This is a genomic window from Peribacillus sp. NPDC076916 (assembly GCF_050269675.1).
Classification (GTDB): Bacteria; Bacillota; Bacilli; order Bacillales; family DSM-1321; genus Peribacillus; species Peribacillus aracenensis.
This window is the reverse complement of record NZ_JBNNIU010000002.1, coordinates 859,500-953,816: the sequence shown is the minus strand read 5'-3', so window position 1 is coordinate 953,816 and position 94,317 is coordinate 859,500. Positions and strand designations below refer to the sequence as shown.

Here is a 94,317-nt window from a genome sequence, read left to right as displayed (position 1 = left end):
CCAATTATTATTAGTAAACCTGAACACTCTGTACATTCTAAATACTAATAAATTAATTCAAACAAAGACATTGACTAATCGTAAGAAAGGCATGAACCCAGTAGATTACCGGGTTCATGCCCTCAAGGTTGCCTAATTAAATAAAGTGTCTAACTTTTTGGGTTCACTTCAATTAAAGTCTCTTTTTGTAAACAACAAGGGCCAGGGTTAGTCTCATCCTGATCTATTAGATTGAAGAAACTGGCTAGCAAAGATCCCACGACGCTTGCTTTGATGAGGCTTGGCAGACAGTCGGCGGAAAGGGAGGGATTTCTTAAAAGGACTTTGAACGTTTTTAATAAAAAAAACTGCAGACACACTCAATTATTTCGAGTTTGCCTGCAGTCAGAGACATCATTGAGTCTCTTTGTTCTTTATATTAAGGTTGATTTCCTTCTATTATATACGTTTAGCACCAATATACTTTGGCTTCCAATAACTATTATTGGTCTTAGCGTATGAAACTCCTTTAGATGATGATGAGTGTATGAATTCATTGTTTCCTATGTATATAGCCACATGTGTAGGTTTTTTCGCTTTATTTGGTGCAAAAAACAGTAAGTCACCTTTTTGCAGACTTTTAACTTTCTTTCCTTTTATATATATGTCAGCAGCGGTTCTTGGTAAATTCTTACCAGCCTTTTGGTATGAATACTTCACTAAACCGGAGCAATCAAATCCTGAAGAAGAAATGCCACCCATTTTATATTTGGTACCTAATTCACTTTTAGCCACTTTAATCGCTTTTGTATGATATGAAGCAGCTTCCACCGGGTCCCCAGCAAAAGATGCGGTTACAAGCATGATAGCCAATGACAATCCAACGACAATTTTCTTAAACAAATCATTTTACCCCCTGATGCAATTTGCTAAACTTAATATACTAGAAAAGGTATATCACTCGCATCACAGGATCTTTACAAAAATGTTACATTTAGTAGATTCAGGAAGAATGACCATATAAAACATAAAAAAAGTCGAATCAAGTGTCCCTTCAATTTAAAGTTACTCTACCTAATAGAAAAAACAGTGGTAAGGAAACCACTGTCAAAATTCTTTTGAGAAAAATGGAAGAAATAACTTTACCCCACGTTTGTTAAAAGGTAAACATTTCAAATCTGCAATTAAATGACTTATGTATCCTAATAAACAAGTAGTGAAAATTCCGTCTATCCCCATAAAGGCTTCGAATTGATGGGCAATGATGCCAAAGAAAGCGATACCTGCAATCGAATGTGTATAACTTCTATGTGGTGTAAACGAAGCTATGATAATATAAACTCCTAACAGCCACAGCCAGCTTTCCTGCAAAGATAAACCGCCGCCTAAAACCGCTAATCCGGTCAAGGTCAACATATGCCGTTGTCTGATGAAAGATGAAATGATGATGATTCCGATTCCTGCCCCTACACCGATCCATTTTTCCGTTTCAGAGCCTTCAAAAAGACTATAAATGATCATTAGTATCCCAATCGTTTGTGCTATCGTTCGAATAAACTTATGGGAAAAAGTAATCCTATTACTTAACTTCCCATCAATATCCATATCGGGCATAAGGCCTGAAACTCCCCCAATGCCAACCAAGAATAAAGTGGTGGTTGGATCTGTTTGAAGCGTGTTTGCTGTCAAGAATCCAACTGTTGCCCCTAATGCCATGTGTGCTGTACCGTTCACTGTCTCTCTCCTGTCCCACTAAGAAGTAATCTCTGTTCCCAAGAAACGAATGTTTGTTCGAAGCTCTGTATTCTAACTATACAATATTTTTGGGGGAATTTCTTTATTTTTTATAAAAAAGCCGTAGTAACCAATAATTTGAGCTTGAAAATCCCTCATTCTAAATTAAAATCACTTTTTCCAGAAAGTCTTTAATAGTTTTTTAAGTAATTTTCATCACATAAAACCGCAAAATATTTTTCTATAAATTGTAGTTTTTCATGAAATTTTATCCATCATATGAATATACTAATCTATAAGGGGAGTGATTCAGATAGCCTTTTTAAATGCCTTTAATAATTTTAAAAATGGGAAAAAGTCCAAGAAAATAAAAAACATGGATTTTCGGGAACAACACGTAAAGAAATCGTCTGAGCTCATCGGGAATAATGAAATTGTCCAGAATATAATTAACAATCACCTTTCCAAAAAAAATAACCACTTGTAGGGTGGTTTTTTTAATTATTATGGGAGATCGTTTCATTCTTTTCCAGCTTCTCACTCGTATCGTAAATATAGTGAAACTGTAAATAGTAATCGTATATGACATTTTGCAGGATCTTAAGCAGTGATTTATCGAATGTATCGAATTCAGTTTGGTAACTATTTAAAACAGTGACAAATTTCCCTTCCATGTTTTCGAAATAATGGATAAGAAAGTTCTTGTAATATTCACTATCACTATTGCTTTTATTCGAAATGCATGGATCGCCGGTTTGAATGGATTTATCAAGCATCGCTTTGATGGATTTAGGCAGCTTTGCTTTTTTGAACTGGTTCAGTGTATAGATATCGTAGGTAAATGAAAGTCCTAATTGATTGGAATAAAACTCTATGGCACAGTCCAATGTATAGATTAAGGGAGTTTTAAAGTCCTTGCTGTTTGCAATTTCCTCTGATATCTCCAATTGATATTCCTCGGATGTTAAATACGCAGCAAATTTCATTTTTGAACTGCTCATGCTGAATACTTCATAAACGGCTGCATCTTGTTTTTCAATTTCAATTTCAATATTAAAAAATTTAAAGTGTTTTAAACGGTAAAAAGCAATCGGTGCTAATAGGAAAAGCAATATCCAAACAAGGTAAAGAAATAACGTGTTAAAGATGATTTGATAAAATTCAGACGTTACGATCGGTTCGATGATTAACGATATCAATGTATGTTCAAAGCCCTGAGAGATTGGGGGATTTGTGGCAGGACCAACGGCTTCCTCTGGCTTTTTCAAAGTTTGGATCCCTAATTGAGCCATTGCAACTAGCGTATAAACAAAAATTAAAATTGTCCCGATCACATAAAATTTTGGCATGAATCCTATAATCCTGTCGAAAACAGAAATCCGCTTATCTTTCTGCTCCTCTATAGCCAATGTGGTTTCTCCTTTTAAGATTATTAATATCAGGAAAAGTCTACAGGGACTTAGAAATTCCTGGAGACTATCTATTTAATTTATATGATTGTAATTGTGTGAAAATACATAAAATTCGTATAATTATTGACATATTCCAAAATACTTTCGACGTTTTCATTAAAATTAAAAATATTTCGTCGTTAAAAATGCCCAACCTCTTCATTGAAAATGAAAGGATGAGCAAAAGTTAAGGTGATTTATTTAGGACGGCCCCTTTATCGCAAATTCTTCGACCTTCCTTAAAAACAGCTCCATGGCTTTTGAGGCTTCAAGGTCTAACTTTTTCACGATTGAAAAAGGCCTTATAATGGGCTCATTTTTCAAATGAAAGGTTTTCAATTCATTGGACCTCAGTTCTTTTTGTACAGTCAATCGAGATAACAGGGCAATGCCAAGCCCAGCCATCACCGCTTCTTTCACTCCTTGGATACTGGTGAAAATAAACGTTTTCTTTATGTTTAACTCCAGGCTACTCAGAAGTTTATCTGAATATGTACGGGTTCCCGATCCTTGCTCCCTGAGCACCCATGTTTGGTTTTGAAGCAATGTGCCCTCGATGAGATCCATTTGTGAAAGTGGATGAACCGGGGGGACGACGACAATCATCTCGTCATTCATGAATGGTCTGACATCAATATCCTTATAATTCGTTTCACCTTCAATCAAGCCTATATCAAGCTTATTCGAACGTATACCTTGTATGACTTCATTTGAATTCGAGATGATGATTTGTATGTCCACCATCGGATATTGAGCCGCAAATTCCGCTAAAACTTTTGGCAGGTAGTATTCCCCTATCGTGAAGCTTGCACCTATTTTCATCGTTCCGCTAACCACGTTATTAAATTCATTTATTTCTCTTATTGCTGTCTCATAATGATCAAGCATTTGCTTAGCATGTCTATACAAAATTTTTCCCGGCTCTGTTATTTGTACTTGTTTGGGAGAACGATAAATTAATTTCGTCCCTAACTCATTTTCCAGATTTCTTATGTGAAGACTGACTCCCGGCTGCGACAAGTTCAGAATGTCCCCTGCTCTTGAAAAGTTTTTCTGTTCGATTACGGTGACGAATACTTTTAACGGATCCATGGCAACCTCCCTTATTTATTTATGTGTTTCATTTTATCATAAGTAAAAGTAATCTTTGAAATAGCAAAAATATATTTCACTTATTTTTAATTTAGCTTTAAAGTTAAGGCATCAACAAAGATGGAGTGATCACACTGGAACAAACAAACGTAGAAACTAAAAAACTTGGATTTACAAAAGGAATAGCATTGACTTTGCTAATCGCCATTGCTGCAAAATACTTAGCGGAGCTTCCATTCCTTCATATAATGGGACAGTTAGTCATTGCGATACTGATTGGTGTTGTATGGAAAGCGATCATTGGAGTCCCAGCTTACACCGTTTCAGGGACAAATTATTCAAGTAAAGTCCTTTTGAGAATGGGCATTATCCTATTGGGAATGCGCCTGAATCTAAAGGATATATTTAATGCCGGTCCGAAAACATTTGCAGTGGGTGCCATTTGTCTTGGATTTGCTATATTGGTAGTTTATGGATTGACCCGTCTTTTTAAAGTTGAGAAAAAGCTAGGCATATTGACAGCTTGCGGAACGGGAATTTGTGGCGCTGCTGCCATCTTGGCAATTTCCTCCCAAATAAAAGCAAAAGAAAAAGATACAGCAATAGCCGTAGCGACGGTTGCTGTTTTAGGTACAACCTTCACTTTCGGTTATACAATCCTATATCCATTATTGGAGTTATCCGATCAAGGATATGGTATATTCTCGGGTGCGACACTCCATGAAATCGCTCACGTGATCGCTGCAGCGGCGCCAGGGGGAAATGAGGCAGTCGACTTGGCAGTCGTGGTCAAATTGACAAGGGTGGCTCTGCTCATTCCCGTTGCCATTTTAATCGGATTCATCATGAATTGGAAAGATCGATCAAGAGAAAACGGAAAGAGATTTTCCTGGAAGTCCATACAAATACCTTGGTTTATTTTTGGATTTTTGTTAATGAGTGCCCTTTATTCTACAGGTGCAGTTCCTGAAACCATAGCCGATAAACTTGTTATGCTTTCCTATATCCTCATGGCTATGGCCATGGCAGGACTAGGATTGAATATTGACCTCGTCACCTTTAGGAAATATGGCGGTAAACCTTTTATAGCTGGACTGATCGGCTCTATATTATTGACTTGTCTCGGGTATGTATTAGTTCACGTATTCCATTTAAATTAAGTTTTAGATTAAAACAAGCATCCCTTAATCGGCATGCTTGTTTTTTTCTATTGGATGCGGAATATTGGCACCGTAAAAAATTTCATCCATCTCCGTTCGAAGCCTTTCTATAATTTCTTGCCTTTCTTCTGTATTCAGTTTTTCCTCTGTATAGCCGAATAGGTAATTATTAATATCGAATCTTTTCAGCTTACATTTTGTATGGAATATATTTTCCTGGTATACATTCACATCAATCATGTCATATAAACCCTTCACTTCATCAGGAATATAGTTTTGAATGGAATTAATATCTTGATCAATGAACAATTTCCGCCCATCTTTATCTCTCGTAAAGCCTCTTACTCGATAATCGATCGTGATAATGTCGGTATCGAAGGAATGAATGAGATAATTAAGGGCTTTAAGAGGTGATATTTCCCCACAAGTAGAGACATCGATATCGGCCCTGAATGTGCTAATGCCTTCATTTGGATGGAATTCAGGATATGTATGTACGGTAATATGGCTTTTATCCAGTTGCATGACCACATTATCAGGTAAAGGCCCTGGTGATTCTTCATAAGTTCCTGTAGGTACTTCTACGACAGGACCTTCTGAAACAAGAATCGTTACACTTGCTCCTTGAGGTACATAATCCTGTTTGGCCGTATTTAAAACATGTGCCCCTATTAAATCAGAAACATTGTGCAAGATCTTCGAAAGCCGCTCTGCATTATATTGTTCATCGATATAATCCAGGTAGGCCTCTCTCTCTTCCCTCGTTTTTGTATAACATATATCATACATATTAAAGCTTAAAGATTTCGTAAGATTATTAAAGCCATGAAGTTCAATACGTTGCTCTGGTGTAAGTTTCATGATTGATTCCCCTTATATTTTTTTACGACTACCCTTATAGTTACCCTTTTTCTGAAATAAAAAACTAAGTCTGCCAGTCTGAGCTTCTGACTTCCAATCGGTAATTGTCATTTCTGGCCAAGGAAGAGCCATTGCATTAACATGCAATGGCTCTTTTGATTTAGGCAGTATGAGTTTTTTTCTTTTTTATCGGTGAAAGAATTCGTTCCAGCCATCCTAGTATCAGATCTGAGAGAATGGCCATCAATGCCGTCGGAATTGCTCCTGCAAGTATGATTGCCGTTCCATTTGAAGCATTTGTTCCCCTGACAATGATATCCCCCAGTCCGCCCGCGCCTACGAATGTACCGACCGCGGTTACTCCAATTGCAACGACAAGCGCTGTACGTAAGCCAGCCATGATGACAGACAGAGATAATGGCAGTTCGACCATTCTTAGTAACTGGATCTTCGTCATTCCCATTGCCTTGCCAGATTCTAAATAAGCATGATCGATACTTGTAATTCCGACATAAGTGTTCCTCAAGATTGGCAGTAAGGAATATAAAAACAATGATAAGATAACCGTATTTGTTCCTAACCCCATTACTAGCATCAGGAGAGCGAGCATAGCCAATGCTGGTGTGGTTTGTATGACATTCGTTATTGAAAATACCCAATTGCTCAATTTCTTATGTTTCGCGATGAAAATGCCTATCGGGATGGCTACTATTGCTGCAAATAAAACTCCATAGGCGGACATTAAAAAGTGGCGATAAAATTCAGTAAGTACATACATCCAATTTTGGGAATAATAAGTTCCCAGCTGTTGCAAGGTTTCCATTAGTGTGCACCTCCCATTTATTCAAAGTATTTATGTGCTTTAAGGAATTCCGATGCTACGACCGATGGTTCCTTCAAGTTCCCATCCACTTCATAGTTCAGTTCCTGCATGGTTTCAGTAGTGATTTCACCAATTAACTTGTTAAGCTCCTCTTCAATTTCAGGATATCGTTCCAATAATTCTTCGGTAACGACCGGTGAACAGTCATATGGAGGGAAATATTGTTTATCATCTTCCAAAAGCTTCAAATCATTAACCTTAATCCGTCCATCTGAGGAGTATGCAAGGACAATATCCATCTGACCATTTTTGACTGCATCGTATACCAAGCCAATCTGCATCGGATAAGTTTCCCCAAATTCCAATCCATATGTATCGACGAACCCTTTATAACCATCGCCTTTTCTTTTCAGCCAGGCACTGTCTACACCTAACCTTAAATTATCTGCATCCTTTTCCAAATCCGATATTTTCTGATACCCCTTTTCCTCTGCCAATTCATTTGAAATCGTAAAGGCATAAGTGTTATCGAATCCGTAAGAATCAAAAAATTTGAACCCATATTGTTCTTTGAATTCCCTTTGAACGATTTCCATCGCCTTTACTGGATCCTTTTCAATTTCCTGCCCCAGCACACTCGTTAAATCAGTCCCTGTATATCGAGTTGCGGCTATGTCTATATCACCGGTCTCCATCGCCTTTTGCTGAACGAAATTGGACCCTAGATTTTTAATGATTTTCGTATCAACTTCCGTATTCCTTTCAAGGAGTTGAGCGATCATGTTCGCCAAGATCTCGGATTCGGTCATGCTTTGGGCACCGATTTTTACAGTAGTTTCAGAAGATGACCCTAAACCAGGCAAGGAGCACCCGGTGATCACTAATGAACAAACTAAAAGGGTCATGAAAATTGTACGTCTCATTTTTTTATACATGGTAATCCTCCTCAAGCAACTTCCTTCATACCTTTCAAACCTTTTGGTACGACTTTTCGTTCAATGATCGAGAATACATAATCCACCAGGATAGCCATGATGATTACCGGAACTGCACCTGCGATGATATATTCTGTTTGGTATAAATTCAAACCGATAAAAATGTAATCTCCAAGTCCCCCGCCTCCAATAAAGGAAGCTAAGGTGGCCCATCCAATTAAATAGACGGAAGCCGTACGGATGCCAGCCATAATGACGGAAAGCGCAAGCGGGAATTCAACCAGACGAATTCTCTCCCAGCTTGTCATCCCGATTCCGCGTCCGGATTCCAGAAGATTTTCATTTACGCCTTTAATGCCTGTGTATGTATTTCTGAGAATGGGTAAAACGGAATAGAAAAATAACGCAATGATTGCGGGTGTTTTCCCAACTCCGAGGAAAGGAATGAAAAAGGCTAGTACCGCTAAGCTCGGCAATGTCTGCATAATGTTTGCCATTCCGATTATTATCGAAGAGGTCCTTTTCATTCGCGTCAACATGATCCCTAGTGGTACGGCAACTATTATTCCAAGGAAAACAGCGATCAAGGATATATATAAGTGCTCCCACGCTTTATAAACCAATTCTTGCCAGTTCGTTTGTAAAAAATCGAGCAAAGTTTCCATCTCATTCACCTCCTAAATCATTTCTGCCATTTCTTCCATTTGATTTTCTTCTTCTCCCCAGATGCTGTCATATACGATGTCCACCAATGTAGCCCTAGTGACGATTCCGACCAAATGTTTATTGTGGTCAACTACCGGCACGTATTTGAATCCTCGTTTTAAAATCTTCTGAACGGAATCGCGGATTAAAGTATCCTGTTTCACTGAATAGACTTCAGTATTGATTACTTCACTGATATATTTAGCCTTTTTACGATATTCACTGATCGTTTCAACATCCACGAACCCTTTCAACACATTTTGCTCATCGACCACAAGTAAAGAATCTACCCGTTTCTTGCGCATGATCGTAATTGCATCTGTAAGCGATTTTTCCTCTGTAATGGATATTGGGTGTCGACTCATGATCTGTTCAACCAACTCAACATTCGGTCTTGTTTGAAGCAGGCGATCTTTGCCGATGAATTCTTCTACAAACTCATTGGCTGGGTTTCTGAGAATTTCATCCGGTGTTCCCACTTGGACGATTTCACCAGCTCTTAAGATGACAATCCTGTCGGCTAGTTTAATGGCCTCATCCATATCATGGGTAACAAAAACAATTGTTTTATCAAGTGTGCGCTGTAGATTTTTAAATTCCTCCTGAAGGGCATCGCGGGTGATTGGATCTAGGGCGCCAAAAGGTTCATCCATTAAAATGAGTGGAGGATTTGAAGCTAGTGCTCTGAGAACGCCTATCCTTTGTTGCTGCCCGCCGCTCAATTCGTAAGGATACCTTTCCAAGTATTCAGGACCCATATCAACAAGCTGAAGCAATTCCAGTGCGCGTTCCTTTTTCTTCAGTTCATTCCACTTGAGAAGCTTTGGAACGAGGGTGATATTTTCAAGAATCGTCATGTGAGGGAAAAGTCCGATTTGCTGGATAACGTACCCTATCTGTCTTCTTAGCTCGACTGGATCTTTATCCAGTATATTTTCACCATTAATAAGTATCTTGCCTTCCGACGGTTCGATAAGACGGTTAATCATTTTCATTGTCGTTGTCTTACCGCAACCACTCGGACCAATAAAACAAATGAACTCCCCTTTTTTAATATCCAATGATATATTTTTTACAGCTTTCTTTCCTCCCTTATAGATTTTCGATACATTTTCGATTTTTAACATAACAAGCACCTCCATCAGTTGCATAAAATTACAAATTTTACAAATATGTTAATTTTCATTTGCACAGTCTCTTGTACCCATTTAACAAAATGTATAAACCTTTTATTTTAAAAAAACTAGTTCATTGGAATTATATTGAACTAATGCCAAAAACTACCTCATTTAAAATGAGGTAGTTAAAAGATATATAAAATTAAAGATGAATTAAAATCCAATATTTTTAGAAATAAGGGTTTTTACGGTTTCATCTGTCCCTGTAAAGAAAGTTGTCAAAGGAATATCCCGGTGACGCTGGGCAATTTTATCGTCTCCTATATTTCCGTAGCCATCATGTAATTGCATGCACTTATCAGATATTCGCTTAGACATCTCCGTTATCCAATATTTAGCCATCGATACTTCAGCTATCATATTCGCCCCAGTCATATGTTTACAGATCAAACCATCAACAAATGTTCTTCCCAGATGAATATCTGTCGCTATTTCAGCAATGGTAAACTGTGCATTTTTATATTTACTTATTTTCTTATCAAATGCTTTTCGTCCTCTTATAAAATTCATCGTTAAGTGAAGCATTTCTTTTGCCGCCATTAAAGACCCGATCGCACACATTAGTCTTTCCTGCTGCAGTTTTTGCATGATATAAGAGAGACCCTTCCCTTCCTCCCCAAGGAGGTTGCCAACAGGAACTGAAGCATCATCGAAAAATAGTTCGGCTGTGTCTAAGCATCCCTGTCCTGTTTTACCAAGCTTCCTACCCCGTGAAAAACCTGGTGTATCTTTATCAATGATCAGCAAGCTGATCCCGCCCTGGGAATGAACAGCATTAAGATCAGTTTTGCATGCCACAATCATGAAGTCGGCCTTAAAGCCATTTGTGACAAACGTTTTGGCTCCATTGACAATATAATACCCATCTTTCCTAATCGCAGTGGTTTGGATATCCCCTAATTCCGAATCCATTCCCGGATCTGTCAATGCAAAAGCTGAAATCAATTCACCTGTAATGAATTTCGGTAAATATCTTTGTTTCTGATCTATTGTTCCAAATGAAGAAATATAAGGGGCTACAACATCAGAATGAATGGATATTCCTCCTAACGCTGATCCAACCATTTCCAATTCCTCTGCCAGCACAACTGAATATCCAAAATCTGCTCCTATTCCACCAAAGTCCACATCAAGCCACGGACATAAAAATCCATTGTCTCCAATCTTTTTCCAAAAGGAGCAAGGTATTCCCCCCTCCTTTTCCCATTGATCATAAAAGGGGACAGCCTCCTTGGCGAGAAATTCACGAATTGATTGTTTAAATAATAAGTGTTCTTCCGTTAGGAAGGAACGAGAATCATCCTTATTTATCTCCATCTTGCTAACCATGGGTTAACCTCCATTCTCTAACGATTTTGTACTTATAATCCATTAACATGATCAAGTTAAATATATCGTTGTAAACGGTTACATTAGCATATATCAAACTGTTAAAATGACCCACAATATTCTTGTTCAACAAAAGTATTGAATTCCCTTTTAAAAATCTAGTTTTCCCCATTTTAAATCTTTTTGTTTATTACTTAACTGCTTTGGATATGGTTTTATCATATATTCTGTCGAGGTCGTTTTTGGAATATATTTGTACTAATTTAGCAAAAATTCTTTTTTATTACCGATTAAAATGGGTACTTTAACGGGCTGTTAAACAAATAAACCAGCTATAGGATGTTAAAACCTTTGTTTCTCCTCTGCTTATTAACCAATACCCCTGCCCCCCCCTGCAGTGTCATAGCTTCGCTTGTTATACGATATCTAATTCCAGCCAACCTCCAACATGTTTCTACAAGTAGGGGGCGGAAAGTTTTCTTTACGAAAGCATGTCCCACGTACCTGTACGTCCTGCTCATTTTATATTGAAGCTACAGCACTTAACTATGTAAAAACAGGTGCGAAAGTATATAACCTAAACTTTACATAAAAAAAATACTCTGGAGTATATCTCATCCCAGAGTATTCTTTAACGCTATACTACTTTTTCATTAAACCGCATCTTTACCTTATCAAGTGTTTAAAAGCAGTAAACTTTTGGAGCAGTAATTTGTAATTCTTCCCCTGTATGTGGGTTTGAAGTACGATTTGTTCGGCCATAGATCTCAAATGCACCAAATCTAATCAAATTAGTGCTCATAAAAGGCTCTTGAAAGCTTTCCATGCACCAATTACTGTGATCCGACCGCTATATATATTCTCTATTCCTTCACAAATTTTAATCTTGGACTTTTCCATTAATGACAACACACTTCCCATTTGTAGGTTGCTTTATCATCTTTCCATCCTTGATGTATACAGTGTAAGTATTATTGACTTTAGCATCTAATCTTGCTAGGTCTCCCGTTATTGCTATGATATTTTTGACCGCTTCCCTCTTCAGGTTATCCATGACTTTCTTTTTCCATTGTTCCCGTTTGTTTTTTTGCTTATTTTCATCAACCATCAGGATCCCATCCTTTTTGTTTGATTTAGGTCTTCTCCGATAATAGTGTATTATATTTTTATCATCTTGTTACCTTTATGCTTTTCCTTATTGGGTTCTTTTTTTACTTTATAACGTAACAAGTAAGTAAATAGGATTTAATTAAAATGCTCACGCTAGTGATAACAAGAAAAGAACACACATAAAAACAGGATGCAACTGAAAGTTGCACCCTGTCTGAAAAAGGGATTTGCTTCATTTCGAATCAGCATAAATTCTCTGCGATAAACACCTCATCTACAATAGAGTAAATACAGGTATCTGACTAGAGTTTACCATCCAAAGCAACCATCCCCTATATCTTAAAAGTTTTATCAACTTTCAAAGCATAATTGATAATTATCGAATGAGTTTTCTGCTTTTACGTGCAAGCGAACCATCTCCTTGCTCGAAACGATTTTTAATGAAGCTTCCAGTAGTTAAGTTAAACGTCTTTAACTGACACCTCATCTACTGTATGATATGAATCACACGTAAATCACTAGCCCCTTATTCTTTATTTATAATGACCATCAGCGGGCAAAATATTATTGGTTGTTTATGGATATCAATAAAATACTCATCGTAGTTTAAGTACAATAAAAGGAGCGGAATTAAGCTAAACGACTCAGATAAAATCTAAACTAAGTTCGACGTTCTCCTTTGAAAGGGCGGTAATGCGCAAAAAAAGGCTGGCAGTCGTTAGTTTTCACCGACTTTCTGCACAACCTCTTGCATTCATACTGCATAATTAATAAAGAAACGATAAAGCATTATGAAGACTTCATTTGGATTATCGTGCATTCAACTCTGAACGATATTCATCTATAATCTCTTGTATCTCCGGATCGGCTCGGACATTTGTGACGTCGTAGAGGAATCCATCGGATTCAACCAACGTCATTTTCCCGTCTACTACTTCAAAAGTCAAATCCAGGCGTCCCAAATAATGTTCTTGTTCTCCGCCGGCTTGAGTAATGGGCACCATCACCTCTCCATTGAATTCGTATTCGGGCGTTTCGATGACCTTGTGTGTATCTGCGCCGATTACCGCTGAAACTCCTGGAACCTGAGCCAACTTGTGGTCTTCAGTGTTTCCGGCATGCGAAAGGACAATATTAATGTCTGACTTTTCACTCACTTCAGGAAGCAACTCATTCAACGCTTCTACCGGTTCGATGAAATCGAGGTCAGCAACATCATTCCAACCGCGAATTTCCGGCTTCATCGAAGTAAGGCCGATCATGCCGACTTTAACGCCATTGAAAGAAAAACTCTTCCAAGGCTTGACATTCTGAATGTACTTTCCTGTTTCCCTGTCAATGACATTACCAGTAAGGATGGGGAAATTCACGTTGCGGTGATAATTCTTTAACTGTTCATAACGGCTTTCCTGTGTGCCCTCTCCGGCAGGGTAAACGCGGAAGTCGTTGTTTCCGAGAACCATTGCATCATAGTCCAAAGCTTTCAAAAGCGACGTCTCCAACTCTCCTAAACCCGCCTGAAACTCGCCGCGCAAAAAGACATCTCCGCCATCGACCAGAAGCAGATTCTCCTCTTCATTGCGAACATTTTCAATGATGGTGGCATACTTCGCAATTGAATTGTGATGAATACTTCCATCAACCAGCGTGACGATGTCATCCAAATGACCATGAAAGTCATTCGTCTGGAGAATGGTGAGTTCAAACTTTTCTCCCTCCTTGAGCTTTTCTTCCGCAACTGCTGTTACGGGCTTTCCGACAAAAGCAGCAGCCACCGCCAGCGAAAAGCAGCCCGTCAATAACTTCATTCCCATTTTATTCATCCTATTTCCTCCAAGCAATTACTCTATTAAATTGTGGACACAAGTTATTTAGTTTCCAGTCTTTTCGGTTTTATCAAGTGCGACTAGTTTCGTTTTTTCTTCAGAGTTAGTTTTTACTTCTTTGTCATTACTGATCAAATCATTTGTTGCTTTTTTAAATTCATTTAAAGTTTTCCCGAAAGCACTTCCGATTTCCGGTAATTTAGAAGGACCAAAAATGATTAACGCAATGACTAGAATGAGAATTAGGCCGGGAATGCCGATACTAGATAACAATCTTCTCACCTCCTAAACTATGATGGTTTGTTCATACTCAAAAAATGAGATGATTACTTATAAAATTGGCATACCATGACGCTCTAAAGCAGCTGCTTCCAATATAGACATACCTTGTTCATCTGCAAATGCAGTAAGTTTATCCGAAACAACAGGAGCAAGACTTGCTGGTGGCAGAGCTTGGTTCATAGCTCGTCTACGGGTAGAATTTCTGCGTGCAAATGGTCCCCAAATCGCAAAGGTGATACCGGGTGTTTGCATATTTACAAAGAAAGTATTTCCATCCGGAGAAAATGTAGGGCCTGCAAATTCAGAACCGTTCATCCTATTTTCAGCGAAAGTATAAATATTTCCTTCAGGAGTCAATCCGACAATACGATCATTACCGCCTCCATCTTCGGCGATCCATAGATCTCCCCAAGGAGTGATTGTAATGTTATCTGGAGCTTCTAAATCATTTTTATCCGTAGACTCATAGAATAGTTCTAAAGTGTTTGTCGCTGGTGTGTAGCGATAAACACGGCCAAGGCGTGCTGAACCTGCACTTGTATCATCGAACCATAAGGTACCTTCAGAAAAATAAGCCCCTTCTAAGCGGCTAAACTGAATACAGCCTTTTTCCTTAGCGTCTTGCTGTGCGATTTCAGGATTTAATTTTTTCCAGACGATCCCGAATTTTTGTCTAGCACTAAATTGACTTGCAGCTGCAGCCGGTAATTCATCAATCGCTGCTGCCTCGAGTGTACCGCCCTTTTGCAGAGAACCTAGTTTTTGACTACGGTCATGTGGTGTAAAACGGTACAAGAAGCTTGGACTTGCGTCTTCCGTTAAATACCAAATCCCTGTTGAAGGGTCAACATGCCCAGCTTCATGAGAGAAATAACCCATATCACGGATCGGTGTTCTTGACATTTCATTTTCAGGATCAAGCGGATTTACTTCAAATACAAAGCCATGTCCCATATCACGGGTTTCTTCCATTGTTAACCAGGTACCCCAGGTCGTAGCTCCACCCGCACAGTTACGGATTGTACCTGAACTTGATACATACTGATCAATGACTTTATTATTTTGTCCAACGATTAATGTGGTTGTGCCGCCCGCAGCACCAGAACTCCAAGGTTTTTTTCCATTTACAGGGTAATCAGAATTTGTCCCATTTTCATGGTTTCTTACAAGTATGGTTGTACCCTTCTCTCCTTTATATGCAGCCATTCCATCATGAGCAGCAGGGACAAGGTCACCATTAGGCATGACATCACCAGTTCGTGAAAGCATTGTGTAATGAAATCCCCTTGGCAGATCAAGAATTCCATTTGGATCCTTTACTAGCGGGCCATATCCACCAAAACCGCTTGTTGGATTGCTAGATTCCACTGCAAACCCTTTTGTAGTTCCCGCAAGAGAAAATAATCCAGTTGAACCAAGTGTTAATGCTAAAGTGCTCATTCCGCCAACTTTTAAGAAATTACGTCTGTTTAAACCGCTATTGCTAGATATCATGAACATTACCTCCAAATTTTTTTTGAGGGATGCTATATTCCTTAAAGCAAACTCTCCCCTCAAAATTAACAAACCTTTTTAAATGTTCTGTTAATTGTTTGTGATTTTATATCTTTGCATGAAAAACAAGCTAAAAGTCACGGTTAATACACAAAAAATGGAGGTTATTACCACATTTACAACATGCATAAGGAGGAAATTGATGGTATGGATTCATAGTCGGGAAAATAATGAGGATTTTGTCATAAAAAGATCGATGCAGATTATTAAAGCTTTATAAAAGTTTGTAAATAATCCAAGATGAAAAACTTGTTAACCCGTTTTTTCTAGTAAATAATTGAATAGAGGAATCGGTTAAAGTCTGATTAACATTAGAACATAAATCAACAGTTTCATAAGGAATGGGTAGGAGAGACAACTTGTCTTTTTATTTTTCACTTTAAGAGGATAGATCCACCCATGATAACAATGAAAAATCTTATTGAACATTTGGAGGACTTGGTCCACATAACTTGAGGCATAGTATGGGTTTGTGGGGTTTAATGCTAGCAGCCTTATTGATTGATAAAGTTCACATAGGACTTTCGGTATCATAACCTACTGGTAGAGCAATTTAAAAAATAAAAGCCAGTCTCAAAAAAGGACTGGCAACTTTCTCTGATTACATTCTTTTTGCTCCTAAATATCTTTTTTTCCAATAGCTATTATCCATGGAGGTAATGCTAATGCCATTTGATGATGAGCTGTGTATGAATTGATTACCCCCTATATAAATACCAGCATGTGAGGCGCCAGTTTTATAAGTCTCGTAAAAGACCAAATCTCCAGCTTGTAGTTTGGAAACCTTTGTCCCCTTTTTATAAATTTCAGATACCGTTCTTGGTAAAGTGACATCTGCGCTTTTTTCGAAAACGTATTTTAGAAATCCGCTGCAATCAAAACCTTTAGGAGTAGTTCCCCCCCATACATACCGTACATTCAAATGTTTTTTTGCTTCTTTCACTATCGCAGAAGATTTATTGCTTCCTTTATTCACATTAGCTACGGTGGATGTCTGCTTTTTTACACCCAATGCTTTATATGTATTCGGACCTACAATACCATCAGCTTTTAAACCTTTATTTTTTTGGAACTTTACAACTGCACTTTTAGTAACCGTGCCAAAATATGTAGTTGTATTCTTACTCTTAAAATATTCTTTTTTCTTTAATATCTCTTGTAATTGTTTTACTTCGGTATGGGTCATACCACTTTTTAACGTCCGATCGCCCAATGCAGCATTACTAACCAACGGATTTGATAGTAACAATCCTGACACTACAAAAGATGCTATAATTTTTTTCATTTTCTCCCCCGATAAAATCCTTTTTTATTGATTTTACCAGCTTTAAGTGACAAACATATTTACCTAATTTTACATTATGATTACAATTTTATGCATAAAGTGCGAAAAAAATACAAAATATCTAAAATACCCCTAGCATTCTTTTTCTTTCTTATTTTGAATTTGATTATTAATCATACTTTCAAAAGGCCGCCAAATGACAGCCTTATTATGTCGCAAACACACTCGTTAGTTGCTTAAGACCTATTGAAAGTTGAAACAAACTATGTAATAAACAAGCACTATCCTTATGGTCTGTACCCGTAGCCAAACCCGAATAAAAAAGTAATAAATAAAAAAATGGCAGCTGATGGAATGAAGCTAACAACAACCAATCCTTTAGCTGTTTTGCTTTGTACACTTCTATACCATTTGTAATAAATAAAAAGGAGAATTACTGCCAAAGGCCAGAAATAATATCCAGCCATCGTGTCAACCCAGCCTGAATTTTTATCCCAATATATATCTGGTACAGGGAGGATATTCTCATATTGTCTATCAATTTTGTTTTTAGTTTTTATAAAGATATAAGAAATTACAGAATAATAAGCTACTATTGTAGCTTTTATCCACCAAAATAAAAACCTATTGGCCATTACTATAAAAAGATAATTGCCAGCATGATGAACAAACTTGTGTATTCCAAAACAAAATCACCTCTAAATCATCTTAACCAATTAATATATCAATTACCATAAAATGTTTTATGTTAACCGCTACGAAGAGATTATGTTTGTTGATAAAGATTACATTTTTAAACTAATTTAGGTAACGACAAAAAGAGGGTACCCCCAAGGCAGTGCCCCCACTATTATGTGGGACTCTGCCCCATTGGGCTAGCCTCTCATTGTTAAGCAGTTTTACTTAGTTTCAGATTCATTTTTGCCCATGCCTTCAGCTAATTGTTCAAATGATTTAACCTTACCATGTGGATTCTGCGATTGTTTACGATCTTTCCATTGGCGTTCTTCTTGTCGCTTAGATTGAGTCATCTAAATTGCCCCTTTACATAAAGTTCAGTATACCGTTAGAAGCATGAAAAGCCTCCACCAATTGACTCGTGCAGTCATCACTTATCATGAGGCCGAGTCTGGCAAATATTAATTAATGCATGCCTTTCCACTCACCTTGATTTTTAGATGCTTTTTCTTTCTTTGCTTTATCTTTATGTGCTTGATTAGCGTTTGCACTGCCAAATTCTTGAGAGAATTCTGAATCAGTTTTGCTTGAATTGATTCCTTGTTTATTCTTTTGGTCTGCATCATTTTTCTTTGTTCGTTTTGCCATGGATACCCCTCCTTCTTACCTTTAGTATGAGATCAAAAAGAAGAAATATACCCCGCATTAAAGCTGATAGTAACATGAACCTTTCATGTAATTCGGGTAAAAAACAAGGTGAATAATAAGTTCCGATTCGGTTATTTTATAAGTTACATACCTAATTCCGTTTTTAAAAGGTGTTTGAAATTAACTTAGCACCAGAATTTCTTGAATTGGATTTACCATTAATGACAATACACTTCACATTTAAATGTTGCTTATCATCCTTCCATCCTTGATGTTGAAAGTAAGTATTATTGACTTTAGCATCAAATCTTGCATGGTCTCCTACCATGGTATTTTTGACAGCTTTCCTCTTCTAATTATCTTTAACTTTCTTTTTCCATTATTCCCGTTTGAGTTTTTTGCTTTTTTCATTAGCCATCAAGATCCTTATGATTTTTCCTTTTAAACCGTTTTGAATTATGTTTTGTACTATTACAAAACAGGTTACGGCAAAATCAGTGAATGATTCAGGTACAAGCCTTTTAGCAAGAAATAATAAACGATTACCAAGCAAGGGTTTTCCTCAAAAATATATTTTATGATATGATAGGTAAATTGTTTATCTTCCCTGTGACACATATACATTCATCTAAGAAAAGAGGTATTTATGCACGACACAGAATTATCCAAGCGACATTGGTTACTCATTTTAACACTTACTTTATTAACATTTGTTCTCGGGACAAGCGAATTTGTTATCATCGGGATCTTAACCGATATTTCCTCGAGTCTAAATATTACAAATGCAAAAGCAGGTACACTCGTTTCTGCGTTTGCCATTACGTTTGCCATTGCGACACCACTCGTGATGTCGGCAACAAGCCATTTTCCAAAACGTAAATGGATGTTGTTTTTGATAGGTTCGTTCATTATCCTGAATGCTTTGTGCGTAATATCGACGAGCTTCATAATGCTGCTTGCTCTTCGGATGATGACTGCGATCGTAACAGGAGTTTTAATTTCACTTGCCATGATTGTTGCAAGTGAAACCATGCCAATCGCGAAACGTGGACTAGCTATATCATTCGTTTTCGGTGGTTTTACTCTTGCAAATGTAATTGGAGTACCAATAGGCACTGTCATCGCTGATTGGTACGACTGGAATGCTACCTTTCTTTTAACGACTTTTCTCGGTGGAATTGCGTTTTTGGCATCTTTCTTGATTTTGCCTACTATGCACAGTACATTTCGCAGTTCAATGCGTGAGCAATTTTCTTTGTTAACACACCCACGTATCTTAATGGCTTTTTTCATTCCTTCTCTTGGATTTGGTGCAACTTATGCCGTTTATACGTTTCTTGTTCCAATCCTGAAAGGAATGGAAGCACCGAGCAGTTCAATTAGTCTAATCTTGTTTGGCTACGGATTTATTTCCATTTTCAGCAACATTCTTGCTGGTAAAATTGCCAGCCACAATGCTATCGGACGTCTCCGGTTTGTTTTTCTCGTTCAAGCGATTGTTCTGGTCAGTTTATATTGGACCACAAATAACTTAATCTTGGGATTGGTTAATATTAGCTTAATGTCATTAATGGCCATCCTTTTAACAACATCTACCCAGCTTTATTTGATAGATCTAGCTGGCATTTATCAACCAAAAGCTACAGGACTAGCTGCTTCACTGATGCCAGTAGCAAGCAATGTCGGTATCGCATTTGGTTCTGCATTAGGCGGAGTTGTTTATCATCAGGGAAATTTGATGAATGTTACATTGGTAGGTGGGTTGGTTGCTATCTTTGCAAGTCTTCTAACTTTCCTAAGTCATCGCTTAGACCAAAAACAAAAAAAACTAGCATAAGAGAGAAGTTATCTGCGCCTTGGTATGCATCCTCTGGTACGTGCAATGGCATAATAAACGAGAAATGTTATTGTGGTTTTGAAACAAAGTGGCATCAAATTAAAATTAATACAAAAAATCTTGCTAGAGCATGTTTTGAAAAAGGATTGATTCAAAACATGCTCTTAACCGTATTCGAATGAATGATATTTTTTATAAAAAAGTTTGATCATTTTCCATTCTTCTTATAGGACCAACCAGCTAATAAGATGTCAATATCTTTCTCTAAAATCTTATTTCCCATATGATCTACTATTTTTGGCCATGCCCAATAGCCCTCCAAAACCTTTTCGGAAGGGTTTTTCTATGTGTCAGTTAATCGGGCAAAAGTTCCAGGAACATTTTTTCCTCTTTAAAAGTACGTAAATCCAATGAAGCAAATGATTAATGAGGAAAGTTTTTCCTTCTAATTTTCCTGATCCTTTCATTCTATTAGAATTAATTACCTAATCGAAACCCGCTTAATATTAAATCATCCCTTTTATACTCAAGTTGTTAAAATTTGAGGTATTCCCATCCGAAACATCCTTCAAGGTCGGAATATACGTTTCTATTTTACCTTCCATAAGCGAGAATAACTCTATTCTTTCCGGTAGCTGGCCTTTTCCTCAGGTGTATCAACTAAATACTTCTTTATGCTGAATGAGCTGTTTGACCATTCTGCCACTTCAAAAGTTAAGGAAAGTTCGGTTCCAACTCCTTAAGTCCCAACTAGCCTCAAACATGTTTCGGGCGGACAATTTACTTTAACGGATTAAGTCCTACGCCTCCGTATGTCCTACCCTGTCTACTGATAAAATAGATTCTATTAAAAAAGGTCAATAAGTAATTTTACTGGTTGACCTTAGAATACGAAAGCACCAGCTGGTCCATAGCTACCTACAGTTTTTGATATTACTACTTAATATACTGGGTCCCAATTTTTCAGTATTTGAATTAGAAAGGCGCACCTGCACTTCTACATTTTCCATTTCCGATGTAATTTCATCAAATCTTCCAGCCCAAGTTGGACTATCTTTTTCTGCAGTAGGATAAAGCCTGAAACGCCAACTAATTTCCTCTGGTATAAAAGCAAAACCTTCATAGCTATCGTAATTCCCATATGAAGATGGTTCTGGAAGGTGTACTCCAAGAATACTTACATTAGTTCGTGCAAAACTTGGTGGGCGCAACTGCACTTTATAAATTAATGCTGTTCCTTTTGAATTTGTAAGCTTTTTATCAATTGGTTCCAATACCATACTACAAGGCATAGTTGTTGCATTTATTTGAATAGGGGAAATGACAAAAGTTAAGATTATAAATATGCCCAAAACAATTTGTTTCAAACTAACACCTCTTACAATCATTTTGGTTTATTTTACCCTTATTATGATCTAAATATAAATAGTCCTCATTCAAGTAACCTGCCTCTCTAATTGCATAAGAAGAGGAGCTGCTGAGCAGCTTCTGGTAATAAAGTAAAGCAACTTTTTTTATTCACTAACATATGTATCCATTTAAAACTAACCTCAAAGAACTAAAGGTGAGGTGATATGATTCAACCAAGCAAAACATAATCCCCTACTTTAATATGGTTCTTTTCAAACCATCCAAGATTCACTTCAATTGCATAATGATATGCTATTTCTGGATCATAGGTAGGGCATATATACTCTTTGCAAGGCTCCATATCAAGTATTTTTAGAATTTCCCCAGCTGAGTCAAGAAAAGCAATAGATAAAGGAATTAATGTGTTTTTCATCCAAAACCCACCATATACTTCTTCTGAAAACACAAATAACATCCCTTCATTTTCGGGTAATTTCCCAACAAACATTAAGCCCATTTCTCTTTTTCTTTGAGTATCTGCAACTTGAACGGTTAATCTAGTTTCCTTGTTTCCACTAAGTATTTTTATTATTTTTCTTTTTATTATATTTTTCATATTCACTCACCTTCGAATATTTTAATAAGCAGGAAAGAAATTTAAGGTCTTTAAAAAAAGTTCATGAGAATGAAAATTTTTTATTCAAAAAAACGTCTATTCCCTAAAAAGGAAGAATGTTGGAGATAAAACGAATAGAAGATGAAAAAAATAATTAACCATGCACCGTTTCACTTCTAATACTTATTCTATGATTTTAAGTTTAATACGCTGTTTTCAATCATCACAGCAACTATATAAGCACAGCCGTAGTTTTAGAAACCTTTCATGAACTTTATTAATGCTTTCGAAATGGAATTTTTAGTTGTTAACGCTCGGCACATGAAAGGAGTCCCTGATCTAAAAATAGAAGTCTTGGATGCTGGGTGGATTACTATTAAAATTAAAAAGGTACTTGATCAAATATCAAATTAGGCTCCGTAGAGAGTAAAAAGAGCAATGTGCATCACCACTAGGTAAGAAACTTTAGTAATTTCGGCAAGGAACCAGTCGGGGTGGTATGCACGCTTAAAATATATCTTTATAACAATAATATGACAGAGTTAAATATGGGGAGTTTCTTTTGTTTGAATGTCGATTTATGTATGTTGTTAAATGTTCTAGTGTCATGTTTTATGTCTTCTTCTTTAAAGGTTATTTTCTTATTTGACTTATCTCTTCAGGGATGGTCTCACCAAGAGCGCAAATAAGGAACCTTTTAAAAACCCTCCCCATTTAGCACCTTTCATAAGGCCCATCCTAGGGCCTGTACAACTGTACTACGTAACGTCATACGGTATCAGCAAGGCTACTAAATAGGGGGATTTGGAGAATTGGATTGGAATAGTATATTATATGCTCATTATTCCAATTAGTGTCGAATAGTAATAAATATCAGCATCAGCCCCTTTTAACCTACCACGCACAACCTCAAACCCAACCCATGTTGGGTTATGGACCCTATTCAACGCCGAAAGGCCTAAGGACGGCCTACCGGGAATCTTGATTCCAGTAGGGTAATTATGACTCCATTAGGCTGTGGTACTAGATTTAGAAAGAGTACTAATCTAATGATAGACAAAAAAGGGTCCGCATTTCTTTACTTAATGAATGCGAACCCTAGTTTTTTAAGGAGACCCTCTTAATGAGAATCCTTCTTTAAAGCATTTTATCGATACTTCTCATAAAGTCTTTCATAACGATGGATAATTTCCCTTTCGCTTCCTTCATCGAGCTTCCTTTAACACCGAAATAAAATTTAATTTTAGGCTCTGTTCCCGAAGGTCGTAAACATACCCATGTGCCATCTTCAAGAAAGTATTTTAATACGTTCGATTTTGGGAGCTTGATTGCCTCTTCCCTATTTGACGCAAACATGTATTTTTTCCTGCTTAGATAATCCTCTCGAACCACTACTTGAAGATCAGAGATTTGATCTGGTGGATTTTCACGGAATTCATTTAGAATCGCTTCAATTTGCCTGGCACCTTCAATTCCTTTTAAAGTCAACGATTGCAAACCTTCCAAGTAATATCCATATTTATCGAAAACATCCATTAAACCTTCGTACATCGTTTTGCCTTGCTTTTTGTAATAGGCACAGACTTCCACTGCCAAAACTGTAGCCTGTATGGCATCCTTATCTCGAGCAAAATCTTTGATTAGATATCCATAGCTTTCTTCATAGCCAAACAGGAAAGAATGTTGTCCACTTGTGTGGTATTCATTGATTTTTTCAGCAATGAATTTAAATCCAGTTAAAACATCTACTGTTTTCAAACCATTTTGCTCTGAAATCGCCCTTCCTATTTCTGAAGTCACAATGGTCTTTAATACGACTCCATTTCCAGCAAGAGTCCCTTTCTTTTGTTTTTGTGAAATTAAATAATCCAAAAAGAGAGCGCCGGTTTGATTGCCTGTTAATACGATATAATCTCCAGCATTATTTTTCACGCTAATTCCGAGCCTATCCGCATCCGGATCGATGGCAATCAATAAATCAGCGTCGACGCGGTTTCCAAGCGCAATGGCCAATTCAAAAGCAGCATGTTCCTCTGGATTAGGGACTTTAACGGTAGGAAAGTTAGCATCGGGCATTTCCTGTTCTTTAACAATATGGACATTTCGATATCCTAGATCATGCAAAGCACGTTTTACTGCTTGATTTGCTGTACCATGAAGCGGTGTAAACACGAGCTTTACATCGATCTCATCTGCTAACTTTGGATTTTCCGGAATAGTGAGCAATTGCTCATTATAAGCAGTATCCAGCTCCTCCCCGATGATTTGAATGAGTCCTCTGCCCTCTAGGATTTCTTCTTCCTCAACTACAATGGAAAGCTCACTTTCAATCGCGTTCACATAATTAATGACTTGATCCGCCGCTTCAGGAGGTAGCTGTGCCCCGTCTGATCCGTACACTTTATACCCATTATATTCAGGGGGATTATGGCTTGCTGTAATGACGATACCGGCAAATGCACCCAGCTTACGTACGGAAAAAGAGAGCTGGGGGGTAGGCCGTAATTCATCAAATAAATAAGCTTTAATTCCCATTGTTGCCAAAGTCCTGGCTGCTTCCAATGCAAATTCGGGAGACTTATGTCTTGAATCGTAAGCAATTACGACTCCTCTCGATTTTGCCTCGTTTCCAAACGATTGAATATACTCAGCAAGTCCTGCAGTCGCCTTTCGCACTGTATAAATGTTCATCCTATTAGTACCTGGACCCATTTCCCCTCGCATACCACCCGTCCCAAATTCCAAATTTTTATAAAAGGCGTCTTCAAGTACTTTTTCATCATCCTTCATTTCTTCAAGCAATAAACGCATTTCATGATTTAAATGGGGGTAACTTGTCCAAATAGTATACGAATGCTTCCAGCTCATTAAAATACAGCTCCTTCCAACTTTGCTTTGTTTGGCCTTTCTTTACTCCTTGATCTTAGTACACATTATAGGAAACGAATTTAGTAAGAAATCTAAAAAGCCATCGTTCCCATAGCATCCATTCCGATATTATTTTTTTATCTTCCTTTAGTACCACTTTTGAAACGAGTTGTAGAATCTGCAAATCTCCTCCCTCCAAAGCTGTTGGTTACGATTTATTCATATTCCCAACCAATACTTTGGAAAGAGGTCATTTATGCTTCTTTACTTCTTTTTAAGAAGAGCGAAAATACGGCTGGTTTAGCAAAAATTCAGTTGCGAAATCTGGAATAATTACAAATTTCTTTTGATATCAGAATCCATATCTTTTGGTGGTAATCTCTATACTTTTGTATCTGTTCGAAATTGTAATGAAATCTGTACAAGTGGATTGAATATTAATACTATTGCCCATATTAAAATCACTTGCATTTCCCTACAAGCTTCGTAAATCCTCAATATAGCCCATGGCACGCCCTTTATCTAACAACTATCGGGTATCCAGCTTGTTTTCTTGTAACCTTTTTTAAGTTTTCCTTCCTTGATTCATTTTTTCTTTTTCTTTTCCTTTTTCTTCTCCTTTTCCTTTTCCTTTTCCTTTTCCTTTTTCTTTTCCGATTTCCTTTCCTTTTCCGTTTCCTTTTCCTTTTCCTTTTCCTTTTTCTTTTCCTTTTCCTTTTTCCTTTCCTTTTCCGTTTCCTTTTCCGTTTCCTTTTCCGTTTTCCTTTCCGTATCCTTTTCCGTTTTCCTTTCCGTTTCCTTTTCCGTTTTCCTTTCCGTATCCTTTTCCGTTTTCCTTTCCGTTTCCTTTTCCGTTTCCTTTTCCGTTTCCGTTGTATTAACGAGTGAATATAATCTTTGTTGCTCCATAATTTGTTTATTGATATCAAATTTTTCTTCAATGACTTTCCGTGCTCTTTCCGTATAATCGTTCCAAACCTCTGGATGTTCTAAAAAGAATTGTATGCCTTTCGCTAACTCAATATCATTTTTTTCTGGAGCCAGGTATCCTGTTTTCTGGTGTTCAATTAATTCAGGGATACCCGCATGTTGAGTAGAAACGACAGGTAACCCGCTAGCCATTGCTTCTTTTAAGGCATTAGGAATGCCTTCAATATCACCATTTTTAGCAGTCTGACTTGCAAGGCAAAAGATATGAGCTTTTTTCAATTCGTTCGAAACTTGTTTTGAATTCATAGCTCCTCTAATAACCACAGCATCTTTAAGGTTAAATTCTGTAATGACCGATTTAATTTTATTCTCATCTTCACCTGCTCCGATAATATGCAGTCTAGCATTTGGATATTGTGAATGAATCCGTTTAAATGCTTTTATAAGAGTGATAAATCCTTTTTTGTCTACAAGTCTACCTACAGACAAAACTCTTATTTCGCCTTCTTTAGGTAGTTTGGGGGTAGCATAGGCGAAAAGATCCAATTCGATACCACCATATAACACATGAATTTTATCGTCCGGAATTCCTAAACTTCTTAATCCTTGTGCAAGATATTGGCAAACAGGAAAAAAGTGTGCACCATGTTTAATTAATGATGAATATCGCTGGGCATTTTTCTTGAAAATTTCTGGTCTGTCAGAACCATCGCGCCCTCTAATGCTAACGATTAATGGGATATTATATTTTTCACAAACAGGCAAAATTTCTTGTCCATGTTTTCCGTGATGAGCATGAATGGCTATGATTTCTTGTTCTTTGAAGAATTTTTCTAGATCTTTAATCTTGTTTAAATTATAGTAGTTTTTAAAGGGGAATTCTGTATGGTTGGTATCTTCGAATGGGCCGATTACGATTGAGCGATAGTTACTTATTTTTACGATTTGATTATATATAAAACGTTGGTGTGTTTTAATGTTTTCACTTACAAAATAAGCAATGGTTTTCATCATGCCTCAGTCCCTTTAACATGAAATTCATATTTCTCTTCTCGCGTTCTGCTAAAACCGATAGTTCTTGATAATTATCTATTTTTTTTATCTTTCCTTGTTCTCCAATTTGTTTCACTTGCTTGTGATATTCATGAGTGAAAATGGAATCAGCTTTATAACTGTCTTTGTATGGCAGGTCTTCAGAACAAACTATAAAATTAATTTTAAACAGAGGATTTAATTTGAATAGAGGATTTTTTGTAGAATTACATGTAAAGGACTTCATGAGAAAATCTATATGCTTCTTAAGAACTTCCAATGGTGTTTTCATATTTTCAGGGTTCAAATTACTTTCTCCTTTTATTAACTTCCAAATTTTCAATTAATCTTTTTGCATGCATATAATTTACCCTTCTCTTTTTTATTAGATTTTGGATTTTTACACAAAATATTTTTATTTATATTGAACTGTATTGCCATGCATACTTTAAATCTACTTAAACCGAATCTGTCTCCATTTATCGTTTTCACATTGACATTTTTTAATTTTCAGCATTTCATTAATGGCATTCATTAATTGGCCTTTCATACCAACTCAAGGATTAAAAAAACAAATGGTGTCAATGAAGCTATATTTGAAGGCGGATCGTTTGATGGTTTTCACAATTTTGAAACTTGACCTATTCCGAATTATTTCTTCTCAAGGCCCTACACTATTACCTTATCTTTGTTATTCTTTTAAGTTGAGGTGTTTGAAATTTTTTATACCTTTTTGACTGAAACAGAAATTCCATCATTATTTTTTATCCACTAAAATCGCACTTATTAAAATTCACTGCTTCTTTTTTTCTTATTTATTATAATTTTTGTACCAATTCACAAAATGAGTTAAACCTTCTTCTATTGTTGTTGAAGGATAGAACCCCACATCAGCATGCAAATCGGCAATATCAGCATATGTTTCCTTAACATCTCCCGGTTGCATCGGTAAGAATTCTATTTTTGCCTTTTTTCCAATTAGTTTCTCTAATGTGATAATGAAATCCATTAATTTTATCGGCTTATTGTTACCAATATTATAAACTTTGTATGGGGCATAGCTTGAACTTGGGTCAGGGCAAGCTCGATCCCATCCAATATTATAAACCGGTGGCTTATCAAGTAGCCGGATTATTCCTTCAACAATATCATCAATATAAGTAAAGTCTCTTCTCATATCTCCATTATTAAAAACCTTAATTGTTTTCTCTTCAATAATATTTTTAGTAAAAGAATAATAAGCCATATCTGGCCTCCCCCATGGGCCATACACCGTAAAGAAACGGAGTCCTGTGGTTGGAATATTATATAAATGACTATAAGTATGAGCCATTAATTCATTCGACTTTTTAGTGGCAGCATATAAACTTACTGGATGATCCACTGGGTCTTTGGTTGAGAAGGGGATTTTTGTATTTGCACCATATACAGAACTGGATGATGCATAAATTAAGTGCTTCACATTATTATGTCGACAGACCTCTAAGATATTTACAAATCCAACCAGGTTGGACTTAACATAAGAATCCGGGTTTTCTATGCTATAACGTACTCCCGCTTGAGCTGCTAAGTTGATGACTATATCAATGGTCCTGTCTTTAAATAATTGATTTAATTTTTCTTTATTGGACAAATCCAAATTGTGAAATTCAAAATCAGGGTTTTCTTTTAATATCTTGAGTCGATTGTTTTTTAAAATAACATCATAATAATCATTAATATTGTCTACTCCTATAACTTTGAAACCTAGGCTTAATAAACGTTTTGATAAATGGAAACCAATGAATCCTGCAGCCCCTGTTACTAAAATGTTCATAACAATAATTCCAATCCTTTCTATTACAATAGGATTTTGACACCTTTTCGGATCACTGTGTAAGCATTAATTATATATTTATACTTTCGACCTCGACCCTTTACAGCAACAGAACAAAGTTCATTATGACGGATATTAAGAGGAAGCAAACTCAACATCAACATCTTCATTATGAAGATACCTACGTTTTATTCGTAATTCACGAATGACATGATATCCTTTTTCTCTATATATGACCAATGAGTTTTCCACTCTTATAACCGCTATGAACAAACATTTACGAATGAAAAACCGTTGAAAGGATAATCAACATGGATTTATTAAAATGCTCCTTTTTTGTGATAACTAAAACCTCAACAAAATAGGCGTAATACCCTTTTTCCTTAGGTTCCAGTTACATTACCACGACTATATAAGCGTATTATCATTTTCAGTTAATGGGATTGGTGTTTTTGTCCATTCAGCATACGTATCAGGATCTATCGCCTTCACCTGTTCAAAAAAAGCATCTAAAAAATTTCTTTCTCGAAGGTCTTTAAATAACTCGAGAGGCCTTTTTTGTTCACGTGAAAACGAGTACACATGGTCGACTAATTTAAAACCATTCTTGGTTATGATAATATGCCGTAATGGAGCATCAATTTGTTTGAAACCTGATCTTTCCATTGTTTTTAATATATAGAGTAATCGTCTTGTTATGTCCTCAGAAAGTACAGATTGTTTTTTTAGAAACGTATTTAAATCTGGTCCTAATAGATATTCCATTAAAATATAATTGGGTCCTGTTTCAAAGACTTTCGGAATAAAAGGCAAGTCTTGGCTTGATAAAAGAACCATTTTTTCCTGATCTGCATGTTCAGTTTTCCCGTAAAGTTTAACGCATGCGTTTTCAGACACTCGATAAACAGCACCTTGATGCCCTTTTCCAATAAGTGTTTGTGTAATAGCGCTATCCACTTTCACTCCATTACCTGACCCGCCTGAGAGGACGGGAATGTTTCTAAAGTCCAAATTATTTTGATTGAAATAATCCTTCCACTCATTGAAGGTGTCCGGTTCAAGCTGTTTCACTTGGGCTAAGAACGATTCCTTTAAGAGGATAATATTTAAATCTCTTAATAATTTTAAAGGCACAGGGTGCATCCTTTTAAAGGAATTTACATGGTCAATTACCTTAAGTTCCTCATTACCAACGACAAAAATATGACGTAGGGGGGCATCTATCATGGTGAATTTTGCTTGTTTTAATTCTTTTAATATATAGAGAAGTTTCTTTACTATAGAATCAGGGATATACGTACAATTTCTCAGATATTCTTTTAAGGTTGGCGCATTAAAATATTCCATGACTATATAGTTTGGACCTGTTTCATATACCATTGGCATAAAGGGGAGGTGCTTTCCAGCTTTAAGAGCTTCTTCCTCCATTTCCGCTTGTACGGGGTCTGAATAGATTTTTACACATTTATCTTCTGAAAGTTTAAATACTGCACCTTGAGCTCCCATTCCAATCAGCGTATAGGTAGTCGGATTGTGAATTTCCAATGATTTTTCACCTTTGGTTACAGTAATGGTTTTATAATCCTCCATGTTCTCCTCCTAACTGCTCATCTTTGGCCATATGTTGAAAATTTTGAATTTTATTAAGGACTTTTTTGATCTTTTCGGCTTTTTGAGCCTTTTTTGCATTTTTACGAGATGCTATTTTTTCATCATTCCCTTGAGCCTTCATTTGAATCTTCGCTTTTTTGTCCTTTTTATTAGATGCTACAAGTTCATCTTTGACTTTATCTTTAGTCTGCCGTTTTAGCTTTTGAAACTGTTGTAGCTGCTGTAGCTGTGGAAGTTCTTGAAGCTCTGGAAACTTCTGTAGCTGTTGCATATAAATAAGGGCTTTTTTAGCTAAATCGACTTTTTTTCTAGGCGCGATTGTGTTGCCATCATTACCTTGCAATTGAGGCTGTGGAGTCCCCTTAAGGGTTTTTTTATCAATTCGGCGAGGTGTTACTGCATATTGTTTCCTTACTTTATAAGGGGCTACAAGTTCATCATAAAATTCAGCTTGTTGTCGAAGCTGATTGGCGAGGTTAAAGTTTTGTTCGACTTTTTGACGAGCCGCCATTGTATATGTTTCCCACATCTCTCTGTTAGTTAGCATGAATTCAAGAGCATCTGCCAGTTCATCCACATTGTTTTCTTGTACTAAAACCCCCTCTTTGTTATTGGTTATTAATTCAGGGATGCCGGCATGATTGGTCGAAATCACTGGTACTCCAATCGCCATAGCTTCTTTTAATGTATTAGGTATTCCTTCTACATCGCCATCGGCAGATTCTAAGCTCGCGGCGCAAAATATATCTGCATTGGTCAATTGTTCTCGTACTTGATCTTTAGGGAGATGATTCAATAAACGAAAAGAGTCTCCTAAATTTAGTTGATTTGCCAATGACATGAGATATTCTTCAAGCTCCCCCCTTCCGATAATCGTCAGGGTTGCATTTGGAAATTCACCTCTGATTTTTTGAAATGCTTGCATTAAGATGTGATGTCCTTTTTTTTCCACCAACCTACCGATGGATAAAATGTTTTGAGAGTCACCTTTATGTGGAGTCCGGTATTTGAATTCGTTAAGGTCTACGCCCCCATAGAGCACTCTGATTTTTTCTGAAGGACAACCCCAAGCAATTAGTCTATCTGCTAAATACTGACAAACTGGAAAAAAACGCTCACCTCGATCAAATAGCTTTTTCATGTTATCTAGATAGCCAATAGGCTGATTAGCCAGGGTTGCATCCCTGCCTCTTATACTTGTTACCAACGGAAGGTTTGTTTCCTCTTTAAAAGGAAGTAATAACATCCCTAATTGACCATGGTGAGCATGTAAGAGGGAGATATTATTACTTTTCACATATTCTTTCGGTGAGAAAATTTCATTGAGATAATGAACTTTCTCATTCAAAAGGGAAAGATCTATCATATACTTAGGTTGTCGTACCATGTGGATATAATCATAATCAGGAACTTCTCGAATCTGTGAGATATATTGGGTCGGGTCGACTCTTAAATTCAAATGCATAACTGTGTGCAAATAAATGATCTCCTTTCATGCATAGTAAGCAAATTTCCTGGACCTTTTCAAGTATATTATGCAGGACTCTTTAGGTACGCATGGACTAATAACATAAAGTAAAGCTAAATGGCGGAGAGCCTAATACAAAGGATGGATTGACGTAAGGGCCATGACACAAGATTATTTGTGCAAACAATGGTTCGATGAGGATATTTCATCCATTTAAAGAAAGATAAAAAAGCACCCAAGGACTATCAAAGGTGCTGCATTGCCAATATGACCCGAATATATGTCTTTAAAGAATCATGTTCGGATTAATGAAGTGTTTGAAAAAGTTTTCTCTTTATGTCATATCAATAACAATTGCTGGTCTTCCTATTGGATAATATTCAATTTTCTTGCACGCTCTGATTCGATCTTCTTCAAGACAATTTCTGCCATCAAAAACAATCAGTTGTCTCATTCTATTCATCAATGTCTCCACGTCTAATTGTTTAAACTCATTCCATTCGGTAACAATAAATACAGCATCCGCACCCACTGTCGCTTCGCGGACTGAGCTGGCAAATCTAATTGTATCCCCTAATATCTTCTTCGCATTGTCTATTGCCACCGGATCATAAGCTACCACTTCTGCTCCAAGTTTGGTTAAAGAACGTGCAATTTTGATGGATGGAGCTTCCCTCATATCGTCTGTCTCTGGCTTGAAAGCAAGACCAAGCATTGCAACTTTTTTCCCTTTTAAATCCCCAAAGCGATTTATCGCTTTCGTTACAAGAAGTTCTTGCTGAAAATCATTAATCGCTACTGTTTCTTTTAATAGGGAAAAATGTACTCCATTTAACTTTGCAGTATGAAGCAACGCTTTAACATCCTTTGGAAAACAAGATCCGCCATAACCAATACCTGGCTGTAAAAAAGCTTCTCCAATCCTTTTATCTTTTCCCATTCCCTTTGCTACATCTTTAACATCTGCACCTACTACTCCGCATAAATTGGCAACTTCATTGATAAAGCTAATCTTAGTAGCCAAAAAGGCATTAGAAGCATACTTAATCATTTCTGCACTTCTAATACTGGTTAGTATAAATGGTACATTTAACGGACGATACATTTCTTGGACTTTCTTAGCCGCCTCATCATTTTCAGAACCGATGATGATTCTATCTGCCTTCATCGTATCCATAACGGCCGATCCTTGTCTTAAAAATTCAGGATTTGAAACCATATTAAAGGTGACCCTTTCGTTACAGTGTTCCTCCATAATTTTTTTAATATAATCATTCGTACCAACTGGCACAGTACTCTTTATAACGACTACTGAACTCTGCATTAGGTTTGCGGCAATATCCTTCGCGGCTTGCACAATATACGATAAATCTGCTCCCCCATCCTCCATTTGCGGTGTACCTACGGCAATGATGATGATCTCGGCACCATTTAGCGCCTCTCGATGATTTGTTGTAAACAGCAGTCTGCCCGCTGCGGCATTTTGAGTAAGCAAACTCTCAATGCCCGGTTCATATATTGGAGAAATCCCTTGACGTAAACTTTTAATTTTCTGTTCATCTGTATCGATACAAATGACACTATGCCCTATTTCGGACAAACAAACACCTGTGGAAAGCCCGACATAACCTGTACCCAAAACGGCTATTTTCATATTATTCAAGCTCTCTCTTTATAATCTGAAGGTTTTCTTTCTTATTTACATCCCTTATATGAGAAAGTACCTCATCTCTTATATCATCCCTGCGTAAAGCAAAGTCGATTGTTGCTTTAATGAATCCAACTTTATCACCAATATCATATCGGTTTCCCTCAAAGTTATATGCTAATACGGCCTGCTGCCTATTTAGCTCATTTATGGCATCAGTAAGTTGTAATTCATTACCATGTCCAAACGGAAGCTTTGATAGCGTTTCAAAAATCTCAGGTCTAAAAACATAACGCCCCATTATCGCATATGTGGAAGGAGCCTCTTCCCTTTTCGGTTTTTCCACCATAGAATCGATATGAAAAAGGTTAGGCTCAACCATTGTCCCTTTTGGCTTAATAATTCCATATTTACTGACATCCTTTTCCGGTACACTCTGAACAGCTACGACGGAACTGTTGCAATACTCAAAAACACTGATGATTTGTTTCAGACAGGGTGTATTAGACATAACGATGTCATCTCCTAACAAAACAGCAAAAGGTTCATTTCCAATGAAGCTTTCAGCACAGAGAATTGCGTGCCCTAATCCCATCGGTTCCTTTTGGCGGACAAAATAGATATTTGCCATACTTGATATTTTCTGAACTTCCTCTAAAATATCCAGCTGATTTTTTCTTAAAAGTGCATCTTCCAACTCATAGGATTTATCAAAATGATCCTCTATTGACCTTTTGCCTCTACCGATTATGATAATAATTTCCTCTATACCCGAAGCTACTGCTTCTTCAACAATATATTGAATCGTTGGTTTATCAACAATCGGCAGCATTTCCTTAGCCTGAGCTTTTGTTGCAGGCAAAAATCGGGTTCCAAGGCCTGCGGCCGGAATTATGGCCTTTCGGATTTTCATAAGCTGCCTCCTTTGTCATTCATTAATCCTTTATATGCATCAGGACAACTTCCGGTCTAGTTAGTAGCCCAATTAGTCCATTTTTATTTAACGGGGACCAGTAGGCTATACATGCAAGCATCCCATACTGGCTGTAGCCGGGCGTCACAACCAGTCGGTTGGTGCCAAATTTAAAACTACATTTACACTTTTTATGCAATGGAGTTACCATGGTTTTGGTTTAATTGTCGATAAACAGATTGGATAAACCATTGTGCGGGCTTGCGGCATTGACGATTTTCCTTTTTTCTTTCTTTGAAAGACTCCAGCCGTCAGAAACGAGGCCAACAATTTCTTTGATTAATATAATGGGTATCGCAAGTCTCGTTTTAAGTGACTAATTAATATGGGTTTTATACCTTTTAGTTCCACTTTTCATCAATGATGGACTGTATTCACGTTTTTTTAAGGGGGGAATTTTTACAATTTAATTCTTAATCTAATATTTGATAAAACAATAAAAAGGGGTTGTCTATTCCCCCCCTACATTCTTAATTAAATTGTGTTCAGGCTTGATAACTAAGAGTACGAAATATGTTGGAATGGATATAGTTTAGACAAATTTATTAACTATCTCCTAGTCAATGAAGGGACAAAAATTGATCCACCGTAATCAAAGAAGTCACTAGTTGTTGTGTCCTACAAATTAAAGCTTCTTTCGCCTCAGAATTGTTGCTGGAAGCGAAGTCTAGTTCTTCAAGAGTAATAGAAGCCAAAATGAGCGGTACAGTCTTAGGAGCAATGGGGAAATGGTTGGTGCAATATTAGAGATTTTTGGAAAAAAATGACCTCTCTTTTTATTTAGGAATCCATACATGAGTACTTTGTTGTTCTTCTTGACAGAGATCTTAAATAGATAAACCAGTATTCAACACACCTTTGAATGACTGAGCGTTTGTCATGTATGGCCGTTAAACTTACCCACCTTGTTAAAAAAAAACACTTTATAAAAGAAAAAATCGTTATCCGTTTGTAAAAATACAATTTCACTATAATTGTAATTCACCCCTAAAACTGTCGTTTTATTCGTTACAGTATATGAGACTTGGCTACGGGTTTGGGACATCTTCTACTGACCACACCATAGATTCCAGACGTTAAAGCAAAAAACAAAATGTCCGTGACGATGAAGGCAAAACGGAAAAAATTCGCGACATGAATATCGCGAATTGCTTCCTGGAGGTCTATGACTTTATGAAAAACGTATAGAGCCCTAACTTATACCCATATAAGAAAGCGACATCCCATTTTATCCAGCCCTGGCCTATCAGCAGCTAAATTAGACCGTAGAGTTCGTTGGCGCGGAACATGTCGGCAACCATTACCTTTCGGGAAAAAAATAAGCTATTGGTTTTACAAAGCCGCTAAGGATATTGCCATGCTACAACCGATCCTGCATCATTCTCATCCATTTTCACTCTACGCTACATAGATATTACCGAAGAGCAATGCACTAAATACATTTAGCGTTTTTAAAAAAAATAAAAATGCAGGATTCAAAACGTTCGTACTTTTCCTAACGTTAACAATTGCTGTTTGGGAGAAACGCCTCCTTTCCGAACGTGTACATTACGAATGGGAGTAACAAGGCATACTGCGCATTTCGCAAATTTTATAGTCTAAGAGAATTCCATCCTAATAAGTCGAACTCCATTACGTGAAAGAATCGACTTTATTCCTTTAGCTTTTCCGCCAGTACAACATAATTGGTTTTGTTATGCATTCATCATGAAATTCGTATACCATACTTGCACAGGTTCGAGCCTTTTCGGAAGACAGTTCCCCATATTGTCCTACTATCGGATAGTTTTCCTATATCGCATTGAAATCAATATTTTTCTGCCATTCTTCATATGATTCAGGATCGATTTTCTTTGCTTGTTCCAGGAATGTATCCAATAACCCCAATTTCTTTAGATCACGAAACATCTTCGGATTATATGGATCATTCATTGTGAGGCCATCTGAATGATCGATTGCTTTCAGCACATTTCCCTTTGTTACAACAAAATGTCCGATTGAGGTCTTGATTCTACTAAATCCAACTCTCTTTAGTTCCTTTCGAATCATTATGATTTGTTCTGTAAACGATTCGGGAATATCCTGCTTTCCTTTCAAATAATCTTTTAGATTGGGACCTTTTAAATACTCCATAATTACATAGTTTGGTCCGACTTCATATAACCTCGGAACAACATGAGTTTCCATTGCTGCTTCAAGTGCTTTCCCCTCTTTAGTTGCTGCATTCGGATTGACATAAATTTTCACGCAAAGATCTTCATCAAGTTGAAAAACTGCACCTTGACTTCCTTTCCCAATTAGTTTCAATTTGGTTGGATTATGAATAATAAGTCCCTTTTTACCGTTATTTTCTATTCTCTCAACCTTTATTGATTTAAAATCATCCATTTAATCTTTCACCTCTTATCTTTTATAACCATAATCTATGATATGAAATACTCGATTAGTTGCTTTAGGTTAATAACACTTTTTCACATAATAAGGTCATACCCTCCTTTACTGGGTTTTTATGGACAAGAAGGAGCCTATTAGCAATAGGGGCCTAATTCGATTGCATTATGAACGATTTCCGGACAATTCTCCAGTATCTTCTGCTCATATACGTATAATTAAAAAGAATTTCACAAAAAAACACTGAAATATATGTACTTGTCCGTTTCAAATTATTTCATTTTGAATTTAATAAAGAAGAAGAATGACCAGAAAGAAAATGATCAATGATCAGAAAGGGGACTTGAGATGGGATACATTGAAGATTTACGGGCTCTTGTTGGTACCAAAGCTTTGATACTTACTGGGGTTACCGTTTTGGTTATCGATCAAAACAGCCGTTTTCTGATGGTACAATCTGATGAAATATGGAAATTGCCGGGCGGTTTTATCGAATTAGGAGAATCTGCGGAAGAGGCATGCAGACGTGAAATCTTGGAGGAAACGGGAATTAACATCGGTAACCTTCAATTAATTGGTGTCTTTTCAGGGAAGGACTATTTTACGAAGCTGCCTAATGGTGATCAATACTATCCAGTCAACATTGCTTACGTGACCGAAGACATACTCAGCGGAGATTTAAAACCTGATGATATGGAAATACAAAAGGTTCAATTTTTTAAATGGTCCGCCTTTCCGAAAGAATTAACTGAACGAGATCGACAAATATTTCAAAGTTTTATCGAAAACTTGATTTCAAAGGGAAGGAAGGGATCGAAGTAATGAAGACCATCGCTTTTTACATTAGAGAACCTATTAAAATAAATCAAGGATTCATGTACAATCAGATCATTATGTTGGATCAATATCGGCCTATTGTAATAGGACCTTACCCAAATAGCGACAATGTTCAATATCAGTTTGAACATTATTTTAATTTAAACGAAATCCAAGACCTTGGATCCTTCCTTAAGGAGCAAAATGTCGTGGCGATTCACGCTCACCAAGGGAAACATTCCACTGATATTTTACCAACAGCTATAGAGTATGATATTCCTTTGATTGTACATTTCCGGGGACGTGATTCATCCACTCAAACCTATAAGAGATTTTGCAAAAATGTCCTCCGATATCAAAATTTAGTAAAACAGGGAGCCGGCTGCTTTGCCGTTTGCCATTTTCTTGCAGATGAACTAAAAAAATTAGGATTTAAAGAAGATAAAATACATGTATTATATGGCGGTCTAGATTTAGATTTATACCCATATGTCCAACGTTCCCTACCTGAAGAAGGTGAAATCCGAATCTTGTCTGTGGCCAGGCTTGTCGAGAAAAAAGGATTTTTTACGCTTTTGAAGGCTTTTCAACGGATTCATCAAGAATACCCAAGAACGACACTGCACATCATTGGGACAGGCAAAGATGAAGAGAAGCTAAGAGTTTTCATTGATGAAAACCATTTAAACGAACACGTTTTTCTTAGGGGACCAATGGATTCCAATCAAATTTCTAAGGAATTAAGAGATTCCCATCTCTTTTGCCTTGCCAGTGAAACAGGCGAAGATGGCGATGTAGAAGGAATCCCAAATGCATTAAAAGAAGCCATGGCAAGCGGTTTACCAGTCATCTCCACCTTTCATGGAGGGATCCCGGAATTGATTGAGCATAAAAAAACAGGATACCTTGTTCCTGAGAAAGATGATATAAAACTGGCTCAAGGTATAAAATATTTCCTGAATCATCCAAGAGTATGGAAGAGGTATACCAGAAGTGCAAGACAGGTTATTGATGAAAACTTTGATTTAAAAAAACAAATCATCGAACAACAAAGGCTATACAGCTTAATGGAAAAAAATAACGGAGTTAATTGACATAGTCAAAGTAAATGATTAGGTGCTCAGTAAAAATCAGCGATGTTCCTTCCCTCCTTTTATCCCCCTCGGACTAGTAATTCATAAAAAGTACTCCTGAATCACATGCCAAAAAATACAAATTAGGTTCAGAATGCCAATACGCAAGATCGGACCATAAGCATTTTCGTTGTAGTCGGGAAGGCGGCTATTTTGTCCATTTTATTGATCATGGAACATGTTAGGGAGGATGTCATTGTTCTGATAAAACGCTTACACAGAAACTGAAATATGATATCCCTTACAAATAAAGAAACCGATGGGGCTTCACTATGCTAAATGAAGAGGGTTTTACAATTTCAGAAAAAATTGTGCCCCTTCCATACGAATTAACTGCAAACCATCCCTGTAAAGGGCGGGTTCCCGAAGGAGTAAAGTGAAGCGCTGTACAAATTTCTTTTAGAACAAAAGGTCATATACCGAATCTTATAACCAATTTGATCGAACAATGCAAGAGCTGTAATAAAAAAGACCAGGTAAAAGCTAGACAAATTTTTTTAAAGGAGACAAAGTGATATGACAAAATATCCTGTTCGATATGTACAAACATTAAGGGGCGGAACCGCACATGTCATTCTTTTCAGTGATGGTAAAGAATATGTTGTGAAGTGGTTCGATATTAAGAAAGAAAGAGAAAAAGAAGTGGTCAATGAATACCTGATCGGCAAATTGGCAGAGCTCCTTTCACTTCCCGTTATCCCATTCGATCTAGTATATATACCGGAAGAATTTATCAAGAAAACTCCTGAATTACAATCCACTATATACGATTATAGATCTGGATACCAATATGGCTGTGTTTATATTAAAAACAGTACAGTTTTCGAAAATGTTAGACAGAATCTTCCCACTAAGTCGGATGTTAAAAACCGAGAAATGCTAGCCGGTATTACGGTATTCGACCAATGGGTAAATAACTCTGATCGAGGAACGATGAATGTCATATTGGAAAATCTAAGTAATGGTGGCTATTATGTCCATATGATTGATCATGGCAGAGTTTTTCCCGGACGTTACAATTGGTCAGCTAAAACGCTAAGTGAAACACCGGTATATAACTACCATTGGCCTTTTTATAAATGGGCCTTCTCCCTTCTCGATGATCACACAGAACTTACATCGTTTATAGAAAAGATAGTGAAATTGCCGAACAAATCGATTTATCAAGTGATTGAATCCATTCCAAAAGAGTGGAATGTGAGTAAGAAGGATAGAGATGCTCTCTACAAGTTTCTTTTAGACCAGAAAATTAAATTGCCAGATATCGTTGATCGTATCATCCAGCATCATAGCAACCCAAAATAACATTGGTTTTCCCCTAAAAAAGTAACTCCTTATTAATTTTAATGGGGTTACTTTTTTTATCTATAAATCTTTCCATTTCATATAGAATCGAAATTCATTTCTTTCAACTCTTCCAAAAATAATGGTAATAGACCCAACTTTTTTAAACCTTTGAATATCAACTCTTGCCTGTTTCGAATTCTTATATAGGAGCTATAATGATCAATTTCTTTGAATACCTCATCATTAGTTATAATGTAGCGAAAATCGATTGCCAATCTGGTAAACTTTAAAGCTTCATTTCTTTAAGCAAAGAATTTGCCTTATCAATTTTTCGGATAAGATACCTCCAGACCTAAATATTGGAATAAAGTTGCCCCTCAAGATACTCCATAATAATATAGTTTTACCCCAGTGAAATAGTGGAAGACTCTTGTGCTATTTTCAATACATCCACCGTTTTAACGAGATATTCTTGTTTTGCACAAATTTTTACACATTTGTCTGGAGAAATTTTAAAAACAGCCCCTTGCGCCCCCCTTATCAATCAGCGGAGACGAAGTTGGATTTTTTTATTACATCCACTTTTTTAATCCCTTCAGTAACACATAGATTTAAATTCCTTCACTTCCTTCACATTTCCTCATCCATTACTTTTTTTCTTTTTCTCTAATTTTCTTGAAGAGCTCATTACGAAAGGAAGCATCTTTTTGAAAAGTCCTTCTATAATGGAAGAAGAATGATAAAACTTGCTCAAAAGTATGTGTAAGTAAGCGTCATTTCATTTTTTTTGAACAGAAGGAAATAAATTCACGTAAGGATTTTTGTAAAAATGCACACATGAATATCTATACTAAGAGACTTGTGCATATTGTGAGCTTACTATATTTTATATAAAAGATTAGAGCATGATATGGTCAAGCGCCAGTTCACCAGTAATTTTAACCGGTCCACCTCATAATCGGAGCACTGTTAGCAAGAATTAAGAAACAGTTATATAACAAGGCTCGTGGTATAATTAACATAGTAAAACGCTTACAGTAGCAATTCAAACTAATTGTTCGGAAAATTCTTTCTATTAGGAGTCGATGAAAGTTGACAGTGGAAAATAAAATAAGTAAAGAACAAACTATCTTTAATCATATTGGTAATAAAATCAAAACAGAAGATCGAGAAATTAATGTTATTGCTAGATTAGATGAACCACTAATTGTAATATTAGGGAATGTTTTGAGTGACGAAGAATGTGACGGACTTATTGAATTGTCAAAAGACAGAATGAATCGTTCCAAAATCGGATCTAAGCACGAAGTAAATGAGATAAGAACGAGCAGTAGTATGTTTTTTCAAGAAAATGAATATGATATCATTACCAAAATTGAAAAAAGGATTTCAACCATCATGAATATACCCATTGAACATGGAGATGGTATTCAAGTTCTTAAATATACTCCTGGGCAAGAGTATAAAGCTCATTTTGATTTTTTTACATCCTCAAGTATAGCAGCAAAAAATAATAGAATTAGCACAATCATCATGTACTTAAATAATGTGGAGCATGGAGGGGAAACTTTTTTTCCTAAACTGAATTTTTCAGTATCCCCGCAAAAGGGAATGGCTGTGTATTTCGAATATTTCTATAACGACCAAAATCTAAACGAACTGACTCTACACGGTGGAGCACCCGTTATCACTGGGGAAAAATGGGTTGCAACACAATGGATGAGGAGACAAAAGTAGTCTGCAGATTGATACTGTGTAAACGTCAGTCTTTATAAGCCTTAATTTTAGGTGCCTTTGTTCATTAGGCACCTAATTCATTAGGATAATGTTCATTAAAAAACGATGAAATCACAAAAAGAATGATCAATAATACACTGGTTGGTCTCTTTGAACTCAAAATTTCTGAGCACACTATTCATTTACCCTTAGTACTTTTTCTAAAATTATCGTAATCGGTCTTAATGTAATGAAATACCTTCGCGTTGCCATTATGGTCAGGATGGGTTATTTTTAATAACCCTTTATATTCTGCCAATACTTCTTTATTGCTCGCCGTTTTTGAAAGCCCTAATTTTTCACTATAATCATTTGACTGAGTAGTGGACTCAATATTGTAATTGTTTCTGAAATTTTCTTTTAATTTTATCAATTCATTACGTAATTCAATATTTTCTTTTAATAAATCCTTTGTTTCATTTTGTAATTCACTTTTCTCATTCTTTAGAATGGCAACTTCCTTTTTGAACATATCCCTCTGCTGAATCAATATTCTTTTTGCAGTCTCATGAAGCTCTTCAATACCTTCTATATGCTTTTCTTGAGCTTGTATTTTTAATTTTAATCGGTGTATGATTTCGTCCTTATTTTGATCTATGATATCATTTATAGCCAGCTTTGCAGCTGAGTCATCGTTTATGTATCCATTGTTCCTCTTTCCGCTTCCAGAGTATTTAATCTTACCTTCGCGAAGCCAGCGACTTACAGTTTGTACACTATTACTTTCTGTTACTCCTGCATCTTTTAACATTTCAAATGCTTGATCTGTGCCATCCATTATGTATCCAGTATTTCTATTCTTGTTTCCTCCCTCATATTTAATCCTTCCTTCACGAAGCCAGCGTCTAACAGTTTGTATGCTGCTACTTTCTGTTACTCCTGCATCCTTTAACAGGTCGAAAGCTTGATCTGTGTTCACATTGTTCCCCCTTTCCCCTAATTACGCAATGTAATGTTAATCGAATGCTATTAGCCTATTAAAAGGAGTGTATTTTACAACGAATGCGACTAATTTGTATGTCAATGTTTTAAATAATAGCATAGCCATTATCTAAACAAAGAACAAATAGATGAAGAATGTATGACGAATATCACAGAGAGATAACGATAAGGTATCAAAATTAAAAGTGCGAAACCAAAAATACATGATCGGTAACCACTAAAGTCATGATATCAATGGTGGAGTTCGGTTATTAATCGCAATATATACATTCAGATTGGATCCAGGATCATGTGAAAGTGAGAATGAACGCTACATTATACATAAACATGATGTTATCACATGCTATGCTACCTTGCGGGATGATCTTTGGCTGCATATAAAAAGAGATAAAAAATCATACCAATAATCTAATAAGGAATACCGCAAGCAAAACGTGGATTTACAGCGTTTAAGGAAGTTCCAATATTAAAAATCCCAATCTCTCATAGATATAAATGAGAAATTGGGATTTATTTATTCATCAATTACGATTTACGATTTAAGTTGCAACTAAAAGACTCTAAAACAGCCGCTTTTCCATGTTGATATGATTTAACAAAAGAAAATTATTGTTGACCCTCTGTATAAATTTGAAAAGTTACACCAAATTTATCTGATACAATCCCATAAGCAGGGCTGAAAAAAGCTTCCTGCAGCGGCATTTTCACTTCTCCACCTTGCGACAAAGTTTCAAAGATTCGTTTTGATTTTTCAATATCATTAATGGAAATACAGATCGTGACTTGATCTCCAGATTGACTGGTTTGACCTGGAAACGTATCGGAAAACATGAGGTCCGTTTCCCCAACTTTTAACATTGCGTGTGCCACAAGATCCTTTGCTTCTTCTGGCAGAGGAAATTCTGGGTTTTCTGGCATTTCCCCAAAAGTTTGATTAAAGACGATTTTTGCATCTAATGCTTTTTCGTAAAATTGGATTGCTTCCTTTGCATTTCCATTCATCATTAAATATGGAGATAATCGCATTGTCATAATTAAATAGCTCCTTTTGCTTTGATTTTTTTACAAAGCTTGAGAAATTTCCAAGCTTCCTATAGAACTGGTCAGTGACAATAACCACTATACCATTATTACCCATGATTGCATTTTATAACGAGGAACATGTGTTCGTCAATGAGAATTTACTGAAAACTATCCATTTTTTTGTTAACGATTGAATTGAAATCTCCAAGGTGTTTGGTCCGGGCTTGCATTATTGTCATTTCGCAAAGTATTTTACGATAATGCAGTCATGGAAAACTACTTTCGATTACCAAAATCTGCTTTGACTTATTATCGGTTTTTCACCATGAACCATTTCAAACAAGAACAAGGTGAAAAGAAAAAGGCATGCTCCCAGTAGATTGCTGGTTTCATGCCTCAAGACTGTTTAAAAAGTGTTTAATTTTTTAGGATATCGTTTGTTTTAATTAACTTGCTATCATTTCTGAATCTTGTCCTTTTTTAAGGTTTGGTAATTTAGAGTCTATAGATAGGAATCGGCTTCCATTCATAACTAGGTGAAGTGCAATAATCATAAGAACGAGATCCAGTTCGTACCCAGTACCTTCTCCATTCCCCATAAAACCTGCTGGGAATTTCACATAAACAATTGCACCAGCCATGATGAAAACCAGGAAGGCAGAAATTATTCTTGTTCCAAGTCCTATAATTAAGGCAATTCCTCCAACCAATTCAATAATACCTACTACATAGCCCATAAATCCTGGAATGCCTATACTTTGAAACCATCCTGCAGTGTTATCCAATCCGTCTTTGAATTTTGACAAACCATGCATGAAGAATGAAGTTCCCAACATAACTCTTAATAAAAAGGTACCGATTTCTTGTTTATTCATGACAAATCTCCTTTTTTTTATTTTACACTACAAAGTGTAGTGTAAAATGGTAAAAAAATCAAGTGAAAGTCATCCGACAATCACTATGGTCATTCCCAGAAGTAAGACCAAAACATAAATAGAAACGAAAATCGTGGTAGTTTCAGCCCTCAAAGGAATTGATTTATGAGGTTCAATTAATTGCTGAAGTCTATAGTTAACTGATTCATTGGAGAAGTGGACAAGGACTGGAGAGGATTTATCAGTGTAACCATGTTTAATTAACTTCAACAAAGCGGTACTTATGCCTAATTCAGTCCCCATTTTATTAATCGCATTTTCATCGGCTGATAATTCACTTATTATTTTATAATTTTTATGACACCATTTTGTCAGTGGGACAAACCATAACCCATCTGAAATCAACTGAAGACTAAAAATTACGAACGGATCATATTTTTTTTGGTGAAAGGCTTCATGTTCCACTACCGCTTCTAGTTCATCAAAGTCCAATAATCGAATTAAACCAGTACTGAACACAATGAAAGGCCGCCTGAAACCTAGCGTAAACGCAAGAGGCTGTTCAGCGTTCACAACTAAGATATCATTGTTGAAACGATTGAATGTTTCATTTATGGACTTTGTCATATCAACGTTTTTTGAAAGAAAAAGCTTTTGTTTAAATCTTCTGGATAAGAAATATTGCTCTGCAATTGTGAATAATGTGCTTAATATACTATAGGATATTATTATACTGAGCAGGGTGACGACCACAAAGTAGTATACTGAATCTTCCTTAAATAAACTAAAACAAAATTTAAAAAAGTTGGCTTTAATATTCACACCAAAAAAGATATGTACTAAAAACGCCCCCATTTGGCACCATACTGCAAAGGCAATTAAAAGACTCAGGCTTATCACAAAATAAGACTTTCTCTTCCACATTATAATTTATCCTTTTTTAACGCTTGGATTTTTTGTTCCAATTTTTCAATCAAGCTTTGGTCAGCGTCTTTCATGGCATCCAGCATATGGCTTATGACCGCCCCACCAAATTCATCCAGCAAATTCTCAGTCAGCTTCTTTGACTGCTCTTCTAAAAACTCCGCTTTGGTCTGCACCGGGCGAAATAATGAAAGTCTCCCCTCAACCCTCTTTTCAAGAATGCCTTTTTCTACTAATCGATTCATGACGGTCATTACTGTGTTGAAATTGATAGGTTTGTCAAGTTCCAATGATTGCTGAACAGATTTAATGCTCTGTTCATCATTATCCCATAAATACTCCATGATATTAGCTTCCAATGGACCAAAGAAACGATTCAGTCCAACTTCATCATATTTAAAATTTTTAATATTCATCCTTTACCACCTCCCACTACAAATTGTAGTGGAAATCCTTGTTACTATCAAGTTTCATCCGGAAGATTACTATCACGGATTTCTATAGATTGACTTTTCAGGTCCCTACAGTTCTTGCTTTACCAAGTCCTCTGGTTCTCCACCTCCACTCCATTCCTTTTCAGCAGCAAATGATCATCCGTTTATTTTTAAAGCAGGGATAAAAATTTGCTAATAAATTAAAAAACCGAGCCTTTTGGAGGCTCGGTTCACTGATAAATAGTTTCACTTTGTGCAAGTTTCTCTATTTCATCAGAATTATAAAAATGATATCCTTTTGCCGTCGTTTGGGCCGCAGCGTACATTGCAGCAGCTACTTTGTTTGCATTTATTGCACGATATGGACGTACAGGACCCACAAAGACATATTTAGCAAAAGTACTTATCAGCCCAGAAATCTTTTCACCTGCCCTGAATTCCTGGCGTTCTCCAAGTAATAAGGAAGGGCGGAATATATGTACAGTATTCAATTCCAGGTATTTTAGTGTTCCTTCTACATCGCCCTTTACACGACTGTAAAAAAACTTTGATTTTGAATTGGCTCCCATTGCTGTTATGACGAGTAATTTTTCAGCATTCGCTGTCTTTGCCATTTTAGCTGCTTCGATAACATAGTCATAATCCACTTTGCGAAAAGCTTCCTTCGATTTAGCCTTTTTGATCGTAGTACCCAAACAAATGAATACATCGCTGACTTTGAACAAATTGTCATACTCGGATAAATTATCTAAATCCACCACATGTCCTATGCACTTGGGATCAGTGAATTTCATTTCGCTTCTAGTCAGCAGATGGATTTCACTATAGATTTTGCTGTTGCCTAGCTCTTTCACCAACTGGGTGCCGACCAAACCTGTAGCCCCTAAAACCAATGCCGTCTTATTAGTCATGATTCCCTTCTTTCTATAATTAGTACCTTACTATCAATCATATCCTTTTTAACTCTAACCAAGCTTAATAGGACTAAGATAAATGATTTACTTGATTGAAATCATCAATTATCCAAGAGTCGACTTCAAATCTAATCGTACTCAAACATGCATTGAACAATCGCATTTCGTTAGATACGATTGACTCGTTTGACATCAAACGTAAAATAAAATGAATGACGGCACCATGTGCAACAAGTATTACTTTCTTCCCAGGATACACCTTCTGAATTTCCTGGAGGCCATTCATCAGCCTTTTTCGTAAAGATTCCCGATTTTCTTGACCAGGATATTCTTTATTCACGAATGCGGACTCCCTTTCAGCTGCTGTCATTCCTTCAGCGACGCCAAAATTCTTTTCAATGAATTCCATTTTTTCAATAACCGGGACTTCAATATGATGCGAAATGATATCTGCCGTTTCCCTTGCCCTTTTTAGAGGGCTTGAAATAATTACATCCCAATCATTTTTTGACAAAAATTCACCACATTGCCGTGCCTGTATCTTTCCGAGTTCATTTAAAGGAATATCAGTCTGCCCCTGCAGTTTCCCTAGTGCATTCCAATCTGTTTGACCATGCCGCACTAAACAAATAGTAGTAATTGTCCTCAAACCCCTCTAGGTAAATTGTTATTTTTTCACTTCTTCAATGATGGAATGTCCTTCAGTCTGTTCGAGATCTGACCATTTCCATTTTTCATGCAAACGTATCCTTCCATCAGGCAACATTTCAGGGGTGGAAAGACAGCTGCCTCCTCTAATTTCCCCTTTTTCATTGATATGATTATACCTGAATTCCAGAGTTCCATCCAGATTGACAAGCCCTATTAATGTCCCTTTAACAATCTCTCCGCCCTGATAACTTGCTGTGAGAATTGAGCCTTCTTGTGAATAGTGGAAGGTAGTACTTTCTGACACTTCTCCATTTTCAGAATTGACTTTAGCTTTGAATATCCGACCATCATAATTAAACATCATCATTCCCCCATAAGAATTAATAAGGATAATGATACCAAACTAATTAAAAAAAGAATATTGAAAAATCTTACGGGATTTTATTTCTTTGTCGATGGAAATGACACAAAAAATACATAATATTCCCCATTGAATTCCACTATTATATTGTGGTTAGATTATGGAAGATGTTACTTATGGAATGAATAATCCCCCAAGTTGAAACGTCTAATTAAACTGGAAGATGTTGGTGAGGTGCTCAAGTGAAAGAAATACTTCTGATTCTACTATTACAACTTATTTATGTACCGATTTATACGTTGCGAACCATTTTCTTAGTAAAAAATATTACCATACTTGCCTCGATACTTGGTATAGCAGAAATGTTAATATACGTTTTTGGTTTATCCCTAGTATTTGGCGGTGACCAAAGCATACTCGCCATGGTTGTATATGCAGTCGGTTTTGGAATCGGAATAATTTTTGGTACGAAAATTGAGCAAAAACTTGCCATCGGTTTTATTAATGTAACCGTTAATACTCAAACCAAAAATGAACATTTGGTAGATACACTGAGGAACAACGGATTCGGTGTAACTCTTTATACGGGCGAGGGCAGGGATAGCAACCGTTATAGAATGGAAATTTTAACAAAACGCAATCGGGAACAAGAACTGATAGCAACCGTTGAAAAGTTTGAACCAAAGGCTTTCATCATTTCATATGAACCACGTTATTTTAAAGGTGGGTTTTTATTGGATCGGTTGAAAAATAAAGCAAGCTGAATGAAATGCAAAAGCCCATCTTTTCAAGATGGGCTTTTGCATTATTTTGTTTTTGATTTTCTAATCTTCACAGCCCTCGTTACTGGTTGTTTTTTAATCCACTTTAAGTTTTTTTTTAATGCTTCATCATCTTTCAGCAATAACACGGTATTCAGTCGGAAAGCCAGCTCTCGGTTTGAATACAGGGCGTGAATCTGCTTGTGACAAGATTTACAGAGATGGGCAATGGGTAAATGGCTGCCGCCTAATTCTCTAGGTGTTAAATGATGGATGGTCCGTTCTATCTCATCCCTGTCACAAAGCTCACAAGTACCTTTCATTTCATAACTCGTCCATTATGGCTTTACGGATTTTCCTTCTTCAACAATATGAAACATCAAATGGGCAAGATGGTGGATTGGTCCATACTCTTCATTGTCATCATCTTCTTCATTCTCCACTTCCACTTCATCCATCCCTTGTAAATAAAGTGCCATGAACTCATAAAAATCATTTTTAGTAAAGGAATAACAATCGCTTGGATCCTGACTATCTTCTTCATACTGTAAAACTAGATGAGATAAATCACCCTCATCATCTTCAGCATCAAAAAAAACGAAATAGCCGATATTTGTATCCAGTTCAAATAATCTGCGAAAACCGCGTGATGTTGATTTTTCAAACTCAGCCGACGTCAATTTTTGCACTTGCATGCTGTCTACATTATCTTCCTGATGAAAGCCCACGATAAATGTGTTCATAATCTAACCTCCTGTTGAATATGGATAACCATTAGTATCCCCATTTAACCGGATTTATTCGATTTAGAGATTCGCTTCCAAGACAACCGGGCAATGATCGCTGCCCATGACATCGCAGTGAATGTTAGCCTCTATTAAGGAATCTGCCAAACGTTTTGACACAATGAAATAATCGATTCTCCACCCGATATTCCGCTCTCTCACTTTAGCCATATATGACCACCAACTATAGGCACCTTCCCGGTCCGGATAAAAATGGCGAAAAGTATCGATAAACCCTGCATTAAGTAATTCAGTCATCTTTCCACGCTCTTCAATAGTGAAACCGGAATTCCCAATATTGGTTTTTGGGTTTTTTAAATCCAGCTCAGAATGTGCGACATTAAGGTCCCCACAAAAGATAACCGGCTTTACTAAGTCCAGTTCCTTTAGATAATTTATCATCTCATCTTCCCACTCGAGACGGTAATTCAGCCTGGATAAATCCCTTTTTGCATTGGGTGTATAAACATTCACCATATAAAATTTCTCAAATTCCAGTGTTATGATCCTGCCTTCCGGCTCCTCGTTCAGCTCCCCTACGCCATATTTCACGGAAAGCGGTTTTTCCTTCGTGAAAATGGCTGTGCCGGAATATCCTTTTTTCAATGCATAATTCCAATATTGATGGTACCCTTCCAACTCAAGTGAAATCTGCCCTTCTTGTAGCTTAGTTTCTTGAAGGCAAAAAATATCTGCATCCACTTCTTTAAAGTAATCTAAAAACCCTTTTTTTACGCAAGCCCTTATTCCATTCACATTCCAGGAAACCAATTTCATATTTTCTTTAATTCTCCTTATGGCCAATTAATTTCTTTACATTTCAACTATACTATTAATCTGTTTTTTTTCCCATTAGAGTACATTCGAAAACAATCTGGCAAATGATTCTTTTGAACGCTCCAGTAAACCACGCTTGTTATACCCGATGGGATCTAATTTGTCACTATCCATCATATCCTCTTTGTAATGAATGATGAGATCTTCAATGGAATGGCTGCCCATAAGAAAGACATTGACTTCAAAATTCAGATGAAAACTTCTCATATCCATATTTGCCGTTCCTATGGAAGCCATATCACCATCAACGATAATCAGTTTCTGATGTAGAAAACCCTTTTTATACAAGTATACCTCTACACCGAATTGAAGCAGCTCCCCGAAATAGGAGCGACTCCCATATTGGGTTAAAAACCCATCATTTACTGCCGGAACCATAACCCTAACTTGTATCCCCTTAATTGCCGCATGTTTTATGGCTGCCTTAATCGCTTGATTTGGTACGAAGTATGGACTTGCAATCCAGATTGATTCAGTCGCGTTTGTGATAAGTGAAAAGTAAACGGCTCCATCCCCTTGGTCCCCTTTATTCTTGAAATCTGGACGTTCTTGCAATACATCTTCCCCGCTGACATATTCCCAATCCAAAAGGAAAACAGTATGAAGCATAAATACCGCTTCACCTTTAAGTACCATATGTGTATCTCTCCAAAAACCAATGTTTTTATTTCGTCCTAAATATTCCTCCCCTACGTTTAAACCTCCAACAAAGCCAACTTCCCCATCTATGATGATGATTTTACGGTGATTCCTAAAATTAAACTTTTGATTGAAAAATCCGTGTTTCAGTGGCGAAAATGGATATGCTTTTATCCCGGCATTTTGCATCCTTTTAACTTCATTGTTTGAAAGGCTTAAACTTCCGGCAGCATCAAAAATGAATAAAACTTCCACACCATTTTTTGCTTTTTCAATAAGTATATCTATAATTTCAGTACCAAGCCTGTCGGACCGAAAAATATAATATTCAATATGGATGAATTTCTCAGCTTTTTTTAACTGTTTTATGATTTCTGTAAACGTTTCGTTACCATTTTTCAATACTTCCGTTTGCGATGAAGTACTAATGATGGTCTCAGAAGCATTTTTGGCAAAAGCCGCGAATGATTGCTGATGATTATTCAAGAATGATAAATCTGGAGATGATACCTGTGTGACAAGGCTCTTCCATTCTTCACGATCTTTTTTCCTTTTACTTCGAAATAAATACCCCTTTAAATAGAGCTGACCTGAGAATAAATAAAATACATATCCAAATACAGGAAAAAACAAAAGCACATACATCCACAAAAGGGTCTCGTGGGCAAATCTATTTTCAAGCATGAGTGAAAATATGGTAATAAACATGACCAAAATATATAATCCAATAAAAAATAGCTTCACGTCGAAGCTTACTTGAGTGAACAGGATCATATAGATTGAAGCAATTAAAATAAATAAAAATACAAATTCCATTCTTCTTCTTTTCATCTTTTCATTCTCCTACACAGCAATATTATATATATATCTATACATATACCCATATTTGATGGTAAAAGAAACAAAACACTTACGAAAACATTATTCGCAAGTGCTTTGTGTATTACCTATCCAATTATCACTTCAAGACAGGAATCAAACTTTCATACAGCTCAATATACTTTAAGGAAGATGATGTCCAACTGAAGTCTAACTTCATTGCACTTTCGGCCATTTTCCGCCACCTTTTCGGCTGGAATTTGTACAGACCAACAGATTGCTCAATTGTATGCAGCATATCGTGTGCATTATAATTCGTAAAACTGAAGCCATTGCCTTCACCAGTAAATTGATTATACGGTATGACAGTATCCCGAAGTCCACCAGTTTCCCTCACTAGAGGCAGAGTACCATAACGCAACGCCAAAAGCTGGCCGATACCACATGGTTCGAATTGTGACGGCATCAGGAATAAATCAGAACCTGCATATATCCGTCTTGCTAAACCCTCATCAAAGTATGTATTGACTGAAACCTGATTTGGATATTGGTCAGCTAAATGGCGAAATGCCGATTCATATTGCTCATCACCCGTACCTAAGAGAATGAATTGAACTCCTTGGTTCATCATTTCATGAAAAACATGGAGAATAAGATCAATTCCTTTTTGATCAACAAGCCTGGTTACCATCGATATAACCGGGACCCCCTCATTTACAGGAAGGTCTAACGATTCCTGTAGCAGACGCTTATTCTCCATCTTACCCTCATAGGAATCGAATGGAACAGCAAGATGTTCATCTGCCGCCGGATTATATTCTTCATAATCGATTCCGTTGATAATCCCTTTAAGGTCACCATTTCTCTTACGTAAAAAACCATCGAGATTTTCTCCGAAATAAGGACTTTGAATTTCTTCCGCATAACTTGGGCTTACAGTTGTGACAATGTTAGAAAAAGCTAGGCCGCCTTTCAAATAACTTACATTTCCATGAAATTCAAGACCATCGATATTAAAATATAACTCACTCAAATCGAGTAATTCAGCTAAAACAACTTTAGGATAAACTCCTTGATAGCGTAAATTATGTATAGTAAATATCGTTTTAATATCTTGATAGAATGGATGGTTACTATAATGAGCTTTCAGCAAAACGCTGACAAGGGCCGTTTGCCAATCATGACAGTGTATGACATCCGGCTTTTCTCCTAAATAGGGTAAAGCCTCTAAAATTGCACGGGAAAAGAAGGCGAACCTCTCGCCATCATCAAAGAAACCATAACTACCATGTCTTTTGAAATAATATTCATTATCCAGGAAATAATATGTAATTCCATTAGCAACAAGTTTTTCGATGCCGCAGAATTGCTGGCGCCAACCAACAGGAACTTCAATACTCGTCATATGTTCCAATTCCTGTTTAAATTGGTCAGGAAGATCCCCATATTTAGGAAGAATGACACTTACATGGACTCCCTGTTTTTTCAGCGCTTTCGGGAGCGCTCCTATAACGTCTCCGAGCCCTCCCGTTTTTATAAAAGGGGCGCATTCTGAAGCAGCAAATACAACATTCATTGCCGCACCTCCTCTATTAAATTACTTCCGCTTTTTTTATTACAGTAGGCTGTTTTAAACCAATAACTGATTTTTCACTAGTAATTCTCACTTCTTTATCAGTTATGACATTTTCAACGATGGCTCCTTCTTCAATCACGCCTTTTTGCATAATGATGCTATTTCTTATAATCGCACCCTTTTTCACCTTTACCCCCCGGAAGAGTATACTGTTTTCGACAGTCCCTTCAATATCACAACCATTGGCTATTAATGAATTGGCAACCTTCGAAGAACTTGAATATTTGGTTGGTGCCTCATGTTTGATTTTTGTATAAACATCCCAAGTATCCCCGAAGAAAGAACGGATTACTGAAGGGTTCAGGAAATTCATATTACTGGAATGAAAACTTTCAATGGAATGGATGAATGGCATATCTCCAGTAAAATTATAGCCTTTGACTGTAAAGCGATGAAGGTTTGCTTTCACAGCGTCTTTCAAAAAGTCGTATTCCCCACTGGCAACACAGCTTTTGATTAAGTTCACCAATAGCGCTTTACTTATGACGAAGGTTTCTAGACAAACATGGTCACCAGGTCTAGGGATGGTATAAAAGCTAATGTCCGTAATGTCTTCATCCTTATCTACCGAGCATGTGTGATAGATTGGTTTTTCAATCAATTCCCCTACATAATCCTTATATACGACCGTGATATCCGCTTTTTGTTTTTTGTGATAATCAAGCACTTCATTAAAATCCAATTTGCATACATGGCTTCCAGGAGAAATGATGACAGTATCTGCCACTGCACGTTCGAAAAAGCTGAGATGATCATGAAATTGTTTCATATCACCCGTTACCGTTTCATCCGGATGGATAGGGGGCAAGATGTATAAGCCTCCTGAACGCCGAGCCAAGTTCCATTCTTTACCTGAGCCAAGATGATCCATAACAGAAAGATACTTTTCTTTTGGGAAAACGGCTACTTTTGATACATCTGCATTAATGAGATTCGACATCGTAAAGTCAATCAAACGGTAGCGTCCACCAAATGGCACAGATGCTACATTTCGGTGAGCAGTCAGATCTTTTAAATGTTGTCTTTCATTGATTAAGTTAATAATACCCAACACATTTTCCATAGCATCTTCCCCTTTTTCTAATTAAGAGTGATCTTTTTTTTGTTTGGATTGATAATGGTTTGATTTTCACCAATTAAGGTAATATCGGATGTAATCGCTGAATTGCCAACTACGGCACCATCTTCTATAACACAATTTGAGGCTATGATGCTTCTTTCTATATGAACGTTTTCACCAATCGTGACATTAGGCATGATGACTGAATCTTTTATGGTTGACCCATAGCCTACCTGTACATTATAGGATAAAACCGAATGTTCAATTTTCCCATGTATCATGCACCCTTCATTGATAAGCGACTGACTGGCCTCGGCATCCGGTGATATATATTGCGGCGGATGATTTGCATTGCGGGCAAAAATTTTCCATTGCTGATCATCCAACTGGAAATTTGGCGTATCCTCCAATAAGTCCATATGCGCCTGCCAAAGGCTTTCGACCGTTCCGACATCTTTCCAATAATCATTGAAACGATAGGCATATAGCTTTTTTCGGTCTTCAAGCATCTTTGGTATGATGTTGCTGCCGAAATCATTGGAGGAATTTTCATCCTTTTCATCATTTATTAAATACCTTCTTAGGGTTTTCCACTTGAAAAGGTAAACTCCCATTGAAGCGAGATTACTTTTTGGATACTTTGGTTTTTCATCGAATTGAGTGACTTTATCATCATCATTGGTATTCATGATTCCGAAACGACTTGCTTCCTGCCACGGTACTTGAATGACAGCTATGGTTGCCTCTGCATTTTTTTCGATGTGATAATCCAGCATCTTACTGTAATCCATCTTATAAATATGGTCACCCGAGAGAATCAGTACATGTTCCGGATCATAGTTATCAATATATTGGATATTTTGATAAACAGCATTTGCCGTCCCTTTATACCATTCCCCGCCTTCTTTCCCTTGATAAGGGGGAAGTACGGAAACTCCGCCAACATCCAGATCAAGGTCCCAAGCTTTGCCATTACCAACATAATCATTTAGAATCAATGGCTGGTATTGAGTCAGTACCCCAACCGTATCAATACCAGAATGAGTGCAGTTACTTAATGGAAAATCGATGATTCTATATTTACCGCCAAAGGGAACAGCTGGTTTTGCCAAACCGATTGTCAATTCACCTAACCTTGAACCCTGGCCTCCTGCCAATAACATTGCTATCCATTTTTTCGCTCCCATTATTCGTTCACTCTCCCCCGCCTTTTTTTTGTTTGCTTCATAAAAATGGAAATGCCTAATGGAGGTACTGTTATTTCCATGCTGAATGGTTGATTATGGTATGGTTCCTTTTTGACATTAATGGGTTCCTCATTGATCTGACCCGATCCTCCGAAAGCTGCTGAATCACTGCTGAAAACCTCTATATATTTACCCTGTGATGGTACGCCTATTTGATATTGAGCATGGGCCTGTGCAGAAAAATTACAGACAACAATGCAATAATCGCCTTTGCGTTTACCCTTTCTCATAAAGGTAATGATACTCTGTTTACTATTGTTCGGATCTATCCACTCAAATCCTTCCTGGACATGATCAAGTCGCCAAAGGGAGGATGATTGCCTATAAAAATCCTGTAGGGTGCGGAAGTAATAGGCGAGCTTTTCGTGTGATTCATATTCCAAAAGAAGCCAATCCAATTGTTCCTCATCTTTCCATTCTATGAACTGGCCAAACTCACTGCCCATAAATAGAAGCTTCTTTCCGGGATGTGTCATGAAATACCCAAAGAGTAACCGTAGATTAGCGAATTTCTGCCAATAGTCGCCTGGCATCTTATTCAATAAAGACTTCTTGCCATGAACCACTTCATCATGTGAAAAGGGCAAGACGAAATTTTCTGAAAAAGCATAGAAAAAAGAAAATGTTAAGAGACTATGATGATTTGGCCTTTCCCCCGTTTCAAGTTTCATATAACGAAGGATATCGTTAGTCCATCCCATATTCCATTTGTAATTAAAGCCCAGGCCGCCTATATCGGTAGGAGAAGTTATAAGTGGTCGGTCTGTTGCTTCTTCAGCCATCATTAATGCATTCGGATATTTCTCGAAAACCACTTCGTTAAGCTTTTGCAAAAATTGTATGGCCTCCAGGTTTTCCTCACCGCCAAACTGGTTTTTTAGCTTGATCGGCAATGGATTATCATGATTTAAGTAAACCATTGACGATACCGCATCGACACGGATTCCATCAATATGGTATACATCCATCCAAAACATTACATTTGATATAAGGAAACTGATTACTTCAGGTTTGGTAAAATCAAAGTTGTATGTCCCCCATAACGGGCGATCTGCTCTAGTATGATCAATTGGTTCATAGAGAGGCGTACCATCGAAACGGGAAAGTCCATGCGCGTCTTTACAAAAATGGGCGGGAACCCAGTCAAGAATTACACCTATGCCCTTTTGGTGGCAAAGGTTAATTAAATATTTAAAATCTTCCGGCGAGCCGTAACGACTGGTTACAGAATAATAGCCCGTGACCTGGTATCCCCACGATTTATCAAATGGGTGTTCCATTATGGCCATGATTTCAATATGTGTAAAACCATTTTCAATCACATAATCAATCAATCTATCAGCCAATTCACGGTACGAATAAAACTCGCCATCTTCTTTCTGTTTCCATGTTCCTGGGTGCACTTCATAAATGGACATGGGTTTATGATAAATATTTTCCTTTTTCCTATTAGCTATCCACTTCGAATCTTGCCATTCAAAATTATCCAGCCTTTTAATGACCGAGGCTGTATTTGGTCTGACTTCCGAATAAAAGGCATATGGATCGGCTTTTAGGATTCGTTTACTTCCAGGTGTATGTATTTCGTATTTATAGAGTTCCCCTTCTTGTAGTCCTGGTACGAACAACACCCAGATACCTGATCGCTCGATCCGTTTCATCACATGATCTTTTCCGTCCCAATTATTAAAATTACCGACTACTGAAACTTGCTTGGCATGGGGGGCCCAAACGGCGAAGCGTACTCCTTCTTTACCTAATGATGTTACAATGTGTGCCCCAAGCATTTTATAGCTTTCATAAAGGGTCCCTTCATGAAACAAATACAAATCGAAATCGCTTGGATAAATCTCTTGTAGCTGGTCAATAATTGCACTCAATAAAACCCCTCCATCAGTATTGAATCGATAGTATTTTAACCATCCTTCCCCAGTTATTATATATATTCGATGTAAATGATATTAATCCTTCAAATGGAGGTGAAGATATTGTTATAAATAGCCGTTTTTTTGTAAATTCAAACATTTTTCAATAAAAATATACATTAATTGTAAAAAAATATTATTATACCAATAAAAGCTCTCCCCATTTTTTTGGAAAGAGCTTTAAGGTATCATGTATGAATGCTTCATGTTATTTGTTCAGTTCGATTCATGGAAGTCTTCGTCAAAAATAAATAGGATAATGATACTGACCATGCCAAAGGAGTATTCTTGTTTGGAATATTCCTGCCCCCTATATATAATTCGGGTACTTCCCAATTTTCCGGTATGATCATTTTCGTTTTATCTATATATTCCTTAACTTTGTTCATCATTCCAAGTTCAAGGTAGCATAAGCCCAACCACGGAAGCCCGAAACACCATTCCGCCTCTTGACCGTCATTATAATAAACGTCCTTTTCATATCTTATACAACCATTTGTTCTTTCAAGGCGCTCCGTGACATTCTTCAATATTTTAAGTGCTATTTCACGGTCTACCAGCCGATAAGGATAAATTAAGGATAAAAGGGCTAAATCCGTCTCTTTTGAATAACTTTCCCTTGGAAGTAAGAAACGAAGAGTTTCTTCTCCCTTTTTAATCAGTTCTTCCTTGACGTTGACCAGCATTTTGACTGAATTCAAACCAGCCACACATGCACCTATGCTAGAAGCGTGGATTTCTATATTTTCTTCCCACATCCCGTTATCTTCCGATTGCCAATATTGCAGGCATTCCAAGTAATTGACCAACTTTTGAACAATTTGTAAATCCCGTTGATTTCTCATCACCTTTTTACCATGCCTATACCCTTCACCGACACCCCATAAAAAGGCACCTATCGCATCATTCTGGGCATGCCCCCACTCATCGGGCAGTTCTTTAAGCTCAGTGGAATACCTTGCATGGATATGTTCAAATAAAAACTTGGGTTTCTGTTCCGTATGAATATCTATCTTCCACTCATAGGATTGAAATAAGTCGAATAAAGCATGATATGCTTTCTCGTAACGATTGGATGGATCATTTATAAAAGGGATTACTGTATAAACGACATCCCTTATCCAGACATAATTATAATCATCGGAAACGCTTGCAGTATATGCGCCATTAGGAAGCCGCATGCGATCAAGAACCTCTAGTGCACCTTTCACATTCATTAATTGAACACCTCCATAGTAATTTGCCTATTCCCATTGTTGACAGGCTCACATTTTCTAAACGTTTGTTGTTTCATTTTCAATTAGAAGCGCTTTCAATTCAACTAACCAAAACAATTTTTCAGAAGTACATTCACCTTAGTTTATGTAATCACTGCCCTTTTTGATAATCAAGCTTCCAATGTTCATTAAAAAGCGTCATTTGCCTAACCGAAACGAACTAAAAAAAGCTGCCTGTCATGAAATAAGTTCTTTGGAAAATAAAAAACCAGTAATGGCAATCCATTACTGGTTATATCGGCCTATCATTTAAATGTTTAGTATATATTAAAAGAAAAATCGTAATATCATCAATGAAAGCACGCCAATCATAACCGTACCCAATAGACTTCTCGTAAAAATGGCAACCAGGAAAGCCGGTAAAGCTGCGGCCAAATTCAACGCATTATCCTTAATTGAAAAGACCTGTTCCGATAATAGAAGTTCTTGAGCCAACAACGCCGCCATTACAGCCACTGGCACATGCTTTAGCCAATCGATGCCCCACTTTGGAATCTCCACTTTACTAAGCAGTACCAAAGGAACGACTCTAGGTATGAAAGTTACAATCGAAATCCCTACAATCACAGCAAGGATATATCCGCTTATTTCCACCTGCCAATCACCATCCCTATCGTTGCAGCTACAACAGTTGCCACTATGACGCCAGTACTGCCAGGAAAGAAGAAACTTACTGCAACAACAATTAATATGCTGCTAAAAGCGACTGCAAGATCTATAAAAAAGTCCTTTTTACTTAATATTTGCAGAACTAAAAGGCCGATAAACATCGCTGGCAGGGCGAAGTCCATCCCATATTTTTCGGGATTTGGAATCCATTGGCCAAAGAAACCGCCGGCCATATTTGCAATGAACCAATTTAAATAGGCTGCAAGATTCAGTCCAAGCATCCATTGAAAATCAAGTTGTTTCCTCTTCTGTGCCGCCGTGACGGCCACTCCAAAGGTTTCATCAGTTAATAAGGCTCCGGTTATCAGGTTTTGTTTCAAACTTTGCTGCTTGAAATATGGAGCCAATGCAGCACTAAGTAATAGATGGCGACTGTTCACAAAAAAAATCGTAAAAATTATGGCCGATACTGGATGACTTGCAGCTATCATCCCCGCACTATGAATTGACCAGACCCTGCATAGAGTAAAAGCGACATAAGTGCCACTTCAATCATACTTAATCCAGACGTTTTTTCGACGACCCCTGCAGCAAAACCGATACTTAGGTATCCCAATAATGTAGGAATGCAATCCTTTACTCCTTGCCAAAAGCCCTCCCCGTCATTAACCTCGGTAAATCCATCGCTTTTCCATTCAGCACTATCCTGACTAATAAAATTCCACCCTTGTTTTTATCAATTGCTTTTCAGCTTGCCAAGCAGAATTGGCAACTCCCTATATATTTCGATGATTTGTTCTATCGGCATTCTTACTAAACCGCTGGAAGAAGGGGCAACGAATTCAATGGTCTCATTCAATGAAGGTTCTTCTTGAAGCCCCCAAGAGATTTTTCGTAATTGACGATATTCCTGATAGACACCCTTGCCTACAAAACAGACTAATTTAGGTTTATACTTTTCAATTTTCCTTTTTAATTGCTTCCTTCCTTTTATGTACTCTTCTTTAGTGATTTCGTCCGCACCTTTTGTAGGCCTTGAAACGATGTTGGTAAAACCATAACCTAGTTCCAGTAAAGACGAGTCTTCCGTTGGTTCATATTTCCTTGGTGTCAACCCCGACTCGAAGAGGATTCTCCAAAAGCGATTGTTTGGATTCGCATAATGATGGCCAGTCTGGCCTGAACGAATGCTTGGATTGAAACCTACGAACAATATATCCAAATCTTCCTTTAAGTGATCAGAGATGCCCTCCATATTAAAACTCCTTTTAAAATTTGCTTTTTACTATTTAATCATTGTACAAAACTGAAAAATATTTAACTACTTTTCCGCCATTTTCACGACTTATATTAAAAACTAAGGCTCTTTTCGTTAAGATTGTTGTTTTTAAAACGAGACTATTTAAGGTTGATTGGAGTGAAAGTGCGAGACTCCTGCGGGAGCAGCGGGACAGGTGAGACCACACAGGCGTTTACGCCGAGGAGGCTCACTGCCCACCCCGCGGAAAACGAGCATCTGGAGGAGGAAAATCACACTGTTTTACTTGGTTTGTTGCAGTTAGTGAACCGGTAAAAAAACAAATACAAAATTACTTTCCAAAGAATACTTCAGTAAATGCAATGGATTTGATAACCGATCTCTCCCCATTCCCCTTCATTGGAATTATGAAGAAAAGTGAATATCCTTTGAGTGCCCAATTTTATACTCACCAAGACAACCCGGCAAAAAGCAAAAACGTGCATACTTTTAAACAAAGCTTTCAGGGATTCAAAATTAGAGGATGCACCCATTCTTCATGTAATCATCGTCGAAAACGACATCCAGCTAATGGACATTAAAGCATGTAGCTGATAGCATCTAATTTTCATGTAAGAAAGAGTTCATTCATTTCACTGGGTACAAAAGCATGTGAAAGTGGACATGCTGACCCATTGTAGTTACGGGCCTGGTTTCTTTGGAAACAAAGGCATGCGAAAGATCCTTTTATTTTTTATGGAAATCTCGGATATTTTGGGACGGTGAATTAGCCTCCATCAACTAAATCCCGATGTTCAAACAGGCAGGGATATAAAATCGATAATAAAAAATATTATAACGCTTATTATATTATATGAAAGTACACTCAATCATTTGAACTATATGCATTTCCATAAATTAATGGTTCTGCTGCTGTTCTAAAATTATTAAATCTCTCACGATAGCTGACTTTTATAAAGGGGATACTATTGATTAATCTGCTAGGAGAATAAACCGGGGCTTCAATCTCTCGATAATTAAGACAGTTAAATCTATTTCACATTATCAAGAACCTTTATTAAACAGCAACAACTTTAAAGGGGTAATCCATGGCAAATTACTTTACTCGTAGGCATTTATGTACCTACGAGTTTTTAAGTTACGTTTCTTAATACGCTTTTGTGTATATTCGCTTCTTTCAAGCTCGGAAATCAGGAAACATTTTGCCGTTGTTCGATATGATCATGTTTTCTAGCATTGGACATCTTATTGATTGTAAGAAGAATTCCAGAAAGCCATATAATCACGATGCCTGTATAGATATATATATGAGCTTCAATCGGAATCCATGTAGCTAATAATGTTCTTACATTGATTAAGATAATGAAACCACCCACTAAAACACCCATTAATTGAGCAGGAAGCATCCTGACGAGCCAGGCTGCAATCGGTGCGGCAACCACACCACCAATTATCAATGCTACGACCCAAAGCCAATTGACAGCTTCCCATCCAAGCGAAATGATAAAACCAAGACTTCCGAAGAAAGCAATGGCAAATTCACTCGTATCTACCGTCCCTACGGCTTTCCTCGCCGTCATGCCTTTTTTTGACAATAAAACGGGCGTTGCAATCGGTCCCCAACCGCCTCCGCCTGTTGCATCACAAAAGCCTGCAAAAAGGCCTAACGGAATGGATTGTTTTGCGGTCAATGGCTTTACGATTTCAGTTTCCTTCGACGGTTTAAAAATAAATAAAAAGCGGAATAAAACGTATACACCCAGGCCAAATAAAAATATGGCAATATACGGTTTTGCTAATTCCGCTGGCAGGTTGCTCAGGAAACATGCACCTACAAATGCACCAACAGAACCTGGAATGATCAAGCGATAGACCATATTTCTATCCACGTTCCCAAACTTTATATGCGAAGCTCCGGATACTGCTGTGGTCACTACTTCCGATAAATGAACAGATGCGGATGCTACTGCAGGGGCAATCCCGAATGTCAGCAATAAGGAAGTGGAACTCACTCCATACCCCATTCCAAGCGAACCATCGATTAATTGGGCAAAAAACCCGATAAAGGCTAAAACGATTAACTTTTTCATGACATTCCCCTTTTTTTACAAAAATAGAACCTAAATAACACCGACCCGATGGTACCGTTTACTGTATAAATCATTTAGATTTCCGTTAAGACACAAAGAGGCACCTAACCAAAATGAAATGACATGTTGGTTAGGTGCCTTCAGTTTTTCTGATCAGCCCAATGATATATTTTCTTCAGCTTCTACTGGTAAAAGCCTAGCTAAAAAACGATATCTTTCTTTTAGGGAATATTTATAAATATCCTCTATTGAATCTTTCAATAACTTGGATTTTTCCTCTTTTGAAAATGAACCATTCTTTATTATCATCCTTGCTTCAAAAAGGAATTCAAGATATTCTTCATATGATTCATCATATACTTTACCTAAGTCATTCCGAATTTTTTTTGCGAGCGTTGGACTTGCTCCATTGGTGGAAACACTTATGGAAAGCATGCCTCTATTCAATGTCGCCGGTATATGAAAATTTCCCAGCTCATGATTACTGATTACGTTCACCAACTGACTTTCGGATGCATTTTCGTACACTCGTTCATTAACTTCAGTAGAGTTTGTTGCAACAATGATTAAAAACGCATCTTTATAGTCTGTTTCTTCCACTTGTTTAAGTAAAACTCGAATCTTACCTTCTTTCTCCAACAATTGAAAACCTGTGCATATCTCGGGGCTTACGACTGTCACATCAGCACCGGCTTCCAATAATGGACCCGCTTTAAAGAAACCAATTTTTCCACCGCCGATGATGACACACTTTCTTTTCTCAATATTAAGCGTAATTGGATACATAAGCTCCCTCCTCACTCACTTCATGAATTCGTTCCGATATGGCTTTTTCAATCTTTGGGTGATAACCTAGGTATCGGCAAAGTATGAATTTCTGCTTCCCCTTTTTTTGGATCATTTTTATACTATTTTCGATGGACTGCATTAAGAGACCGGTAAACAATAGGTAAGGAATGATAAATACTTGGTTTGATCGAGATTCCTGTGCAAATTCCAATGCTTCTCCTAAGCTCGGTGTGGCAGCTGTCAAATAACACTCTTGCACACGGATTTTTTGAAACCTATTCCTTAGCAAATCGGCCAACCGAGACAAATCCCTTTTAACGTCGGGATCACTGCTTCCCCTTCCAACCAATAAAACCAAGGAATCCTCCGTAACCTTTACATTTGTTTCCTCCAACCGTTCCACTAAAATGTCAACCATTTTATCACTGACACCAATCGGCCTTCCGTATTTCAAGTCCACGGCAGGGTACCGTTCTTTCATTTTGTTCAATATGAATGGAATATCATGTTTTGCATGTACAGCTGTCAGCAATAGAACTGGAATGGCAATGATTCTCGTCGCACCCTTTTGTACGCACCGTTCGTATACTTCTTCAATCGTAGGAGTTTCCAATTCCAAGAAGCAATACTCTTGAATGGAATTGGGCTGTGCTTGCATACAAACTTTAATAAAATCAATGGCTTGGGCTGAAGCTTCTTTAACACGGCTTCCATGGCAAATATATAAAATGGCTTCCATTAAAAGGCCTCATTCGCCAACAAATTTTCGGTTTGTTTTCCTTCAAACCATTTAATTTTTTCTCGTAAATTAACGACATCGCCCACGACTATCATGCAAGGATTCGAAATCTGTTCGTTATTGGCGGTTTCCACTATATTAGCCAATGTACTGACTGCTGTTTTTTGCGTTTTTAATGTCCCCCAATGAATAAGGGCTACCGGAGTCTCAGGACTTTTTCCATGTTCCAATAGTTTTCCTTGAATATATGGCAGGTTTTTAACGCCCATGTAAATGGCCAATGTATCGATTCCTTTTGCAAGGGATTCCCACTTGATATTATCCTCTTCATCCTTTTTCCGATGACCGGTAACAATTGCAAATGATGAAGCGTGGTCCCTATGTGTAACTGGAATTCCCGCATAAGCTGTAGCGGCGATTCCAGCCGTAATTCCGGGTACGACCTCATAGCTCACGCCACTTTTGGCAAGGGCTTCCGCTTCCTCCCCGCCTCTCCCAAAGACGAAAGGATCTCCGCCTTTCAAGCGGGTGACTATTTTCCCCTTTTTTGCATATTTGACCAGGAACCGATTGATGGTATCCTGCTGCAATAAATGATAATCCGGCAGTTTACCGCAATTAATCAGCTCTACACCGGCTTTTGCATGATTCAATAGTTCTTTATTCACAAGTCGATCATATAAAATGACATCAGCTTCTTGAATGCATTTTAATCCTTTTAATGTAATTAAATCTGGATCTCCGGGACCGGCTCCTACTAGATATACTTTCCCCATTTTTGCAACCTGCCTTCCCTTAGAGAATTGTTTCGAATTCCGATAAAACGAAACCTGCTCCATTTTTAATTTTCCTTTTTTCATATAATGAGATGTCATCCACTTCAGGCAATTTCAAATAATGCTTTTCCAGTTCGATATCAACAAGTTCAAACGCCTTTTCATCTGAATCTGCAACAATGATGACATGGATTGGTTTTTCTTCGATAGTGACTTCAAAACGGTATAGATTCATGGAATGCTTACCTTCCCCTATTAAACGGAAACTCCCGCTAATATATCATCAAGTTTAATTTGTAACTCGTCTACCCCTATCCTTTCCACAAAATCGAGAAAGGTTTCTGATAGAAGTTTTGTTTCTTTGAAAAATAGGATCAATTCTTTCAACACATGATAGAGCTGATCAGCTTCCACTTTTCCTTTAAGTTTTTCATTGAACTTCCCGCCTTCGTCCAGCGTTCCTCCAACGTATATTTCAAAAGCCTCGACCATCTTTTTGTCCTGGTTTTTCATTTTTATGCCTTGCAGCCCTATTTCGGCGATGGCTCTTTGACCGCAATTATTCGGACAGCCGACCATATGCATCCTTACAGGTACATCGAGATCTATTTCCTTGTCCAGTAATTCAGAAATGGTCCTCATTCGATTTTTAGTTTCAACAAGGGCCAGGTTGCAATATTCGATGCCTGTACAAGAAACGGAATAACCAATGAATTTCTTTGGTTGATATGGAAATCTTTCAAAGATGGTTTCCTGCTTTAATTCCTCAAGATTTGAATCCGGCACATTAGGAATGATTAGATTTTGGGAATTACAGTTGCGGATTTCACCATTTCCATATTTTTTCGCAAGTTCGGCAAACTCGATCACTTCGTCCGGATTTAGACGACCCACTGGTATATTGACTCCAACATAGTTAAGACCATCTTGCTTTTGTTTATGGATGCCGTAGAAATAACCTGCATTCCATCCCTTCACCGCACTTTCTCCCTTTTCAGGAAGCGGACCGGTGTATTCCAGCAATTTTTCCTTGAATTGTTCAGGACCCCAGTCAGCAACAAGGAATTTCAAGCGCGAGCGATGACGCTTTTCACGGTACCCAAAGTCACGGAATATCGTCGTGATGGCGGCTGCTACTTCCACTGTTTTTTCAGGTAAAATGAATAAATCGAGTTCTTCTGCCAGCATCGGAACGGAGGAAAGCCCCCCGCCTACTTTCACGTGAAAACCAACTTCCGTCACCCCATCGATTTCTTTAGTGGCTGGATTGAATGAAACACAGTTGATTTCAGCATTCGAAGCATTATGGATATTAGCACTGATGGACATTTTATATTTCCTCGGAAGGTTCGAATAGTCTTCGTTAAGGCGGAAATACTCAAATACATCATAAAGGACCTCGCGTGTATCAAAAAGTTCATCGGGATCGATGCCTGCCAATGCATTCCCGATGATATTACGTGTGATATCACCACAAGCACCAGCCGTAGTCATTCCAACCTTTTCCAAACGATTTAAGATATCCGGGACTTGTTCGATAGTCAGCCAGTGGAATTGAATGGCTTGACGGGTTGTAATATCATATACACCCCTCCCGTAATCTTTAGCGATGTTAGCTAGAGTTATTTGTTGATCATACGTCAGGATACCTCCGGGAATAACGACTCGCATCATCCAGTAACCAGCTTCTTTTGGCCGTTGCAGGTATAGACCTGCCCACTTGAACATATCCCAATTCTCTTTAGGGATGGAATCAAAACCATTTGCTGCGTAATGTGGAATATCATCAAATATCTTCAATCCGTCTTTTTCCAATTTCCAGATTTCCGTTTTATTTTTAGCGATTAGTGGATTTTCCGACCAAAATTTTTCGTAAACCATTACATTTCCTCCTTGATTAAATCGCTTTCTTTGCTGTCAAATAGCCGATTACCTGTTCAACGCACTCTTCAATGCTGTATTGGTCGGATTCTAAAGTGATTTCCGGTTGTTCTGGTTCTTCGTACGGAGAGTCGATTCCGGTAAAATCTTTAATGATTCCTTTACGTGCCTTGTCATATAGACCCTTAGGATCACGCACTTCACACTCTTCGATCGGACACTTTATGTATACTTCAATAAACTCCCCTTCTTCGAGTAAATCACGTACAATCTGCCGATCTGCCCTGAATGGAGATATGAAGGCAGTCAATACGAACTGCCCACTATCCACGAATAACTTGGAAACCTCACCTATCCGCCTTATATTCTCAGTTCGATCCTCTTCAGAAAAACCTAAATCTTTATTTAAACCGTGGCGGATATTATCACCATCCAATACATAACTTCGAATATTCCGATTATATAATTCTTTTGCGACCGCGTTGGCAATCGTTGATTTTCCGGAACCCGAGAGTCCTGTAAACCATAGAACTGTGCTTTCATGCCCGTTTTGCTTCCTCCGGAGCTCCTTGGTCAATGACGTTTCATGCCAAGTGACATTCGTACTTTTACTCATATAATAATCCCCCTCTTCATATGATCCTTCAATTTATGTCCAATCAGTTATAAACTTCATTCTTTTTCAGACCTTCGATCAACACCTCGATGACCTCTTTACGGCTAAAGGTAGCTGGAGGAATTTCTCCATTACGCAACATTTCCCTTACCTTCGTTCCAGACAGGATGACATGATCTTCCCTGCCGTGCGGACAAGTTTTAGCGGAAGCCATATTGCCGCATGCTTTACAGTAAAAACTATGTTCAAAGAATAATAACGTGATCCCTAACTCATCGGCGTTAAAATTCCCAAAGATTTTTTGGGCATCATATGTGCCATAATAATCGCCAACACCCGCATGATCACGTCCGACGATAAAATGGGTGCATCCATAATTTTTACGGACCATTGCATGGAAAATGGCTTCTCTAGGTCCTGCATAACGCATGGCAGCAGGGAAAACTGCAAGGGAGACACGATCCTTGGGATAATATTTCTCAAGCAGCACTTTGTAACTTTCCATTCTTACATCTGCCGGAATGTCATCGGATTTAGTGGCACCTACGAGAGGATTTAAGAATAAGCCGTCGACAATCTCCAATGCTGTCTTTTGAATATATTCATGTGCACGGTGAACAGGGTTCCTCGTTTGGAAACCGACAACCGTTTTCCACCCTTTTTCAGCAAAAGCTTTCCTTGTCTCGACAGGGTCCAGATAATTAGCTTGGAATAACGGACGCTCTATTCTCTTAATCAACTTTATTTCCCCGCCGACATATACATCCCCGCGGTTAAATAAATTTTTTACTCCGGGATGCTTCTCATCATCCGTTTGATATACTAATGTCGCTTCCGATTGCTTATCTGGAGTGTAAATATCGGAAACGGTGAGAACCCCATATGTTTCACCCTCATGAGTCAGCGTTACTTCTTCACCTATAGTAAGGGTTTCTGCAATTTCTTCGGTCAAAGGCAGCGTAATCGGGATGCTCCATACATGTCCGCTGCTAAGCCTCATATCCCTGACCACTGTCTCATAGTCACTTTTTGTAAAGAATCCCTTAATCGGACTGTAGGCACCAGTGCCTATCAATTCAAGATCACTTAAAGCGATTTCATCGATTTCGATTGACTTTGTTATTTTACTAAAATCATATTTTGGTTCCCAAAGATCGATTAATGTTCCTCCGTGCGGTAGACTGATTGTCATGCTAATTTCCCCCTATGGTTTCTATTTATTTAAGATAAATGCAATCCGCATTCCGTTTTTTGTGCTCCTTGCCAACGGCCTGAGCGTAAATCATCTGCATTGAATGCAGGTGCTGTACACGTTTTACATCCAATGCTAGGATATCCATTATCATGCAGGATATTATATGGAAGTCCGTTTTTGTGGGCGTAGCGCCAAACATCTTTCCATGTCCAATGTATGAGTGGACATATTTTAACCGACTTGAACTTATTATCCTTATTGATATACTCGGTTTTAGCCCTTGTTTCGGATTGCTCCCTTCGCAGTCCCGAAAGCCAGGCTGTTGCCGTTGAAAGCACATCGGTAAGCGGAATGATCTTACGGATGTTACAGCACTTATTGGAATCACTAAGCCATAATTCATCCCCATATTCCGCTGCTTGTTCTTCAAGCGTCAAGGCAGGTTTCTTCATTTCAATTGAAAGTTTTGGATAGCGCTTCTTCACCTGCTCGATCAATTGGTAAGTCTCTTCAAAATGAACATCTGTATCAAGGAAAACAATTTTTGCCGAAGGGTTGACCTTCGCCAATAAATCAGTAAGCACGATGCCTTCAATACCAAAACTGCAAGCATAAATCAGTTTGTTTCCATAATGGTCATTCGCCCATTGCAGAACTTCCAAAGCTCCTTTTGTGTCACTGTCTTCAGGAAATACAGGGAATTCCCCTGAATTGAAATTTTCATAGTTTATTAATCCAGCCAACTTTTGTAGCCCCCTCTAAAAACTTGCTGTATCAGGTTAGAGTAACTGTTGATCAATACCCGTTAATCTTCCCCAGTTTATTTGATTCTAGGAAAAAGAGACGAATCTAACCAATACTCTCTATATATCAGTTAAACCCGCCTCTAGTTTTTCTAGTCAGCAGATACCTTATTTAATTCTTAATTTTTCATTTCTTTCCATTTGAATGATTTTACCATCCTGGACTATAAGTGTAATGGATCCATATTTCATTGAATTAAGCATTTCTTGAAGTCGTTCAAATATTTCTTCAAGCTGATTCTCTTTATCCAAACCAGTTCCTCCTTTAAGAAAATCCGCGAATATTTTATTTTCGACGCTGATTAAATGAATTTCTTAGTTTTATATAATTCCATACAACCTTACATTGTTATGGTTTACCTGAAATTTTTCCAAAAACAAAAATCTTTCCATGATGGAAAGATCCCAAGGTAAATATCATTACCTTATCTTCCAAAATGATCAACATTTTGTTGGAGGTAGCACCTTGCATCCATCATGCAGGTTGCTGGACTTCAAAGGGCCAATTCCCTCCGTCGCTCTGGATAAGTTTTATTATTTTAAATATTAACATATATTTAATCCTTGTCAATGGAGTTTTCTTATAAAATAACTTGGTTTAATATTATGGATGAACTGTTATTTTTATACACACTATTCAATTTATGATTTTATGTTCATTTAAATACGAAAATAGACTCATTTTTTTAGATAAAGTCTCCAAAAAAATGAGTCTATTTTCATTAATAAACCTATTATGGACGGCTGTAATTACGTTAAGAAATACGTTTTAATGCCAGTCCTTTTGTTAAAGGGATTACTTGAATTCATTAATTTCTTAACTGTATCGCTTCTACAAATTCTTGAACTTGACTCTGGACACGATCAATTAAATGTGAATCATTAATCGGATTTTCAGAATTCTGTTTATCTATTTCCTTATCAACAAAATAAATGCCCTGAAGCGGCTCGCCTTTTAATATTGAGATTAATGGTTTAAGCGCATAGTCAATCGCCAATAGATGCCTGTTACTTCCACCAATCATGATTGGCAGAACTGGCTTACCCTTAAAAGCGCCTTCTGGCAGCAAATCAATCAAGGCTTTTAATACACCTGTATAAGAAGCCTTATAAACCGGTGAACCAATGATTATTCCTCTGGCTGCTTGAATTCTCTCTGAAAGTTTTAAGATATCTTCGCTATTATATTTCCCTTGGAATAAATCATCTGCTGAGAAATCCGTTATTGAGAAATAAGCTGTGGTAAATCCTTCTTTTTCGACTAATGATTGAATATGTTTTAGTGAAATGTCCGTTCTTGATGGAATAGCCGGACTTCCTGATAAAATTACGATATCGCTCATTTAATACCCCTCCATTGTTACATGATTTCCAGATAAAATCTTCTTAAAGCATTTCGTGCAGTATGCATTTATCGTAATAGTCTGAAAAATATAAGTCAAATCTTACACTCTGGTTTAATGGATTCACAAATTTGACTGCGTCGTTTCTGAATGCATATAAAACGGTCATATTTGCGGCTTGATGCACATGCCTTTAAATATGACCGTTTCATTATGTATGATTTTGTTTACCATGAATACCATATACCAAAAGTTGTGCAATGTTCTTAATTCGTTCAGAAGTAAAATACGGCTCCTTTTTTTGTTGATGGATCTCATAATGTGTAGATAATGCCAATGTAAAAGAAATGATCCCTACATTAAATAGGATAATGTCAGAGATATATTGTATCTCTCCGCTATCTATTCTCTTTTGTATTTCAATATGCTTGGCATTTGGCTTGAAAATCTGATCTATATATTGCTTTGAAATATCTTGATCGAATTGTGTTTCCCTAAATAATATTGAAAACTGTTCTTTATTCTCAAGTATTTTTTTTATCATGGTGCAAACATGATTCTCCACTAGTTCATCCGTGGCTAGATGGCTAGTCACATCTTCGGATTCCTCGTTTTCATCAGGGGTGATTGTAGCCAAAAGCAAATCTTTTTTGCTGTCAAAGTATTTGTAAATAGTAGCTTCGGAAACATTGCATGCAGAGGCAATTTCATTCGTTCTTGTCATATCAAAACCTTTAGTGGCAAAAAGAGTCCGGGCTACATTTATGATTCGTTCTTTGGTTTGCTGCCCTTTTTTCAAAAATATCAACCTTCTTTTATAAAGATAAGACCGGTTTCACCAATCTATTTCTATGATATCTCGGTGGTAGCAATCGGTCAATATTACCTTTGATTTGTTAGAATTAATATTCCCATATATCATAAATAGAAAACATCGTCTGATTGGGACGATGTTTTCTTTTTTTTTGAAAATCACTTAAAAGATGCATAGCCATCATCGACCATGACTACACTTCCATTAATCGCATCTGCTTCCTCTAACGATAATAGATAGACGGCATTTGCAATGGCTTCTGGCTTGATTAATTTACCGCGCATTTGACTTGCATTCAATTTATCGATGATTCCCATATCTTTATAGCCTTGTATGATAGGAGTGTCAACCCCGCCTGGCGCAATGCCCACTACGCGTATGCCATAAGCACCCAATTCCAAAGCGGCTGTCTGTGTCATCATTCTTACAGCGCCTTTAGTTGCCTGATAGGCAAAAGTCCCATGGGAAGCTAAGTAGCCAAACACGGAAGCAGTATTTATAATGACCCCCTTGTTATCTAGCTCCTTCATTTTCCGTCCTGCTGCCATGATTCCAAAAGCAACTCCGTGCTGGTTCACTCCAATCGTTTTGAAGTAACCCTCCATATCTTGTTCGAGAATCATACCGCCTCCACCAATGCCGGCATTATTAAACATGATATCGATCCTTCCGTATGTTTGCACTGCTTTATTGATTAACGATTCAACATCTTCCTGCTTAGAAACATCCGTTTTAACAAAGATGGCCTCTCCACCATCCACTTTTATCTGTTCAACAGTTTCCTGTCCCATTTCCTCATTAAAATCCGCAACGACGACCTTGTCCCCCTTTGCTGCGAATTTCAAGCATGTTGCTCGGCCAATTCCGCTTGCTCCTCCTGTAATAACTGCAACTCTTGCTGTCATTTCCATTCCCCTCTCGCCAATAAAAAGCATGTAAGTGATTACTTACTTTTTTCATTATAAAAGTAAAGGACAATGAATTCAAGCAATATGTATTTTTATAGTGTTAGGAGCATTCAAAATTGAAGCTGCCCTATTAATAGGACAGCTTCATTTGTTTAGCAGATTTTCAATTCGACCTTACTTACAGAGGTCTTCACCATTTCAATGAAGAGTTGCAGAAAACGATCATCACCTGTTAATTCTGGATGAAACGCACTGACAAGGACATGGTCCTGTCTTGCAGCCACTACATTCTCTTCATAAACAGCCAATACTTCTACACCTTCTCCAATTCCATCAGCAAACGGCGCCCGGATGAATACAGCCTTATAAGGACCTTCCATTCCTTTGATTGTCAGTTCAGCCTCGAAACTATCCCGTTGACGTCCAAATCCGTTCCGTTTCACGGAAATGTCCATTAGTCCAAGATAGGCCTTCTCATCGCCAGCCAATTCATTGGCCGCCAATACCATCCCTGCACATGTACCGAAAATAGGTTTTTTACCCTCGAAGAAAGTTTTGATTGGTTCCATAAATCCATAACGATCCATTAGCTTCCTCATCGTAGTGCTTTCTCCGCCTGGAATGATCAAGCCGTCGATTTCCAGCAACTGTTCCGGTTTTTTTACTATAATTGCTTGTTCGCCGGCAGCTTTGATTTGGTTCAAGTGTTCTTCAACTGCTCCCTGTAATCCCAAAACACCAATAGTTATCATATTACCATCCACGTTCCTGCATCCGTTCTGCCGGAGCTAGTTTGGAAATATCAATTCCTTTCATTGCACTGCCCAACTCTTTGGATAACCGGCCAATCAATTCATAATCGGTGAAATATGTAGTAGCTTGAACGATTGCCGATGCGAATTTTTCTGGATTTTCAGATTTAAAAATACCAGAACCCACGAAAACGCCATCTGCTCCCAATTCCATCATCAGTGCTGCATCAGCTGGAGTGGCAATTCCGCCAGCTGCAAAGTTAACTACAGGCAATTTACCTGTGCGTTTGATTTCTCTTAAAATTTCATAAGGGGCTCCAATATTTTTTGCCTCTGTCATTAATTCATCATCACTCATGATGCTCACTTTACGAATTTGTGACTGTACCTTTCTCATATGACGCACAGCTTCCACAATATTACCAGTACCTGGTTCTCCTTTTGTACGAAGCATTGATGCTCCTTCACCAATACGGCGTGCAGCTTCGCCTAAATCACGGCATCCACAAACGAAAGGTACGGTGAAATCACTTTTTAGAATATGGTATTCTTCATCAGCAGGAGTCAGCACTTCACTTTCATCGATATAATCCACTCCCATGGATTCAAGTACCCTTGATTCAACAATATGGCCAATCCTTGCTTTAGCCATGACCGGGATTGACACTGCATTCATTACTTCCTCGACAATTCGCGGATCTGCCATTCTAGCTACCCCGCCAGCCGCACGGATGTCGGAAGGAACCCTTTCCAATGCCATGACAGCGACAGCACCTGATGCTTCTGCGATTTTTGCTTGTTCAGCGTTAATGACGTCCATGATTACGCCACCCTTTTGCATTTGTGCCATTCCTCTTTTTACTGTTTCAGTTCCTAATAATTTTTCCATTTCTCTTCCCCCTAATATTTGCATTTTTTAGATTTGTTAGACTTAGTATAAAAAATAGTTGACCGCATTGAAAGTATCAGTTTTAATAAACTTAATGGGGTCAGCATAAAATTATTATAAAAGGTGGAAACAAAATGAATATGCTTTCTTGTGATTTAAATAGGTTAAGTGAAATACCTTTGTACGAACAATTATATTCACATATTAAAAAAGAAATCATTGATGGCCGTCTTCTTTACGGTACAAAGTTGCCATCCAAACGGAAATTGGCAGAGTTCCTTCAAATAAGTCAAAATACTGTCGAGACGGCATATGAACAATTGACTGCAGAAGGATACGTTGAAGTCATACCTAGAAAAGGGTACTATATTCAAACATTCGAGGATTTAGAATATACACAAACGAACCAAGTATCCTTGGAAAAAAACAATCATAAAAAAGGGGAATTACTGTATCATTTTCATCCCAGCCAAATTGACACGGAACACTTCCCATTTGAAAAATGGAGAAAATACACGAAAAGCAAAATCGATGAATCACATCAAGATCTTCTTTTACTGGGGGATTCTCAAGGGGAATATGAACTACGATGTGAAATTGCCCATTATTTGTATCATGCACGTGGTGTACAATGTGTTCCCGAACAGATCATCATTGGTGCAGGAATGGAAATTTTATTGCAGCAGCTTGTCCTCCTATTCGGTAAAAATGCCATCTATGGTGTTGAAGATCCTGGGTATCACTTGATTCACCGGATTTTGCGCAGCTACCCAAATGAAGTCCACCCCCTGCAAATTGATGAAGAAGGCGTAAAGGTTAACCAAATTGAAGATTCAAAGATCGACGTCGTGTATGTCACTCCCTCACATCACTTCCCAAATGGAACGATCCTATCCGTTAACAGACGGACGCGATTGTTGAACTGGTCCCAAGGGGCAACAAACCGTTATATTATCGAAGACGATTATGATAGTGAATTTCGTTATAGTGGAAAAACAATTCCTTCCTTACAAAGTATGGATGCTGGTGATAAGGTAATTTATTTAGGGTCGTTTTCCAAATCATTGATGCCATCGATTCGGATCAGTTATATGGTTCTTCCCGCTCCATTGTTACAAATTCATCAACAGGAATTATCTTTTTACCATTCCACCGTTTCCCGGATTGATCAGCATGTGTTGACACAGTTCATGAAGGAAGGGGATTTCGAAAAGCATTTGAATCGAATGAGGAAAGTTTACCGTCGTAAGTTGGATAAAGTGATCGATTTGTTTAAACCACATAAGCAAATAAAGATCATTGGTGAACGGTCAGGATTGCATATCGTCCTCATCGTTAAGAACGGCATGGATGAAGAGACACTTATTCAAAAGGCAAACGAAAATCATATTAAAATTTATGGACTATCGACATATTCTATTGAAAAAGTTGACGATGCCCCTCCAAAAATCATATTGGGCTTTGCAGGGATCCCTGAATCCGAATTGGAAAAGGCCATCCACCTTTTATTGGTCTCATGGGGTTTATAAAGAAAAAGAAGTTCACTGTCGTGAACTTCTCAGTTTGTCGACAAAAGGGGTTTGGAATGTATTAATTCCGAACCCCTTTTAATATTTTCTTGGAATTTTGCTCAAGATTAAGAGCTTGGGTCTCTACGAGCCCACTATGTTAGGCCATTTTTGGACCTTGCCATGTCCAATTGGCCATCTTCTTTAAATTCATGGAAGCGAAAGTAAGCATCGCCTGCATCGACAATTTTTTAAGTCCCCTTAATGTAGTCCAACGCATACCATGCTTTTCTTTTGCATCTGCGAATACACGCTCAATCGTTTCCTTGCGTTTCGCATAGATAGGTTTTACATCTTGATGATGACGCAGGTGATCTGCTTCTTCCATATTTTCTTGCCAGATATGGCGCGTCACCACTTTTTGATGGTCTTTGCTTTCTGTACACTGTGATAAAAATGAACATGTCTCACAAATGTGTTTGGGAGATTTGTACTCGCGATATCCCTCTTTATTTGTTGTTGAGTACTTTAAAATCTCTCCCGATGGGCAAAGGTAACAGTCAAAATGTTCATCGTAAACATACTCATGTTTGCGGAAGATTCCTTCTTTTGTTCGAGGCCGTGTATAGGGTATAGCCGGTGTGATTTCTTTGTCAAAGAGGTAGCTTGTAATGGCTGGTGTTTTATAAGCTGCATCTGCGGCAACGGCTTCAGGCTTTCCAACTTTCTCAATCACTTGTTCAACCAGTGGCTCTAACATATGGCTATCATGCGTATTTCCAGGTGTTACAATCGTCCCTAGCACAAAACCATTGCGGTCTGCAGCCGTGTGAAATGAATAGGCAAACTGTTTTGTCCGTTCATCTTTCACATAGTAACCACTCTCAGGATCTGTTGTACTTTCTTTAATCTCTTTGGTTTCTTCCTTATCAAATTTATCTGGTGGAAAAGGATTCTTTCCATGGTTTTCACGATCTTGATTTATTTCTTCTTGAAGGCGTTCTTGATACGCTCGTGTTTCCTTGCGAACGACTTTCTTTGCGAACTTTCGCTTATTTGCACTGGCTTTCACATGAGTGGAATCAACGAATACATGCTCAGCACTTATTAACTTTCTTTCGGGAGCTGTCATTAAGATGCGATAGAAAATCTGTTCAAACAGGTCAGTATCTTTAAAGCGTCGCTCGTAATTTTTCCCGAACGTTGAGAAGTGAGGCACTTTATCATGGAAACCGTAACCTAAAAACCAACGGTAAGCCATATTCGTTTAAACTTCTTCAATTGTTTTACGCATCGAACGAATACCGAAGGTATATTGAATGAATGTCAATTTAACTAAAATAACTGAATCAATACTTGGGCGCCCTTTCTCTGAATACATATCTTTCACCAAGTCATAAATGAAAGTGAAGTCAATGGCCGCCTCAATTTTACGAACCAAATGGTCCGCTGGCACCAGTTGATCCAAAGTAATCATTTCAAGTTGATCTCGCTGAATAGAATTATGTTTCGAAAGCATCGTCATCACCTCAAGTTTTAATACTCCTATTTTAAAACAAAAAAGACTGTAGGCAAAAGCGGTTATATCTAATTGTTAAAACAAAGTTGATTGGAGCGGGTGTGCGAGACTCCTGCGGGAAAAGCGCGTCCAAGGGAGACCCCACAGGCGCAAAGGCGCCGAGGAGGCTCCCGGACCGCCCGCGGAAAGCGAGTGCCTGGAGTGGAAATCAACGTTCGAATTTTTAAAACCCCCAAAAAAACTGTAGACAAACTCGATTTTCATCGAGTTTGTCTACAGTCTGAGAAGTTCACTGTCGTGAACTTCTTTGATCTTGTCTAATAAAATGAGGTTCGGAATGCTCTCATCCCGATTCCCTTTCATGATTTTAATACAAGACTTTTATTTATGATGAAACCGTTGAAGAAATTTGCGACACTCCGGCCGAATGTTATTCCAATACTCATTCCTTAATTTCCGGTTTAATCGTCAGCAATTGAATATTTTTTCACTCGCAAGCATTACATAAACTGCAATAAAGATTTCAATTTTCACTTTTTAAGAATAATCAGCTTAGAAAGTTAAATTGACTTTTAATTTCCCTCGCACGCTATTAATAAACCAAATTTCATCTGCGTTATTTAGGTCATCCTTTGAAATGGTTTTTTCTTTGATTTCCTTCTTCCTGATCAAGTCTTGACGAAATGTTCCAGCAAGGAGACCTGAGTCCACCGGAGGGGTATAGAGTTCACCATTTATCTTCACCACTACATTTCCATTCGTGAATTCGGTGATGAATCCTTCTTCATTCCAAAGCAGAACATCCTGGAAGTCGGGATTACTCATTTGAAAGCCTTCATATACATCACGATTGGTGGTCTTATGAAATAGAAATGGATTTGCACTTGATATTGGAGTTTCAGCCAAGATGGCCGTAAATTCTGAATCAAGGGGCTTGATTGCTTGTCCGGAGACTTCAATTTCACCATTTTCATTAAGTAGTACCCTTACCTTTTGCAACGTCCCATGGTTTAATTCCGCATACTTTTGGAGTCGATCTCTTACATACAATTCAGAGAATCGGTAATCGAAGTAATCAGCGGATTGTTTCATCCGATCGATATGATCATTCAACAAATAATATTCGCCATCCTTGAGTTTAATCGATTCCAATAGTTTGTAAGCAGGCCTTTCCACCGTCAATAATTTGGCTTTTAAAAAGGCTTCGTCATATTCTTCCGATAACTCGGAACCCCAGGTGATTCCCCCGCCTACCCCATACTCAGCTTTTCCTGTTGCCTCATCGATCACGACTGTACGAATCGGTACATTAAAAACGGCTTCGGATTCAGGGGTGATAAACCCGATTGCACCGCAATAAACTTCACGTGGTGAATTCTCGATATCAGCGATGACCTCCATCGTTTTTATTTTAGGTGCACCTGTTATCGATCCACATGGAAAAAGTGCCTTGAATATATCAATGATTGTTGTTTCGGGATTCGTATCGGCTGTAATCGTGGATGTCATTTGCCAAACGGTCGGATATTTTTCAATTGCCTTAAGCTGTGGAACCTTGACGCTTCCAGGTTCTGCAATCACTCCCAAATCATTTCTCAGTAAGTCCACAATCATGTAATTTTCAGCTTGATTCTTTTCCGAGGCTGCTAACCAGTCTGCATTGAGCTTATCCATTTTCAGTGTCGTTCCCCGTTTTACCGTTCCTTTCATTGGACGAGTAATCAGCTGACCATCTTCCCAACGGAAAAACAACTCGGGTGAAGCCGATAGGATTCGATGTGTCCCCACATTCAAATATGCACTATAGTTCGAGCGTTGGGCTCTCTTCAAGCGATTAAAGAAAGCGAAGTCATCTCCTTCGAACTGGGATTGCAAACGCATCGTATAATTGACTTGATACGTATTGCCTTTCTCGATTTCGGATTTTATTCTTTGAAATCCGGAATGATACGTATTTGAATCCGTTTCTGATTGCCACTCAGCTAAATTAAAAGCCCCGGTCATTTTTTCAGGTAATTCTTCTTCCGGTTGATCAAAAATCCCGAACCATAATAATGGCATTTTGGCCCCATCTTTTACTTTAAAAGATTTTTCAAAAGCAGGTGCCGCTTCATAGGAAACATATCCCGCTGCATAATACCCCTGTTGAATCGCTTCCTGGACTTTTTGGAATTGGGGAAGGACATCCTCAATTGAATGGGCGGTGAACACTTTTTTCGGGTTCGTAAAATAAAGAGGCCGGCTGTCACCTTGTTTATCTGTGAAGTGAAATATTAAGGATAAAGGATCTTCTCGTTTCATTCTTCTCTCCTAACTATGTTTATGAAGACAATCGGTATGTATTTTATAAAAAAGCTTGCAGACACGTAATCTGCAAGCTCATTCTTTGACACTTATTTCATTCCAGTAACTTCTGCAATGATTTCATAAGAACGAAGGCGTGCTTCCTGATCATAAATGGCAGAGTTTATAATCATTTCATCCGCCTGTGTTTCATTTAAAAATGCCTGCAACTGCTCTTTAACCTCTTTTGGATTTCCTATAATGGAAGCGTTCAGCTGCTTCATAACAATGGCCTTTTCATATTCTGTCCAAAGGCCCTCCATCGTATCAACTGGAGGAGCAAGTTGACCAGGCGTGTTCCGTATCAAATTCAAGAACTGCTGTTGATAAGATGTAGCGATCCTTTGCGCTTCTTCCGTAGTATCAGCTGCAAATACATTGATACCAACCATGACATAAGGTTTATCGAGAACATCGGATGGTTGGAAATTATTGCGGTAACGAGCTAAAGCTGGTTGAGTGTTTTCAGGGGAAAAATGGCTTGCAAATGAAAATGGCAATCCCAGCTGTGCTGATAATGCTGCACTGAATCCGCTTGAACCAAGCAGCCAAATCGGGATATCCTGTCCTTCGCCAGGGATGGCACGAACACGATTATGTTTAGAGTCCGCATCTAGATAGCTACGGAGCTGTGCCAATTGTTCAGGAAAATCCTGACCGTTATTACGTACATCACCCCGGAGTGCCATGGCTGTAAATTGGTCGCTTCCCGGAGCGCGTCCCAGTCCTAAATCTATTCTACCAGGATACATTGCTTCCAATGTTCCAAATTGTTCTGCGATAACCAGCGGTGCATGATTCGGTAGCATTATGCCTCCAGAACCTACACGAATTCTTTCCGTCCTACCTGCAACATAGCCTATAAGCACTGACGTTGCAGAGCTTGCAATCCCAGGCATGCTATGGTGTTCTGCAACCCAGAAACGGTTGTAATTCCATTGCTCCACATGTTTAGCTAATTCTACTGTATTTTTAAAAGCTCCCGAAACTGTACCACCCTCAACGATTGAAGCCAGATCCAGAACGGAAAAAGAAATGTCGCTAAGTTTTTTAACTTGTTGATCAGCATTCATATCTTCATCTTCTTTCTTTCAATTATGATTAATTGGACGCAAAGCCATCATATAGAAAATGCACACAAAATGCACATAAAATGCTCGGATTAACTGTTAAGAATTTCCCTGGCAATCAAACGAAACGAATTAAGCCGATCCTCCAACTTATGAGTGATGGTTATCAGCATGATTTCATCAGCTTGATATTTCTCCTGAATCTCCAAAAGCCGATTCTTCACTTGTAAAGGGGTACCAAAAATCAGTTTTTTATCCAAGGTTTCCATCAGTGCTTTTTCTTTTTCAGTCCAAACATGGTTCCTTACCTCTTCAATACTTGGAACCTGCGTTCTTTCCCCTTGACCACTTTGAATTTTCCATAGAATGTTGCTAAGAGCGATTTCTTTTGCATGTTCCTCGGTTTCTGCGCATATGGCCGAAACCGTAACGATCGTTTTAGGTGCTTTAAGTAACCCTTTTGTTTGAAAGTCCTCACGGTACTGGTGAAAACTCTGCACGCCATCATTTTCACTCATGAATTCACCAAACGCGTATGCAATGCCATTCTCAGCGGCAAGTTTTGCACTTTTCCCACTTGTCCCCAATATCCATGGTTCAGGCGGTTCCATTGGGATAGGAGCAGCAGAGAGATTTGAAAAAGGATGTTTCTTTGGAAATTCATCTCTTAGAAAATACAACAGTTCTTGAACAAGTTCTGGCATTTTGTAAACATTCTGAAGGAAATTATCGGATAATGCCATCGTTGCTTCGGCAGAGCCACCAGGAGCACGACCCAGTCCCATATCAATCCGTCCTGGAAAAAGTGTTGCAAGCATATTATAAGTCTCTGCTATCCTATATGGCTTATAATGCGGAAGCAGCACTGCCCCTGATCCAATCCGGATATTTTTTGTTTGTGCACCAATGTAGCTTATCAAAACCTCTGGAACGGAACAGGCCAATCCCGGCAGATCATGATGTTCAGTTAACCAGATTCTGCTATAACCCAGTCTATCCCCTTCTTGTGCTAGTTGTAATGATGCCTGCAATGCTTCTTGTGCTGACTGTCCCGATGCAATTGGGGATTGATCCAAAATGCTCAGTTTCATTTTTTTTTACCGCCTTTCTTGGCTTTCGTAACTTAATGGTAAATCATAACTAGTCGAAAGTCGCTTGAAACGCTTGCTTTGTTATTTTAGTTTGCAGCCTTTAACGGATATTATTAGGGGCTGAAACTAAATCGGGGAGTAGAAGCGGATGATATATTCTAGCGAGTTATTTGGTTTAATACATTAATTGCGCATGTGCTGGCTTAAGGAGTCATTTCTTCACTTATTCTATCGAGGTTTTTTTGGAAGAAATGCATATAAAGAAAAGCCCTTTTTAAGGGCCTTTCCGAAGTTATTCACTTTTTTTGAATTGAGATAGTAATTCATCCGCCATTATTTGCGAATCCAAACGAGCCGCTATAAATGGGGGCTGGACCCGATTATTGGACTCGACGGGCAAACCTAGCCAGACAACTCTTTTATCAAAGATGATAAAGGAAAAGAAAACAGGTGAACAAATAAAATGATCAGCGTTGATATCAGGGTTTCTTTTTGCAGAAATGGTCGTCAATTTCACTGTAGGGTTTCGTTTCATCAAATATTGCTGCCATTCTTCTGACAAACTGTTCAAATCTGGAACAGCGATAACCATCTCTTGTTTTGTTGATTCTATATCTTCCTGAAAGTCCCCCAATTTACGGGCATGCATCCATTGCAATTTCGGGTGCTGGTGTTTAACCCATTTTCCAATGTCTTTCTTTGATACAATCTGATCATTTTGAATTTGATGATCGACAAGCTGACGAAGTGTTTTGCTGCGATAAACGTGTTTGTTGACAAATGAAGTGTCACATACATGTACGAACTTACCCTTAGTCCTTGTTATAGCCACGTTAATGAGCCTTTCACTTTCTCTCCCTGTCAATAACATTCCAGCCCTGTTTTGCGGATAACTATCAACTGTGTCAAAGATCATCATCTCACGTTCACTTCCCTGGAAACGATGTACAGTTGCAGCGATGATATCCGCGGTTTGCCGTTCTTTCCCATATAAGTCATCCAATAGTTTTTCCATCAAGTCTGCCTGAGCACGATAAGGGGCAACATAACCAATGGACCTTGATCCGCCCATATAAGCTTCATGAATCAGTTGAAAAGATAAAAGCAATTGCCATACATTCATTCTCGAATGGGATGTCCGTTCAGTAATGCAATATTCCCCTGCTAAGCTAGTATCGAGAAGTGCTGCTGCCTTATTGGCAAACGGTTCCGACATCATTATGCCTTCCCTGCTAGTCGAAACACTTTTATGATCGCCAACAAAATTGTTATAGACGACACGATTAGTGAATGCTGAAATATCCGGATGCATGCGGCGCTGTTCCTTTAATAAGAATAAATGAGGATGGAGTTCTCCTTCTTCAACAGACTGGGCAACACCGGCCCGATGAAATATGTCTTCCTTCAGCCAAAGTTTCACGAGGGAATCGCGAGCCGATGCTATGGGTGGCAATTGTTTGAAATCACCACAAACGATAATATGCTTGGCTAACGCTGCAGCAAAAGCTACCTGAGGTACGTAAGCCATACTCGCTTCGTCCAAAATAACCAGGTCATACTCTTTTTGATAAACCGTTTCATCATTTGCGGCTTTAGCTAAGGTCGTTCCGATGACTTTTGCTTCTTTTACGAATTGAACCTCTTTTTGGCGGATTTTCTCCAAGACTTTGGCCAGCTTTTTCTCTATCTCAATTAATTGATCTGTATCCCTTTTACTGAATGACCCTGCCAAGTCATACTTTAATAGACGTTTTTCTTCGCCAAGCTCTTCTTTTTCTTTAACTAATGTCGGTTCATGTTTCCCTAATAATTGCCCTGTAACAATATCTTCATGGTTGGCTAGTGATTCACCGGTTTGAGATCCATAGCGAAGCACATCGCCTTCTTTGAAACGATCTTTCTTTTTAATGAATGATGAAATTTCAGCCATCATAACATCGACAGCCTGGTTGCTATGGGACAAAACCAGAATTTTTTTATCTTGTAAATAATGATTGGCTACTGTACGAGCCAAGGTATAGGTTTTTCCTGTACCAGGGGGTCCCCAAACAAAAGTGACAGGATTGAACTTCGAGCGCGCATATAATTCTTTCACACTGCTTTGTTTTTCATTTAATGGATGTTTTTGCGGCATGGACGGATCCATCAGGCGCTTGATCCGAAGCCTTTTCCTTTTGCTTCTCTTGATTTCATCCAAGCGCATAATCAATTGTTCCAGCAATTCCCAGGGATCATGGTATAAAAAGGCTTCACCTATCATATCGCCTAAAGAACGATCAAAAACAACGATTATACTTTTCCCCTCTGATGAAAGGATTCTTCCATCCTGTTTAATCCCTCCCCATTCCAGTCGAACGAGGGAACCGACAGGGATTTTTATTGATGAACCTGTTTCAAAATAATAATTGAAAGAACCGTCACTTGTAAGCAGATGGCCGTTTGAAACCAAGTATTTTGTGCTGCCATACTTTTTCAAATGCAGGATCTCAAGTTGTAGTGCCTGCTGCCATTCTTTTATATAATTTACTGTCGAATTCATTTTTCACTTTCCTCACAAAATATGCCATTGAAGTACAAAGAAACTGGCCCATTGGCTAGGCTCCGATGTTTAAAATAACGCTGTCACCATGACTTTTTTCGCGAATAACCTGTTTCTTCAGCATATAAAATAAGGCCCAATCTATTGATTGGGCCTTTCCTACGCCAATGTTTTAACTATACCATTTTTTATAACATCATACCATGGGCTCTTTTGGAAGAAATGGTTTAGATTAACCTTCGGACAAATCAGTGAATTGATCGACCAGATCGCTGAAAATCTTCATTGCATTTTCGATAGGATCAGGTTTAGTTAAATCTACGCCTGTTTTCTTTAGCAGCTCCAATGGGAAATCGGAACTCCCGCTTTTTAAGAATGTCAAATAGCTTTCAAGTGTTTTTTTGTCCCCAGAAAGGATCTTATCGGCGATAGTAATGGCCGAAACGTAACCAGTAGCATATTTGTAGACATAAAACGGACGATAAAAGTGTGGGATGCGTGACCAGCCATACTTCACTTCTTCATCGAAAATTATTTCATCTCCATTATAAGCACGAAATATCGATTCATAGGCTGTATTAAAAACCTCGGCATTTAGAGGTTCATCATTTTCAGCTTTTTCATGTACGATCTTTTCGAACTCCGCAAACATCACCTGTGTGAAGAATGTACCTTTAAAACTATCTATGAAATGGTTAAGTAAGTGTTTTTTCTTCTGTACATCTTTTGTAGTCTTAATTAAATGGCGAATCAAAAGGATTTCATTCACAGTGGAAGCAACTTCCGCGACAAAAATGGAATACCCAGCACTTATTTGCGGTTGGTATTTTGAGCTATAGTATGAATGCATACCATGTCCAGATTCATGAGCAAGTGTAAATACACTATCTAAGTCATCACGGTGATTTAATAAGATGAAAGGGTGAACGCCATAAAGCCCTAAATTGTAAGCACCTGAACGTTTTCCAGGTGTTTCCCTGACGTCGATATATCTTTTTTCCTTAAAGGTTTTCAGGATTGTGATATACTCTTCGCCAAGAGGTTTCAGGGCCTCCACCATCAAAGAAAAACCATCATCGTAGGAAATCTCCTCTTTAGCGCCTTCGACTAATGGTACACTTAAATCATAGGCACGCAATTCTTCTACACCCAACAATTTTTTTCTTAAATGAATGTATTTATGCATGGGTCCGATATTTTGCTTAGTAGACATAATCAAATTATCATAAACTTCTTTTGGAACTTGATCTCCAAATAATGATTTTTCCAAGGCAGATGGATAATTTCTTAGTTTTGACAGATTCACATTATTCTTGATTGCTGTGGAAAGTGTGGAAGCGATTGTATTCTTCAATTGTACATATGGCTGATAATAGGCGAAATAGGCCTCTTTTCTTATATCGCGATCATCGTCTTCAATCAATTTGGAATACATTCCACGCGTCAGCTCTACCCTCTCGCCGTCTACATTCGTAACTTCACCAAATTTAATATCAGCATTGTTTATCATCCCGAACGTTTTTTGAGGTGCTGAAAAGGCTTCGCCTATTTGGGAAAGCACCTCTTCTTGTTCTTTCGTTAACACATGGGCTTTATAGCGGAAGGAATCCAGTAGATCCTCCTCAAAATATTTCAAACCCTCGATTTCATTTATGTACCCTTTTAATGTGCGTTCTTCCAGGCTCAAAAGAAAAGGCATAAAAAATGCAGAAGCATTGCTTATTTTCTGCCCTAACTTACCAGCCCGATCCAGTAATGCTTGTGATGAGGTTACCCGTGTATCCAAATCCGCTTGAAGCATGGCAAAAACATATAGCTTGTTATAAATGTACCCAAGTTCCTCACTTAATCGTAAATACTCGAACAAATCTTGAGCTGACTGAATATGTCCATCGTAAGTTTTTAATTTCTCTGTCATCTTCAGGACTTCTTGATAATCTTTTTCCCAATTAGACTCATCATCGTAAATATCTTTTAAATTCCATGTTTCTTCCACTTTTATTTCGTCACGTGATTTAAACGTTTGCATATTGTCTGCACTTCCTTTCATGCTTATAGGCTTACCCTTTATTATAATCGACTTTCAGAAAAATCTGCATAGAAAAACCAGTATGCTAAAAATACATACTGGTTTCGCCTTTTATAATTAGAATTTTGCTGCAGTTTCAGCCACTTTCGCCAATCCTTCTGCAACGATATCCTGTGAGCGATCTGGGTATTGATTATGTCCCTCAATTACGACTGTTTCTGGGTTTGTTATACCCCATAAGTTCAAATTCATCGTTACGTATTTCTCTGCCATTTCGCCAGCATCCATTCCAGGCAATGCATAATCGGATCCGCGTGCATTAAGTAATGCCACTTTTTTACCTCCAACTAAGCCGACTGGGCCTTCAGCTGTATATTTGAATGTTGTTCCCGCTTGAGCAAGATAAGAAATATAAGTTACCAATGGTGCTGGAACCGTTGCATTCCATAGTGGGAAGGCAAATACTACTTTATCGGCAGCAAGGAATTGATTCAAGTATTGTTGCACGATATCGGCAATCTTCACTTCTTCTTCAGTCAATTCCATACCTTGGCTGCGTTTATATAGAGCAGTTATTGCTGTATTTCCGTAGTAAGGTAAGTTCAGGTTAAATAAATCCAATTCAGTTATTTCATCGTTACTATTTGCTTCCTTATATGTGTTCAAAAACGTTTCATACATTTTGACACTAATAGCTTGATCCGCTGGGCGGTCATTTGATTTAACAAATAATACTTTAGACATTTTTGTTCCCCCAATTGTTAATTTTGTATGTTATTAAAAAAATAGCATTTAATCCATATATCTCGAATTAACTGCAATTGCTACTTTCACATTATAAAACCGAAAATCCAATAAGGCAAGAAATTTGTTTTTTATTTTCAAATGTCCATTTCATGAATTTTCACGGATTGATTTTTTATTCCCAATTCCTTCCAAGTAAGATACAAAAAAACCGAGAGCAATTTGCTCTCGGTTAAGTTAACTCTTTATGATGGAAGGGGCACTTACCTTTTATCGGTTCTATATCATCCCCTATGAAAAATTGTTTCCATTCATTATGATTTACATCTCCAAAGTGACTGATATCAGGATGTTTAGGAAGGTTATCCCATTTCTCCACTCGTTCCCGAACCTTTTCACGCGACATGATTCCGCCTTTTTCCGTTCCTTCCAGGCCTTCAAAGATCATCCTGGGTTGGAATCCAAGTACAAGGCTATTTCCTAAATCTCGGGTTTTGCGCTGTTTATAAGCAGGTGCATTACCAAAGACGAAGATTGGTTCCCCTGCAAAATGATAGTCCCATAAATAATGCTCGGGATCTTTCGGCGTTTCGATTGGCCAAGGTTTTTCATCTGCTTTATGCAGGTATTGCAGGATATCCCAAAACCTTTTACGGTAAAATTCTATATCACCCTCTATCGATTCAGGCTCCATAAAGACAAAAAGACCATGCCTGATATATGGTGGTTCCTGAAATAAATCAAGAAAGCTTTCCACTGCTTTTGGGAGATTGGACCAATCTTCCTGTGTGATATAAGCATAACGAAGTTCCCCTTTATTTTCAGCTTTCATACCAAAATAACAAGGAAAGGTTTTATCGGTCACTGTATTATGGAATGTTTGATATTCCTTTATTAACCATTGCGGCACTCGATCGGGATTTGTCATATCTTCTTTTGTTAACAAACTTGAATTAGCAGTCAGCATCATTTTTCTCCTTACATCATTTTATTATATGTTACCCGCTTTGAATAAACTAAAACTTCTTCTGACTGGAATAAACTCAATCAATCGTATCCTATATAATTACTTCATTAGTTAAGAGATTATGACTGCCTCCCGATTCATCGGGATTCAATTAAAAACTTTCGATCTGCCTATTGATCATTTTCTTTACATTGGGATAACCTAAGAAAAAAATAGGAGTGATGCAAATTGGCAAGGAGAAGGAAAATTCTAGTATCTGAAGCGCGAAAAGGACTCGATGATCTAAAAGCCAAGGTTGCTGGTACAAAGAATCCCGAAGAAGCAAAGTTTGAAGTAGCAAAAGAAATGGGCGTACCGCTGAAAAAGGATTATAACGGAGAACTGACCTCCAAGCAGAATGGAAAAATAGGCGGAAAGTTAGGCGGAGGCATGGTCAAGGAACTTATAAAGATGGCACAGGAAAACTTAGGAAAAAAACATTAAAAGAGCCGATTCCGGTTGGGGTTGCTCATTCAAAAGATCATATATTAAACGAACTGAATGAACGAAAAATTTCGGGACTTAATACATGGCAATCATTACTCAACGCAAAAGAGCCAACCTTTATAGGCTGGCTTTTTTTAGTATTAATTAATTCTCACGGGTGTAACTCTTGAAGCTACTGACATAATTAATTCCTCCGACATCGGGTAATTAGTGGCAGCTGGATCCGTCATTACTGCTTTAAGAATTCTTCCCATATCTGAATGGTCAATTCCATAGGCGCCGAAGTCGGAAGGCAGCCCTAGATCAGATAGGAAAACACGGAGCTTTTCTACCACTTTCGCTAAGATCCCTTTTGAATCTTCATCATGTATTTTCACATTAAAGGCTTCGGCCATAAAATGGGCCTTTGGAAGATATAAATCCGGATTTGTTTCCATGACGACCGGTAATAATACGGCATTAGCCAAACCATGCGGAATACGGAATAACGCCCCATATGCGTGGGCAAAGTTATGAACTGGAATCGCATTCAGTGCACTGCAAAATGCAGTGATTCCCATCATGCTTCCATGAAGCATCTCCATTCTGGCCTCAATATTCGTTCCGTCCTTTACGGCCCTCGGTAAGTTTCTTTCAATAACTCGAATGGCCTGATAAGCATACGCATCGGTTATTGTTGTCGCTGCAGGTGAAACGATCGCTTCAATTGCATGTGTCAATGCATCTGCACCAGTAAACGCCGTAATGTCAGATGGCAGTCCGACTGTTAATTCGGGATCTAGAATGGCAACATCCGAACTTAAAAAAACATTGTATATATTCATTTTGACTTTTTTACGTTCATTATATATGACTGCGATCGGGGATACTTCAGAACCGGTCCCTGCTGTTGTGGCTACGGAAATATGCGGGATATTCATGGATTGCGCTTTTGGAAAACCCTCATACAGATAACCGCTTGGTATCGAATCATTTATATCCGTAATTCCTTTATATAATCCGAATTTCAATGCCTTTGCTGTATCGATGACACTCCCTCCACCAATGGCAAGTATGGCATCGGCATTCACTTCGCGTGCATATTTCAATGCTTCGTTTACACATTCACTAGCTGCGTCTTGTGTAACATCCAGAAACAGTCCAACTATTTCAGCTTTGGCACCTAATTTCTGTTGCTCAAAAGTTTCGGCAACTTTTTTAACTACACCTGCATTTTCCAAGCCGGCATCACTCACGAGAAGAATCCTTTTGGCCCCGAAACCATTGAATAGGGCCGGAATGAGTGAACGAGTGTTAGTGCCACTGTAAACTGAATACCTTAACCAAAAATTCGAATGAGCGTTTACCTTCATAAAATTTCACCTCAGATATACTAGTTTATAATCGCAATTAAGAATTGTTCATGCCCGGCTATCAAGTTTCTAATGGCCAGTCATTATGAAATGTAAAATGGACACTAAGCTTGTCTCTTTTATCCTTTATATAACCCCATATTCCTTTTCGTTAGTTTGATAGATCTCTTCAATCCCCTTTCCTTTTGCCCTGGCTAAAATCTCCATCCGTACTGTTAATTGTTTCATGGTAAAATTCAATATAGCTTGTTGGTCATTATCAAATGGATTTCCTAACAGATCATATCCCTCAGTATTTAACGCGATGGCCAGTGGTGAAAGTTCCTCCATTCGCTTTTCAACCTGTTTAAAGATATGCGGATGTTCACTGATGATTCTCTGTAGAAGGAAGGTCCCGTAAGCAATATGGCGTGATTCATCCTTCTTCAAAAGACCCACACCTTTTAATAAACCCGGCATCATTTTATTTGCTTCGAGGGTCTGATAAAACCCAAAGTATCCAGTTTCTGCAAGCACACCCTCTGTAAACATATTATAAACAGTGGCTGCTTCTGCCAATGCTTCAGGGGATTGATCGGATAAAAGTTTCTCCATGGCTTCAGGCAATATTTCATAAAAAATCGATTTATAAGTGTCTGAGTGATAAACCGTCAAATCACCCGTTTCACCTATTTGATCTAATGTATAACGAAAGAACTCCATATGCTTCGCTTCCTCGAACAGAAATGTCGTTAAGTACATTTCTTCTTCAATCCTGCCTTCCTTGGCAATCGTCATAATTAAGGGAAGCAAATCCAAAGTCACCGCTTCTTCTCCCCCCTGAAAAAGGGAAATGATCCTTAATAACACTTGCCTTTCAATATCAGTAAATGACTTCCAATCTTCTTTATCCTGGTTGAAATCAATGTCACGAGGATTCCATATACCGAATTTCTTTGCCTTTTGATAAAGTTTAAATGGTAGGGAATCTTCTTTAAAACTCCTGCTGGTGGTCGTTAAATTCATTCTTTTCATGGTAATGCCTCCTTGAAATTATGAACTTTGAACTTTTGAATCTCTGGATTTTTTAAATTTGTAAGAGTTTTCATTATATTGTAAGATATTAGTAGCGTTTATCCTAGCACTGAAAATGTAGGGAGGAATAAAGTCGAATGCTTGAGGAAACTCTGTTGAATCATGTAAAAAAGATATCCCAACAAAAAGATATGGCAAATAAATCACAAATGATTGTAAAGGGCTGTGTGGATTTTTTTTCATTTCAACGAGCATCTTTATTCAGTTATTCATGTTTAACGGGAATGGGTGAAGGAATTTGTGCATGTACAAGTGAAGATACCTTTTCATTACATAATGTTAGAGAAAATATTCATGATATATACCCCATCCACCAAGCAGTCATCCATAACAAACCCATGTACTTAACCATTCAGCATGCAAAATCCTCCATCCCTGCAAAATACGTTAAAAGATTTTCCATCTCATCATTGGCAATCATTCCGATAATTGTGAATGACTTGGCCATCGGTTTAGTTTTGGTCGACCCCATTCACGCTAACGAGCCAATTACCAAGAATGATTTAAATAAGCTTTCCCATTATTTAAAACTGGCTGTCGGTTCAACAATGGATTCCGCCCCTCCCACTTACCTTCTAAGCAAACGTGAAGTGGAGGTCCTTCAATATTTAGCCAATGGAATGGGATTAAAGCAAATGGCACCAAAAATGAGCGTTAGTGAATTTACCGTCAGAGATCATATTTCTTCTGCTATCAGGAAATTGGGAGTGAATCATCGGACAGAGGCCGTCGCGGTTGCCATAAGAAACAAAATGATTATGTGAAAACAAAAAAAAACCTTCAAAGAAGGTTTTTTTTTTTTAGTATTATTGAGTCACTTTTTCTTCTACTTTCGCAGTCCAGTTCAACTCGTCTGCGACTTTACCTGTTTGCACACCTGTCAGTGTATCATAAAGCTTTCTAGAAAGTTCTCCAGTTTCCCCGCTTTGAACAATCATTTCTTCACCATTCCACAAAAATTCACCAATTGGTGAAATGACCGCGGCTGTACCCGTTCCAAAGGCCTCTTCCAATTGACCTAATTTATAGGCTTCATGGACTTCCTCCATCGAAATGCGTCTTTCCGACACAGGAAGGCCCCAATGTTTCAGCAATTCGATAATGGAATCACGAGTAATACCCGGAAGGATACTTCCATTTAAAGCAGGAGTGATAATTTCACCATTAATTTTGAAGAAAACATTCATGCTTCCAACTTCTTCAATATACTTTTTCTCTACTCCGTCTAACCAAAGAACTTGGGCATAGCCCATCTTTTCGGATACTTCTTGGGCTTTCAGGCTCGAGGCATAATTACCGCCCGTTTTGGCTTCACCCGTACCTCCATTAACTGCACGTGTGAAGGCTGACTCCACTGCAATTTTAACTGGATGAATACCTTCTTTATAATACGAGCCCACTGGTGACATGATGATGATGAACTGATATTTATCCGATGGAGAAACTCCTAGATATGGTTCAGTAGCTATAATGAATGGCCTGATATATAAGGATGTCCCTTCTGCCTGGGGAACCCAATCCTTATCAACGCTAATTAAAGTCTTTAAGGCCTTCAACGCAAAATCAACGTCGATATCCGGTATGCATAATCGGCTATTTGAACTATTTAAGCGTTGGAAATTCTTTTCCGGACGGAATAAGATAATTTCATCCTCAGGTGTTGCATATGCTTTCAATCCTTCAAAAACGGATTGACCATAGTGAAAAATCATAGCTGACGGCTCTAATGAGAGCGGTTGATAAGGAACAATTCTTGGATCATGCCACCCTTGCCCTTGTGTATAATCCATTATAAACATATGATCGGTAAACTGCTTACCGAACTCAAGCTGGTCCGCCTGTGGCTTTTCTTTCTTTGTTGTACTAAGCGTGATTTGCATGTCATGTTCCTTCATTACCAAAACCCCTTGTTGATTAAATTTACAAGATTTCACTTCCATAAAATCTATCTTTAATTAGTTTACTCCTATCATGAATCATAGTTCAAGCCTTCAAGACGAAATTTTCGGAATTTTTTCAAAATAAATGGAATTTTTTTGATTTCCAGACTATGATTCCTGAAAAAAGGATGAATTATTCCTGAAATCTCTCAAAAAATATCAATTCCGATTGTTCGCTAAGGTGTCCTGAAATAGTGAATATTAGATTAATTTTACCAAAATAATTAAAATAAAGCCAATGAGAATAATTCTAGTTATTTAACCATGGCACCTTAAGTAAATTCATTCGTTTTCCTTTTTGCAAACATAAATAAAAAGATATGCAGCAACTTCGTGATTACAGGTGCTCTAAAAACACTTAAAGCTGATACCTACAAACTTATATATATTATATAACACCTTAGAAAATATAACTTTTTTAGATTCATAAAGTGGCTTTTTCGTGCCATTCCCAATTTTAATCAAATGGAATAAAGAGGGAAATTTCGCAAAATTCAATTTAGTAGTTTACTACTAAATAATAATCTTATATACTTATCCCACAAGATAGATAAAACGCATGCAAAATGAGATATTATAGATAAAACGCATGCAACTTTCTTATTTTTGACGAAAAGGGGTAACAACATGACAAAAAACAGATGGTTAATCGCTTTATCAGCTATCGCCATTCACCTTTCCATTGGTGGTGCGTACGCCTATAGCGTATACAAAAAACCGTTAGTTGAGACTATGGGGTGGTCAGAAACTGAAGTAACGTTAGCATTCACAATAATGATGGCGCTTGCAGGAACTTCTGCAGCCTTCTTTGGTAAATTCGTGGAAAAAAATGGTCCGAGAAAGTCAGCTATGGTCGCAGCTGTATTATTCGGTTTAGGACAAGCCGGTTCCGGTTTAGCAG

At 37.8% G+C, this 94,317-nt stretch carries 83 protein-coding genes, 2 pseudogenes and 1 riboswitch (1 of these 86 cut by a window edge); of the genes and pseudogenes, 11 read left to right on the top strand and 74 right to left on the bottom strand.

Annotation, left to right across the window (positions count from 1 at the left end):
* Positions 1 to 438 precede the first annotated feature (438 nt).
* The 4 genes from ACQKFG_RS09505 to ACQKFG_RS09490 all read right to left on the bottom strand — a co-directional run bounded on the left by ACQKFG_RS09505 (position 439) and on the right by ACQKFG_RS09490 (position 4,256).
* The gene (locus ACQKFG_RS09505; protein WP_427558188.1) at positions 439 to 882 is read right to left on the bottom strand and encodes a C40 family peptidase; all 444 of its coding nucleotides are present in this window, start codon (positions 880 to 882) and stop codon (positions 439 to 441) included.
* A 204-nt stretch (positions 883 to 1,086) separates the two neighbouring features.
* Positions 1,087 to 1,713 carry a metal-dependent hydrolase gene (locus ACQKFG_RS09500; RefSeq protein WP_349728419.1) on the bottom strand — a complete coding sequence of 209 codons (627 nt, stop codon included), beginning with the start codon at positions 1,711 to 1,713 and terminating at the stop codon, positions 1,087 to 1,089.
* Between the two features lie 497 nt (positions 1,714 to 2,210).
* Positions 2,211 to 3,122, bottom strand: a complete 912-nt coding sequence (locus ACQKFG_RS09495; RefSeq protein ID WP_192204883.1) for a hypothetical protein — start codon at positions 3,120 to 3,122, stop codon at positions 2,211 to 2,213.
* A gap of 243 nt (positions 3,123 to 3,365) precedes the next feature.
* Positions 3,366 to 4,256 carry a selenium metabolism-associated LysR family transcriptional regulator gene (locus ACQKFG_RS09490; protein WP_192204884.1) on the bottom strand — a complete coding sequence of 297 codons (891 nt, stop codon included), beginning with the start codon at positions 4,254 to 4,256 and terminating at the stop codon, positions 3,366 to 3,368.
* A gap of 134 nt (positions 4,257 to 4,390) precedes the next feature.
* On the opposite strand from ACQKFG_RS09490, the gene ACQKFG_RS09485 reads away from it, so the two are divergent.
* Positions 4,391 to 5,416, top strand: coding sequence for a YeiH family protein (locus ACQKFG_RS09485; protein ID WP_192208286.1), 1,026 nt, complete (start codon positions 4,391 to 4,393; stop codon positions 5,414 to 5,416).
* 24 nt (positions 5,417 to 5,440) lie between these two features.
* On the opposite strand, the gene speD is transcribed toward ACQKFG_RS09485, so the two are convergent.
* The 13 genes from speD to ACQKFG_RS09420 all read right to left on the bottom strand — a co-directional run bounded on the left by speD (position 5,441) and on the right by ACQKFG_RS09420 (position 18,630).
* Positions 5,441 to 6,277: an adenosylmethionine decarboxylase gene (speD, locus tag ACQKFG_RS09480; RefSeq protein WP_427558183.1), complete on the bottom strand. Its 837-nt coding sequence runs from the start codon at positions 6,275 to 6,277 to the stop codon at positions 5,441 to 5,443.
* A gap of 160 nt (positions 6,278 to 6,437) precedes the next feature.
* Positions 6,438 to 7,100: an ABC transporter permease gene (locus ACQKFG_RS09475; RefSeq protein WP_192204886.1), complete on the bottom strand. Its 663-nt coding sequence runs from the start codon at positions 7,098 to 7,100 to the stop codon at positions 6,438 to 6,440.
* A gap of 17 nt (positions 7,101 to 7,117) precedes the next feature.
* Entirely contained in the window at positions 7,118 to 8,035 is a 918-nt protein-coding gene (locus ACQKFG_RS09470) for an osmoprotectant ABC transporter substrate-binding protein (protein WP_286182189.1), read from the bottom strand.
* Between the two features lie 11 nt (positions 8,036 to 8,046).
* On the bottom strand, positions 8,047 to 8,700 hold the full coding sequence (locus ACQKFG_RS09465) for an ABC transporter permease (protein WP_427558179.1): 654 nt from the start codon (positions 8,698 to 8,700) through the stop codon (positions 8,047 to 8,049).
* A 12-nt stretch (positions 8,701 to 8,712) separates the two neighbouring features.
* Positions 8,713 to 9,867 (bottom strand): betaine/proline/choline family ABC transporter ATP-binding protein, encoded by a 1,155-nt coding sequence (locus ACQKFG_RS09460; RefSeq protein WP_427558176.1) that lies wholly within the window; start codon positions 9,865 to 9,867, stop codon positions 8,713 to 8,715.
* Between the two features lie 204 nt (positions 9,868 to 10,071).
* On the bottom strand, positions 10,072 to 11,247 hold the full coding sequence (locus ACQKFG_RS09455) for an acyl-CoA dehydrogenase family protein (RefSeq protein WP_427558173.1): 1,176 nt from the start codon (positions 11,245 to 11,247) through the stop codon (positions 10,072 to 10,074).
* An 880-nt stretch (positions 11,248 to 12,127) separates the two neighbouring features.
* Positions 12,128 to 12,355, bottom strand: coding sequence for a hypothetical protein (locus ACQKFG_RS09450; RefSeq protein WP_427558170.1), 228 nt, complete (start codon positions 12,353 to 12,355; stop codon positions 12,128 to 12,130).
* Positions 12,356 to 13,166: 811 nt separating this feature from the next.
* Positions 13,167 to 14,180, bottom strand: a complete 1,014-nt coding sequence (locus ACQKFG_RS09445) for a bifunctional metallophosphatase/5'-nucleotidase (RefSeq protein ID WP_427558167.1) — start codon at positions 14,178 to 14,180, stop codon at positions 13,167 to 13,169.
* A gap of 48 nt (positions 14,181 to 14,228) precedes the next feature.
* Positions 14,229 to 14,456, bottom strand: coding sequence for a twin-arginine translocase TatA/TatE family subunit (gene tatA, locus ACQKFG_RS09440; protein WP_192204891.1), 228 nt, complete (start codon positions 14,454 to 14,456; stop codon positions 14,229 to 14,231).
* 57 nt (positions 14,457 to 14,513) lie between these two features.
* A complete protein-coding gene (locus tag ACQKFG_RS09435; protein WP_427558164.1) occupies positions 14,514 to 15,959 on the bottom strand; it encodes an alkaline phosphatase PhoX in 1,446 nt (481 codons plus the stop codon).
* Positions 15,960 to 16,620: 661 nt separating this feature from the next.
* Positions 16,621 to 17,304, bottom strand: coding sequence for a C40 family peptidase (locus ACQKFG_RS09430; RefSeq protein WP_342613912.1), 684 nt, complete (start codon positions 17,302 to 17,304; stop codon positions 16,621 to 16,623).
* 899 nt (positions 17,305 to 18,203) lie between these two features.
* Entirely contained in the window at positions 18,204 to 18,335 is a 132-nt protein-coding gene (locus ACQKFG_RS09425; protein WP_228467419.1) for a DUF6254 family protein, read from the bottom strand.
* A 112-nt stretch (positions 18,336 to 18,447) separates the two neighbouring features.
* Positions 18,448 to 18,630: a hypothetical protein gene (locus ACQKFG_RS09420; protein WP_192204895.1), complete on the bottom strand. Its 183-nt coding sequence runs from the start codon at positions 18,628 to 18,630 to the stop codon at positions 18,448 to 18,450.
* A 646-nt stretch (positions 18,631 to 19,276) separates the two neighbouring features.
* On the opposite strand from ACQKFG_RS09420, the gene ACQKFG_RS09415 reads away from it, so the two are divergent.
* Complete coding sequence (locus ACQKFG_RS09415) at positions 19,277 to 20,467, top strand: MFS transporter (RefSeq protein WP_369619185.1); 1,191 nt, start codon at positions 19,277 to 19,279, stop codon at positions 20,465 to 20,467.
* Positions 20,468 to 21,381: 914 nt separating this feature from the next.
* Here the strand turns inward: ACQKFG_RS09415 and ACQKFG_RS09410 are convergent.
* The 11 genes from ACQKFG_RS09410 to ACQKFG_RS09360 all read right to left on the bottom strand — a co-directional run bounded on the left by ACQKFG_RS09410 (position 21,382) and on the right by ACQKFG_RS09360 (position 37,167).
* Entirely contained in the window at positions 21,382 to 21,834 is a 453-nt protein-coding gene (locus ACQKFG_RS09410) for a hypothetical protein (protein WP_427558159.1), read from the bottom strand.
* A 212-nt stretch (positions 21,835 to 22,046) separates the two neighbouring features.
* A complete protein-coding gene (locus tag ACQKFG_RS09405; RefSeq protein WP_427558156.1) occupies positions 22,047 to 22,433 on the bottom strand; it encodes a DUF192 domain-containing protein in 387 nt (128 codons plus the stop codon).
* A 1,137-nt stretch (positions 22,434 to 23,570) separates the two neighbouring features.
* Positions 23,571 to 25,301 (bottom strand): phospho-sugar mutase, encoded by a 1,731-nt coding sequence (locus ACQKFG_RS09400; RefSeq protein ID WP_427558153.1) that lies wholly within the window; start codon positions 25,299 to 25,301, stop codon positions 23,571 to 23,573.
* Positions 25,302 to 25,886: 585 nt separating this feature from the next.
* Positions 25,887 to 27,245: a glycosyltransferase gene (locus ACQKFG_RS09395; RefSeq protein WP_427558150.1), complete on the bottom strand. Its 1,359-nt coding sequence runs from the start codon at positions 27,243 to 27,245 to the stop codon at positions 25,887 to 25,889.
* The gene (locus ACQKFG_RS09390; protein ID WP_427558147.1) at positions 27,214 to 27,570 is read right to left on the bottom strand and encodes a hypothetical protein; all 357 of its coding nucleotides are present in this window, start codon (positions 27,568 to 27,570) and stop codon (positions 27,214 to 27,216) included. Before ACQKFG_RS09390 ends, ACQKFG_RS09395 begins: the two co-directional genes overlap by 32 nt.
* Before the next feature lie 504 nt (positions 27,571 to 28,074).
* Complete coding sequence (locus ACQKFG_RS09385; protein WP_427558144.1) at positions 28,075 to 29,079, bottom strand: NAD-dependent epimerase; 1,005 nt, start codon at positions 29,077 to 29,079, stop codon at positions 28,075 to 28,077.
* Between the two features lie 408 nt (positions 29,080 to 29,487).
* Positions 29,488 to 30,669, bottom strand: a complete 1,182-nt coding sequence (locus ACQKFG_RS09380) for a hypothetical protein (protein WP_427558141.1) — start codon at positions 30,667 to 30,669, stop codon at positions 29,488 to 29,490.
* Complete coding sequence (locus tag ACQKFG_RS09375; protein ID WP_427558138.1) at positions 30,656 to 32,167, bottom strand: glycosyltransferase; 1,512 nt, start codon at positions 32,165 to 32,167, stop codon at positions 30,656 to 30,658. Before ACQKFG_RS09375 ends, ACQKFG_RS09380 begins: the two co-directional genes overlap by 14 nt.
* A gap of 325 nt (positions 32,168 to 32,492) precedes the next feature.
* On the bottom strand, positions 32,493 to 33,812 hold the full coding sequence (locus ACQKFG_RS09370) for a UDP-glucose dehydrogenase family protein (RefSeq protein WP_427558135.1): 1,320 nt from the start codon (positions 33,810 to 33,812) through the stop codon (positions 32,493 to 32,495).
* 1 nt (position 33,813) lies between these two features.
* Positions 33,814 to 34,719 carry a UTP--glucose-1-phosphate uridylyltransferase GalU gene (gene galU, locus ACQKFG_RS09365; RefSeq protein ID WP_427558132.1) on the bottom strand — a complete coding sequence of 302 codons (906 nt, stop codon included), beginning with the start codon at positions 34,717 to 34,719 and terminating at the stop codon, positions 33,814 to 33,816.
* Positions 34,720 to 36,570: 1,851 nt separating this feature from the next.
* Positions 36,571 to 37,167, bottom strand: coding sequence for a serine/threonine protein kinase (locus tag ACQKFG_RS09360; protein ID WP_349728401.1), 597 nt, complete (start codon positions 37,165 to 37,167; stop codon positions 36,571 to 36,573).
* 351 nt (positions 37,168 to 37,518) lie between these two features.
* Here ACQKFG_RS09360 and ACQKFG_RS09355 point away from each other — a divergent pair, with 351 nt between their 5' ends.
* From ACQKFG_RS09355 to ACQKFG_RS09340, 4 genes are all read left to right on the top strand, one after another.
* Complete coding sequence (locus ACQKFG_RS09355; RefSeq protein ID WP_353872060.1) at positions 37,519 to 37,992, top strand: NUDIX hydrolase; 474 nt, start codon at positions 37,519 to 37,521, stop codon at positions 37,990 to 37,992.
* Positions 37,992 to 39,080: a glycosyltransferase gene (locus tag ACQKFG_RS09350; protein WP_427558128.1), complete on the top strand. Its 1,089-nt coding sequence runs from the start codon at positions 37,992 to 37,994 to the stop codon at positions 39,078 to 39,080. Before ACQKFG_RS09355 ends, ACQKFG_RS09350 begins: the two co-directional genes overlap by 1 nt.
* 555 nt (positions 39,081 to 39,635) lie before the next feature.
* Positions 39,636 to 40,424: a HipA family kinase gene (locus ACQKFG_RS09345; protein ID WP_427558125.1), complete on the top strand. Its 789-nt coding sequence runs from the start codon at positions 39,636 to 39,638 to the stop codon at positions 40,422 to 40,424.
* Between the two features lie 1,074 nt (positions 40,425 to 41,498).
* Positions 41,499 to 42,143, top strand: coding sequence for a 2OG-Fe(II) oxygenase (locus ACQKFG_RS09340; protein WP_349728395.1), 645 nt, complete (start codon positions 41,499 to 41,501; stop codon positions 42,141 to 42,143).
* A 178-nt stretch (positions 42,144 to 42,321) separates the two neighbouring features.
* Here ACQKFG_RS09340 and ACQKFG_RS09335 read toward each other — a convergent pair whose 3' ends face one another.
* From ACQKFG_RS09335 to ACQKFG_RS09300, 8 genes are all read right to left on the bottom strand, one after another.
* Positions 42,322 to 43,101 carry a hypothetical protein gene (locus tag ACQKFG_RS09335; RefSeq protein ID WP_192204913.1) on the bottom strand — a complete coding sequence of 260 codons (780 nt, stop codon included), beginning with the start codon at positions 43,099 to 43,101 and terminating at the stop codon, positions 42,322 to 42,324.
* Positions 43,102 to 43,730: 629 nt separating this feature from the next.
* Positions 43,731 to 44,156 (bottom strand): VOC family protein, encoded by a 426-nt coding sequence (locus ACQKFG_RS09330; protein WP_260288313.1) that lies wholly within the window; start codon positions 44,154 to 44,156, stop codon positions 43,731 to 43,733.
* Between the two features lie 437 nt (positions 44,157 to 44,593).
* A complete protein-coding gene (locus ACQKFG_RS09325; protein ID WP_427558120.1) occupies positions 44,594 to 45,022 on the bottom strand; it encodes a DoxX family protein in 429 nt (142 codons plus the stop codon).
* 69 nt (positions 45,023 to 45,091) lie between these two features.
* On the bottom strand, positions 45,092 to 45,946 hold the full coding sequence (locus ACQKFG_RS09320; protein WP_427558117.1) for a M56 family metallopeptidase: 855 nt from the start codon (positions 45,944 to 45,946) through the stop codon (positions 45,092 to 45,094).
* Positions 45,946 to 46,362: a BlaI/MecI/CopY family transcriptional regulator gene (locus tag ACQKFG_RS09315; RefSeq protein ID WP_192204917.1), complete on the bottom strand. Its 417-nt coding sequence runs from the start codon at positions 46,360 to 46,362 to the stop codon at positions 45,946 to 45,948. Before ACQKFG_RS09315 ends, ACQKFG_RS09320 begins: the two co-directional genes overlap by 1 nt.
* Before the next feature lie 248 nt (positions 46,363 to 46,610).
* A complete protein-coding gene (locus ACQKFG_RS09310; RefSeq protein WP_192204918.1) occupies positions 46,611 to 47,291 on the bottom strand; it encodes an NAD(P)H-binding protein in 681 nt (226 codons plus the stop codon).
* A gap of 73 nt (positions 47,292 to 47,364) precedes the next feature.
* Positions 47,365 to 47,934, bottom strand: coding sequence for a histidine phosphatase family protein (locus ACQKFG_RS09305; protein ID WP_427558252.1), 570 nt, complete (start codon positions 47,932 to 47,934; stop codon positions 47,365 to 47,367).
* Positions 47,935 to 47,961: 27 nt separating this feature from the next.
* On the bottom strand, positions 47,962 to 48,306 hold the full coding sequence (locus ACQKFG_RS09300) for a n-acetylglutamate synthase (RefSeq protein WP_427558113.1): 345 nt from the start codon (positions 48,304 to 48,306) through the stop codon (positions 47,962 to 47,964).
* 242 nt (positions 48,307 to 48,548) lie between these two features.
* Here ACQKFG_RS09300 and ACQKFG_RS09295 point away from each other — a divergent pair, with 242 nt between their 5' ends.
* Positions 48,549 to 49,070, top strand: a complete 522-nt coding sequence (locus tag ACQKFG_RS09295; RefSeq protein WP_034306915.1) for a DUF2179 domain-containing protein — start codon at positions 48,549 to 48,551, stop codon at positions 49,068 to 49,070.
* A gap of 41 nt (positions 49,071 to 49,111) precedes the next feature.
* Here the strand turns inward: ACQKFG_RS09295 and ACQKFG_RS09290 are convergent, their stop codons facing one another.
* The 27 genes and pseudogenes from ACQKFG_RS09290 to pdxS form a co-directional block, all read right to left on the bottom strand.
* Positions 49,112 to 49,390: an HNH endonuclease gene (locus ACQKFG_RS09290; protein WP_427558110.1), complete on the bottom strand. Its 279-nt coding sequence runs from the start codon at positions 49,388 to 49,390 to the stop codon at positions 49,112 to 49,114.
* A 15-nt stretch (positions 49,391 to 49,405) separates the two neighbouring features.
* Positions 49,406 to 49,810: a cytosolic protein gene (locus ACQKFG_RS09285; protein WP_192204920.1), complete on the bottom strand. Its 405-nt coding sequence runs from the start codon at positions 49,808 to 49,810 to the stop codon at positions 49,406 to 49,408.
* A gap of 63 nt (positions 49,811 to 49,873) precedes the next feature.
* Entirely contained in the window at positions 49,874 to 50,629 is a 756-nt protein-coding gene (locus ACQKFG_RS09280) for an exodeoxyribonuclease III (protein WP_192204921.1), read from the bottom strand.
* Between the two features lie 75 nt (positions 50,630 to 50,704).
* The gene (gene cls / locus ACQKFG_RS09275) at positions 50,705 to 52,159 is read right to left on the bottom strand and encodes a cardiolipin synthase (protein ID WP_427558105.1); all 1,455 of its coding nucleotides are present in this window, start codon (positions 52,157 to 52,159) and stop codon (positions 50,705 to 50,707) included.
* A 127-nt stretch (positions 52,160 to 52,286) separates the two neighbouring features.
* Positions 52,287 to 53,723 (bottom strand): glycogen synthase GlgA, encoded by a 1,437-nt coding sequence (gene glgA, locus ACQKFG_RS09270; RefSeq protein WP_427558102.1) that lies wholly within the window; start codon positions 53,721 to 53,723, stop codon positions 52,287 to 52,289.
* Positions 53,724 to 53,739: 16 nt separating this feature from the next.
* Entirely contained in the window at positions 53,740 to 54,846 is a 1,107-nt protein-coding gene (glgD, locus tag ACQKFG_RS09265) for a glucose-1-phosphate adenylyltransferase subunit GlgD (protein ID WP_427558099.1), read from the bottom strand.
* A 17-nt stretch (positions 54,847 to 54,863) separates the two neighbouring features.
* Positions 54,864 to 56,030, bottom strand: a complete 1,167-nt coding sequence (locus ACQKFG_RS09260) for a glucose-1-phosphate adenylyltransferase (RefSeq protein ID WP_286182190.1) — start codon at positions 56,028 to 56,030, stop codon at positions 54,864 to 54,866.
* The gene (gene glgB, locus ACQKFG_RS09255; protein WP_192204925.1) at positions 56,030 to 57,970 is read right to left on the bottom strand and encodes a 1,4-alpha-glucan branching protein GlgB; all 1,941 of its coding nucleotides are present in this window, start codon (positions 57,968 to 57,970) and stop codon (positions 56,030 to 56,032) included. The genes ACQKFG_RS09260 and glgB overlap by 1 nt, the downstream gene beginning before the upstream one ends.
* Positions 57,971 to 58,218: 248 nt before the next feature.
* Entirely contained in the window at positions 58,219 to 59,232 is a 1,014-nt protein-coding gene (locus ACQKFG_RS09250; RefSeq protein WP_192204926.1) for a glycoside hydrolase family 15 protein, read from the bottom strand.
* Positions 59,233 to 59,559: 327 nt separating this feature from the next.
* Entirely contained in the window at positions 59,560 to 59,886 is a 327-nt protein-coding gene (locus tag ACQKFG_RS09245; RefSeq protein ID WP_427558094.1) for an AzlD domain-containing protein, read from the bottom strand.
* Positions 59,877 to 60,616, bottom strand: a pseudogene (locus ACQKFG_RS09240) (AzlC family ABC transporter permease). Before ACQKFG_RS09240 ends, ACQKFG_RS09245 begins: the two are co-directional and overlap by 10 nt.
* A gap of 21 nt (positions 60,617 to 60,637) precedes the next feature.
* Entirely contained in the window at positions 60,638 to 61,156 is a 519-nt protein-coding gene (locus ACQKFG_RS09235) for a mismatch-specific DNA-glycosylase (protein ID WP_349728376.1), read from the bottom strand.
* 1,193 nt (positions 61,157 to 62,349) lie between these two features.
* On the bottom strand, positions 62,350 to 63,249 hold the full coding sequence (locus ACQKFG_RS09230) for a sulfite exporter TauE/SafE family protein (protein WP_342613927.1): 900 nt from the start codon (positions 63,247 to 63,249) through the stop codon (positions 62,350 to 62,352).
* Between the two features lie 153 nt (positions 63,250 to 63,402).
* On the bottom strand, positions 63,403 to 64,035 hold the full coding sequence (locus ACQKFG_RS09225) for an NAD(P)-binding protein (protein ID WP_427558089.1): 633 nt from the start codon (positions 64,033 to 64,035) through the stop codon (positions 63,403 to 63,405).
* Complete coding sequence (locus tag ACQKFG_RS09220) at positions 64,016 to 64,777, bottom strand: sirohydrochlorin chelatase (RefSeq protein ID WP_349728373.1); 762 nt, start codon at positions 64,775 to 64,777, stop codon at positions 64,016 to 64,018. Before ACQKFG_RS09220 ends, ACQKFG_RS09225 begins: the two co-directional genes overlap by 20 nt.
* The gene (gene cobA / locus ACQKFG_RS09215; protein ID WP_427558086.1) at positions 64,777 to 65,553 is read right to left on the bottom strand and encodes a uroporphyrinogen-III C-methyltransferase; all 777 of its coding nucleotides are present in this window, start codon (positions 65,551 to 65,553) and stop codon (positions 64,777 to 64,779) included. Before cobA ends, ACQKFG_RS09220 begins: the two co-directional genes overlap by 1 nt.
* A 19-nt stretch (positions 65,554 to 65,572) precedes the next feature.
* Positions 65,573 to 65,788, bottom strand: a complete 216-nt coding sequence (locus ACQKFG_RS09210; protein ID WP_349728371.1) for a DUF3906 family protein — start codon at positions 65,786 to 65,788, stop codon at positions 65,573 to 65,575.
* Positions 65,789 to 65,808: 20 nt separating this feature from the next.
* Positions 65,809 to 67,434, bottom strand: a complete 1,626-nt coding sequence (locus tag ACQKFG_RS09205; protein WP_427558083.1) for a nitrite/sulfite reductase — start codon at positions 67,432 to 67,434, stop codon at positions 65,809 to 65,811.
* 16 nt (positions 67,435 to 67,450) lie between these two features.
* Complete coding sequence (gene cysC / locus ACQKFG_RS09200) at positions 67,451 to 68,050, bottom strand: adenylyl-sulfate kinase (RefSeq protein ID WP_192204936.1); 600 nt, start codon at positions 68,048 to 68,050, stop codon at positions 67,451 to 67,453.
* A 43-nt stretch (positions 68,051 to 68,093) separates the two neighbouring features.
* Positions 68,094 to 69,242, bottom strand: coding sequence for a sulfate adenylyltransferase (gene sat / locus ACQKFG_RS09195; RefSeq protein WP_427558080.1), 1,149 nt, complete (start codon positions 69,240 to 69,242; stop codon positions 68,094 to 68,096).
* A gap of 29 nt (positions 69,243 to 69,271) precedes the next feature.
* A complete protein-coding gene (locus ACQKFG_RS09190) occupies positions 69,272 to 69,976 on the bottom strand; it encodes a phosphoadenylyl-sulfate reductase (protein ID WP_260288317.1) in 705 nt (234 codons plus the stop codon).
* Positions 69,977 to 70,156: 180 nt separating this feature from the next.
* Positions 70,157 to 70,300 (bottom strand): YezD family protein, encoded by a 144-nt coding sequence (locus tag ACQKFG_RS09185; protein ID WP_072273036.1) that lies wholly within the window; start codon positions 70,298 to 70,300, stop codon positions 70,157 to 70,159.
* 170 nt (positions 70,301 to 70,470) lie between these two features.
* A riboswitch (SAM riboswitch) is annotated at positions 70,471 to 70,579 on the bottom strand.
* Between the two features lie 278 nt (positions 70,580 to 70,857).
* On the bottom strand, positions 70,858 to 71,391 hold the full coding sequence (ssuE, locus tag ACQKFG_RS09180; RefSeq protein ID WP_192204939.1) for an NADPH-dependent FMN reductase: 534 nt from the start codon (positions 71,389 to 71,391) through the stop codon (positions 70,858 to 70,860).
* Between the two features lie 211 nt (positions 71,392 to 71,602).
* Complete coding sequence (locus tag ACQKFG_RS09175; RefSeq protein WP_192204940.1) at positions 71,603 to 72,190, bottom strand: TetR/AcrR family transcriptional regulator; 588 nt, start codon at positions 72,188 to 72,190, stop codon at positions 71,603 to 71,605.
* A 173-nt stretch (positions 72,191 to 72,363) separates the two neighbouring features.
* On the bottom strand, positions 72,364 to 73,110 hold the full coding sequence (locus ACQKFG_RS09170; RefSeq protein WP_342613929.1) for an SDR family NAD(P)-dependent oxidoreductase: 747 nt from the start codon (positions 73,108 to 73,110) through the stop codon (positions 72,364 to 72,366).
* 155 nt (positions 73,111 to 73,265) lie between these two features.
* Positions 73,266 to 73,865, bottom strand: a complete 600-nt coding sequence (pdxT, locus tag ACQKFG_RS09165) for a pyridoxal 5'-phosphate synthase glutaminase subunit PdxT (RefSeq protein WP_427558249.1) — start codon at positions 73,863 to 73,865, stop codon at positions 73,266 to 73,268.
* A gap of 1 nt (position 73,866) precedes the next feature.
* A complete protein-coding gene (pdxS, locus tag ACQKFG_RS09160; RefSeq protein WP_192204942.1) occupies positions 73,867 to 74,754 on the bottom strand; it encodes a pyridoxal 5'-phosphate synthase lyase subunit PdxS in 888 nt (295 codons plus the stop codon).
* 134 nt (positions 74,755 to 74,888) lie between these two features.
* Between pdxS and ACQKFG_RS09155 the strand changes: the two genes are divergently transcribed.
* The gene (locus tag ACQKFG_RS09155) at positions 74,889 to 76,283 is read left to right on the top strand and encodes a PLP-dependent aminotransferase family protein (protein WP_427558075.1); all 1,395 of its coding nucleotides are present in this window, start codon (positions 74,889 to 74,891) and stop codon (positions 76,281 to 76,283) included.
* A 139-nt stretch (positions 76,284 to 76,422) separates the two neighbouring features.
* Here the strand turns inward: ACQKFG_RS09155 and ACQKFG_RS09150 are convergent.
* From ACQKFG_RS09150 to ACQKFG_RS09115, 8 genes and pseudogenes are all read right to left on the bottom strand, one after another.
* A pseudogene (locus ACQKFG_RS09150) lies at positions 76,423 to 77,781 on the bottom strand (IS1182 family transposase).
* Between the two features lie 552 nt (positions 77,782 to 78,333).
* On the bottom strand, positions 78,334 to 80,082 hold the full coding sequence (gene pabB, locus ACQKFG_RS09145) for an aminodeoxychorismate synthase component I (RefSeq protein ID WP_427558072.1): 1,749 nt from the start codon (positions 80,080 to 80,082) through the stop codon (positions 78,334 to 78,336).
* 92 nt (positions 80,083 to 80,174) lie between these two features.
* Positions 80,175 to 81,197: an LLM class flavin-dependent oxidoreductase gene (locus tag ACQKFG_RS09140; RefSeq protein ID WP_427558069.1), complete on the bottom strand. Its 1,023-nt coding sequence runs from the start codon at positions 81,195 to 81,197 to the stop codon at positions 80,175 to 80,177.
* A gap of 89 nt (positions 81,198 to 81,286) precedes the next feature.
* Positions 81,287 to 82,285, bottom strand: coding sequence for an LLM class flavin-dependent oxidoreductase (locus ACQKFG_RS09135; protein WP_427558066.1), 999 nt, complete (start codon positions 82,283 to 82,285; stop codon positions 81,287 to 81,289).
* Between the two features lie 292 nt (positions 82,286 to 82,577).
* On the bottom strand, positions 82,578 to 84,824 hold the full coding sequence (locus ACQKFG_RS09130; protein ID WP_427558063.1) for an AAA domain-containing protein: 2,247 nt from the start codon (positions 84,822 to 84,824) through the stop codon (positions 82,578 to 82,580).
* 232 nt (positions 84,825 to 85,056) lie between these two features.
* Entirely contained in the window at positions 85,057 to 86,853 is a 1,797-nt protein-coding gene (pepF, locus tag ACQKFG_RS09125) for an oligoendopeptidase F (RefSeq protein WP_427558060.1), read from the bottom strand.
* Between the two features lie 117 nt (positions 86,854 to 86,970).
* Positions 86,971 to 87,597, bottom strand: coding sequence for an FMN-dependent NADH-azoreductase (locus ACQKFG_RS09120; protein ID WP_192204950.1), 627 nt, complete (start codon positions 87,595 to 87,597; stop codon positions 86,971 to 86,973).
* Positions 87,598 to 87,829: 232 nt separating this feature from the next.
* Positions 87,830 to 88,564 (bottom strand): YqcI/YcgG family protein, encoded by a 735-nt coding sequence (locus ACQKFG_RS09115; protein ID WP_192204951.1) that lies wholly within the window; start codon positions 88,562 to 88,564, stop codon positions 87,830 to 87,832.
* Positions 88,565 to 88,792: 228 nt separating this feature from the next.
* Here ACQKFG_RS09115 and ACQKFG_RS09110 point away from each other — a divergent pair, with 228 nt between their 5' ends.
* The gene (locus tag ACQKFG_RS09110; RefSeq protein WP_076369546.1) at positions 88,793 to 89,047 is read left to right on the top strand and encodes an alpha/beta-type small acid-soluble spore protein; all 255 of its coding nucleotides are present in this window, start codon (positions 88,793 to 88,795) and stop codon (positions 89,045 to 89,047) included.
* A gap of 143 nt (positions 89,048 to 89,190) precedes the next feature.
* Here the strand turns inward: ACQKFG_RS09110 and ACQKFG_RS09105 are convergent, their stop codons facing one another.
* Both ACQKFG_RS09105 and ACQKFG_RS09100 read right to left on the bottom strand, forming a co-directional pair.
* Positions 89,191 to 90,402: an iron-containing alcohol dehydrogenase gene (locus ACQKFG_RS09105; RefSeq protein WP_427558055.1), complete on the bottom strand. Its 1,212-nt coding sequence runs from the start codon at positions 90,400 to 90,402 to the stop codon at positions 89,191 to 89,193.
* Between the two features lie 126 nt (positions 90,403 to 90,528).
* Positions 90,529 to 91,416 carry a R2-like ligand-binding oxidase gene (locus ACQKFG_RS09100; protein ID WP_192204953.1) on the bottom strand — a complete coding sequence of 296 codons (888 nt, stop codon included), beginning with the start codon at positions 91,414 to 91,416 and terminating at the stop codon, positions 90,529 to 90,531.
* Between the two features lie 137 nt (positions 91,417 to 91,553).
* Here ACQKFG_RS09100 and ACQKFG_RS09095 point away from each other — a divergent pair, with 137 nt between their 5' ends.
* Positions 91,554 to 92,240 (top strand): response regulator transcription factor, encoded by a 687-nt coding sequence (locus ACQKFG_RS09095; RefSeq protein ID WP_353872074.1) that lies wholly within the window; start codon positions 91,554 to 91,556, stop codon positions 92,238 to 92,240.
* Between the two features lie 42 nt (positions 92,241 to 92,282).
* Here the strand turns inward: ACQKFG_RS09095 and ACQKFG_RS09090 are convergent, their stop codons facing one another.
* Positions 92,283 to 93,371 (bottom strand): branched-chain amino acid aminotransferase, encoded by a 1,089-nt coding sequence (locus tag ACQKFG_RS09090; RefSeq protein ID WP_141994439.1) that lies wholly within the window; start codon positions 93,369 to 93,371, stop codon positions 92,283 to 92,285.
* Between the two features lie 672 nt (positions 93,372 to 94,043).
* On the opposite strand from ACQKFG_RS09090, the gene ACQKFG_RS09085 reads away from it, so the two are divergent.
* Positions 94,044 to 94,317, top strand: partial view of an L-lactate MFS transporter gene (locus ACQKFG_RS09085; RefSeq protein ID WP_353872075.1) — the start only. It continues 995 nt past the right edge of the window; the window shows 274 of its 1,269 coding nt (coding positions 1-274); its start codon is at positions 94,044 to 94,046; its stop codon lies beyond the right edge, outside the window.

Excerpts from the sequence above, each read along its gene's own strand:
- ACQKFG_RS09490 (WP_192204884.1), bottom strand. The coding sequence starts at position 4,256 with ATGGATCCGTTAAAAGTATTCGTCACCGTAATCGAACAGAAAAACTTT.
- speD (WP_427558183.1), bottom strand. The coding sequence starts at position 6,277 with ATGAAACTTACACCAGAGCAACGTATTGAACTTCATGGCTTTAATAAT.
- ACQKFG_RS09475 (WP_192204886.1), bottom strand. The coding sequence starts at position 7,100 with ATGGAAACCTTGCAACAGCTGGGAACTTATTATTCCCAAAATTGGATG.
- ACQKFG_RS09470 (WP_286182189.1), bottom strand. The coding sequence starts at position 8,035 with ATGTATAAAAAAATGAGACGTACAATTTTCATGACCCTTTTAGTTTGT.
- ACQKFG_RS09465 (WP_427558179.1), bottom strand. The coding sequence starts at position 8,700 with ATGGAAACTTTGCTCGATTTTTTACAAACGAACTGGCAAGAATTGGTT.
- ACQKFG_RS09460 (WP_427558176.1), bottom strand. The coding sequence starts at position 9,867 with ATGTTAAAAATCGAAAATGTATCGAAAATCTATAAGGGAGGAAAGAAA.
- ACQKFG_RS09455 (WP_427558173.1), bottom strand. The coding sequence starts at position 11,247 with ATGGTTAGCAAGATGGAGATAAATAAGGATGATTCTCGTTCCTTCCTA.
- ACQKFG_RS09450 (WP_427558170.1), bottom strand. The coding sequence starts at position 12,355 with ATGGTTGATGAAAATAAGCAAAAAAACAAACGGGAACAATGGAAAAAG.
- ACQKFG_RS09445 (WP_427558167.1), bottom strand. The coding sequence starts at position 14,180 with ATGAATAAAATGGGAATGAAGTTATTGACGGGCTGCTTTTCGCTGGCG.
- ACQKFG_RS09435 (WP_427558164.1), bottom strand. The coding sequence starts at position 15,959 with ATGATATCTAGCAATAGCGGTTTAAACAGACGTAATTTCTTAAAAGTT.
- ACQKFG_RS09430 (WP_342613912.1), bottom strand. The coding sequence starts at position 17,304 with ATGAAAAAAATTATAGCATCTTTTGTAGTGTCAGGATTGTTACTATCA.
- ACQKFG_RS09425 (WP_228467419.1), bottom strand. The coding sequence starts at position 18,335 with ATGACTCAATCTAAGCGACAAGAAGAACGCCAATGGAAAGATCGTAAA.
- ACQKFG_RS09420 (WP_192204895.1), bottom strand. The coding sequence starts at position 18,630 with ATGGCAAAACGAACAAAGAAAAATGATGCAGACCAAAAGAATAAACAA.
- ACQKFG_RS09415 (WP_369619185.1), top strand. The coding sequence starts at position 19,277 with ATGCACGACACAGAATTATCCAAGCGACATTGGTTACTCATTTTAACA.
- ACQKFG_RS09405 (WP_427558156.1), bottom strand. The coding sequence starts at position 22,433 with ATGAAAAATATAATAAAAAGAAAAATAATAAAAATACTTAGTGGAAAC.
- ACQKFG_RS09400 (WP_427558153.1), bottom strand. The coding sequence starts at position 25,301 with ATGAGCTGGAAGCATTCGTATACTATTTGGACAAGTTACCCCCATTTA.
- ACQKFG_RS09395 (WP_427558150.1), bottom strand. The coding sequence starts at position 27,245 with ATGATGAAAACCATTGCTTATTTTGTAAGTGAAAACATTAAAACACAC.
- ACQKFG_RS09385 (WP_427558144.1), bottom strand. The coding sequence starts at position 29,079 with ATGAACATTTTAGTAACAGGGGCTGCAGGATTCATTGGTTTCCATTTA.
- ACQKFG_RS09380 (WP_427558141.1), bottom strand. The coding sequence starts at position 30,669 with ATGGAGGATTATAAAACCATTACTGTAACCAAAGGTGAAAAATCATTG.
- ACQKFG_RS09370 (WP_427558135.1), bottom strand. The coding sequence starts at position 33,812 with ATGAAAATAGCCGTTTTGGGTACAGGTTATGTCGGGCTTTCCACAGGT.
- galU (WP_427558132.1), bottom strand. The coding sequence starts at position 34,719 with ATGAAAATCCGAAAGGCCATAATTCCGGCCGCAGGCCTTGGAACCCGA.
- ACQKFG_RS09360 (WP_349728401.1), bottom strand. The coding sequence starts at position 37,167 with ATGGATGATTTTAAATCAATAAAGGTTGAGAGAATAGAAAATAACGGT.
- ACQKFG_RS09355 (WP_353872060.1), top strand. The coding sequence starts at position 37,519 with ATGGGATACATTGAAGATTTACGGGCTCTTGTTGGTACCAAAGCTTTG.
- ACQKFG_RS09350 (WP_427558128.1), top strand. The coding sequence starts at position 37,992 with ATGAAGACCATCGCTTTTTACATTAGAGAACCTATTAAAATAAATCAA.
- ACQKFG_RS09345 (WP_427558125.1), top strand. The coding sequence starts at position 39,636 with ATGACAAAATATCCTGTTCGATATGTACAAACATTAAGGGGCGGAACC.
- ACQKFG_RS09330 (WP_260288313.1), bottom strand. The coding sequence starts at position 44,156 with ATGACAATGCGATTATCTCCATATTTAATGATGAATGGAAATGCAAAG.
- ACQKFG_RS09325 (WP_427558120.1), bottom strand. The coding sequence starts at position 45,022 with ATGAATAAACAAGAAATCGGTACCTTTTTATTAAGAGTTATGTTGGGA.
- ACQKFG_RS09320 (WP_427558117.1), bottom strand. The coding sequence starts at position 45,946 with ATGTGGAAGAGAAAGTCTTATTTTGTGATAAGCCTGAGTCTTTTAATT.
- ACQKFG_RS09315 (WP_192204917.1), bottom strand. The coding sequence starts at position 46,362 with ATGAATATTAAAAATTTTAAATATGATGAAGTTGGACTGAATCGTTTC.
- ACQKFG_RS09310 (WP_192204918.1), bottom strand. The coding sequence starts at position 47,291 with ATGACTAATAAGACGGCATTGGTTTTAGGGGCTACAGGTTTGGTCGGC.
- ACQKFG_RS09300 (WP_427558113.1), bottom strand. The coding sequence starts at position 48,306 with ATGTTTAATTATGATGGTCGGATATTCAAAGCTAAAGTCAATTCTGAA.
- ACQKFG_RS09290 (WP_427558110.1), bottom strand. The coding sequence starts at position 49,390 with ATGAAAGGTACTTGTGAGCTTTGTGACAGGGATGAGATAGAACGGACC.
- ACQKFG_RS09285 (WP_192204920.1), bottom strand. The coding sequence starts at position 49,810 with ATGAACACATTTATCGTGGGCTTTCATCAGGAAGATAATGTAGACAGC.
- ACQKFG_RS09280 (WP_192204921.1), bottom strand. The coding sequence starts at position 50,629 with ATGAAATTGGTTTCCTGGAATGTGAATGGAATAAGGGCTTGCGTAAAA.
- cls (WP_427558105.1), bottom strand. The coding sequence starts at position 52,159 with ATGAAAAGAAGAAGAATGGAATTTGTATTTTTATTTATTTTAATTGCT.
- glgA (WP_427558102.1), bottom strand. The coding sequence starts at position 53,723 with ATGAATGTTGTATTTGCTGCTTCAGAATGCGCCCCTTTTATAAAAACG.
- glgD (WP_427558099.1), bottom strand. The coding sequence starts at position 54,846 with ATGGAAAATGTGTTGGGTATTATTAACTTAATCAATGAAAGACAACAT.
- ACQKFG_RS09260 (WP_286182190.1), bottom strand. The coding sequence starts at position 56,030 with ATGGGAGCGAAAAAATGGATAGCAATGTTATTGGCAGGAGGCCAGGGT.
- ACQKFG_RS09250 (WP_192204926.1), bottom strand. The coding sequence starts at position 59,232 with ATGAATGTGAAAGGTGCACTAGAGGTTCTTGATCGCATGCGGCTTCCT.
- ACQKFG_RS09235 (WP_349728376.1), bottom strand. The coding sequence starts at position 61,156 with ATGGAGGGCATCTCTGATCACTTAAAGGAAGATTTGGATATATTGTTC.
- ACQKFG_RS09230 (WP_342613927.1), bottom strand. The coding sequence starts at position 63,249 with ATGAAAAAGTTAATCGTTTTAGCCTTTATCGGGTTTTTTGCCCAATTA.
- ACQKFG_RS09225 (WP_427558089.1), bottom strand. The coding sequence starts at position 64,035 with ATGTATCCAATTACGCTTAATATTGAGAAAAGAAAGTGTGTCATCATC.
- ACQKFG_RS09220 (WP_349728373.1), bottom strand. The coding sequence starts at position 64,777 with ATGGAAGCCATTTTATATATTTGCCATGGAAGCCGTGTTAAAGAAGCT.
- cobA (WP_427558086.1), bottom strand. The coding sequence starts at position 65,553 with ATGGGGAAAGTATATCTAGTAGGAGCCGGTCCCGGAGATCCAGATTTA.
- ACQKFG_RS09210 (WP_349728371.1), bottom strand. The coding sequence starts at position 65,788 with ATGAATCTATACCGTTTTGAAGTCACTATCGAAGAAAAACCAATCCAT.
- ACQKFG_RS09205 (WP_427558083.1), bottom strand. The coding sequence starts at position 67,434 with ATGGTTTACGAAAAATTTTGGTCGGAAAATCCACTAATCGCTAAAAAT.
- cysC (WP_192204936.1), bottom strand. The coding sequence starts at position 68,050 with ATGAGTAAAAGTACGAATGTCACTTGGCATGAAACGTCATTGACCAAG.
- sat (WP_427558080.1), bottom strand. The coding sequence starts at position 69,242 with ATGACAATCAGTCTACCGCACGGAGGAACATTAATCGATCTTTGGGAA.
- ssuE (WP_192204939.1), bottom strand. The coding sequence starts at position 71,391 with ATGAGCGATATCGTAATTTTATCAGGAAGTCCGGCTATTCCATCAAGA.
- ACQKFG_RS09170 (WP_342613929.1), bottom strand. The coding sequence starts at position 73,110 with ATGACAGCAAGAGTTGCAGTTATTACAGGAGGAGCAAGCGGAATTGGC.
- pdxT (WP_427558249.1), bottom strand. The coding sequence starts at position 73,865 with ATGATAACTATTGGTGTTTTGGGATTACAGGGAGCAGTTGAAGAACAC.
- pdxS (WP_192204942.1), bottom strand. The coding sequence starts at position 74,754 with ATGGAAAAATTATTAGGAACTGAAACAGTAAAAAGAGGAATGGCACAA.
- ACQKFG_RS09155 (WP_427558075.1), top strand. The coding sequence starts at position 74,889 with ATGAATATGCTTTCTTGTGATTTAAATAGGTTAAGTGAAATACCTTTG.
- pabB (WP_427558072.1), bottom strand. The coding sequence starts at position 80,082 with ATGAAACGAGAAGATCCTTTATCCTTAATATTTCACTTCACAGATAAA.
- ACQKFG_RS09140 (WP_427558069.1), bottom strand. The coding sequence starts at position 81,197 with ATGAATGCTGATCAACAAGTTAAAAAACTTAGCGACATTTCTTTTTCC.
- ACQKFG_RS09135 (WP_427558066.1), bottom strand. The coding sequence starts at position 82,285 with ATGAAACTGAGCATTTTGGATCAATCCCCAATTGCATCGGGACAGTCA.
- ACQKFG_RS09130 (WP_427558063.1), bottom strand. The coding sequence starts at position 84,824 with ATGAATTCGACAGTAAATTATATAAAAGAATGGCAGCAGGCACTACAA.
- pepF (WP_427558060.1), bottom strand. The coding sequence starts at position 86,853 with ATGCAAACGTTTAAATCACGTGACGAAATAAAAGTGGAAGAAACATGG.
- ACQKFG_RS09120 (WP_192204950.1), bottom strand. The coding sequence starts at position 87,597 with ATGTCTAAAGTATTATTTGTTAAATCAAATGACCGCCCAGCGGATCAA.
- ACQKFG_RS09115 (WP_192204951.1), bottom strand. The coding sequence starts at position 88,564 with ATGCTGACTGCTAATTCAAGTTTGTTAACAAAAGAAGATATGACAAAT.
- ACQKFG_RS09105 (WP_427558055.1), bottom strand. The coding sequence starts at position 90,402 with ATGAAGGTAAACGCTCATTCGAATTTTTGGTTAAGGTATTCAGTTTAC.
- ACQKFG_RS09100 (WP_192204953.1), bottom strand. The coding sequence starts at position 91,416 with ATGAAAAGAATGAATTTAACGACCACCAGCAGGAGTTTTAAAGAAGAT.
- ACQKFG_RS09095 (WP_353872074.1), top strand. The coding sequence starts at position 91,554 with ATGCTTGAGGAAACTCTGTTGAATCATGTAAAAAAGATATCCCAACAA.
- ACQKFG_RS09090 (WP_141994439.1), bottom strand. The coding sequence starts at position 93,371 with ATGAAGGAACATGACATGCAAATCACGCTTAGTACAACAAAGAAAGAA.